Below are 115,343 nucleotides of genomic sequence, written 5' to 3' on the forward strand. Positions count from 1 at the left end.
CTCCAAACTATCTTTTACCTATGAACATTGTTGATTACGCCTGTATGCTCAAAACTCTTGCTCAATACTGTTTTCACCTGCGGTATGGTTAATTTCAGCCGTATATTCAGAACTCTTCCTCCAAACTGTTTCTAACTAAGAACAAAGTTGATTACGCCTGTATGCTCAATACTCTTGCTCAATACTGTTTTCGCCTACTGGTGAAAACTTAGTAGCTTCCTAAATATCTGCGCATTATCCATTCAATAGTGAAAAGGGCAATAATGATGAACATCAACCAGATATAATCGATTAATTTATGGTAAGTACTGGCTTCATAGGCAACTGGAGTAATGTCATCACGCTCTTTAATATCATCAAGGATTAATTGATAATCTGAAAGCATTGCAAATTTTCCATTTCCATTTTCAGCCATTTGTATCAACATTTGATGATCTGCTTTGGTAGATTGTTTTTCCAATTCAAGTGACTTTACTCCAAAAGTTCCTTCTTTCATGAAAGTTGATCCATTGTACTCCGTAGTTGCTTTCCAAGTATACTTTCCAGGGTTCAATTGGCCAAGATCTAATGCATAATTGTCTGTTAAGGGTAAAAATGAATAGTCAAATTTTTCACCATTGGGTGCTGTTAGTTCAAATTGTATAGTTGGTGTAGTAATTGCCTCATAACTTTTGTTGTAAAACGCAGCATTAATCATCATTTCTTCAGAACTATTCAACACAGAAGGTAGTTGTATTCTTAATCGAGAGGTGTTTTCTTTTAGAATTAAATACTGAACAGTTTTATGTACAATTTCATTAAAATGGATATGACTTTGATTCATTTGATAGTCTGCAATCCTCCAACTCCATAAACCACTTCCATAAGTAACCGCAAACTTCTCATCTTGCTGTCCACCAAAGAAAAATAGAGCATCTTGTTTCTGGATTCCGCCAACACTTTGGTAAGCCAAAATAGAAGACTTATTTGTATATCTGACATCACCATAATGTCCATTTAAAGGTGGAAATTGATTCATGTTTTTCTGAGTCTCAGAAGAGAGTTTGAACAAATTAAAGGAAGGGTTGAAAGTTGCTCCAAAGTTATCTGCAGAACCTGTCGTTGAAATATTTGCTAACAATTGAATTTTCGCTATATCGACTCTTTTTGTTTGGGCAGTTACAATAAACCATTTAGGAGTATTTGTCTTCAGCAATTGATTAAAAGCAGCGTTATTATTTGCAACTCCAGGATTATGCCAAATCACAAGATCGAAACTTTCTAACTCAGTTGGAATTTCATCAATTGTTACTGTTTTCACTTGTAGATTGTCCTCCGTAGATAAGGCGTTTTTAATGGCTCCGACATCTGGATTAATTCCTTCAGAAACAAGCAGAACATTTGACCTGTCATCAAGTACTTCTACGAAAAATGATTTTTCATTGTTTTTTAAATTATACTCATTGTCAATTGCACTAATTTGGACAGTATATTCATGGATACCAAGTGATTTAGCATCAAGGATAAACTCAGTTTTCAGTAGACTGTAGCTTTCTTTTTGGTGTTTTAAAGTTTTAGAATCTATGATCTTCCCTCCTTCTATAAGTTTAATTTCAAAAGCAACTTCTGGAGTTTTATTTCCTTCAATACTTACTTCAACAGGGAATTTATTGTCTAAAAAAGCAATTTTATTTGAAGTTATATTTTTAATACTGTGGTCTACTTTTTGAATGGTATCACCAACTGATAAGGTATAAACTGGGGTGTTTTTAAATTTCTGAGCAATTGATAAAGGTGTTGATCCTTCATTATAATTCCCATCTGAAAGTAAAATAACCGCACCAATATTCCTTCCGTAGTAATTATTATATGTGCGATTGAATAGCTGACTTAAATCAGTTTTTGAATTATTAAAAACAAGTGAGTCAGGGTTTTCTAAGCTCTTATTTAAATCAAAGGTTAAACTATTAAAATCTGATTTAAAGTTGTTTCCAGCTTCAGTGATGAACTCTTTACTTAACTGTTCAACTGTTGAACTATCAGAATAGTTCAACATAGATTCAGAATTATCAACTAATGTTAATATCAATGGTTGATCGACTTCACTTTTAGCACCTTTGATTAAAATTCCTAAGAGTAGTAATCCAATTAAGAATAATCCTAAACTCCTTAGAGAGATTAAAGCAAAACGATTGAAAGCAGAAATCTCTTTTATCCATCCCTTTTTACGGTATAAAACGAATGAGATAGTAACAGCAATAATAGCCAACGGAACGAGCAACCATAAGGAGATGTCACTAAAAAACTCTGTCATTTTATCGATGTTAAGGTGTTATTCTTTCCCTGCTAAATAATCTTCAAGGTATTTAAAATCAGCTGAAAGTTCACCCTCTTTTGTTGTTTGAGATCCTCTTTCGATAATTTTATGAGGGTCTTCTCCAAACAAAGCAGGTAAAACATGTTTTATCAACTCATTTCCAAAATCTTTTGAAGCGTCCTTTGGTAATTCACATGGAAGATTATCAACCGCCATAACAGCAATTGCATCAGGATCTTTAAAATCAACCTCTTTTTCTTGTGCTGGATGATAACCATAAATAGGATCTGCTATTGTACTTGGACGAATAGTAGAAGCTACTGGACCATCGATGTCACACGAAATATCAGCGACTACTGATAGTCGTAGATTCTCCTTCTTGAGGTCTTCTCTTGTAAAAAAATAAGGTGAACTGCTTTCCCAATAATGACAAGCGATATACATATCAGTTTCGCTTAAATATTGATTGAACGTAGAACGATGACTCTGTCCGCTTTCAAAGAATGCATCTCTGTCAAATTCTTTTCCATCCTCACGTTCCAAATAATCTGAAAAGTTTAAATGAGTAAATACCGGCTCACCGAATTCTTCATTTTTAAACTCTTCAGGCGTCACTTCTTTAATAGGAAGTAAATTGATGATTTCTAAAGCACCGTGACCTACTCTACCAAAACCCGTTAAAACAATCTTAGTGTTTGATGGAAGTTTTACTTTAGATAGTTCACTTTCCATTTCCTTGCGATCATCACACTTGTTTGCAGGTTTCAAATCATATAAATCATGTTTGAGTCCATAGGTACGGAATCCATTATAACAACCAACAATTCCAGCGTATCGACCAAATCCAATGATTCTAAGACCATTTTTGTCTGTCAACACTTCGTAATCTGTCAATTTGATTTTATTGTCAATTACTGCTTGAAGTAAATCTCTATTATATGGTTGTTTCTTGAAAGTATGTGAGAAAAAGAAAAACTGTTTGTTTGGGATTAAGTCTTCAATGTTGACCTCTTTTACTCCCATCACAATATCACAATCTTCAACTGAATCTACAATTGGTACACCTAAATCTGAATATTCTTTGTCTTTAAAAGCCCTAATTGGACTTGATTGAACAACTAATTCAACATTTGGATATTCCTCCATAACGCGAAGGCATTGATCCGGTGAAAGAGGAACACGCTGATCTGGCGGAACTTTACCCTCTCTTATTATACCAATTTTTGTAGTCATAAAATGTGTTTTTACAAAAATAGCAGAATTAAACGATTTTGTGATTGAAAGAACTTAAAACTCCATTACTCCTCTATTTCTGCATCTTTTATTTTATCTCTTAACTCCTTGTTTTTAGTGGTTAAATTTCCAAATTTATAAGACAGTGTCAAATACAAACGTCTTGTTGTCCACTTATATTCCGTTTCTTGAATTACCGTTCCATCATTAATTTCAAAGTAGAATCCTTTTTGGTTAAATACATCTGTAACACGAACACCAAGCACCATTTTCTTGTCCATCAAAGTTCTTGTAAAACCAATGTCAATTCCTGGGTTACGTTGATAAATCCCTTGAACAGTATAACGTGGAGCGATATATTGAGCGTTTAATTGAATAGCTGTTGTATTGTCGAAAAATGAAAATGTAGAATTTAATTTCGCATCCCAACTTACTCCTTGGTTACTCAATGTTGTTCCATTAATTTCTGCTGACAAACGACTTTCGTATGCGTTTATAGAAACCATGTTTTTCCACCATTTAAAAGGAGAATACGTTCCAATTAACTCCACTCCATAATCATAACTTTCATCAACATTGGCAAAACTTGTGATACTTACACCATCATCATAAAATTGACGAATTCGTTGAATTCTATCCACTGTTTGCTTGAAATATAAGGTACTTGTTAAAGAAGCTGATTTCCAAATTTTCTCATAACCTAATTCATAAGAGTTGATGTATTCTGGTCTGATTGCAGGATTTCCAACCCTTAAATTTAGAGGATCGCTATATACTGGAAAAGGATTTACTTCTCTTGAACCAGGTCGATTGATTCTTCTACTGTAACTACCAAAAATTTCACCCTTTTCATCATTTCCATAAGAAGCATGAATAGATGGGAAGAAACTAAAATAGTTGTTTTCGAAAGATTCATTTGTCGTCAATAAACGAGGCTCTACAAAGGCTTGTTCTAATCGAACACCTGCTTGATATTTGAATTTATCTGTTAATTGATGACCGAAAATTCCATATGCAGAATAAATTTCTTCATCAAACGCCAATTCATTATTCACATTAGGATCTGGAAGAACGGTCTCCGTGATGGTATCATAATACTCTAAATAATTTCCTTCATTTTGTCGGCTAATTCTTGTTTGCAATCCAGCTTCATACTTCATGTTTTTATTGATTTCTCGAACTAAATCTGTTGAAACAATAAAGTTACTTTTATCTTCAGTGCGTTCTTGATTTTGAAAACGGTATGAGTTGGAAGTTGGTGTACCATCTGGGTTGTAGTAATTTTCTTTGAATTCACCAATTGAAAGTTCATCTCCTAAAGATTGTGAAGCAGCTATGATTAAATCTCCTTTTTCATCTTTAAAATCTAATTTGTAATTGGCGTTAATATCTAATGATTTTCGTGTTCTAGGGTCGTAAACTTGACGATCCCAGGTTTGATAAAGTGCATCATCATAAAACAATTCATTATCTTGTCGACCTTCTCTGATACGGTCTGTATCTGTTCCTGCAACAGAAATCCCAAATACTTGATTGTCTGCCAAAAAGAAATCAGCACCTATTTTTCCAGTATGTGATTCACGGAAATCAGTTCCCAATCTATCTTGAGTCAAGAACTCAGTAGAGCTACCAAGATTAGAAGTTCTTTCATTAAAGTTATTTCTGAATCCTTCTCTATACCTATATGAATAACTTGCGTAAAAATTGATTTTTTCATTTCTAATATTGAATCCAACATTAGCGCTATAAAGATTTTCGCTTGCTGCGGTTAACTGGACGTTTGTATTGATACCGCGGAGTTTTTTCTTTTTTAAGACAATATTGATTATTCCTGCTGTTCCTTCAGGGTTGTATTTTGCAGAAGGATTTGTCACTAACTCAATTCTCTCAATGGCACTGGCAGGAATACCATCTAGTGCACCATCTCCGCTAGACAATACACTTTGTCGGCCATCAATTAATATTGTGACACTTCCATTTCCACGTAGTGAAACATTTCCGTCATTGTCAACTTCTACTGATGGAATATTATTTAAAACTTCAGTAAGTCCACCACCAACAGCAGTCATATCTTCGCTAACATTGTATGTTCTTTTGTCAATGCTTGACTCCATTAAGGAAGTTTCTCCTCTAATTTCTACCTCTTCAAGGTCTTGACTTTTTATTTTAGTCAACTTAATAGTTCCTAGGTTGAGATTTTTGTTTTTGATAATTTCAAATTGATCAATTTGGTGGTTTTTAAAACCAAAAAAAGAAATCACAGCATAGTAATTTCCAGCAGGAACATTTTCCAACACTATCTTCCCTTCTAAAGAGGAATATTCTCCTTTAACAACAGATGAATCGATTGGTGAAAATAAGCGAAAATTTGCGTATTCAATAGGCGCTTCATTATCGTCGACAACTTTCAAAGAAAGTTTACTTTGAGTAAATCCAAGTGTAGAAACGAGGACGAAAATGAGGCAAAAATAATATTGCATAAAGTGAATTTTGTGCGAAATTAATAAATCAAATGATTAAATAAATAGCTTTAACTGAAAGCTAACGAAATAAGCTTTTCAGGTATGTAAAACTTACTGATTGCGGAATTTATCTAACAAATAGCTCAATGTTTCAGCTTCTTCATTTGTTAAGTTCTTAAAGTGATTATCCTCAAATTGTACATCCAGTTGTGATAAAACGTCAAGCCCTTGTTGAGTAATTTCTAATTCAACCACTCTTTTATCCTTAGTACCTTTACTTCTTTTTACGAACTTTTTGCTGATGAGTTTATCAATAAGTCGCGTAGTATTCGGTGATTTTTCAATCATGCGGTCCTTCACCGTTTTGATGTTCAACTTCTTCTTCGCTCCTCTTAAAATTCTCAAGATATTAAATTGTGCCATACTTAAGTCATATTCTTCTAACTGATGATGGTAATAGGAACCAATGTGATTAGAAGTGTAACGAATGTTGGTCAACACTTTATGATGAATATCTTTGAAATTAGCTGTAATAATAGACTCAATTTTTTTCATATCCCAACAAAGATAACTACCTAGGTAAGAAATTCAAATAAAGAGCTCAATTATGAACTTATTTTAACTTATTCTAAAATAATAATTATTTTTAAGCAATGTTAAAACATACACTTCTTTACTGGTTTGTTCAAATAATCTCATGGGGAATTCTATGTTCAATTATTGGGGTATCAACCTATATTCAAGGTGAATTCAATGACAAGACCGCTTATAAAATTGTTGAGTTATACATTTCTCTTTTAATCGTTTCGCATTTTATCCGTTGGGTATTTATTAAGAAAGAATGGTTGAATTTAAAACTAACTCCTTTAATTCCAAGAATCCTGAGTCTAGTTACTGCCATGTCTTTAATATTAATGGTGATATCCAATACGAGCAACACCTTGTTTTATAATGAAGAATGGTTGACTCTTTCAGAATTTTTAATCAACACTTTGTTGTACTCTATATTTCTAATTATGTGGAGCGCCGTTTATTTGACATACCATTTATTGCAAAAATCTAGATTACAAGAAATCAACAATCTTAAACTTCAAACCAGTCAAACGCAGAATGAATTAAAAACATTACGGGATCAATTGAATCCTCACTTTTTATTTAATTCTTTAAATAGCATTCGCGCCTTAATAGAGATTGAGCCCAAAACGGCAAAATCGGCCATTACCACACTTTCCAGTTTATTACGTAATTCACTAATTTTAGGAAAGCGAGCAAAAATAAACTTGAAAGAAGAATTGCAATTGGTTGAAGAGTATTTAAGACTTGAGAAAATACGTTTTGAGGAACGATTGAAATACACATTAAACAATGAGATACAACAATCGATTCACCTTCCTCCTTTCCTTTTGCAAAGTTTGGTTGAGAATGCTTTAAAACACGGGATTTCACAACGAGTTGAAGGTGGTGAAATCAATATTAAGATTTCAATTGAAAACAATAAATTTGTTTTGAACGTTATTAATGATGGTATATATAACGATAGTAAAGAGTCTGGAATAGGAATTAAAAATAGCCGCAGAAGATTGGAAATTATTTATGGTCAAGCGGCAGGATACGAGATAAAAAATAAGAACGGTAAAGTTCACGCATGCATTTGGATTAATCAAAATCAACTTTAAATGGAACAATTAAAAGTAATCATTATAGACGATGAACGTTTGGCTAGACAAGAGCTTAAACACATGTTAGAGAATCATAAGAATGAAATTGAAATCATCGGTGAGGCAAGTAACGGGAAGGAAGCAATAAAAATGATTGAGTCACTAAATCCGGACTTGATCTTTTTGGATATTCAAATGCCAGAAATGGATGGATTTGAGGTGATAAATCGATTAGAGGAAATACCAAAAGTAATTTTTGTTACAGCTTATGACAATTACGCACTTGAAGCTTTTAAAGTTGGTGCAACAGACTATCTACTCAAACCTATTGAAGCCGATGCATTAAAGAAGGCAATTGAAAAGTTAAGTACCAATAGTGAAGATGATTTTTTCTCTCCAACAGAGAGTGAGCGTTCAAATAGAAAGTTAACTATAGATGATCACATTTTTATTAAAGATGGTGAAAAGTGTTATTTCCCTAAATTATCAGAAGTTCGTTACTTTGAAAGTCAAGGGAATTATGTAAAGATATTCTTTAATGACCATCATCCAATGATATTGAGAAGTTTGAATGCATTACAGGATCGATTATCAACAGAAGATTTTTTTAGAGCCAATAGAAAGTACCTAGTCAATTTTCATCATATACAAAATATTGAAAACTGGTTTAATGGAGGATTGAAATTAACCTTTTCAGATAAGGTTGAGATTGAAATTTCAAGACGTCAGACTATTCGTTTTAAAGAAATGATGACACTCTAAATGGAATATTTTAACAAAAAATCCAATTATAATTAAAAATCATGCTGATATTTTAACAGTAAGAAGTAAATTTGCACCCAGTTCAGAGAAACATTTTAGATAATGACAAATATTTTTATAGCCAACCTAGATTTTGGAATCACATCCGAAGACCTGAGAGCCACATTTTCACAATTTGGTGAAGTGTCATACGCACATGTTGTATATGATAATAAAACCAAAAAATCCAAAGGATACGGTTATGTTGAAATGGAAGATCTTTCACTTGCCAATGCAGCTATTAGCGCATTAAACGGGATGGAAGTTAATGGTAGAGTTCTTGATGTTAAATTAGCTACACCAAAAGAAAAGCGTCCACAAAATATTAATAAGCCAAAAGAATCTTTCAAATCTAAACCTTCAAGACCAGAGCGTTCTGATCGACCTTCAAAGCCGAGAAAAGAAGTAAAAGAAGTGAAAACAAGTGAAAGAAGAGTAATGCGTCCGCGTAGAAAGCGAAAAGAAGATTAATTCAATTCGTTTTCCATCATATATTTACATCGTTCTATAAAAATTTCGTTCTACCCTTATCTAATCAAATAGATAAGGGTGTAATGATTTGTAATGATCTAATTTATCCTTGATGTAAACAATTAGTTCATAATCTGAAGCTGTCTTTAGAAAATGTTCGTCGATGTTCAAAAAGTTGATAAAACCAACAAACTGGTCTTCTTCTAGGTGGACAACATCAAAGGAAACATAAACCCGAATCAATTCTTTAACCACTAGATTGATATTGTCTTGATGTTCCATTTCAGCAACAAGTCTCTTGGATTGAGCTTTCTTACTAAATCTTTCATAAAGTGCTGTAATAGGACTTTTTAACATATCCACACCTGTAACCGTTCTTGTTTCTCGTCGACTTAAAGCTTCACGCTCTTCCTTTATTTTATCAAGAGATTTAATTGGGTATACGGTTACCTCTTCAATTTTTTGAATGTTAGGACTTAAATAAACGACAGTATCAATAGCACAACGGTCTTGCTTTGGAATTTCTATAAATTTTTTTCCATAACCTTTAACAGAGAAAGCGATTTTATCCTTTGGACGAACGTAAACAGAGAATTCTCCATTTGGACGACCAAAAACACCTTGTTGTGTGGTAACATTGATCACCATCAAATTATAAAAACCTTGGTTTTTCACTGTATCAATGACATAACCTTTTAGATAAATCTCCTCGCATTGTGTAAGGGCGCTACCAGCCCATATAAAAGTTGCAGCTATTATTAGCATCATTTTTTTCATAGGATAAATATAATTAAATAATAAGTCTATTATATGAGGTTACAATTGTAAACAATGTAATTAACACAAAATAACAAGTATGATTACATTTGTAACATCTTCTAAAAACGATCTCTAACATTGTTTTACTTTTGTAAAATATATTTTTCACAAAACAATAACATATCACATTACACTTGTAAACACTACCTTGTTTTGTTTAAACATAAAACTTCCGTAGATTTGCACTCTTAAATTTATAGCATGAAACGTGTAGTAGTAGGATTATCAGGAGGTGTAGATTCAAGTGTAGCCGCTTATTTACTAAAGGAACAAGGATACGATGTGATTGGATTATTCATGAAGAATTGGCATGATGAATCGGTTATACTTTCGGATGAATGTCCTTGGATTGATGATGCAAATGACGCTTTACTCGTCGCAAACAAGCTTGGAATTCCGTTTCAAGTCATAGACCTTAGTAAAGAATACAAAGAGCGTATTGTTGAATATATGTTTGATGAATATGCTGCTGGACGCACGCCTAATCCAGATGTTTTGTGTAACCGCGAAATTAAATTCGATGTATTCATGAAACGAGCACTTGAACTTGGTGTTGATTATGTAGCCACAGGACATTATTGCAGACGACAAGAGAATGAAGATGGTAGCGTTAGTTTACTTGCTGGTTTAGATCAAAATAAGGATCAATCTTACTTTTTATGTCAATTAGATCAAGAGCAATTATCTAAAGCATTGTTTCCTGTTGGAGATTTACAAAAATCTGAAGTACGTAAAATTGCGAAGGATCAGGATTTAATTACAGCTGACAAAAAAGATTCTCAAGGGCTTTGTTTTATTGGAAAAGTAAGTTTACCAGACTTTTTACAACAGCAACTTAAAGTTAAACAAGGTAACATTATTGAAATACCTGAAGACTTGGATGTTATTCAAAACCATCATGCCATTCCAAGAGATTTTGATCATATAGAAGAGTTAGTTGCTCCAATTGAATTTAAGGAATCGGATGGAATTAAGGTTGCAGAACATCAAGGTGCTCATTTTTATACTATTGGACAACGTAAAGGCTTGCATATTGGCGGTAGACCAAATCCATCATTTGTACTTCAAGTTGACACCAAAAAGAATCTTATTTTCAGTGGTCAAAAAGACAGTCACCCTGGTTTAAATAAGATAGCTTTAAAAATTGATAATAAATCATTTAGTTATACTAACTTAAAGAATAAGTTTAAGTTAGGAGAAGTATTAGATGTTAAAGTTAGGATTCGATACCGTCAAGAATTACAATCTGCAAAAGTATTGAAAAAGGAAGACTTTACGTATGTCTTATTTGATGAGCTTCAACGTGGAATTACACCTGGACAATTTTGTGCGTTTTATAACGAAAATTCCGAACTCTTAGGGTCTGGAGAGATTAGTTTCTAGGAAGGGAAGTTTCAAAGGTTCCATCTTCATAAAAAACAACTATTCTAGAGATCTTTTTAGTCTTACTTAAAGTATTGCTACTTGTTTCTGGTAGATCTGTGACTGGTGCGTTGTTGTAACGTCTAGGCTCTTCTTCTCTAACCTGAGGCTGTTCTTTTGAAGTGGATTCAGCCTCCATCGATTCTACTTGCTGAGAATCATCGATAGTCCTACCAATCTTCTTTCCGGTAATTAACCAGTCTGCATTTACCTTTGGAAAAGTATTTAAGGTTTTTTGTATAAAGTCAATACTTGGCTTATTCCTTCCTGCTAAAACATGGGATATACTAGAGCGCTGTACTCCTACTTTATCTGCAAATGCAGCATTCGTCATCCCATTCATCTTTATCACCATTTGTAACCTTTCGCTAATTGACATATACATTTGTTTATTGTAAAGATATAAAATATTTCTTATAATTTACAAAAGTATATTACCAATACATTATACAATGTTACAAAAGTTAATTATTGTAGTTTTGATATGTAAACGAATGTAAACAGACTGTAACTGAAAAATTAGTCAAGATTTATACTATGTTTTGCAGCAATAGGAACTGTATAAATAAGTTATTCAATTATGTAAATATCCAATAACATATAATTAGTTTTTCTTTTTGATAAGAATTAATAGCATTGATATCTTGGAAACAAAAATGGCTGTCTTCTACCCTTTTCTAATTCAGACTTTCGTTATTCCTTCATGTTATAATAGCTATTGATTAAGTATAAAGCAAAAAAAAGAGGGAACAAGTCCCTCCTTCTCTAAATAAAACAATTTATAAACTATAAAACATTGAACATCTTTGAACTGATCTAATTCTTTGAAAATCCGCAAGTAAACAGATTTTCATGTTCAATTTTTTTGGATGGATACTTTCTGACGATATCCATGATTTCTGCAACTTCAATAATAGATAAACTACTTTTAATTCCTTGTTTTTGACGCTTTGCAAGTTGTCTTTCAGCCATCTTCAATCGGTTCAAGGCGATAACATATCGATTTAACATAGTGTTTCGTTTATGATTACGCTTTACTCTTACGTGCATTCTATCAACAAGTTACGTTTTTCTAAATAAATTGACATTTTTAAACAGATTATTTTAGTTTTTATTCAATTATAAGGCTGTAAAGCACTCATTATTAAATCAATATGGTGAATAGGTGTTTTTTACATTTTTATCTTTTTTCTTGTTATCTTTTGATTTTAAGAGTATTCCGATTGCAACCAAGCATAAATAAAATGGTAACAATATATATTTAGAAATCTTTCTAACACTCAATTTTATGTGCCCCCTCTCCTTTCGAATACTTTTATTTCTATTTGTAGATAATGTGGTGCCTTGTGTTTTATTTTGCTTTTTAAAAAACTTCTTTTTACGTGGAGATTTTCTCTTTTTAATTGGTCCTTCAAACTCTTGTTCGAGTTTAAAAAAACGATTCGCACGATTCATTAAAATTTCTGTCATACCGTACTCCTTGATGTTTGTGAATGAATATTCTTTATAACTGATTAAAAACTGAAGAAGAATTGACTTTAACTGAATATAAAATTGAATACTTAATTCTATTACTTCATGCTTAATATTATTTAATTCAGATTGAATTCCTTCTATTAATTCTCTATGTTCACTTGTTATTGCTACTTCCATGACTATATCTATTGTTCTCTGCAAAGTTCGTAGAGATAAATGATTCTCTTTATGCGATTAAGTAGTAAGTTGCAATTCAATGAATAGATTAAACTTAATTAAGTAGATTAAGTCTTTGATTAAGCAAATTATTAAGTTAAGTTTTCTTACATTTGTTAATTCGTGAGACTCGCCGGTACATATCACCCAATTCCTTATCTTATTGAAAGGATTGCCGACTTCCTTCCTGGGGTCTCGGTGAGTGCTGCTTTATACATGGATTTTGATAAGCAATTACGTACATCACTTGATGATGAATCCTTGAGTGACTTTCTTAAAGTTAAGGCGCAGAAAATCAGAAGTTGCTCACAGGTGACTGAATGGTCCAATCAATCCGATATATTTGGAAATGATACTATTTCAAAAAGTCAATTGAGCATTGAGGATGAAGATTCGCTTAATGTTTTAAAGCTTTACTTCCCCTCGCCAGTTGATGAATTTAAAGACCTTATTCTGATAGCCTTTCCAAAAAATGTGTTTTTAAAAAGTTTAAATACCACTTTTAAAGGAATAAGTACGCAAGAGAAAATAATCCTTAGCAATATGTTGAGTTCAATTTTTCATGCAGAACATGAAAGGGTATTACAAGAGCGAAAATTTCTTCAAGGGGTTAGGAACATCAATAACAAAAAGGACGAAAAGATTAAACAGCTTTCTGAGAATTTAAAAACTACTGAATTATTATATAGTAACTCTATTCGCACAATAATTACTGAATATAAACAGCAGTTGGAAAAGAAATTAAAAACGTCTTTTACAGTTGACAAACAAGTTGTTTTTAGGTTGGCCAAAGAAAAGTTGTCTATTGAAAATATTGAAGTCGCGATAGATGATGCTATTTATTTAGCGTATAATCTATCATTAGGTGAAGATCATATTCGAATTACGACTGATCATCTTCAAATTGACTCTATGCGATCTCCTCTTAAAACCAAGACATCGAGTATTCCTCAATACTACAAGGATGGAAAAACTTTTGATCTCTTGGAAAAATATGAAGAAGCTGCAATACGATTATTAGAAACTGGAGAATCGGTAAACGGAAAAAATATAGCAAAACAATTAACACCTCCAGTCACTCCGCCAGCCATTACGGATGCAATAAAAAAGAAGAAAAACAAAATCAATTATCTTCTGCAGCAATATCCTGAAAAGTGGAGTAATATTAGAAAATCAATCCGCCCTATTCATCAATTAGATCAAAACAAAAATCGCTTTACAAATGCCTCTTAACATCTTTAAGATGCTTAGTTAATAGCTTATTTATTCTTTTGTGCTTGATTAAAAACGATTAAGTTTCTGGTTTTAGAATTATTTGGACATAAAAAAAGTCCAGACGATTTCGCCTGGACTTTCATATTATGAAGTTGTTTTGTTAATTACTTAACAACTTTTACAGTCTTAACATTGTTTTCAGAACGAACAGTAACAAAGTAGATACCAGCATCAAAGTTTGCAGTATTTACAGTTACCTTATTTGATTCAACAACAGAAGAGTAAATAACACTTCCTGAAGCAGAAACGATTGTTACGTTCTCAATTACTCCATTTTCGTTAGAGATGTTCAATTCATTTTGAACAGGGTTAGGATATACAGTTAAGTTTGCTAACACGTTAGTGTTTACACCAACATTTTCAATAACGCTACATGGGAAAATTTGGTAACCTGAATCGTATGGAGAACTACTATCGTATTGTTTTCCTAATCCCATCAAGTTAAATGTTCCTGTTGGAGTTGCAGTGTTTGCTAAAGCAGAAGAACTTGGTACTCTTACTAAGAAAGTATCAACACCATTTGTAACATAAATATTGTCATTGTCTGGCCACATTGTTTCCCCATCAACAAGGTTAAGGTTTTCCAAAATGATTGACTGACTTTCAGTTGACTCATCTAAAGTTGTTACAACAGTTGGAGTTTGTAAAGTAGCACCTTGACTAACAACAGTAATTGAAGATGGTTCAATTTGAAGTAAACCATTGTATTGTCCAATTACACCTTCTACTGTAACTTCATCTCCTTCAACTGGAGAGTAAGTTCCTAAATCATCGAAACTAAAAATACTAATTCCATCGTTGTTAGCGTCAATCAAAACGATATCGTAACCACTTCCTCTAAAGTCGTCACAGTGAAGAACACCTGTTAAAGAAACGTATTCTCCAATTGATTCACCTACACCATCAGCATCTACAGTAGTTACATCACCAACTGTACTTGGAGTATATTCAACGATTGCACCTTCTAGAGAAACAACTACATCAGTTGCATTAGTTGAAGTAATTGTTAGTTCACCGTTTACTGGGTTAGCAACAGCTGAACCATTCAAACGAACATAAATAGTCGTTGCAGCAACTGTTCCAGATACATTTGGTAAAGTAACTGTAGTTCCGAAGTTAGACATTGAAGTCAATGAAATCTCAAAGTCACCTGAAGTAACCTCAACAGTAATATCATCAGTCAATTCAACACCTGACACATCAATAGTTTCCTCAGGAGAAGGATTTCCTAAAACTTGAATTATTCCTGATACTGTTGAAGTTGAAGTTGTAATTGTTGGTGTAGTTGCAGGAGTACTAGAGTAAGAACCAGCGTTTGTAATTACCTCGTATGTTGTTGTTCCACAAAGACCATCTAAGGCTCCGTTATAAAAAGTCCAGTTAGCTTCAACAAAAGCACCATCAGGTCCTGTATTGTCATTTCTTTTTGCATAACCATCTTTATATTCCCAATTTGTTCCCGAACCATCTATTCCGTTCTCAGCATATTGGTCAATAACATTACTAGAGCTAGTTTCGATTATTCTAATTCCGTCATCTCCATTGATAGACAAAACGGCAGTAGTTGCTGCATGTGAATTTGTTACTGTAGGGAATTCTGTAACAAATGATGGGTCATCAGCGTATACATAAACAAATTCGTCAGTAATTGTACCTAATGCAGATAAATCATAATCACTTCCCCAAGCACCTCCATTAGATTGCTTTTGTAATGAGTAATTTGAGAAATCTACTGCACCATCTGCATAAATTTCAATAGCTTTTGGGTTTCCTCCACTACAATCTCCATCCATGATCATTGTAATGATTGGAGATTGTCCGTAAATCGTTGATGCTATAAATAGCATTGATAATAAGTAAAACTTTTTCATAATTTTATTTTATATATTTTTTACAAAAGTATAACATGTTAATCATACAAACATTAAGAAACCGTTAAGGATTATAGAATAGTTATTAACAATAATTTATGATTATTCTTCTATGATAATCGTTTTAGAATCAAAACCATATACCGAAAAATTACCAAGCGCATCATTTGACCATCTAAATGTTGGGTTTGCAGGTGCAGCAGATGCATCTGAACCTTGTGCTATTGCGTTCAATTCTTGAAAATATGTAAATGAATTATCACTATATGACAATAACTCCACTGTTATGGTGTCATCTTCTTGGTAAAACTCTGAAAACAAAGGAACTTTTTGAGAATTTCCTTCTGAAAATCCATCATCAAATAAAAATTGATCACCTAGATCTCGCCTGTATTCGCCATTCACTTTACGTATTGCTCTGTAGTAATTTTCACCAACAGGGTCAGTTAAATTCATATATACTACATATCCACCTTCGAAAAAAGAAGAAGAAGGTTGTAATTCTTGTGTCAAAGAATCAAGAGGAACTATTGGGTTTAAATAATCACTTGACTCATACGCTACTCCTTCAACATTGACTTTCATCGAATATAATGAATTGTAAACAGGTGTATAATTTTCAAGTAGATATGTTCCATCACCTTGATCTATTAAATCAGTAGTTGTACCATTTTCATCTGTAATTTGCACTGTGGCACCAGAAATATTCGGGAAATCTTCTGTTGAGAAAACATCAACAGTTTTAGAAATCTTTACAAAGACTTCTTCATTCACAGCATCATATTTTGCTTCGATAACCATTTTTGGTTCTGTATTGCTTGTTTCAAGGTCGATAACTTTTTCGCAGGAACTTGTTATAAACAATATTAAGCTTGAAATTAATAGTATTTTCTTCATTTTACTTAAAGTTAAAGTTATATGTAATTGATGGTATCATTTTAAATAATGCCGTTTGTACTGCTTGTGTTTGACCTGTTGTATTCCCTTCGAAATCATCAGTAAATCTTACAGAAAACGCATTTTCTCTGTTGTAAACATTGTAAATAGAGAAGCTCAAATTGTGTTTATAATTTTTTCTCTCTTTTAAATACCATGTTAACCCAAGGTCTAAACGGTGATAATCTGGTAATCTGTTTCCATTTCGTTTTCCTACATAAGGAACTTCATATCCATTCATCTCGTAAATTGCGCTTGGAAAGGTAACAGCATCTCCTGTGTAATATACAAAACTTGAACTCACAACGAACTTTTTATTAATGTTATACGTTAATACCAAGTTAATGTCATGGATTCTATCCTGTCTTGCTGAAAACTCTTCTCCTCCATCAATATCATCGAAAGACCTCAAGGCTCTTGACAAAGTATAGTTAAACCATCCAGTGAAATCTCCTTTTGTTTTCTTAATTTGAAATTCTACACCATAGGCTCTACCTTTCCCGTATACTAATTCCTTTTCTATTTGACCATTCAAGACAAGGTTTGCATTCGGTTTATAATCGATTTGATTTTGTAACCATTTATAATAAGTCTCAACAGAGACCTGATATTCATTTTTCTTGAAGTTTTTATAATAACCTACAGCAATTTGATCACCAATTTGTGGTTTTACGTTATTTGAAGTTGGAACCCAAACATCCGTTGGACTGCTTGTTGTTGTATTGGATAATTGGTGAATGTATTGGTAAATTCTATTGTATCCTACCTTAATCGAATTGCTTTCATTAATGATATAACTCGCTGAAAAACGTGGTTCAAATCCTTGATAGTATTTTATGGATTCAAAAGAATCATAAGATTTTTCACTTGTAACTTCTCCTTCATCATTATATTCATAGGCTGTTCCTGATCCCATATAGTTGAAGCCAGAATATCTTAAACCATACATTAATGCCCAACGATTCCCTATTTTTTGTTCGTTTTGGATATAAGCACCGAGTTCTAATGCATTACGATCTTCAAGTTCTATTTCGTTAAATCCAACATTTGATCCACTTTCCAAAGCTCCTGGCATAAAAGTATGGTGAATGGCATTTACTCCAAATTTGATGCTGTTATTAGAATTCAAATAATAATTATAATCTTGTTTAACATTAATATCGCGTATTGAAGAAATAATTCCAAATCCATCCTCACCTTGACCGATATTAAATTCGTAGTCAAATGAACTAAATATCACTGATGTATTTACGAAGAGCTTATCATTAATTAAATGGTTCCATCGAATTGTACCAGTCTTGTTTCCCCAATTAAAACCAAAAGCATCACTTAATCCGAACTTATCTCTCCCGAAATAACCTGATAAGTAAATACGGTTTTTATCATTAAGTTTATAATTTGCTTTTGCATTTAAATCATAGAAAAATAATGTTGCATCTCGTACTTGTTCGTCTTTTGAAAAAACTAAAAACAAATCGGCATAACTTCTTCTACCAGAAACAATAAAAGACCCTTTATCTTTAACAATTGGAGCTTCTACTGTTAACCTTGAAGATATTAAACCGATCCCTCCTGAAGCTGCAAGGTTCTTATTGTTACCATCTCTCATCCTAACATCCATAACTGAAGAAGCACGACCACCAAACTCAGCAGGAATTCCAGATTTGTACAAAGCCACATCTTTTATAGCATCAGAATTAAATACTGAAAAGAAACCTAATAAGTGAGAAGCATTGTAAACAGTAGATTCATCAAGTAAAATTAAATTTTGATCAGCTCCACCACCTCTCACATAAAAACCAGCGCTACCCTCTCCACCGCCTTTAATACCAGGAGTTAGTTGTAAGGTTTTCATTACATCTTGTTCACCAAACAAAATGGGAATCGTTTTAATCGCTTGAGGATCTAAACGTGTTACTTCCATTTGCGCTGAAGTAATATTGTTGTTGGCTTTTTTTGATTTAATTTCGACCTCTTCTAATTTTTGAACTTCATCAGACATAAACAACTCAAGGTTGATTAATGTATCTTGTGTGATGTTTAAATCAAAAGTTTGATTTTCAAATCCTGCGCTTCGATAGGATAATTGATGTTTTCCTGCAGGAATGGTTAAAGAGTAAAAACCATAAACATTTGTTCTGGCTCCGGTATTGGACATATCAGTAACTACAACTGATGCACCGAATAAATCTTCTCCATTTCTACCATCGGTAATGGTTCCACTGACCGTTATGTCTTGAGAAAAGGAAAGAAAATATGTAGCCAAAAAGAATACGGTGGCGAATAAACTATTCTGTTTCATTAAGGTAATTATTTTTAATTATAAGCTTATTTACAATTGGAAATGTAAAAGGTTTAACGAAATTAAATATTTATCAATTAAAAAATAAAGTACACAGAATAACAAGAAATCAACAAATTACCCTCAATTTTAAAATTCTAATTTCTGAATATCTAACTTTCAAACTTCGACATTGAAAATTAGAGACAAAGATAATTTAAAATCAACTAAAATAGTCACCGCTTAAATAGAGAAATGATTGTTTTAAATTTAAAATAAACCTATTAATTATTTTGGCTAAATGTTTCCTTAATATGAAACTACAATTTTCTTTGAATATGAGTGGTTTTGTGCCTTGAACTTATAAAAAACAAACTCCGTTGGATACAGCATTATTATTAAGTATAATATAATTATTGTTGAGCTCCTTTTTTGGAATAAAAACCTGTTAGCCGACGAACGAGCTGAGGCATGTTTTGACCATTTGTTGGATTAAATTCATATCCCCAAACTTTTCCAAAACCTAATTCATAACCATACACCTAACTAATAGTAAGTTCTGTTTGCTCAACTATAGTAAAAGGTAAAATAAATTGAAGTAGTCTTTTAAGTTTTAAAAACTTAAAAAGAAACACTATAAACCCATTAATCCAAAGAGGAAATTATACTTTTATCCTTTCTTCAATTTAGCAAAGTCTTTTGCATGATATGTTAAAATAGCATTGGCTCCTGCTCTTCTCATACTCAATAACGTTTCGACCATCGTACTATTATAATCCAGCCATCCCTTTTCAGATGCCGCCTTAATCATTGCGTATTCCCCTGATACATTGTAAGCTGTAATCGGTTGAATAAAGTTATCATTTAAGGTATGTATAACATCTAAATAAGACAATGCGGGCTTCACCATTAAAAAGTCTGCACCTTCTTCTATATCGAGAATCCCTTCCAAAATGGCTTCTTCTTTATTTGCTGGATTCATTTGGTAGGTCTTCTTATCACCTGATTTTGGGGCTGAATCTAAAGCATCTCTAAATGGTCCGTAAAAAGCACTTGCATATTTCGCACTATACGCCATGATACTTGTTTGGTCATATTTATGATCGTCTAACATTTCACGAATTGCTCTAATGCGTCCATCCATCATGTCCGAAGGTCCAATAATGTCAAATCCAGCCTGCGCTTGGGCTAAACTCATTTGCGATAAGATTGGCAGTGTTTCGTCATTAAGGATAATTCCATTTTCAACAATTCCATCATGTCCGTCTATACTATATGGATCGAGCGCCACATCACTCATTAATGATATTTCTGGAAAGCGTTTTTTGATTTCCGTAGCCACTTTTAAATAAAAGTTTTGATCATCATAACTGTAATCTCCCCTTTTCGTTTTATATTTTTCAGGAACCACAGGAAATAAAACAAAGTTCTTTATACCTAACTGAACACATTCTTCAATTTCAGTCAGGACTTTTTCCGTACCCCAACGAAAGATACCAGGCATAGAAGCAATTTCTGATTTTTCATTTGCTTGTTCTGCGATAAACAAAGGATAGATTAAATGCGCAATTTCAATATGGTTCTCTTCTACCATACCTCTAATTGCTGCTGATTTTCTATTTCTTCTAGGACGTTGATACATATCTTAACTTTTTAAACGTTTTATTTCTTGATTCACAAATTTAAGATTTATCATGTTTTTATCCTATTTTTTGAATAAAAGTAAAGCGATGTTTATAAAATACCATAATGCTTTAAATGAAAATTAGGATTTAGTGCTGTACAATAGTTACATTTGTGCTGATGTGAGCCTATAAATTAGGACTAAAAACAAATTAGTTTTTAATAAAAAAAAGGAAACAAAAGATTTAATGACAGGCAATTCTTTAATCTTATCTAAAGACATTCAGCTTCTTAAACGTTTAGGAATTATACTCCTCATGTTGAGTATTTCGCGCTGTGTATTTTATTTTTCAAATGTGGATGCTTTTCCTTCTGTTAGCTTGCTAGATTTCATTTATGGAATATGGATGGATATTGTAACCATGGGAATGTACCTACTACCTTTTTATATACTATCCTTACTTCCTTTTAATTTTTATTCAAAAAATTGGTTTAAAAAACTTTTAAAAGGCTTATTCCATATTACAAATACGATTTTAATAGCGCTTAACCTTGTGGATGTTGAATATTTCAAGTTTACTGCCAAGAGAAGTACTTCTGATCTTTTCTCAATGGTTACCACAGGGAATGATATGAATCAACTTGTCACGACATTCATCATGGATTTTTGGTGGCTCATAGGTCTACTTATCGTTATGATAATTATTAGTAACTGGATGTATAACAAGACAGAACACAACATTACTTCAACAAGAAATATATATGTAGATGTATTGAATTTTTTGATTGTACCTTCACTTTTATTTGTTGCAGGTAGAGGTGGATTTGGGTATAGACCGGTGGATATGTTAACAGTTTCCAAACTTACCGATCCTGACAAAACAGCTTTAGTTGCCAATACACCGCTTTCAATTATCAAAACCATTGGAAAATCACCTTTGGTTAAAGTAGATTTTTTTCCTGAAGGTAGTGAGAACATTTATACACCTTTACATAAAGGAGCATCACAACATCAATTGCGTGAAGACCTAAATATTATGGTGTTGGTCATGGAAAGTTTTGGCAATGAATGGCTAGGAAAAAAGTCAAATCAAGAGTATACTCCGTTTTTAGATTCACTATTAGATCAATCTCTTTATTTTGATAATGCTTTTGCAAATGGAAAGAAATCTATTGAAGCGGTTCCTGCTATTTTTGCTGGCATCCCGAGTTTAATGGATAATCCCTATATTTCATCATCTTATGGTACGAATTCCATTAGTGCTTTACCTCAATTATTGAAGGAGAAAGGATATACTTCAGCTTTTTATCACGGAGCGACAAATGGTTCAATGAAGTTTGATGTTTTCACAGCACACCTTGGATTTGACCATTATTTTGGTAGAAAAGAATATAATAATGAAGATCATACCGATGCAACGTGGGGAGTTTTAGACGAATACTTTATGCCTTGGACGGCTAAATCGATTACGAAAGAATTAAAAGAACCATTTTTAGCAGGACTTTTCACACTTTCATCACACCACCCCTATTTTGTTCCCGAAGAGCATGTAAATAATTTACCAACGGGTAGACATCCAATGGCAAAATCAATTGCTTATGCTGATATGAGTTTAAAATTATTTTTTGAAGAAGCTAAAAAGCAGCCTTGGTATGAAAATACAGTTTTTGTAATTTGTGCAGATCACACTCCAGCAGGAACAACTCCACGCTACAATAGAAGAATTGGAATGTATCAAATTCCTATTGCATTTTTCGATCCAAGTGATCAGTTAAAAGCTAAAGTTGATCACAGAATATTTAATCAAATAGATATTATGCCGTCAATTTTAGACCTTACAGGATATTCTAAGGATGTATATGCTTTTGGAAACTCCTTCTTTAAAACCAACCAAAAAGAAGCATTTTCATTGAATTATATTGCCAATTCATATTTACTTTTTGAAGATGATTACATACTTAATTTTGTAGAAAATAAAGCAACTGCATTATATAATTACAAATCTGACACATTAATGAAATATGATTCACTATCTTTCTACCCTGAAATTAATAAAAGTATGACCAAACGACTGAAAGGTGTAATTCAGCGATATAATCATGACTTAATCAATAACACAATGAAGTTAAAGTGAAAAAAAGCATACATTTTATAATTAATCCTATTTCGGGAATTGGTGAAAAAAATATTCTACCATCTTTGATTCAAAAGCACTTGGATCATTCTATTTTCACGTACAAAATTCTTTTTACTGAACATAGAGGTCATGCACGATTATTAAGTAAAACCGCTGCTGAAGAAGGTGTTGATATAGTGTGTGTTGCTGGTGGTGATGGCTCTGTAAATGAAGCTGGTACAGCATTAATAAACAGCTCTACTTCATTAGCAATTTTACCAACTGGAAGTGGAAATGGTATTGCTCGTCATCTTGGTTTATCGTTAAAATTAAAAAGATCAATACAAAGGTTGAACACTTTTAAGCTAAAGCATATTGATACCGTTACATTGAATCAGAAAAAAGCCATTGGCGTTTCTGGTTTTGGATTTGACGCTTTAATAGCCAAAAGATTTGACGAATATCATTCGCGTGGATTTTTAAGTTATATCAAATTAGTACTCAAGGAATTTAGAAATTACAAAGGCATTTCTGTAATACTCAATGAAAAAGAAGAATTTTCCGATTTGTTATTTTGCAGTGTAGCCAATACTTCTCAATTTGGAAATGGATTTTATATTTCTCCAAATTCAGAACTAGAAGACGGACAATTTGAAGTTGTTATTGTAAAAATGCCACAAACTTTTGCATTTATTGGTTTATTGATCGCCTCCCTACGAGGACAAATTCACCATTCAAAGTATGTTGAGTTTTATAAAACATCTGAAATGCAAATCAGAATAAAAAACAGTATGGGACATATTGATGGTGAACCTGTTAATTTTAAAAACTTGAATATTAATTTAAAATGTAATCCTTCATCATTAACTGTAGTAACATGATCGATACACTAAATTCTTCTTGGAAAGCTCAATTAAATCACGAAATTTCTAAACCTTATTTTCAAGATTTACTTTTGAAAATTGAATCTGAATATGAAAGCAAGGTTTGCTATCCTAAGAAAGAGCATATTTTTTCAGCATTTAATTTTACTCCTTTTTCAGAATTGAAAGTGGTAATTATTGGACAAGATCCATATCATGGTATAGGACAAGCCAATGGATTATGTTTTTCAGTTAATGAAGATGTTGCTCCCCCTCCATCGTTATTAAATATTTTTAAAGAAATTAATCAGGATTTGAATATTCCGTTTCCTAATAATGGAGATCTATCAAGATGGGCAAAACAAGGTATTTTGTTGCTCAACGCTACTTTAACTGTTGAAGCACATAAGGCTGGTTCTCATCTAGGACTTGGTTGGGAAAAATTTACTGATGAAGTGATTCGTAGAATTTCCAATGAAAAGGAAAATATCATCTTTTTGTTATGGGGAGGATTTGCAAAGAAAAAGGCTAAATTAATCGACAAAGACAAACATCATATTTTAACAAGTGGTCATCCATCTCCATTAAGTGCCAATCGTGGATATTGGTTCGGAAACAAACATTTTAGTCAAGTCAATGAAATATTGAAATCTAAAAGTTTGCCTCCTATCCAGTGGTAGAAAATGAATTATAGTTTTCCATTTTCAACAAAACTAAAAAATCCATTATCTGAAAATATTACATGATCTAAAATGGGTAAATCTATCAGTTTTCCAAATTGAGCTAATCTTTTTGTTAAATCTAAATCTTGATTACTTGGAAGTAATTTTCCAGAGGGATGATTGTGCATTAGAATACAAGAAGAAGCTTTTAAATCTAATAATGCTTTAAAAATTAGTTTCCCGTCAGCAACTGTTCCTGATCTACCTCCTTTAGAAATTAATTTATTTCCTAGAACTGTATTATTTCGCGAAAGACCGAGCACTCTAAATTCTTCATGTTCTAAATCTTGAAATTTGTTTTTTACTAAATCATAAACATCTTTGGCATGTCTAATTTTTATGATTTTAGGAATTTCTGCAATTGCTCTACGTCTACCGAGCTCCATCATTGCAATAATGCTAATTGCTTTAGCTTCTCCAATACCTTGAAATTCCATTAATTCAGCTTGTCCCATTTTTCCAAGTTGATAGAGACTATTGTCGTTGGCTGATAAAATTTCCTTTGCAAGATCTACGGCAGATTTACTTCGTGATCCTGAACCTAAAATTATGGCAATGAGTTCGGCATTTGTTAACACTGATCTTCCCGAATTTTGAAGTTTTTCTCTAGGTCTATCCTCTTCAGCCCAAGTTTTGATGGTGGTATTATTTGTATACATTAAAATTGATTTTTGTGGTTAACTTATATTAAGATAATGAAAAATATGAATTCAGTCATAATGAGTACAAAAAAAAATGCTGCTCCATAAAGGAACAGCATTTAAAATATAATTTTTAGAATAGTTAAAAAACTATGCGTTTGCTTTTCTTCTAATCAAGTTAAGTGCACTACCTGCTTTGAACCACTCAATTTGTTGTTCATTGTAAGTATGATTTAATTTGATTTCTTCTTTAGATCCATCTGCATGAACTAATTCTAAAGTAATTTGCTTATTAGGAGCAAATTCATTTAAATCAAGGAAGTTGAAAGTATCGTCTTCTTTAATTTTGTCGTAATCAGCCTCATTTGCGAAAGTTAATCCTAACATTCCTTGTTTTTTAAGGTTTGTTTCGTGGATACGTGCAAAAGATTTTACAATTACTGCCATAACACCTAAGTGACGCGGTTCCATTGCTGCGTGTTCACGAGAAGAACCTTCACCATAATTGTGGTCACCCACTACGATTGAAGGAATTCCAGCTGCTTTATAAGCACGAGCTGTTGCAGGAACTTCACCTTTTTCACCAGTCAATTGGTTTACTACTTCATTTGTTGCTTTTCCGAATGCATTAACAGCACCGATTAAACAGTTATTTGAAATATTATCAAGGTGACCACGGTAACGTAACCAAGGTCCAGCCATTGAAATATGGTCAGTTGTACATTTACCAAATGCTTTAATCAACAATTTCATTCCTGTAATGTTCTCACCATCCCAAGCTTCAAAAGGAGTTAAGATTTGTAAACGCTCAGAGTCATCTTTTACAACAACATCAACATCACTTCCGTCTTTTGCTGGTTCTTGATAACCATTGTCTTCAACATCAAACCCTTCTGCTGGCAACTCTGTACCTGTTGGTGGATCTAATTTAATTTCCTCACCATCAGCATTTGTCAGTGTATCAGTTAAAGGATTGAAATCTAAACGTCCGGCAATTGCCATTGCAGCAACTAATTCTGGAGAAGTTACAAAAGCGTGTGTATTTGGGTTTCCATCAGCACGTTTTGAGAAGTTTCTGTTGAAAGAGTGGATAATTGTATTTTTCTCTTCTTTTTCAGAACCTGCTCTATCCCACTGTCCGATACATGGTCCACATGCATTTGTAAAGATTGTCGCATCAAGATCTTCAAAAGTTTTTAAAAGACCATCTCTTTCGGCAGTATATCTTACTTGTTCAGAACCTGGATTAATACCGAAGTCTGATTTTGTTTTTAATTTTTTGTCAACCGCTTGCTTAGCAATAGAAACAGCACGTGTTAAATCTTCGTAAGAAGAGTTTGTACAAGAACCGATTAATCCCCATTCAATATCTAAAGGCCAACCTTCTTTTTTCGCTACTTCACCTAATTTGTCGATAGGCGTAGCTAAATCTGGAGTAAATGGTCCATTCACGTGAGGCATTAATTCGCTCAAGTTAATTTCAATAACTTGGTCAAAATATTTTTCTGGCTCAGCATAAACTTCATCATCTCCTGTTAAGTGTTCAGCAACTTGATCAGCCAACTCAACAACATCAGCACGACCAGTTGCCTTAAGGTAACGACGCATTGAATCGTCATATCCAAATGTAGAAGTAGTTGCACCAATTTCAGCACCCATGTTACAAATCGTTCCTTTTCCTGTTGCAGAAAGTGATTTAGCACCTTCACCAAAGTATTCAACGATACAACCTGTACCTCCTTTTACAGTAAGAATACCAGCCACTTTAAGGATAACATCTTTTGAAGCTGTCCATCCATTTAATTCACCAGTTAATTTAACACCGATTAATTTTGGGAATTTCAACTCCCAAGGCATACCAGCCATAACATCTACAGCATCAGCACCACCAACACCAATTGCAACCATTCCTAATCCACCTGCATTTACAGTGTGAGAATCAGTACCAATCATCATTCCTCCTGGAAATGCATAATTTTCTAAAACAACTTGGTGAATAATTCCAGCTCCTGGTTTCCAGAAACCGATTCCATATTTATTACAAACTGAACTTAAGAAGTTAAATACCTCATTGTTCTTATTCAAACTTTCTTGCAAATCTTTAGTTGCACCTAATTTTGCTTGAATAAGGTGATCAGCATGGGCCGTTGAAGGAACAGCAACTTTATCTTTACCTGCTTGCATGAATTGCAATAATGCCATCTGCGCTGTTGCATCCTGCATAGCTACTCTATCTGGAGCAAAATCAACATAAGAACCACCACGCGTGAATTCTTTGTTTGCATCACCATCCCATAGGTGAGTGTAAAGGATTTTCTCTGACAATGTCAAAGGTTTGTTAACTGTCTTTCTTGCCGCCGCAATACGTTCTGGGTATCGCTCATAAACGGCTTTGATCATATCGATATCAAAGGCCATAGTCTATTTTTTGTAATTAAAATTAATTTTTCTAAGCAATGCGAAAATAGCAATTTAAGCCTTTAATCGCAAGCTATAATTATGATTTATCGAAAACTATTGTTTTTTCTTGCTTGAAATGTTTTTCACGTAGATGTGTTTAGAACGGCTATTTGGAGCTTGACGTTCCTCAATCTTCACTGTACCAATAGCATCCATCAATGGTGTAAGTTTATAAAAACCAAAGTTTCGAGGGTCAAAATTTGGTTGTTTTTTATTGATCAATGAACCCACATCACCTAAAAATGCCCACCCATCATCATCAGCACAATCATAAATAGATTGACGAATTAATCGGGTGATTTTTGGAGTTACTTTTTGAACTGTTTTCTTTGTTTTTGTTTTAGTCTTCCCTTTCTTCTCATCTGTTTCGTCAGATTTTAGAATTTCTAGGTAAATAAACTTATCACATGCAACAATAAAAGGCTCTGGAGTTTTCTCCTCTCCTATTCCGATTACAAATTGACTTGACTCACGCAATCTAGTCGCAAGTCTTGTAAAATCTGAATCTGAAGATACAATACAAAAACCATCTGTTTTTCCGCCATATAAAATATCCATGGCATCAATTATCATTGCTGAATCTGTTGCATTTTTACCTTGGGTATAACCATACTGTTGTATAGGTTGTATGGCATTTTCTAATAAAAGCGTTTTCCATTTCGATAAATGTGGTTTTGTCCAGTCTCCATATATACGTTTGATTGAAGGTGTACCATATTTGGCTATTTCCTCCATCATTTCCTTGATGTATCTGCTTGGAATATTATCTCCATCAATCAGTACTGCTAAGTTTGAATCTTTATTCATTAAAATTTGTTTGGTTTAATGGTTTGGACTATTTCCAGAATTGCCACCATTTTTTGGATTTAGCATTTGGAACTTCGTCATCCTCATTTCCTTCTGTTGGTCCGTCACCACCGAAAGTTTCAATTTCATTGCCATATTTATCATAAACATGTTTCTCTATGAGTTCATCTTTTTTATAAAGGGCTTCCATTTTTAATTTGTCATCCGGAAAACGCTCCATGAATTCACCATGTTTCATTCCGTTTTTATAGGTTTCTAAAGTTTGAATGTGACCTTGTATAAAGAAGGTTTTAAAAACGCCATTCTTTACATCATCTTCCCATGTCTCCGTTTTTAGAAGGCTTCCATCGTTATAATAAAATTTCCAATCTCCTGTTTTCTTCCCTTCTTCGTAAAGGCGTTCTTGCAAGACATTTCCCTCACCATCATATTGTGTATATGCTCCATCAAACAATCCGTCTTTATAGTTGATTTCTGTTTTTACTTTTGAATCTGCATAAAAATCGATTTTCGGACCATTTAATATTCCATTGCTATAGTTTTCAATCTTAAATGTATCATTTTCAAAAACAGGGTATTCAATGAACTTATCGACATTGTCAATGACCAATTTGAACTTTTCTGTTCCCGTCTTTACCTGACGGTAGTAAATTGATTGACCATGCTTTTCACCATTAGAATAATTAATGTTCCAAGCAACTAATCCACTTGTGTCATTATAAAAAGTCCACTGACCATTTTCTACACCATCAATATGATTACGCACAACTTGTGGACAACCAGATTTGTAAAATGTTGTATCGATTCCATTTACTTTTCCTCCAGAAAACTTCACTAAACGCTGACGTAAACCATTGTTGTGACAAGTTTCACATTCTCCGGTAAATGGATTTCCAGATTCTCTTGAAAAAACGAGATTTGATCCTGGATCAGATTCTAAGTTTTGATTACAATCGACAATATCGTCTCGTTCATCACATTCCCATGCGACATATTTTTTTCCAAGTCTTTCGGCTGACTTTTCAAAGCAAGGACCTCTTTTTATCCCGTTAATCTGTGAAAAGGCTCCTGTCGAAAATATTAAAATCAATACTAAAAATCCAAATCTCATCATGTTTTATCGTCTAATTTTTTAAATGCTTCAATTAATTCTGGAAATACTTCAACACTCTTGTTACTTCTAAAATCAAAGCATACTAGTTTTGAAGCGCCTGTAGTTCTAAGTTCTCCATCAACTCTAACCTCATATCCGAAAGTAAAACTTTTACCTCCAACTTCAATCAAATGAAGTGAGATTTCAGGGAAATCATGTAAAAAAACCGGCTTTAGATAAGTTAATTCATTCTTAACCAATAAAGTTCCTTGTTTTTGGTAATCCCATTCTGAACCAACTAATTGTTCAAAATAATGCATTCTTGCTTGTTCAAAATAACTTAAATATACTGCATTATTTACGTGCCCCATCATGTCACAATCTGCAAATCTTACTTGTATTCTTGCTGGTTTAATCATTTATCTAGTTTTGTAAATTCTGAATTGTTACTTAAAAATTCAGGAACTATTTGTTTCATTTTTATTACGATTTCCTCGTTGTTTTGTTTTTTAAACAACCCAATTAAGGCTTCGATCTCACTTATTATATTGGCAGGTGCCGGACAATTTTGTGCTCTTAAAATCTGCTTGTGATGCGTTGGTAACGTATTTTCTTCATTGGCCAACAACTCCTCATAAAGCTTTTCACCAGGTCTTAAGCCTGAGATTTTTATATCAATATCTTTACCGTATTCTAATCCAGAAAGACGAATCATTTTCTTGGCTAAATCAACAATTTTTACTGGCTCTCCCATATCAAAAACGAAGATTTCCCCTCCATTCCCCATGGCACTAGCTTCTAATACCAATTGACAAGCTTCAGGAATAGTCATAAAGTAGCGGGTTACATTGACATCAGTAACGGTGATTGGTCCGCCTTGGTCAATCTGCTTCTTGAACAATGGGATTACAGATCCATTTGAGCCTAAAACATTTCCAAATCGCGTTGTTACAAATTGAGTTTGAGATGTCTCATTGATTTTCTGAGCATAAATCTCTGCAATCCTTTTTGATGCGCCCATCACGTTGGTTGGATTTACAGCCTTATCTGTTGAAATCATTACCATTTTCTCAGCCTTATAATGGTCAGATAAATCTACAATAACCTTAGTTCCGAGAACATTAGTTAATACTGATTCAGACGGATTACCTTCCATCAATGGTACATGTTTATAGGCTGCAGCATGAAAAACAATTGATGGCTTGAATTGATCAAACAAGTTTTCCATACGATCTTTATCACGAACACTTCCTATTACAATCTCAACATTATCAGCTAATCCAGCTGCTATTAAATCTATATGTAAATCATATAATCCAGATTCCCACTGATCTAAGAGTATCAATTTTTTCGGACTATAATGAACAACTTGTTTGGTGATTCCACTTCCTATTGAACCAGCGGCTCCAGTAATAAGAATAACTTTATCCTTGATTTGGTTTTTTACACCTTCAACATTTAAGTTTATTGGTTCTCTACCTAATAAATCATCAATGTTTATTTTTCGTATTTGATTAATACTAAACTCACCATTAATCCATTTCTTAAAACTAGGAACACGCTTAACTTCTACTTCTTTTTCAAGACAAATTTCAACAATACTTGAAATCACCGCTTTATTAGGCTCTTGAATTGCGACAATAAGTTCTGTGACATCGTATTTATCAATTAAACGTTCGAGGTTATCAGTTTTGTAAATTGAAGTTCCTTCTAGCCTTTTACTTTCAAGGTTTTTATTGTCATCTAAAAAAGCAACAATTTTAGAATTAAAATTTGGATCTTTTTCAATCGTTCTTTTGGTAATTAAACCAGAAACACCTGCTCCAAAAATTAGAATATTTTTACGTTTAGCATCCTTTGGTTTATTCATTTCAAAGTATATAACTTTAACAGTGAATCTGAAACCAATCATAAATAAAAGAGAAACCAAAAACTCAACAATAATAATTGAATTGGGTAAAATAAATCGGTTGTCTACAAAGATATACCTTACTAAACCAGCAACGAAAATAATTGAACTGTAGGTTAATAATGCAAAGAAAATTCTTTTTACATCTGCTAAAGAGGTAAACCTTACAAGTCCTTTATGAATCTTAAAGAGAAAGAAAACAACCGGTTTAAGTAAAATGACAAAAGGAAGAACATCTTTGATGTATCCCCATTCTTTTGTTATCGTTTCTGAATCGGTATAAAAATCAAAACGGATTAGGTAAGCAAGTGTTAATGCAGCAATGAAAACAATAAAATCCATCAACATGACAATACTTCTTGGAGTATTGTTAATATCTAATAAACTTGAATTTTGTTGTTTATCTTTCATTTGCTACTTAAAAAGAATAAAATGATGCAAACCTTCAATAAATAAACATAAAATTCACGTCAAAGATTTGCAACAAAATAAGTTAAGATTCAAAAACTTGTTTTAATTCACCTGTCATGTGATTAAACAAATTGGTTAATGGTTTTTTGACCATCATTTTTAAAAAAGCGTTCACTTCTCCATCAAAAGCGATAAAACCTTCCGTTTTTCCATCTGCATCGCTTAGTAATACAGAAAGCTTGAAAGGAAAAGGTGATTTTTCACCAGATGTCATTCTAATTTCATTATTTGGTTTTAAATCACTTTGTACTAAAGAGATTGTGATTCCTCCTTGAACTTTAAAAGAACATTCTGTTGCTGTTCCTCTAAAATCCTTTACTTCATTTTCTGGAAGTAGTTTTCCAATATTTTCTGTATTCTGTAAAAAAGCGAATACCTCTTCTATTGGTGCATTAACAATTGATTTATTACTGTCTATTTTCATAATATTCTTAAATTATTACCCCCAAGTTTCAGGAGAAACTCTCCATTTTTTTAGAGAATCCATATCCTTTTCTGTCACCGTACCTTGTTTTAAGGCAATGTCTATCATCACTTCATAGTTTGATAAAACATTTAGTTGACACTTAGCTTCTTCAAAGGCTTTGGTTGCTGTTTCAAAACCATAGTTGAAAATCGCAATAACACCTTTAACATTCAACTCTGCACTTCTTAATGCTTCAACAGCCTTTAAACTGCTTCCTCCCGTTGAAATTAAATCTTCGATAACAACTACATTAGAACCTGTTGAATAATCACCTTCGATCATATTCTCTAATCCATGTCCTTTTGCAGAAGAACGAACATAAACAAAAGGTACACCCAGCTCTTGTGCCACTAATGCACCCATAGCAATACCCCCAGTTGCAACACCAGCAATAATATCTGGTTTTCCATACTCTTCAAGCACTGCCTTTGAGAAAACTTGTCGAATATGCGTTCTGATTTGTGGGTAAGAAAGTGTTTTACGGTTATCACAATATATTGGTGATTTCCATCCTGAAGACCATGTAAATGGGTCATTTGGTTGAAGCTTAATCGCTTTTATCTGCAATAAATATTCTGCTATCTTTGCAGCATTATCAATATCATTAATCATAATCACAAATGTATAAAGTTTTTGTCGATAATATCTCTATTTGCTTTCAAAAAGATTTAAACTTTAGTTGTAATCTACCAAAGCAGTATTTACCAATTCTCTCGAAGGATAAATTTGAAAGCTTCAAAACTGATATCAAGGAAATTTCCAAAACTCAAACAATCACGGTTTTCAGTCCAGATCCTCTTCATGCGATGAAGAATTTTTTTAAGGAATTTAAATGGATTGAAGCAGCGGGAGGTATTGTAAAAAACGATAAAACAAAAAAAGAATTATTCATCCTAAGGAACGGGTTTTGGGATATCCCAAAAGGTAAAATCGAAGAAGGTGAATCTCCTGAAAGTGGTGCAATTCGTGAAATTCAAGAAGAATGTGGAATTAATGAATTAAAAATCAATAGAGAACTCTCCCCTACTTATCATGTTTATTTTGCTTATGAAAAGCATTTTATCAAAAAAACTTATTGGTATAAAATGACTAGTCATGAAACAGATGTTACTCCTCAAGCTGAGGAAGGCATAACAGAAGTTCGTTGGTTTGATCAAAATGAGCTAGAAATCGTTCAATCCAATACCTTCACTTCAATTCTTGAGGTAATTGAAGAAAATAAACAAGGTTAAATTCGCTTAGATAAATTTAAAATTCACTCTTCTATTGCGTTGTTTCCCTTCTTTGGTTCTGTTTGAATCTATGGGTTGTCTCTTTCCTTTAAAATCTATTTCCAATTTTTCAGCTTCGATTCCTTGGGACTTAAAATAATCACGAATTGATTTTGCACGTCGTTCAGAGAGTCCAATATTGTAATCATCAGTACCTACAGCATCAGTATGTCCTGTAATTTCTACTCTCAAATCATGGATTCCGTCTAAAACCATCGCCATTTCATTAAGGTATTCATAAAACTCAGGTTTGATTTCTGATTTGTCGTGATCAAAATAAATAGGTTGAAACTTAAAATTGGCTTGTATACTTTTCATTACCTCTGGAGCTGGATAACCTTTTAAGTAGGAACGTACAAAATGATGTTTCCATAAATGTGTAGAACCTGGATTGTCCTCCAAATTTAATTCGTGATCAGACCTGAAAAACACCACTTCTCCACTATTATGTCTACAATCTGAACTTTGATAGCTTCCTTTGAGATAGGCCAAAGAATCATCATAAACCAAGGTATAATTCAATTTACAAATCGGTGATTTTCGTGAATTAGAAGAGCGTCGACCATATTTCTCTGTTAGAAAAATCTCTTTATCCTCAATACTTCCTTCGAAAGATTTTACAGCGAATTCAGTGTCATCCAATAATTCAATTCTCGTTAAACCAGTAAATTGACTTCCTTCATCTTCAATCTTAAGATAAATTACATCTGAAGTCTTTGGGGTTTGGTTATTTGAAATGATTATTCCAGTCCAGTTTCCTGACAAGTCTTGTCCAACAGCTTGAAAGACGAAAAAGGTAAAGATGATAAGCAGCTTATTTCTCATGGTTAATCACAAATATTCCAAAAAATGTTCCATTAAACAAGAAGTGAATAAGATTAATTAAATGATACATTCTTTTATTTAGCTATTCGAACAGTTAACAACTCAAATACAATTAGTTAGTTGAGTTTTATTTTTAGCAATAAAAGAATAGTCAAATTCATACTAAAAAAATCTTCTACACATTATTATTTTAGGTAGATATCAGTAGTTTTGCAGTACATTCCAAAGATCATGAAAATAATAAAATTCGGAGGTACTTCATTAGGAAGTGCGGAACGCATGCAAAAAGTTGCTGAAATCATTAAAAATGAGAATGCAATTATAGTTTTATCAGCCATTAGTGGAACTACAAATTCACTTACAGAAATCGTTGATCATTTGTATAAAAATGAAAGAAGCGCTGTTAAGGAAATTATTGTAGAATTACGAAAACACTATCAGAACTATATTGAAAACCTACTTCAATCAAAGACTCAATTAGAAAAGGCCAAAGAATTGGTAAACAGTCATTTCAACCATATTGATTCATTTACAGAGGATTTATTTACCATGCATGAAGAAAAGACGATTCTAGCGCAAGGTGAGTTACTTTCTACAGCAATGTTCCAACTTTATCTTGAAGAAAAAGGGGCTTCTTCTTGTTTGATTTCGGCCTTAGATTTCATGAGAATTGATAAAGATTTAGAGCCAGATAATTTCTATATCCAACACAATTTACAACGTGAATTAAGTCTATGTGATTGTCAATTATACATCACACAAGGATACATTTGTAGAAACTTTTTTGGTGAAATAGACAATTTAAAACGTGGTGGTAGTGATTATACAGCTGCACTAATCGGATCTGCAGTAAAAGCAGAAGAAATTGAAATTTGGACAGACATAGACGGGATGCATAACAACGACCCTAGAGTTGTTGAGGACACCTACTCTATTCAGCACTTATCATACGATGAAGCTGCCGAGTTGGCTTATTTTGGAGCAAAAATATTGCATCCGGCAAGTATTTACCCTGCACAAATTAATAACATTCCAATTTTATTGAAAAATACCTTAAATCCTGAACAAGAAGGAACACGTATCGAAAAGGAAGTTGGAGAACGTGAATTTACTGCTGTTGCAGCAAAAGATGGTATTACAGCCATCAATATTAAGTCGGGAAGAATGCTTCTGGCCTACGGTTTTTTAAGAAAGATATTTGATATTTTCGAACGTTACAAAACGCCGATTGATGCGATTACAACATCAGAAGTTGCAGTATCATTAACCATTGATGATAACAGTAATTTGGCTGCCATCCATGAAGAATTACGCTATTTAGGGGAAGTTTCAATTCATGAAAACTTATCCATTGTTTGTGTTGTTGGACACTTCTCTCAAGAACAGAAAGGATCTGGAAATAAAGTGTTTGACAGCTTGAAGGAAATTCCTATTCGTATGGTATCCTATGGAGGAAGTCAGCATAACGTTTCTATCGTAATTGAAACGAAATACAAGAAAGAAGCAATGATTGCATTGAATAATGGACTTTTTAATCAGTAGAAAATGAATTTAGAGAACATTAAACAGCAAAAGACGCCTTTCTATTATTACGACTTAGCATTGCTAAATGAAACTTTAGAAGATGCGAAAATCAACGCACAGAAGTATAATTATCATATTCATTATGCATTAAAAGCAAATACAAATACCAAAATCTTACAACCGATAAAAGAATTAGGTTTTGGTGCAGATTGTGTTAGTGGAAATGAAGTTCTACGTGCTTTAGAAGTGGGCTTTGCTCCTGCTGAAATTGCTTTTGCTGGTGTAGGGAAATCTGACGAGGAAATTAATATTGGATTAGACAATGACATTTTCGCTTTTAATTGTGAATCAATTGAAGAAATTGAAGTGATAAATGAATTGGCGAAAGCTAAAAATAAGATTGCCAAAATTGCTTTACGCCTGAATCCTAATGTTGATGCAAAGACTCATAAATATATAACAACAGGTTTAGAAGAAAATAAATTTGGAATCAATAGTTGGGAATTAGAAAATATCATCGATATACTGCCTAAGCTGGAAAATATAGTGCTTACAGGTTTACATTTTCACATTGGTTCTCAAATCACATCAATGACACCTTTTAAGAACCTTTGTATTCGTGTGAATGAGTTAAATACATGGTTTAAAGAACAAAACATAGAGATTAAACACCTCAATTTAGGTGGTGGTTTAGGAATTGATTACAACGAACCAGAAGCTAATCCAATTCCGGATTTCGAATTATTTTTTGGAGTTTTCAATCAATTTTTAGAGCCTTTTCCTCATCAAGAAATTCATTTTGAGTTGGGACGTTCGCTCGTTGCTAATTGTGGAAGCTTGATTTCTAAAGTACTCTACATCAAAAAAGGAATCAAAACAAACTTCGCTATTTTAGATGCTGGGATGACTGAATTAATTCGTCCAGCGATTTACCAAGCTTATCATAACATTGAAAATCTTACTTCCACTTCAAATGAAGTTGAGTTTTATGATGTTGTAGGGCCAATTTGTGAATCATCTGATTGCTTTGGTAAGCGCGTTCAACTCAAAGAAACAAAACGTGGTGATTTCATTAAGATTCACAGTACAGGTGCTTATGGAGAGGTAATGTCATCAAAGTATAACCTTCGTGAACCAAATCCTGTGATTTACAAAGATTAGAGCGTACTTATCTCACTCAGCAATGCAGGAAAGTTTTATCAATATTGATAAGTCTTGCTGTATTGTTGTTTGATTTTTAAAACTAAAATCTGTTCTAAAAGGGTTAAATAAATGCAAATATCAAAATCTTAAGCTACTCTATACCCTATAATAATTGCATAAATTGTATATTGTCGACCGATCTAAAATCGATTAAAATGGAAGACAAAAAAATACTTACTTACGTAGAAAATGTTGTTAAAAACATGCCAGAGGACTGGATTAAATTGACAACGCACAGACTAGATATTTACGAAGAGAAATTGGCCAAAACACAGTTTTTGGAGCAGTTTGAGACATTATTTGAAAACAACACATTCGACAACTCGGCGCTTAAGATTTTACCAACCGCCTACGATTATATTAGATTAGGACATCCTTTGTCAACAGTTTTAGAATGGACAATTGCCAAACTAAACAATCTTGAATCTGACCAAGTTATAAGTTTCTCTTCTGCTGTTACTCCAATTTTAGCAGTATTGAGAACAAATTTATTGGATAATAAAAAAACACAGATTGTTTATACTGATCACCTTCCTGAATCATTTGATGCGGAATTAATTAAATCAGTTTACGGTTATAATTTTGAGTTAAACAAAATAAATGACTTAAGCGAACTTAAATCTTTTGAAGGAAGTACGATATTGGTATCGAATGAATCAAAAGTGAGTGCTAAGTTTGATCTTTCAGCAAATGTTGACTTTCACTTGAGTTTGTATGACGAATTAGGAAGTATTATTATCGTTAACGGTGAAAAGAATGAAGCGTATATTTCTGCAATTCAACATGTACGTAGAAGAGAAACGATTTCTATGACGCCAGCAGATTCTTACAAGGCAATTCAATTGATTCTTGGTCAAGAAACTGAGAATGTTGATCAATCAGCTTTAAAGGAGAATAAAAAAGCTGTTGTGAAGACTTTACAAAAAATTGCGGGATCTAATTCAAAAGCATTATTTGCCTCAAGTGGATTATCTATGCAATATGCTATAATGATGGGACTTGTAGATGACGCATTAGAAAATCATAAAGGGAAAGAGATTAAATTTATTGTTCCTCCAAACTGTTATGGTGGAACCAATGATCAAGCGAGAAGAGTTGCTGCTTGTTTAGACAATGTAGAAGTTGTTGACTTACCTGTTGACGGTGAAAATGATATGGTGAGCAGTACTGACAAAGTATTGGAAGAAATTGCTGAAATGGATGCTGTTCCTTACATCATCGCTGAAATTCCAACTAACCCACGTGTTGAAGTTCCTGTTTTAGAAGATTTAAAAGCGGCTTTAAAGAAAGAACGTAAAACAAAGAACGGAGACATCGCAATTGATCCAGTTTTCATATTAGACCAAACATTTTGCCCAAACGTTCACTTTTTAGGAGAAGGTGAAATTTTATCTGAAGTAAGAACGATTTCTTATGCTAGTGGTTCAAAATTCCCAAGTGGAGGAAAATGTACAGCAGGATATTGTATTGGAAATGCTAAAACGGATGATTTATTAGATAAGATTGAAACACATTTAACTTTATGTGATAACGAAGCGACAGCATTACAATATTCAGTTTTAGCTGAACAAATGCCATCAATGAACGCTAGAATAAAGTCAGCATACGAAAACACACGTAAATTTGTAAACTTTATTGAAGAGGTTCTGCCTGAAGCAAAAATCAACTTTGTTTCTGAGGAATTAGCAAAAGAAGACTTCACTCCTTCTGTTTTCTCATTAGATCTTCCAACTAAAGGAAATACTCCAGAAGAAAAGGAAGCTTACAAACGTGAATTAAACTTGAAACTCATTAATATGATGATTACTGAGATACCGGACGAAAGTAAGTACTGTGTGAGTTATGGTCAGTTGAAAGGTTGTTATTGGACAATTCCAGCGACATCAACTCAAGGAACTACAAAAGAAGGCGATAAAGATTACATTGCACGTGTTTCACTTTCAGGAAACATGGATTTAGAACGTCATAAAGAAGTATTTAAAGCATTTGTAGAGAGTATTTAAGAATCTACAACTCAAAATTAAGGTTGATTTGAATCACTAGGACAGTAGTTTTAGGTTTCAAATCAACCTTTTTTCATTTAAGACCAAACCTAATAATTCTATATCCCTACTGACTTTTTACAGCGAAAGTGTGTCATTTCCTTACAAAAACACTACTTAATCATGTATTTCACAAGTATAAGTTCATTCCTAAACCTTAAATCTTTGATTTATGAAACGAGAAAGGTATTTTTATAAATATGATTTTCAAATACAACATTTTATACTTAAACAACTAGATGCTAAAAAAAACAATTAAATTCTTAAAGCAAAAATACATTGTAATTACGCAAAGTATTGCCTTTTTTCCGGTCTTAATCAGCTTAATATTTTTTATCCTAGCGATCATTAGTATTAATGTAGAAAATACCGAGTTCATTAATTCAATTAAGGAAAAAGTTCCTTATTTATTTATCAAAGACTATGAAACAGCAAGGGCGATTTTATCTACAATAATTGGTGGAATTTTATCTTTAACTGTTTTTAGTTTTTCGATGGTGATGGTTGTTTTAAACCAAGCTTCTTCAAGCTTTTCACCACGATTATTACCGAGTTTAGTTTCTAATGTAAGACATCAAATTATACTTGGATTTTACATCGGTACTTTGCTTTTTTGTATCATTTCATTTACAGCTTTAGGTGCTTACGGAGTTGATGCTGATTCACTTGGACTTTCAACAATGTTGGCCGCTATTGCTAGTTTAATATGTATAGGTTTATTCGTTTATTTCATCAATAGCATTTCTGTTGCGATTCAAATTCATAATATTATTGATAAGATTTATGATGGTACAAAATGTTTTTTGGATGCCGAATTGAAAAAACAAAAAGAGAATAAAATCGTTACCAATACTCAAAATTCGGAGGATTGGACAACGATAAAAATTGATAGAACGGGTTATTACAGAAGTTTTGATGTTTCATTACTTACAAAATCGATCAGAGAAAAAGGAAATCATATTATCATACTTCCTTATGTTAATCAGCACATCTGGAAAGGTATGCCTGTATTGAAGGTGAAAAATTTTATTGACGAAGATGAGTTGGAAAATTTACTTTTCTGCTTTGATATTTCACCGGACCGTCATGCAGGAGAGAATAATGAAACAGGATTAATTAAACTTATGGAAGTAGCGGTTAAAGCAATGTCACCAGGTATAAATGATCCCGGAACGGCAATAAATGCAATTAATAAAATTGGTCAGTTACTCAACCTCTACTTAGAATTTCCAGAATCGAATTCTCGATATGTAATTAATGATAAAATTACCATTACCGATTTTAAAATTACTGCTAAGGAAATGATGCGAATGATTATTCAACCCATACGTTTGTATGCCAAACACGACAACTCTGTAATGTACGTATTGATTAAATCTTTGCAATTTATATGTGAAAACCCAAATATTTCAGAACTAAACAAATCAACGATAAAAAAGGAGCTTGACGCTATTAAAGAAGATATTGATAAAAATGTTGAAAACAGTTATGATAAACAAGCGTTAATTGATGTTTTATAAATTAGAATTATAAACAAGGCCCAAGATTTTCATATTAAAAGAATACAAAGTAAAGGCGAGATTCTTCTCGTGGTCGTCTGAATCCTAACTATCACTAACTTTAAAATTACAAATATTTCTTAATCCAACAACCACTACTCCCTAAAACGAGATAAAATCGAACTCCAGTGGGAATTCACCTTTCACCTCTTTTGCTTTTGAGCAAAAGCAATTCATCTGGTACACCCACACCAGATAATAGAATTGCATATTTTCAATAATAGGATTTCTAATCATTTTCTTCTTTTAAGAATCCTATCTATTCCTCAATAATTCCCGATAATAAACCACACTCTACCCTCAATAATTCCTTACCTTTGCAACAAAACAAATATTGTGAATTTTAAAGGCAAAGAACTCATTATTTTCGATTTTGATGGAACGCTAATCAATAGTATTCCTGATCTTACTTTGGCAATTAATAGTATGCTGAAGCAATTTGATTTGACCCCGTTAAGTATTCAACAAGTGACTCCTTTTATTGGAAATGGAGCCAAACCCTTGGTGAAAAGAGCATTGGCAGAAGCTTTAAAACAAAATCCGGAGAGATTCATCGATTTCAATCAAGCTTTTGATATATACTTAAAAGCATATCAATCCATTACGTGCAAAGACACTTTCTTGTATGACGGTGTACTCGAAACATTAGAATATTTAGATCAAAATGCTTACAAAATGGTGATTTGCACCAATAAGCCTTTTAAATTTATCGAACCAATTTTAGATACATTAAACATCAAACATTTCTTTAAATTATGGATTGGTGAAGATTCTTTAGCAGAGAAAAAACCAAATGCCCTTCCACTTGTTCACTTAGTGAATTCAATGTATTCGACAATTGAAAAAAGTATAATGGTAGGAGATTCTAAAAATGATATTCTTGCAGCTAAAAATGCTCAAATGGAGAGTATTGGTGTAAGTTACGGCTATAATTACAATGAAAATATTGCAGATTATCAGCCAACGATTGTTGTGGACCATTTTGCCAACTTAAAATCATTCTTTTAAATGAATAAAATTTATAACGTTGGTGTAATTGGTGGTGGTGTTTCAGGTGTTATTACGGCCTTAGAATTGGCGAAAAATGGAGTTGAAACTGTTTTGTTTGAACAAAAAAATAGTGTTGTCAACGGCCCCCCTTTTTGTCATTTGCATGCTGGGGGAAATTTATATCCAGATATTTCTGATGAACAGTGTCGTATTTTAATGAAGCAATCTATTGAAATGGCGCGTTTGTTTCCTCAGTCTATTGATAAAAGACCAACATTTATAAGTATTCCGAAGACTCAGAAATACGACGTAAACAAAATTCAAAGTCGTTTGGAGATGTTGGTTGAATATTACAAAAGTTTAATTGATGAAGATCCTGAAAATGAAATCTTAGGAGCTCCTGAAGATTATTTCAAATCCTTTTCAAAAGCAGAAATTAAAGCATTAGCTGAAAAACCTGAAGTTAAAATTCCAAGTACTGCTGATGAATGGATGACCAATTCGCTCAAATTTATTGATTACGAAAAACTAAAAACTCCCGTTAGCATTGTTCAAGAATATGGCTGGAATTTGTTTAGACTGGCTGCTCAAGCACAATTGGCATTGAATAAATCTGAAAACTGCTTATTAAAGACAAATACGGAAGTTAAATCGATTAAAGATGTTCGTAATCAAAAAGTAGATTACAACTGGGAAATTCACACAGAAAATGATGTTTTTAAAGTGAATTACTTGGTCAATTCATGCGGATTCAAAACAGGACAATTCGATGAATCCTTACACATCAAAAACGAGCGTTTAATTGAATTTAAAGCGGCTTATGTTTCCAAATGGCAGCCTATTTTAGGATTAATTCCAGAACTTATTTTTCATGGAGAACGTGGTACACCCAATGGAATGGTGCAATTGACGCCGTATAGCGACGATTATTATCAAATTCATGGAATGACCCAAAACATCACTTTATTTAAAGATGGATTAATTCATGCTAAGAAAAATGAAGCACAACCTAAATTTAAAGCAGATATCAATCAGAAATTAGATAAAGGTTGGGATGAGAAGGACATTGAGCAAAGAACCAAAAGTGCGATTACATCTGTAGCCCATTACCTTCCTGATTTTGCGTCTGCAACCGTTGGTGGTCCTCCCCTTTTTGGCGCTCAACAAATCCCTGGTGATGACGCTACTTTAAGAGTTGGTGAAGTGAGTTTTCCATACAAATCTTACGCACGTAGCGAAATCGTGAAAGCTTCCTCTGCATTAACAGTGGCCAATCAGATTATTGATAAAATTCAAGAAGAAGGAATCATTCCATTGCTGAAAAAGAAAAGCCTCAATAACTTTTTACTCGAAGCAGTTTCAAAAAATGAAATTGATGAATTCTCCATGGAATTAGCTATTGAGCGTGGTTATCCGGGTGCTTTATCAAAGTTGGTGATGAATTTATAAGCTCATGAAATATTTTGACTATTTTTTATTTTTAAAGAATATAGCTAACTCTTACACAAAGAAGTTGGACAAATTTATTATAATCCTAAAACAGTTTAATGTTAATTTTTAAGATCTATCCGACATAGTCGTTCGAGATGACTTTGTAAGTTAAAAGAAAAAAGGTGAAGTCAAAGGAAAAATTGTGCTGAAAGTCGGTTAAATAAGGATTTTATCATTGATTATATAATCTTAACTATTTCATGCTAACAAAATAAATATGATTAAAAAAAATAGTGTTTTTATCGCAACAAGTATTGACGGTTACATTGCCGACAAAGATGGTGGAATTGATTGGTTGAATCTGATACCCAATCCTGACAACAATGATATGGGGTACGTGGAGTTTACTTCTCAAATTGATGCACTTGTAATGGGCCGAACAACATTTGAAACTGTTCTAGGTTTTGATGTTGATTGGCCATACGAAAAACCTGTATTTGTACTGAGCACAACTCTTGAGAAAATTCCTGAAAGTCATAAAGGAAAAGCATTTTTAGTAAAAGGTACTTTAGCAGAAATCTTAAGTCAAATTCATGAAAAAGGATATCACCAACTTTATATAGATGGTGGAACGACAATACGTAATTTCTTAAAAGAAGATTTAATCGATGAAATGATACTAACCACTATTCCAATTTTACTTGGTGGTGGAGCTTCATTGTTTACTGAGTTACCTCAAAAACTTACTTTTGATTTGATTGAAACAAAAACCTATATGAATCAAATTACACAGCACCATTATAAAAGGAAAAAATAAATGGTGATTTGAATTAGATAATTAGAACTTTCTAATTGAAGCATAAGGTATTAAAAATTAAATATACAAAAAAGATGACAATAAACAATAATACCATTTCCAAAGGGTTTGTACTTGCTGGACTTACGAATAGTTCAGTGCTTATATTTTCAAAATTATTCACTAATCCTGTAATCGCAGAATTCGATACAACAGTAATGTCTAATTTTGGTTTACTGATGATTTTTATTTGGGGATTGGCCTATATCTCGATTGCTAAAAACTATCAACAAGTAAAATGGTTGGTAGCGGTTTTTGCCATTGAGAAATTTATTTATGGATTCATATGGTTACAATGGCATTTGAATCATTCCGTTTCAGCTGTTTTTGAAAAGAATCTCTTAGCTGGAGTCTTCTACTCTATTTATGGCATAAATGATTGGTTATTTTTTATCTTCTTCTCTTTTGTGTTTATTCGGTTAATGAGAAAATAAATTATATCTACATCAGCTAAATCAATACTTTTATAAAACTGAAACTTGATTGCTTAACTATTTCATCTTTGAATCTTGATACAAATGACTAACTTTCCGTTTTTTAAATGTAATCATGGAAATTGAATTAATCTTATCATTTTTAACAGCTTCTGTTTTATTGGCTTTAATGCCTGGTCCAGACAATATTTTTGTGTTAACAGAAAGTCTCACAAAAGGTCAGAAAAATGGCGTGGCAATATCTTTCGGTTTAGGAATTGGAGTTTTAGTGCATACCTTAGCCGCAGCGACTGGTCTATCAATAATTATTCAACAATCTGCAATCGCATTTACAGTAATTAAATATTTAGGTGCCATTTATTTGTTTTATCTTGCCTTTCAAGCGACCAAAGAAAATAATGTAACAATTGATTTTAATAGTTCAGAAACCACGGTAAAAAAAGGAGTTCTTCCGCTCCTCAAAAAAGGTTTTTTAATGAATGTACTTAATCCAAAAGTATCCTTGTTTTTTATTGCTTTTCTACCACAATTCATTAGTCCAAATGGTATAAATGTAACTGTACAAATGATTATTTTAGGCTTGATTTTTATGACACAAGCGATTATTGTTTTTAGTAGTATTGCAATGCTAGCTGGTAAACTCACCAAATATGTCAATAGTCAAGCCTTTTGGAAAATCACCAAATGGAGCAAAATAGTTGTTTTAACAGTATTAGGAATTACATTGGCTTTGTCGGAAAAGTAAAGAACTTGAATTATTCAAGAGAATCAGATTAATTTGAATTAAATTTATACCAAAACAAGCACGTGAAAATACCGATCAAATTTACTTTATTATTAATACTCATCGGTTTTGTATTCAGTTGTACAACTAAAACGGAAGTTACGAGAGCTTTCTATGCTTGGCAATCGCATCAAGATGTCGATGCAATTAAAAATCAGAAACTATTCCAAAAGTTTAAAGGAGAAAGACTTTATATTAAGCTTTTTGAAGTTAGCTACGATCAAGACAAAGGTGCTATTCCGCTTTCTAAGATGAAAATGACCTTAAACGAGAAATATATTTCAGAGGCCGAAATTGTTCCGTGCATCTTCATTGAAAATGAAGTGTTAAGCAAGTTAAACACTTTACTGCTAAGTGAATTGGCTGACAATATGATTTCTCTAATCAATAAATATTTTAAGGAATATCTTTTTGAAACTGATGCAAAAATCCATGATTTTAATGAAATACAACTCGATTGTGATTGGTCAAAAGGAAATCAAGATAAGTATTTTCAACTCATTCACATAATTAAAGAAAAATCGAAAAAGAACATTTCTTGTACAATGCGTTTATATCCTTATAAATACAGAAATGAAATGGGAACTCCTCCTGTAGATCGCATCATGTTATTGTGTTATAATTTATTGAATCCAACAAAAAATACAGATAAAAATACAATCTTGGAAATCGAAGAATTAAAGAAATACATTGATTTTGATACTCCATACCCTACTCCCGTTGATGTTGCGCTTCCCGCCTATTCATCTGGATATAGATTCAATCAACAACGTTTTTCTGGTGTTTTTCATGCTGTTCCACAAAAGCTTGAATCAATTACAGTTCCAGCAAAACAGCACCTGCACCACATCGTCAAGAAAGACACTTTAATTCAAGATTTATTTTTCAAAAAAGGAGAAAAAATTAAAATTGAAAGGGTCAGCGCAACTCAATTAACCAAAGCTGCAAAGCTTCTCGCAAATCATTTAGATCAAGACAAAATGAATGTCGCTATATATCATTTAGATCATCAAGAATTAAATCGATACAATCATGAAATTTTGGATAGCCTTTTTACTCTTTTTGAGTAGTATTTTTAATGTAAATGCATGTGGACCATGGTATCCATATGGTGAGGAAACCCGTTTTTCTTTGCTCTATCCTGGATGGTTTGACAATGGTGGACTTTCTGAATTTTATTATTCAGCAGACATTATTGCAGAAAGTTATGAGTTCTCTGCAGAGAATGATCAAAACGTTTTAGACTGGTGGGAACTCATCGATAAAAACGTAGACAAATCATCTGTATTTCATGTACTTTATGGATTGAGTACTCAAGAAATACTTGAAGCTAAAAGCGAAGCTTTTATTGATGCTTTAAAGTATAAAGGAAAGGAAGAGTATATAGATTATCTAGTCTTTGCTAAGACCTATTCTCACCTCAATGCATACAATTATAATTATTGGGAAAGAAACGATAGTCACAATGATTCGATGCGTGAGCTGGCAGCAGATTTAGCCATTCAAAAAGCAGTAAATTCAACCGAGGAACAATTGAAAAGAAGATATGCTTTTTTGGCCTTGAGATTTCAGTATTACAATAATAATAAAGAAGAAGTCCTCTCAATATACCAAGAATATTTCCAAGGAAAAGGGACGCTAGCAATTGACAGATGGGCTGAATTTCATCGTTTATCTTATGAAGACAACCCGGTAAAACGAAATCTAAGGGTTGCCCAATTATTTAACTCAGTACATTCTAAAAGACGTAGTTTATGGAACTTATTCGATATTCAAACTCCAATGGAAAATGTACTTGCTTTGGCAACTACGAATCGTGAAAAAGCCAATGTTCACGCCATGTATATTTTACGTCAGCAAGGAAAAACATTCGAAGATATACAAGAAATTCATCGTTTAAATCCCGAGAATGAATTATTGAATTTCCATATTATTCGTGAAGTCAATAAATTGGAAAACTGGATTCTAGGTCCAGAAATCACAGCTTTTGAACCTGTCATATACCCTCATGAAACTCCTTATGACATTGAAAATGAAATCATACAAGAACGTATTCAAGAAGATCGTATGTATGCGCATGAATTAATGGATTGGTTAATCATAAACCAAAACTCAATAAATCATGAGGTTTATACATCAAGTATTGCTACACTTTCTCTGATTACAAAGACTTATAGCATTGGAATTGAAGCTATAGAAAAACATCGATTTGAGTCATCAGATTTAAAAAATTGGAAAGACAATATGCTTATACTTTTGAATGCGCATGATCAAAAAAAGCCTAATTTCAAATCATTGTGTATCGACAGTTTGACTCTTTCAGGTGAGCAGCTCAATAATAAGTTCATTTTTGCTATTGGTAGAAGATTAGAATTCAGTGGAAATTTAACAGAAGCCATCCTCATGTTTAGTCATCTCAATTCAGATTATCGTTATGATTCATTTGTTTGGCATGAATCAAATGGTTTAGCAGCCTACAACATTGATTTTTATTCTAATGTATTTGATTATTTCGACGCCAATTATTCAGCGAAAGAAGTTGAAAAAAGTTGGAAAGCCATTTACAAATCTAAATATGATGGATTGGGAACATCACTCAAAAGTGACCGTTATAACTGGCTAGATTTAATTGGTACAAAATATTTGCGTGAAGAAAATCTAAAGAAATCAATATCAACTTGGGAGAAATTACCGAATGAATACTGGTATTCTGATGCTAGGAATTATGATGATTACCTTCAAGCCAATCCTTTTTATTCCGACTTCTACTCTAGTCATAAACCTACCAAAGGCGATACCGTTTCATACACAAAATTAGAAATTGCTCAGGAACTACAAAAACGCATTCAAAAAAGTAAGCGACTAAAAGGTAATGAAAAGGCGAAGGTCTTATTTGAAATTGCGAATTGTTATTACAATATGACACAATATGGAAATTCATGGATGATGAAACGTTATTATTGGTCAATTTACAACTATAACACCATTTACGCTGATAATGAGGATTTCAATACATGCTTCAATGCGATAGATTATTACCTGCGTGCTAAAAAAGCGGCCACATCAGGTGACTTTAAGGCTTTATGTCTCAGAATGGCGGGGAAATGTGAAAAATTTGCATTACGTTTCAACACAAATTATGGAGAATATGAAAATCAGGAAGTGGTTTCTTACGGTGATTATATCTATTTGAACAATGAATATTTTAATCAACTCCAAAAAGAATTCCCCAATGATCATGAGGAATTGATGAGTAATTGCTTTTCATTTGACAGATACTATAACTCAATTAAATAAAAAATGCTGGCGCCAATGACACCAGCATTTCAACCTAAGGAAAGCTTACTTGAATTATTAAAACTTATATTACTCCTTAAATTTTAAACTTCTAAAGATTTAGACTTTTTCTTGTGACGTGATATCTTGATTTGTAATAACACCAACATTGCTATTAATGAACTTATTGTAATTGTGATTAACATTCCAATTTCTGATTGAATTGAAGACAAATCACCGTTATAAAACGCAATTTTTCTAAATCCAGACAAGAAATGAGTTAGTGGAATAAAATCAGCTATTTTGGTAATTGCTTCAGGAATCGCAATGGATGGCCAGGTAAAACCACTCAAAACAAAAGCTGGTGTGGAAATTACCATCAACAATTCTGTTGCTTTCAACTGACTAGGAATAGCAATTGAAAAAAGCATTCCGATACACATGGAAGCGAGTGTTAATAATCCTACCAAGTAAATCATCGGCCAATTAAAAATATTTGCTTCAACTTGGAAGTATGGTAGGAATAAGCTGACCCCAAACCACATTAATGGTAACATTAATAAAAATGGCGTAGATTTTAGAACAATATGGTAAAAAGCATTTTTACTGTGTCCAATCAATGTTCCAAAATATCCATCCTCAAAGTCACGTGCAAACACTAATGCCATAGCCAAAAAGATGATTTGTTGCATAATTACAGACAACAATCCAGGCAACATAAACGTCACGTAGTTTCCTGTCGAATTGAACATTTTATTGAAGTTGATTTTAAAACTTTCATAAGCATTTACTGCTTGACTATCATGCATTCCTTGTTTTTTCAATCCTTCAATTTCAATTCCTGCATTGAGTGTCATCAAAACAGACTGAATGTGTTTACTTGCTGTATTGGCATTTAAAATGTTCGCCATATTTAAATCCACATGAATTTCAGGATGTTTTTTCTGCAACAACTCTGCTTCAAATTCACTTGGAATAGTAATTACGGCGGCATATTGTTGACTTGGCATTTCTGAAACTATATTTCCCGATGAAAATCGTACATCCTCTACTTTTAACCCTTCATTATCATCAAAGGCATCAATAAATTTATCGGACATTGGACTTCTGTCTTGATCTACAATTACGATTGGTAAATCAACAACTTTCGCCTGTTGGTAAACATATCCGAAAAGAAATCCATACAAAATTGGCGCACCGAAAAATATAGCGAGTAAAACGTTATTCGAAAAAATACGTTGAAACTCAACACGAATTAACTCTATAAATTTTTTCATGGCTATTATTATTTAAGTAAAACTGTACTGTTCAAATAAAGATCACCTTCTTCAATTGATTTTAAGGGAACAATTTTTAGTTCATAAATTGATTCGTCTAAAGTGTATAAAGGCGTTGTACTTGTGATATTTGCATACTTTGCCAATTGTTTGATTGCTACAATTTTTGAAGGAAAACGCGCATTGGTATATGGATTTTCAAGTGTTACTTCTTGATTGATTTTAAAATCGTAAATCTTTGATTCAGGAACCGTTAACCTGAAATAAATACTATTCGTCTCATATCCATTGATCAAAGCATATCCAGGTGTTAACAATTCACCTTCCTTTAAACTAATCGTTTCGATACTCATATCAACAGGTGCGATTAAGTATTTTTCATTGGAAGCCACATTAACTTCTTCTTTAGCTCCTAAAGCGCGATCCAATTGTCCTTTTGCTTGATTGATCTGTTCTGCACGTGCTCCTTTAACGATTTCTTGTTTTTTGGCTTTCACTGCGTCAACTTGAGCTTTGGCCATTGCCCTTTTCATTTTCACTTCATCAAATTGCTGTTGACTCACCAAGGAGTCTTTATGCATGTTTTCAAGTCTTCGGTAAGACTCTTGTGCAAAATCCAATTGAGCTTGAGCTGCCTTTAACTTTTGCTCCACTTGATTCAATTGTTCCTTTGTCGCACCATTGATCGCCATATCCAATTGACCTTCTGCTGCCATTATTGCACCATCAGTTTGCATCATTTTAGCTGTAACTTCAGGAACATCGATAAACGCCAAGGTGTCTCCTTTCTTCACCTTCTGCCCTTCTTCAACATAGAGTTTTGAAACTCTACCAGCTAATTTTCCACTAATAGAAATGGTTTCATATTTCACCTTTCCGCGTTGAGATGTGATTTGTTCGTTTTCTGTACATGATGTAGCAAGCATTAATACCAAGCTGCTCAATAATATTGTTTTGTATGATTTCATCTTTTTGATTTCTTTTATTTTTAATAATTTAATGTTCCTTTTGCATGAAGTAAGGCTGTGACTGCTTTACGTTGATTGTAGATTGCCTCTTCATATTTGAATTTTGCCTTCTCAAGTTCTGTCAAAGCATCTAAAACATCATTAATCGAGGCCAAACTATTCTTGTGTTGTTGATTAATCAATTTGTAGGTTTCTTGAGCTAACTCTACCTCTTTCTCAACCGTTTTTACAGTTTGAACTTTAGATTTGTAGTTCAATTTTTCATTTACAATACTCAAAGCAATCATTTCCTCAGCTTCTTCTATTTGTGTTCTGTATTTTAATCCTTCCAGTTGCGTTTTCTTCGATTTTAAATGTGACTGAAAACCATCAAACACATTCCATTTTATCCCGACACCCACATACCATTTTGGGTCAAGTAAAGACAAATCTTTTTCTAAAAACTCATAGTGTCCAGTCGCTGCAATCTTAGGAATGAAATGACTTTTTTCCATTTTTGCTTTGTATTGAACTGCCAATTCAGCTTCTTCTAATGCTTTAATTTCATTGCGTTTTTCTTGGTCATCTGTATTGCTTAATCGATTAAAATCCAATTTAGGTACCATCATTTCCAGTTGATTTTTTTCTTCTCCTGTCAACTGAACTAATTGTTCAATTAACAAAGTCTTTTTATTTTGAAAATCAATTTCTTTACCTACTAATTTCTGTTGAGCTAATTCGATTTTTTTTCGTTCGATTGGAGTTGCAAGACCATTTTCAATAGCTTTCTTTACAAATAAAGATTGTTCCTTTAAGTATTCAGCTGAAGTCTCTAAAACTTTTTCTGAGGCGTAAACTAACGCCAATTGATCATAGGCTGTGATAATTTGAATTGCAAGCTTATCTTTCTCGGCCATTCCCAGATAATTCAAAGAAGAAGCTTTGTGTTTACTCGCTTTTACAGCATTGGTAACTTCAAAACCACTAAACAATATCCAGTCAACATCCACCGATGATTTCAGAATGTTTTTGTTTTGTAAATTGGCTGGTTCACGTAGTTCTGCTCCAGGTGGTAAAGGTGTATTAAACGGTATTCCAGCTGCCTCTTTAATCAAAAGCTTTTGTGTTGCCATTAACAAATCCTGTGTCTCTTGATCAAATGTAATGTCATCATTCAATCGTGTATAACTACCATTCAGTGTAACTTTAGGAATAAAAGTTGATTTGGCCAATTTCTGATCAATTTCAGCTTGTTCAGCGTTTATTTCGTTAATTTGAATAGATTGATTCTTTTTCAATCCTTTTTGAATTAATTCCTGTAGATAGGGATCTAAGTTTTGAGAAAACCCTGTGAATGAAAACGCTCCGATAAGCGGAATCACCATTAGATTTTTAATGAGTCGATGTATTTGCATTGCTTACTTTTTTTAATGTTTTGATGCAAATATCAAGAGAAGCTTCCCCTATTCCTTTGACATAAATCAAAAAGCAAAAATGCTCAATCGTTTTAACAAATTTTAAAGAATTGACTTTGATGAATTGACTGTCCCATATATGATTTGAACAGTTGTTTTAATTTTAAATGATTCAAGGGCTTATCGTCTGATTCGACTCAAGGTTTCTTGGGTCATACCTAAATAAGAAGCAATATGTCCTAATGGAATTCGATGATAGATGTCAGGAAACTCCTCTAACATATACTCATAACGTTCCTTCGCTGTTTGAAATTGAATCGCATTGAGTTTATTGACCACCTTAGTCAGCATTTCAATTGAAACCAATCGTCCAAGTTGGTCCATTTTATGATACTTTGAAAAAAGCATATCCATTTTTTCTCTTGAAATGGTATATACAATTGAGTCTTCAAGTAATTCTAAGTAATACAAACTGGGTGTTTTCTGAAAAAAACTATCTGCACTTGCCATGAATTTACCACTCCCAAAAAACCATTGCGTGATTTCCTTGCCCTGCTTTTTTAAATAATAACTCCTCCCCATTCCATTTTCAATGAAATAAAGTGTTCTACTGATCTCTCCTTGTTGAATTAACATGGTGTTTTTTGGAATTTCTTTCTTTTCAAAGCAAGATAAAATCTCTTCCAATTCTTCAGGACTAAAAGGAACTTGAGAAAGTAAAAAGTCAGATAAATTCATGTGGATTAACAGTATTGTTCGTCAATTTATATAAGTGCTGTCAAATATAGTAAAAGTCACCATGAAATAGCAGAAAGATTTGAATTTGGAATACCCATTAAAAATGTACTGAATTTCTTCTTTTTAGCATTAGATTTAATAAACGATTGCAATTTTCAGGTCATTATCTCGTTCTCAACTAAAATCAATATTAAATAAAATGAAGAACAAAAGTGTATTATCGGTAATCGGAATTTGTGTTTTGGTTGGTACATTATGGAGTCAAGAACCAGAAAAAAAAGTCAAGCCACTCAAGATCTCTGACGTTTTCATCTCGAATAGTTTTATTGGATTTAAATCTGAAATATCAACCTTAGATCATTTCAAATCATTAGCTCCAGAATCGGTATTCTTGCAAAATGACTTTTCAGAATTTACTAATCATAAATATTCTTACGGTAATATTAACAGTATGTTTGCGGTTAATCTTGGTATTCAGTTCGCAAATAAGGAAGGTACAAAATTTAGAAATAATCCATTATTAAGAATAGGAATTGGATACTCTCAAAATTCTATATTAAGTTCTTCTTATTCTAATGAAACAAGAACTCCTTATGACACTTTAATTTCTAGTCAAACTGGAAATACGCATTATATTGATTCTGTAAATACTGAAAGATATAGTATGAGCTATGGAACGGATATCATCCACCTTGATGCATCATTAATATTAAGAACGGATCCAGAAGCCAGATGGTCCATGTATGGAGGAATTGGTTTTAATTTTGGTATTTCCATAGACTCATATACAAGCATTTCGAAATTTAATGATGAGAAAACCGAAATAAGAAATGCTAGCCAACAGTTCAATGGATCTTTCGGAATCGACAATTACAACTATGAAAGTGAACATTACAAAAATGAAACAACTTACAGCCTTGCAGCTTATATTCCGTTAGGCATTGATTTTAGAATTGGAAAAAACAGACCATTTTGGCAGAGAACTCACCTCTTTTATGAATTTAGACCTTATATGACAAACTTTTTCATCCCAGAATTATCTACAATTTCAAAAGTTGGTTTTCAAAACTCCTTTGGCTTGAGAGTAAATCTTAATTAAAGTATTGAATTTGTTGAAGGGCTGATTTGAAGTTCAGTCCTTCAATAAAAATATAATACGAAAAAATCATCCCAAACGAATCATTTCTATTAATTTTGAATGGATGAATTTTGTACACCCAAATATCCTCTATTTTCTCTTTTTGTTAATCATTCCGATTATCATTCATCTTTTCAATTTTAGAAGATATAAAAAGCTATATTTTTCTAGTTTACAATTTATTAAAAAGGTAGAAAAAGAGACCAATGCAACTCGAAACATTAGACATTATATTATTCTAGCCTGTCGTATGTTGGCATTTACAGCATTAATACTCGCATTTGCTCAACCTTACGTTCCTACTTCAACTCAGTCTAAATCATTGGAGAATATTGTTCCCATTTATTTAGATAATTCCTTTTCAATGACAACCAAAGGTAGTAATGGAGATTTATTGAATCAAGGAAAAACAGCAATTCAAGAAATTGCAGATGCATATCCAAAAGGACAACGCTATGTTTTTGTCACCAATAACTTAGACGGCACTGAGCATCGCATTATTACAAAATCAGAACTCGAAGACCGTATTGAAGAAGTTGGCTTCTCTCCTATTTCTCGCACAGTTACGAATCCATTAGAAAGTATTAATGAATATATTCAATCAACTGGATTTGAGGGAAACGTACATTATTATGTTATTTCAGATTTTCAAGAGCGAAATTTTGAAGAGACTAAGGTTAACCTTGATTCAACAGCTAATTATTCATTCTTAAAATTAGCCCCTCAAATTGATCGTAACTTATTCATTGACTCAGTCTGGTTTGACCAACCTTTTCAGCGAGTTAATCAAAATAACACTTTAAATATTCGCGTAAATAATACGGGTCAAAGTAAACTTACAAATGTTGAGCTAAACCTTAAAATCAATGGTAATAATCGCCAAACATTAGCAGACATTGAAGGTCAAAGTAGCACAACGGTGTCGATGAATTATACGGATAAAACCACTGGATTAAAGGAAGGTGTAATTGAAGTAATCGATGAGAATTTGTATTTCGACAATCGTTTTTTCTTTGCTTATTCTGTCGAAGAAAGTGTTAATGTTTTAGTTATTAATGATGAAAACAACACAAAGTACCCTGAATTGGTGTACGCCACGGATGATTTTTATAATATAGATCAAACCTCTATTGGCCAATTAAAATCAGCCTCTTTTAATCAAGCAGATTTAATTGTATTAAATGAACTAAAAGAAGTAAGTTCAGGAGTGATTTCTCAATTGAAACAAATGGCTGCCAACGGAAAGCATATCGTGATTATTCCATCGCCTAATTTTGATCCAACAACTTACAATAACCTAATGAGTACTTTTCAATTACCATTAATTGAAAGTAAATCAAATCAAGAAATTAGAATTGGAAAAATAGAATCACAACGGGATTTCTTCGATGGAATGTTTGAAAAAGATGTTGATAATATTAGAATGCCTCCTTTGAAGCAATACTTAACTTCGAATATTTATAACAATTCTAATTACAATTTACTGATTCAGTATGAAAACGGAATGCCTTTGTTGGTGGAACAAGCAAAAAGTAACTCAATTTATGCTTTCTACACTCCTATCGATTCAGAATTCAATAGTTTTGGGAAGTCTGCATTATTCTCTGCTTTGTTATTAAGAATTGGTGAAAAAAGTCAAGGTCAAGCTCCTCTATATTTAACAATTGGATCTGCTCAGGAGTTCAAAACACAAGTTCCACGACAAAACGAAAGAACAATCAAGTTAAAACAAGATCAATTTGAGTTTATTCCTGAAATGAGTCAAAGCAATGGTTTCACTTCTATTGCTGTCAGAAACTCAGCAAACAACTTATCTATCAAAGATGGTGTTTACGAAGTTTTAGATAATGGAAATACAATCCAAAATTTGGCACTAAACTTCAACAGAATTGAATCTGATATGCAATATCATTCTGAGAATCAAATTGAAGCTTATTTCAAACAGTTAGACCTTCCAAAACTGAATATTGAAGGCATATCAACTATTAATGACATTCAGCAATTAACCCTGAAAAAACCAAGCGAATTTTGGAGAATTCTCTTATTTTTGGCCTTAACGTTTTTTCTTTTAGAAATGCTGATACTCATCTTTTGGAAAATATAAAATGAAGATATTACTTAAAAAAGCAACAATTCTAGATCGTGAATCCTCTAATTATAAAGAGTGTAAAGACATTTTAATTGTAGATGGAACAATTGCAGAAATCGCTGATGAAATTTCAGACGAAGATGCACAAATTGTTTCAAGTAATCATTTATGTGTTTCACAAAGTTGGGTAGATTTAAAAGCAGATTTCTGTGATCCAGGTCATGAATATAATGAGGATATTCAAACAGGAATAGCAGTAGCAACAGCAGGAGGATTTGGACACGTTCACTTAGTCTCAACCACTGATCCTATCATCGACAATAAAGGTCAAGTAAATTACATAAAAGCCGAAAGCACAAATCATATCATTGATTTATATCCTTTAGGAGCAATCACCAAAGGAGCTAAAGGAAATAGCCTTTCTGAAATGTATGATATGTATAAAGTTGGAGTTAAATTATTCTCAGATAGCAATCAATTTGTTTCTGCGGGAATTTTATATCGCGCATTATTATATGTAAAAAATTTCGGAGGTAAAATCATTTCATTTCCACAAAATGAATCCATCAATGAAGGTGGCCAAGTCAATGAAGGAATGGCTTCTTTAAAAACAGGGTTGAAAGCAATCCCTTCAATTGGTGAAGAGATCCAGATACAGAGAGACTTGAGCCTTCTTGAATATACCGAAGGTGAATTACACTTTTCAGGAATATCTTCAGCTGCATCAGTTGATTTAATTAGAAAAGTCAAAAAGAAAGGAGCTAAAGTAACTTGTGATGTGAATGTGAATCAATTGCTATTTAATGAAGTAGATACCTTAGGATACGACACAAATCATAAAGTGCTACCTCCTTATCGTCGTGAAGAAGATCGTTTGGCTTTATGGAAGGGAATTGAAGATGGCACAATTGATTGTATCGTTTCTAATCATCAACCAAAAAACGTTGAAGAAAAGGAAATCGAATTTGACAATGCTGATTTTGGTAACATAACCTTGCAAAGCCTTTTCCCTACTTTAACTCAAAATGGAAAAGTAAGTGCAGAGAAAATCATAGATCAAATTTCAATTCTGCCACGTAAAATTGCAGGTTTCGAAACAAAAACAAATATTGAAGTTGACAATATTGCTGATCTCACAATTTTTGACCCAACCATAGAGTGGACTTTTGATCAAAAGAGTAATCTTTCTAAAAGTCAAAACTCTCCATTTTTAGGACAAACCCTAAAAGGGAAGGCATTAGGAATAATTAAGAATAATACAATTACACTAAACAATTAGATCTTTTGGAGAATAAAAAGAATAATTTTTTAAAGGAGTTTTTTAAGGAGCGAAAAACTGTTGGAGCAATTCGTCCTAGTTCTCGTTCATTGGCAAAAAAAATGCTGAAAAACGTAGACTTTAAAAACTCAGATGTAATAGTAGAATATGGCCCAGGTACTGGTGTTTTTACGCGAAAGATTATTGACGAAATGAACCCAAACGCGACCCTTTATGTGTTTGAGTTACATAAACCATTTTATGAGAAACTAAAAAAGGAATTTGATCAACACAAGCAAGTTAAAATCATCAATGATAGTGCAGAAAATGTCAGGAAATATATCGAAGAAGACAATAATAAATATGCAGATGTAATTATCTCCTCTCTTCCTTTGACAAATTTCGATCAAAAACTAACCATGAGAATTTTAAAGTCTGCAGAGATTGCACTTAAGCCACAAGGATATTTTATTCAATTTCAGTATTCCTTAAATGCAAGAAAACTATTACTGAAAATTTTCACATCGACTTCAATTCAATTTACAATCAATAATCTTCCTCCGGCATTTGTTTATACATGCAAAAAAAAATAAGCCTGAGGACTCAGACTTATTTTTGAAGTTTTCATTAGTAGTAGTGCTCTACTTTTAACTAAACGAAATGCACCTTTAAATAGTTGCTTGGTAAACCGAAAAAAATCAAAAAAAGTTAAAAATTATAGCCTATGAATTACCCAAACCTCGAACATAAACAACTAAAAACCTATTTATCAACAACATAAACCAAATGTATAATCTATAAAGATTCTAAAAAAAAGAATATTTTTATTCTAAGTTTTATTTTGATTATATTTGATTAACTATAAAATTATTACTTATGAGCGCTAACATGTTTATTATTCCCCATGATTTTACGAGTGTAGGTGATGCCGCTTTAAAGTATGGAATCTTTTTATCTAAACCTCGAAAGACTTCCATTACACTGCTTCATATCGTGAACAGTGAAAGCAATAAACCATCCGCTTTAACGAAGTTAAATAAAATTATTTCCGATTTAAACCTAGGTCCAGATGACATATCAATTGAATCAAAGGTTGTTGTAGGAAGTATATTTGAAGATATTGCAAAAATCGCCGAGGAAGAAGAAGCCCGTCTAATTATTATGGGTACACATGGTGCAAAAGGAATGCAAAAACTTTTTGGTTCTTATGCAATGAAGGTGATTAGTAATTCGTCTGTTCCTTTCTTGGTCGTTCAAGATGGCGTTGAAAGAAATTCATTAGACAATATTGTTGTTCCTATTTCAACTTCAAAAGAAAGTTTGCAAATTATCCATTTTGCAGGTGAAATTGCACGAACTTTTGATAGTAAAATCCATGTTATTGCAGAACATCAATCAGATCAACGTTTGTCTCAACAACTTAAAGTGAGAATTTCCTTAGTAAGCAATCAATTCGAAGAGAAAGGAATTGATTGTGAAATCCACATATTAAAGGAAAGAAAGGCTTTTCATAACGTTGTAGTTGAGTATGCCAAAAAGAATCATTGTGATATGATTGCGGTTTCTCATCATTCAGCAAGTTTATTTTCACAATTTGAAAAGTACACACAAAACCTTATAACCAACGAAGGAAACTTTCCATGTTTAATTGTTAATGCGAAATTACTTTCAAAACTGTATTACTAATAAAGTTAGGTTAACTTTGTACCTGTAAAAGTAAGTTATGGTTTATATAGGAGAATACGCAGAATTAAGAATTGATCGTTTTACCAGTGTCGGTGCATATTTGGAGGACGACGAGGGATTTGAGGTTTTATTACCAAACAAGTACCTCACAGATGATATGGAAGAAAATCAGAATGTAAAGGTTTTTATCTATAATGATTCTGAAGATCGACCTGTTGCAACTACAGAAACACCGAAAATTGAATTGAATGACTTTGCCTTTCTGAAGGTTAAAGCGGTGAGTAATTTTGGTGCATTTTTAGATTGGGGATTAGAAAAGGACCTACTCGTTCCTTTTAAGGAGCAAACAGCCAAAATGGTCGAAGATGGAGTTTATCTTGTTACACTCTACAGAGATGAACAAACAAATCGATTGGTAGCGTCAGCAAGAATCAATCGTTTTCTTGAAGATGAAGTAATCGACCTAGAACAAGGAGACGAAGTAGATTTATTTATCGGAGAAGTAACAGATTTAGGACGTAAAGTTATCGTCAATAATATTTATAATGGTCTTATTTTTAAAGACCGCTTGGTTAGACCACTAAAAAATGGTGAAAGAACAAAAGGTTACATTGAGTTTATCAGACAAGATGGAAAATTAGACATTTCACTAGTTCCAATTGGATTAGAAAAATTTGATGAATTCACTGAACAAGTACTCACTTACATCAAAGAAAATGATGGGAGTATTTCTATTACAGATAAATCAAGTCCTGACTTGATTCGTGCTGAATTAGGAATGAGTAAAAAATCATTTAAAAAAGCTGTTGGGAATCTTTATAAGAACAAAATTGTAAAACTGAATAAAGATTCAATTGATCTGGTGTAAAGCAACAATATTCAAAATTAAGAAGGAGATACTTTTAGCGTAGTATCTTTTTTTTTGTTTTATTTTTTTGATGAATAAGCATGTTATTATGCTGACATCTACCCTATTTCCATCAAATTTATCGACAAAAAAAAAGGCCGTTACCTCAGTAACGACCTTCCATGAAATAAATCATTAAAATTACTCTGCTCCAGCAGCTGCTGCTTCAGCACGTTTTTTGTATTCTAATGCTTTTTCTGTATTCCCTGCGTTTCTATGAACTTGGAACAATACATTCAAAACACCTGAGTTATTAGGATCTTGTTTGATATAAATCTCTAAAGGGTCAATTGCTTTTTTGTACATCTCTTGACTTCTTTTACTTACTTTATCATAGTCAGGATTATTGAAATCCATTTGTGCTGCAGTTGTTTTCAACTTTTCACCTCTACCTAAATAAAGTACACCTAAATTGTATGCTGCTTCAGCATATTCAGGGTCAATCTCAATTGCACGCTTCAAGTTATTCTCTGCTTTTGTGTATAATCCTTCCACTTCGTCAGATTTTTCTTGATACCCTTCATCAGTAATCTCCATTTCATTGAATTCTGCATACGCTTTATCGGCAGCAGTTAAGAAAATTGAACCCATGTTTGAAAACAATACTTTATTTTCAGGAGAGGCTTTTGCAGCTTCATCAAAATAAGATTCAGCTTTTTCAAGATCATTGTTATTCAAAGCGATGTTTACACCTGAAATTGCTAAATCTTCACTCCCTGGAAACATTTCAAGAGCAGAAGAAATAAATTCTAGTGCTTTTTCATTTTCACCAGTTTTACTCAGTGTATCAATGTAGTTTCTAGCAGAAATAATTGCGTTAGTACGCATTGCATCTTGCTCTTCTTCAATATTTGCGATTTCTTTTACTTTATAAGCTCCAGCAAATCCAGCAAAAGCCATATCGTACTTCTTTTGCTTAAACATTGATTCTCCTATAAATACTGCTTGACCAACCTTTGATTTGAAAAAATCCTCTGTTTCAGACTTGTATCTTCTTTTAGACTCAGTATGACCAATTGAAGTTTCTATAACATCTAAAATTGAGTCGTTTTGATAAACTTTTAATGACTCATCATCACCATTATAAGTTGACATTTCCATCAAGCTATAATTGATAATTGCATTATAATAGTTTGCCTTAGGGTCAGTTTTAGTAGACTCATCTTTCATTGCTGGATCGATGAATTTTTTCGCTTCCATCAAATGAGTCTTTGCTTTATCAAAATCCTGCGCTTGAAACGCAGGTTGATATTTTTGAAATTCCAATGCAGCTGAAACTACATTACTATTTTGAGAAAATCCTTGAGCTCCAAACATAAAAGTAGCACATAAGATTCCTAAATTTAATTTGTTCAATTTCATTTTAATCTAATTTTTATATTTTATTCTTCTGTTGTATCATTTTCTGTGCCATCTTCATCAGAAGACGCTTGATCTTCATTATTAGGGGCTTCAGAACCTTCTTCTACTCCATCAACTACTTCTCCTTCGATTTCTTCCTCTTCCTCTTTCGGTACTTTAGCTACTGCTGCAATATCACCACCTTTTGAAAGGTTAATCACTCTTACACCTTGAGCTGCTCTTCCCATAACTCGGATTTGGTCTACACGAGAACGAATCGTAATACCACGTTTCGTGATAATCATAAGGTCATCGTCATCTGTAACGTTTTTAATCGCAATAAGATTACCTGTCTTTTCAGTTACAGATAAAGTTTTAACACCTTTACCTCCACGATTCGTCACACGATAAATTGGATCTCCAGTTTCTGGATCGTTAAAGAATGAACGTTTACCATAACCATGTTCAGAAACAACAAGAATACTATTCTCACTATCTGGCTCTAAACAAATCATTCCTACAACTTCATCATCTGGTGTACTCATCTTCACACCTTTTACACCAATTGAATTACGTCCAACTGTTCTTACAGTAGATTCGTTAAATCGAATTGCATAACCAGATTTTTTAGCAAGGATAATCTCTTGACCTCCGTTGGTTAATTTTGCCTCTAACAATTCATCACCATCATTAATATTAATGGCATTAATACCATTTGAACGTGGACGAGAATAGGCTTCCAATTTGGTTTTTTTGATGATACCATTTTTAGTACACATCACAATAAAGTTATTGTTTACATACTCTTCATCTGTCAAGTCCTGTACATTAATATAAGCTTTGATTTTATCATCTTGCTCAATATTAATCAAGTTTTGAATTGCTCTACCTTTTGATGTCTTGCTTCCTTCTGGCACTTCAAACACACGCATCCAGAAACATTTACCTTTTTCAGTAAATACCATTAAGTAATTGTGGTTTGTAGCCACAAAAATGGACTCTAAGAAATCTTTATCTCTTGTTGTAGAACCTTTTGATCCAGTTCCACCTCTATTTTGTACTTTATATTCGCTAAGACTTGTACGTTTAATATAACCTGCATGAGAAATTGTTACAACAACCTCCTCATCAGGAATTAAATCTTCAATTCTCATTTCTGAAGCTGAATACTCAATTGTTGAACGACGCTCATCACCGTATTTATCACGGATATAAACTAATTCTTCCTTAATGATATCCATTCTACGTGACTCATTTGCCAAAATATCTTTTAAGTCTTCAATTGTTTTCATCAATTCAGCATACTCAGCACGTAATTTATCTTGCTCAAGTCCTGTTAATTGTCTCAATCGCATTTCAACAATTGCTCTGGCTTGTAAATCTGAAAGCTCAAAACGTTTGATTAAACTTTCTCTTGCCTCTTCAGGACTACTAGAAGCACGGATAATTTTAATTACCTCGTCAATATTATCAGAGGCAATAATTAAACCTTCTAATAAATGTGCTCTTTCTTCTGCTTTTCTAAGTTCGAACTTAGTTCTTCTTACAATTACTTCGTGACGGAATTCAACAAACTTTTCAATGATTTGCTTCAGATTCAACAACTCTGGTCGACCATCCACTAAACATATGTTATTTACTGAAAATGAAGTTTGTAAAGAAGTATACTTAAACAACTTGTTTAATACAACATTTGGAATAGCATCACGTTTCAATTCGTAAACAACACGCAAACCATTTCGGTCTGACTCGTCACGAATATCAGTAATTCCTTCAATTTTCCCATCGTTTACTAAATCGGCAGTCTTCTTAATCATATCTGCCTTATTTACTTGATAAGGAATTTCAGAAACTACGATGTGCTCACGACCATGTTTGTTCTCTTCGATATTGGCTTTTGCACGAATCACAATTCGTCCTTTACCAGTTTCGAAAGCAGATTTTACACCATCATATCCATATATAATACCTCCTGTTGGGAAATCTGGAGCAGAAACATACTTCATCAAACCTTCAACATCAATATCTCTATCCTCTATGAAGGCAATTGTTCCATTAATAACTTCAGTAAGGTTATGAGGTGCCATATTGGTTGCCATACCTACTGCAATACCACTCGCTCCATTAACAAGTAAATTAGGAATCTTTGTAGGTAAAACTGTCGGCTCTGTTAAACTGTCATCAAAGTTCTCAATGAAATCAACAGTGTCTTTATCTAAGTCACCCAACATTTCTTCCGAAATCTTTCTTAATCGTGCCTCAGTATAACGCATTGCTGCCGGACTATCTCCATCCATCGAACCGAAGTTACCTTGTCCATCAACAAGTGGGTAACGCAATGACCAATATTGAGCCATACGTACCATAGTGTCATAAACAGAGCTATCTCCGTGTGGATGATACTTACCCAATACCTCCCCAACTATTCTCGCTGATTTTTTATGTGCTTTGTTGGAGTATACCCCTAAATCTTGCATTCCATATAATACACGTCTGTGTACTGGTTTGAATCCATCACGTACATCTGGAAGAGCACGTGAAACTATAACTGACATCGAGTAGTCGATGTAAGCGGATTTCATTTCATCTTCGATATTTATCTTAATGATTCTTTCTCCTTCTGCCATCTTGTCATTTAATTTATTAGTGCACGAAAGTTGCGTGCATTAGAATCCCCGAAAATAAGGATTTAAATCTAGGTAGCGATAGGGAATTTTATAAATTATAAACAAAAATCTGTGAATAATTGTGAAGAACTTAAACCATTCTCTTTTTAAATCGTTTTATTTTTGGAAGTGTTATTTATTGTATCAATAAACAACATAATTTTTATGTATATTCGTAAAACTATGGAAGCAAAATTTTCACCAAGAGTAAAAGATGTAATTAACTTCAGTCGAGAGGAAGCTCTTCGATTGGGTAATGACTATATAGGTGTTGAACACCTCTTACTTGGACTGATCCGTGAAGGAGAAGGTCTAGGTATTCGCGTATTAAAAGAATTTAATTTAGATTTAGAACAGATACGATATCAAATAGAATCGTACCTTAATAAATCATCAAATAATTCAGCGAAAGATTTAACCAATATACCGTTGGTTAAACAGGCTGAAAAAGTACTAAAAATCACATATTTAGAAGCCAAGCTTTTCAAAAGTCCTATCATTGGAACAGAACATTTACTATTGTCTATATTAAAGGACGAAAACAATGTTGCATGTAGAACCCTGAATCGTTACGGCGTAATCTATGGAAACATTAAAGACGAAATTGAAGCTATGTTAGAAGAAAATAATCCGAAAGCAGACTTCCCAGGAACTGGAGAAGGTGCTGGGGATGCAGGATTCGCAGGTGGTTCTGGACCAACTGGTGGTGCTAGAAAACCAGGTGATGCAAAATCAAAAACTCCTGTCCTCGATAATTTTGGAAGAGACTTAACAAAACTTGCAGAAAATGATCAACTAGATCCAATTGTAGGTAGAGAAAAAGAAATTGAAAGGGTCAGTCAAATCTTATCAAGAAGAAAGAAAAACAATCCTATTCTTATAGGTGAACCAGGTGTTGGTAAAAGTGCAATTGCTGAAGGATTAGCTTTACGCATTGTGCAACGTAAGGTGTCTCGTGTTCTTTTTGATAAAAGAATTGTATCTCTTGATCTTGCATCTCTTGTTGCTGGAACAAAATACAGAGGACAGTTTGAAGAAAGAATGAAAGCTGTAATGGCAGAAATCGAGAAAAACAGAGATGTTATCTTATTTATCGATGAAATTCACACAATTGTTGGTGCAGGAGGTGCAAGTGGATCTTTAGATGCATCAAACATGTTTAAACCTGCCCTAGCACGTGGAGAACTTCAAGCAATTGGAGCTACTACACTTGATGAATATCGTCAACACATCGAAAAGGATGGGGCATTAGAACGTAGATTCCAAAAAGTTTTGGTAGAACCAACAACAAGTGAAGAAACATACCAGATTTTAGAAAATATTAAAGAGCGTTACGAGGATCACCACAGTGTAAAATACACTCCAGAGGCATTAAAAGCCTGTGTATCTTTAACAGATCGCTACATTTCTGATCGTCATCTACCAGACAAAGCCATTGACGCTTTAGATGAAGTTGGTTCTCGCGTACACTTGACAAACATCAATGTTCCGCAACAAATAATAGACATTGAAGGAAAAATTGAAGAGATTAAAGAGAAAAAGAATGATGTAATCAAATCTCAGCAATATGAAAAAGCTGCTGAATTGCGTGATACTGAAAAAACGCTTCAAGAAGAACTAGAAGAAGAAAAAATCAAATGGGAAGAAGACACCAAAAACCATAAAGTCACTGTAACTGAAGAAAATGTTGCAGACGTTGTGGCCATGATGACAGGAATTCCTGTTCAAAGAATTGCCGAAAAAGAAAGCGGTAAATTGGCGAAAATGTATGACGAAGTAAAAGGTCAAATCATTGGGCAAGACGATGCAGTTTCTAAGGTAGTTAAGGCAATTCAACGTAATCGAGCAGGATTAAAAGACCCTAACAAACCAATTGGATCATTTTTCTTCCTAGGGCCTACAGGTGTTGGTAAAACATTATTGGCAAAAGTTCTAGCGAAGAAAATGTTTGATTCTGAAGAAGCATTAATTCGTGTGGATATGTCAGAATACATGGAAAAATTCTCTATTTCACGATTGGTTGGAGCACCTCCAGGTTATGTTGGGTACGAAGAAGGTGGTCAATTAACTGAAAAAGTGAGAAGAAAACCTTATTCAATTATATTATTAGATGAGATTGAAAAGGCACATCCAGATGTATTTAATATCTTGTTGCAAGCCCTTGATGATGGTCACATGACAGATGGTTTAGGTCGAAAAATTGACTTTAAAAACACCATTATCATCATGACTTCTAATATTGGTGCAAGACAATTGCAAGATTTTGGAACTGGAGTAGGATTTGGAACAGCTGCTAAACTTTCATCAACTGATGAAGATCAAAAGTCTGTAATTCAAAGTGCCTTACGTAAGGCATTCTCTCCTGAATTCTTAAACAGAATTGATGATATGATTCTTTTCAAATCACTTGAAAGAGAAGATATTCATAAAATTATCGACCTTGAGTTGGTTCACCTTTACAAACGAATCAACAAGCTTGGTTATTCAATTGAACTTGACAAAAAAGCAAAAGACTTTATTGTAGACAAAGGGTATGACGCCAAATTTGGAGCTAGACCATTGAGTAGAGCAATTCAAAAATACATTGAAGACCCTTTAGCTGAACAAATCATTAACGCAAAAATTAAGGAAGGTGACATCATCAAATTAACACTAAACGAAACATCTGATGGTTTATCAACTGAAATTGTTGAAGGAGAATCGAAAGTCAATGATTCAAAAGAAGAAGAAGACAAATAATAATATAAATTAATCTATTAAAGGGAGTGTAATTACTCCCTTTTTTACTTTTACACACATGAAAAAAATTTATCTCTTTTTATTCATTTGCTTTGTATCAAAAATCAGTTTTGGTCAAGTAAATCCAACGCTTGTTGATATTCCTGCACATATTTTTGTCAACGATGGAGCAACAGATTTTGAAAACATTTTAAAAAAGGATGAGTCTATTAAGGAAAAAGTGAAAATCTTACATTCCTACAATGAACTTTCACATGACTACTCTGTCCAAACCAATAATTTTGATGAATATTGGGATAAATTCGAATCACAATGGTCATGGATAAAGCTCAAGGAGAACAAGGCTCCTCTCCTACTTTTTCAAGGACTAAAAAAAATAGATGACGAAAGAGAATATGTTGAAATATTTGATGTTGAAAAACAAAGGAATAAAAGAACTTTATTTTCTAAAATAGGTAAGCTACTGGCATACAAAACTCACCCTAGAACAAATGAATTAATTATTTATGTGCACCGATATCCTTGTTGTGAAAGTGCGAGTCACAATGTTTATAGAGTACGTCAATTAGAAGATGAATTAAAAGTTAATGATCGTTTCTTTGTAGGTAGAGATGCCGGTGATATGAAAGGTCAATTTTTTCCAGATCACGCAGACTTTTCGGCTGAATATAAGAAATTAGATCAAAAAACAGAACTCAGATGGTCGCCTGAAATTATAGAAAAAGGAGCTTTTCTCCCACGTACAGAAAGCAATTTAATGATTCATTACAACAAAGGTGCGATTTACAAAGTTTTGTACGAAGAAGGGAATTGGCAATTTGTGGTCTTTTTTAGTGGTATAGCTGAAGAACAAAGTAGCGTACTCAATTACACCAACTTTAAGCATAAAGCAGTTTATGGATGGATAAAAGTCTACAATTCAAATTAAATTTTTCTAATACTTTACGATTAACTTTCTTCCTTTAGTTAGATACAAAATAGGCCCAATAAAGGCGATCATTGAAATCAGAATCCAAACTATTTTTGAATCTTTAAAAACGTTGTTTAAAATTTGAATAATTGCTACAAAACTAGTGATTAAAGATGCTAGACAAATTAAAAATAATGACAGTATAATTACGACTTCCAAACTTTAATTTTTTGAATATAAATTTCAACATAAATACAATACCCTCAAACTTATACAATAAGGAGTCTAAAGCATGTAAAATTTGAATCTTACTGTTCAATTCCCAATTTAGGACGACAGCAATATTTCATCTATAAATATTTAACTAATACAATTCCTCTTAATTATATCAATAATCAAACGAATTTTACTCAAAGTCCTGTATATTTGCACCCGAAATGAAAATGAATTACAAAGAAAAATTAAAACATCCCGTCTTTAAAGTCACTCGAGACATTATAACAGAAGAAAATTTAGAATCTTACGTGATTGGCGGATATGTACGTGATTTACTTTTAGATCGACCTTCTAAAGATATAGACATTGTTGTCGTAGGAAGTGGTTTAGATTTAGCTGAAAAAGTAGCAAAGAAATTAAGGGTTAAAAAAGTTTCACGTTTCAAATCTTTTGGTACAGCACATTTTGTATATAAAGATTTAGATATAGAATTTGTAGGTGCACGAAAAGAGTCTTACAATAGAGATTCCCGCAAACCTATTGTTGAAGATGGAACCCTAGAGGAAGACCAACAAAGACGTGATTTTACGATAAATGCATTGGCTTTGAGTCTCCATGCTGATAATTTTGGGGAATTAATCGATCCTTTTGATGGATTAGTTGATTTAGAAAAAGGAATTATACGAACACCTCTGGATCCAGAAACAACCTACTCTGATGATCCTTTGAGAATGTTGCGCGCTATTCGTTTTGCGACTCAATTAGATTTTAAAATAGAGAACAAAAGTTTAAACGCCATTAAAGAAAATGCGGAACGACTTTCTATTATTTCAGCAGAAAGAATTGTTGACGAATTAAATAAAATCATTCTGAGCAACTCACCTTCTCGAGGATTTAAATTACTAAATGCTACTAACCTACTCCAACAGTTTTTTCCTGAAATGGTCAATCTTGGAGGTATAGAAACGATTAATGGTCATTCTCACAAAGACAATTTCTACCATACTTTAGAAGTTTTAGATAATATTTCAGAACATACAGATAATTTATGGTTGAGATGGGCAGCTATTATGCATGACATCGCTAAACCACCTACTAAACGATACAATAAAAAAACAGGTTGGACATTTCATGGACATGAGGATTTAGGTGCTAAAATGGTACCTAAAATATTCCGAAGAATGAAATTACCCATGGATGCTAAAATGAAATACGTACAAAAATTAGTGCGTCTTCACTTACGTCCAATCGCTTTAGTAAAAGGTGATGTAACAGATTCAGCAATTAGGCGTTTACTGAATGAGGCGGGTGATGATATTGATGATTTAATGCTATTGTGCAATGCCGATATTACCTCAAAAAATGATTTTAAAGTAAAAAGGTACCGCAATAACTTCAAACGTGTTGAAGAAAAATTAAGAACAGTTGAAGAAAAGGACAATGTAAGAAACTTCCAACCTCCTATTGATGGAAAAATAATAATGGATACATTTGGAATTGAACCTTGCAGTGAAATTGGAACAATCAAAAAAAGTATAAAAGAGGCTATTCTCGAAGGTCAAATCAAAAATGATTATGATGAAGCTTTCGAAATGATGCTGAAATTAGGAGCAGATTTAGGTTTAAAAAGATAGAAAACTATTAACTTCGTTAACTGTTCAACAGGATAATTAATTATGGCAGGATTTAAGTTTAGAGTATTACTTGATAGCATTGAAGACAAAGAAGTTTTCAGAGATATCTTAATTAATGATGATTTTAATTTTGAACATTTTTACAATACAATTTTAGATGCTTTTGGCTTTTCAAATGACCAAATGGCTTCATTTTTTGTGAGTGATCAAGACTGGAACAAAGGGGAAGAAATCTCATTGATGGACATGTCATTCGGACATTCAGAAGAAGAGTCTCCAGTTGAAATGAAATCACTTTTATTAAAAGATAGAATCTCTAAAGATGACAATCGTCTTATTCTTGTTCATGATTTTCTTTCTATGTGGATATTCTTAATTGAATTACACGAAATCACAAATGAGGAAGTGGAGCATCCACAGTTGATTCTTGAAGTTGGTGACATTCCACAAGAAATAAAAGAAAGTGGTCCAAAAAATCTTGAAAAGATGAAGTTTGAAACAGATAAAGATCCACAATTGGAAGATTTTGATGATTTCAATGACTTCGATGATGATTTCGGAGGTGAATCATTTGAGAACATTGACGATTTAGATATTTAAGCCATGAGTCAAAAAGATCCAATCGGGAATGCTATATGGGATTATCATACAAACAATAACCCGAAAGATATTATTGTAGCTTCTGATATTCTCGAGGACGACACCCTTCCAGTACATCATCTGTTTCGTGAATTTAATGAATTTCCAAAGTTGGAAATTGAAGCTATGAAACACTGTACAGGAAAGGTACTTGATACTGGAGCCGGTGCAGGTCCGCACACTAAACACCTAATCGAGAAAGGATTTGATGTTACAACCCTAGAAATCAGTTCAAAAGCAAGTGAATATTTAAAAATTGCATTTCCAGAAGCAACACATTATTCCGATTCTATTCTAAACTTTAAGAAAGGAACTTACGATACAATTCTCTTGTTAATGAATGGTATTGGAATTGCAGGTACTTTGAATGAAGTTCCTCATTTTTTAAATCACATCTCTTCCCTACTCGCTCCTGGTGGTTCTATCATTTGTGATTCTACAGATGTAAAATACATTTTTGAAGATGATGAAGGTGGTTTATGGGTTGATTTAAACGCCAATTATTATGGAGAGTTTAAATTCAATATGAAATATAAAGAATCAGAAAGTGATTGGTTTAATTGGGTATATTTGGATATTGAGAAATTCCAAGAAGTAGCCAATAAGGTAGGTTTAGAAATGACATTACTTGCCAAAGATGAGCAATCATTTTTGGTTCAATTAAGAAAATAAATATGAAAAATTTAATCTTATTCATTAGTACAATATTATTCTGTTCTCTTTCTGTACAAGGTCAAAGTGAACAAAGTAGTTCCCTATTATGGGAGATTTCAGGGAAAAAAGTAAAATCCCCATCGTATATTTTTGGAACAATGCATTTGATTCCAGAAAAAGACTTTTTATTTCCTGAAACATTAAAGAAAAAAGTAGCTTCTTCTGATATATTGGTAATGGAAATTGGTGGATTATCTGAACAATTCAAAGCAATGCAATTAATGATGCTTGATTCTGGTTCCATGTTTGATCCTTTCACAGAAGCGCAATTAGACTCTATATTTACTTACGGAGAAGAGAATCTTGGATTTACAGAAGAAATGATGCGTATGTCATTCAATAAAATGAAACCTTTTGTTTTAATTCAACTTTTTATGAAAGAATCTTTCGGAGATAATCCTCAGAGTTATGAATTGACTTTGGAAAAGATTGCCAAAGAACATGATGTTGAAATAATAGGACTTGAAACGATAGAAGAGCAAATGGGATTCATTGACAACTTAAGTCAAGAAGATCAGGTTGAAATGGTGATGGAAAGCATTCGTAGTAAAGATGGAGGTCTATCAGAAACAAGAGAATTGACAAATATATATTTATCTCAAAACATTGATTCTCTGTACAATTTCACGACCTCAAAAGATATCTCTCCTGAGTTTGAAGAAAACTTTTTGATTAAGAGAAATCAAAAGTGGATTGAACCAATTTCAAAAATCATTAAGAAAAATAAAGCCTTTATCGGAGTAGGTGCTGCTCACCTTGGTGGTCCAGAAGGTGTAATTGAATTACTCAGAAAAGAAGGATATACTCTAACTCCAGTTCAACTATAGTCCAATGAGATACGTAATATTTATAGCTTTAATTTTTTCAATGTTCAGCTGTACCACTTATTCAGAAGAAGATTTGGCTTCCTTTGATCAACAAATTCAAAACCATATAGATTCTACAGGTTTAGATATGAAAAAAACTGAATCTGGACTATATTACAACATTATTGAGGAAGGAGAAGGTGACGAATTAATTAAATACAAAGACCAAGTAACTTTTTATTATAAAGGTTCTTTTCTCAACGGAAATACCTTTCAAGTAATTGACAAGGAAGAAGCATTAAAATTCCATGTAAATCAATTAATCATCGGATGGCAAGATGCTTTAATGATGCTGAAGAAAGGAGGTTCAATACACATAATTATTCCTCCACAACTCGGTTATGCTACTAAAAACACGGAGGTAATTCCTGCAAATTCTATTTTGCAATATGAGTTGACTGTTACTGATGTCAAATAAAGCTAAACGTTTTTTTAACATTCAATAATAGACAATCTTCAATTCATGATTGGTTTCCGTTTTTAAGCATTATCTTTGAATTGCAAAACAGAATGAAATGAAGCAATTTGATATTCCAGCGTTTTATCGCTCACCAATAATCTCGAAAGTTAAAAATTTCAGAAAAGCTGAAGATCCAAGAAAGAAGGATTTCTCTCCTACTGTTCTAGACTTTGGACCTGTTCGTTTTCATATAGCAAGACATTTTGGCTTCTGTTTTGGAGTAGAAAATGCAATTGAAATTTCCTATAAAGCGATTACAGAAAACCCTGATAAGCGTATATTTCTATTGAGTCAAATGATTCATAATCCAAATGTGAATGCAGATTTATTAGACAACGGAATTCAATTTCTGCAAGATACCGAAGGAAATGAAATCATCTCTTTTGATGAATTAACACCAGAAGATATTGTTATCATTCCAGCATTTGGTTCGCCATTAGAAACAATTGCAAAGCTAGAAGAAAAAGGTGTTGATGTTAAAGCCTATAACACCACATGTCCTTTCGTTGAGAAAGTATGGAATCGATCCAAAAAACTTGGTGAATCAGATCATAGCATCATTATTCATGGTAAAAATAATCATGAAGAAACTAGGGCTACCTTCTCACATAGTTCTGCTGATGCACCTTCAGTTGTAGTGAGGGATATTGGAGATACTGTTTTCCTTATGGACATCGTAATGGGTAATAAACCAAAAGAATATTTTTACACATTTTTTAAAGGGAAATACTCTGAAGGCTTTGATGTAGATATACATTTGAATAAATTGGGTGTTGTGAATCAAACAACTATGTTGGCCACAGAAACACAAGAAATTGCTGATTTTGTAAAAGACACCATGATTCATAAATACGGTAAAGACAATATCAAGGATCATTTTGCTGACACTAGAGATACTTTATGTTATGCTACCAACGATAACCAGAACTCTACCTATGGATTAATGGAATCTAATGCTGATTTAGCAGTCGTAGTTGGTGGTTACAATAGCTCCAACACCACCCATCTTGTAGAATTACTAGAAGAAAAATATCCTTGTTACTTCATCAATTCGGAGGAGAATATTAGCAAATCAAAAATTGATCATTTCGACATTCATAACAAAAAGGAAGTAGTAACAGAAAACTTTTTGCCGAATAAGGACAAAATAGATATTATTCTAACCTCTGGTGCTTCTTGTCCTGATGCTGTTGTCGATCGTGTTTTACATAAAATACTAACGTATTTCGATGATACTAAATCAATTGAAGAGGTCATTAAAGAATTATCAAAAAAAAATTAAGAATATTTTGATAAGAATGCTTGCAGACTAAAATCAATTTACTAATTTTGCGGCGGGGTAAGTCTTGTACGACCAGCTCCCTCTGAATCCCCCAGGACGGGAACGTAGCAAGGGTAGGAGGTTGTAGCGGTGCGATGCAAATAGCTTACCCCACTTTTTTTTATAACTACCTTCCACCCTATTTTCATAATCCTATTTTAGTATTTCCAATTATTGATTTGTCTTCATCAATTCATAACCAAATAATTTACATTGATGTAAGCTTGACTTTTGACTTGTGTTAAAAATTTTACAAAAAACACATTATTTTAATGTTAAATAAATACAAAATAAATTTATTTACACCAAATAAGTTTCATATAAGAATATTATGACTTACTTTTGTATTGATTTAGGTGGTTAAGTTAGGTTGATATGTAAGAGGGAGAAACGCCTGTTTTTCCCTCTTCATTTTTTACATCAACTTCCTCCCGCTCCTACTTCGATTTCCATTCAAAACAAAGCTTATATTTCTCGTTTAAAAACTGATATTGCTTGTAATTAGCATCATAAGATGAAAAGTTTGTTGTTTTTCAAATTTGATTAAAAAATCAATGTGAAAAAACATAAAGTTTTCTCCTTACTCCTAAGTATTGTTATATCTTTGCCCCCCGTAGTTACAAATCTTTTATAAAATGTCTAATTCAACGAAATATATCTTTGTAACTGGTGGGGTTGCATCCTCATTAGGGAAAGGAATTATAGCGGCTTCATTGGCCAAGCTTCTTCAAGCACGCGGTTACTCAACAACAATTCAAAAACTTGATCCTTATATCAATATCGATCCAGGAACTTTAAATCCTTATGAACATGGGGAATGTTATGTTACTGATGACGGTGCTGAAACAGATCTTGATTTAGGACATTATGAACGTTTTTTGAATGTTACCACTTCACAAGCAAACAATGTCACAACTGGTAGAATTTATCAATCAGTAATCAACAAAGAAAGACGTGGTGAATATTTAGGGAAAACAGTTCAAGTTATTCCTCATATCACTAACGAAATTAAAGCCAACATTCAAAGTTTAGGTAAAAATGGTGATTACGACATCATTATTACAGAAATCGGAGGAACAGTTGGTGATATTGAGTCTTTACCTTATGTTGAAGCCTTAAGACAAATGCGTTGGGAGTTTGCAGATGATTGTATCGTGATTCACCTAACATTGGTTCCATTCCTTCAAGCAGCTGGTGAGTTAAAAACAAAGCCTACACAACATGCTGTAAAACAACTGTTAGAATTAGGTGTTCAACCTGACATTCTTTGTTGTAGAACTGAACATGAATTAGATCTTGATTTACGTAAGAAAATTGCACGCTTTTGTAATGTTGTACCAGAAGCTGTTATCGAAGCTATGGATGCACCTACAATTTACGATGTTCCGTTAATGATGCAAGAAGAAGAATTGGATGAAGTTGTATTAAAACAATTGAATTTATCTCGTAAATCAAAGCCAAATCTTGATTCTTGGCATTCTTTCCTAAACAATTTAAAAAATCCTACTTCTGAAGTAACGATTGGTATTGTTGGAAAATATGTTGAGTTAAAAGATTCGTATAAATCAATCAGCGAAGCATTTATTCACGGAGGGACTGCTAACTTGTGTAAAGTGAATATTGAGTGGATTCACTCTGAAAAATTAACGAAAGCAAATACAGCAGAATTCTTAGGTAAATTAGATGGTGTACTTGTTGCTCCAGGATTTGGATCAAGAGGTATTACTGGTAAAATCAATGCCGTTCACTATGCAAGAGAAAACAACTTACCTTTCTTAGGAATTTGTTTAGGAATGCAATGTGCTGTTATTGAATTTGCACGTAACGTTATTGGTTGGGAAGATGCTCATACTGCTGAAATTTCTCCAGATTCAAAACGTCCAGTGATCAGCTTGATGGAAGAGCAAAAGAATATTTCAGATATGGGAGGAACAATGCGTTTGGGACAATACAAATGTGAGTTAAAAGCCAATTCTAAAATATATGATGCTTACAATACAGAAGTAATTAACGAGCGTCACCGTCATAGATTTGAATTCAATAGTGACTATTTAGAAGAGTTTGAAAAGAATGGTTTAAAAGCAACAGGAATCAATCCAGTTACGGGTCTTGTTGAAGTTGTTGAAGCTGATAATCATCCTTGGTTTGTTGGTGTTCAATTCCATCCTGAATATAAAAGTACGGTAGACAATCCTCATCCCCTATTCAAAAGCTTTGTTAAAGCGGTGATGGATAACAAAAAGTAACACAACTATCTTATAAATTATAATTATAGAAAAAAAGTGTAATGGATAAAAATACAATTATTGGTTTAGGTTTAATTGGAGTGATTCTCGCTCTTTTTACCTTCTTTAACCAACCTTCGGAAGAAGAACTGAAAGAAAAAATGGCCCAACAAGAACAGTTGGCTCAGGAACAAAAAAAAGCAGTTGAAGCAACCGAAAATAAAGCAAAAGAAAATTCAACAGAAGTCCAAGCAAAAATTGAAGCAGATACAGTTGCTTTAATTGACGAAAATGGAGAAGCTGTTTTAGACAGTTTAGGTAATCCAGTTTATAGTATCGTTAAAAAAGAACCTGCCAAAAAACAAGGTCTTTTAATGGGTAATGAGGTTGAAGAAGAAACCTTTACTTTAGAAAATGAGAAAATCAAAGTTATTCTTACCAACAAAGGTGGAGGTGTAAAAAGTGTTTTTCTTAAAGAGCACCAAACTTATGAAGACTTCAGAAAAAATGAAGGTACTGATGAGATTGAACCACTTCAACTTTTCGATGAAGAAGTTGCATCTAACGGATTAGTTTTCAACACAAACAAAGGAAAACAAAACACATCAGCAATTGCTTTTGAAATTTTAAAAAATACTGAGAATTACATCTCATTTATTGCACGATTTGACGAAGGAAAATCAATTGAGCAAATTTACTCAATAACACCGGATCAATATCACATCAATTATGAAGTGAAAATGAATGGTTTTGAAAGTGAGGTTAATCCTGATAAAGTATTTTTAGACTGGCATGTTGAATTACTGAAAACAGAAAGATTACTTTCAGAACAACGTCGTATTTCAACGGTTTTCTTTAAAGAGAAAAATGGAACATACGATTACCTTTCTGAATATTCTGATGATGAATTTAATGCTGAAACAGACTTGGATTGGGTTGCTTTTAAACAAAGTTACTTCTCTACAATGATGATTCCTCAAAAAGGATTCAGTAAAGAAGGATCTAACTTCAAAATTAGAACTTATGCTGAAGGATCTGAAAAGGATTCAACACACATCAAAGCATACACATCTTCATTAAACCTTCCATTCAATAATACTGGAAACGGTAATGCTGAAATGAAATGGTTTTTTGGACCAAATGACTACGATCTATTAGAATCTTACGCTGTAGAAGCAGAAGACATCATCAACTATGGTTGGGGATTATTCAGATGGATTAATATTTTTGCTATTCAACCAATATTTGTTTGGTTGGCCTCTTACGGTATGAATTTAGGTATCGCTATTTTATTATTAACAGTTGCAATAAAATTAGTACTTACGCCTATTCAATGGAAAATGTATGCTTCTTCAGCTAAAATGAGAATATTAAAGCCAGAAGTTGAGGAAATCAACAAAAAGTACCCAGAGAAGGATGATGCAATGAAAAAACAAATGGAAATGATGACGCTTTACAGAGAGTCTGGCGCTAGTCCACTTGCTGGTTGTATTCCAATGCTGATTCAAATGCCTATTTTATTTGCTGTATTCCGTTTCTTCCCAAGTACATTTACTTTGAGACAAGAAAGCTTTTTATGGGCTGAAGATTTATCAAGCTACGATTCTATTTTAGACTTAAGTTTTAATATTCCATTCTATGGAGCTCACGTAAGTTTATTTACTTTACTGATGGCATTTACGACTTTATTCTATACAATGCTTAACAGTAGCAATATGCAACAACCATCACAACCGGGAATGCCAAACATGAAAATTATCATGTACTTCTTCCCTATTATGATGATTTTCTTCTTTAATAATTACGCATCAGGATTAAGTTATTACTATTTCATTTCAACGTTGATGTCAATCTTAACAATGTTAATGATTAAAAACTTCTTCGTAAATGAAGATAAGTTGAAAGCTAAAATGGCTGCTAAAAAAGAGTCAAGTAAGAATAATGGTAAAAAAGGTGGAAAATCAAAGTTCCAAGAGCGTTTAGAGCAAATGCAAAAAGCCCAACAAGAAAAGTTGAAAAACGCTAAAAAGAAATAATATCTTTTAATTTTTTGAAGAAAGTCCTATTCAGTTTTGAGTAGGACTTTTTTTATAACTATTATTTTCTTTAAATTTATAAAGGAAACCAATTCAAATGAAATGAATAACCGAATACATTGTGTAATACACTACCTAAAAATTCCTGTCTTAATTGTATTATGTATATCATTTAACGCTTTAATTATTGTTGCCCAAACCAACTACAATAACAATACATTAACCGTTAAGATTAAAAATTTAAACAATTCTAAAGGCAAAGTTGCTTTAACATTATACAATTCACCAATTGGATTTCCAGACACTCCTAAGAAAGCTATTTTTATTCAATCAACGGTTATAAAGGATAATACTGCAAAGTTTCAAATACCTAATTTAAAAGAGGGTGTGTATGCAGTGAGTGTAATTCATGATGAGAATAATAACAATAAACTGGATGTCAATTTTGTTGGAATACCTACAGAAGGACTAGGAGTTAGTAATGATGCTCTGAATAAATTTGGACCTCCAAAGTTTGAGCAAGCTAAATTTAAAGTACTAAAAGGTACAAACCTCATTATCATAAACATGTATTACTACTAAGGATAATCAGTTGAGTTCGTATTCAAATATTTAAGACTATTCTTCCTTTCGATGATCATTTTTAGATTAATCTACATTGTATTTTTTTAACGCATAACAATTATATTTCAATAAGATTTGGAAGTTGATATCAATTTTTTGAGTAACTTACTAGTGTAAATTAAAAATCAAATCTATGCTTGTAGAAATTAATAATAACAATATAGACCAACGTCTAATTGATGATATTGTTAAAGCCCTAAAAAATGGTGAAATCATCATATATCCAACTGATTCTGTTTACGCAATTGGTTGTGATTTGAAGAACAAAAAAGCACTTGAAAAATTAGCGAAGTTCAAAGGTATAAAACTTAAACAATCGAAATTTTCAATTATTTGTAAGGATTTGAGTCAGGTTTCTCAATATGTTAAACACCTACCTCAACCCACATTCAAATTGATGAAAAAGGCATTACCTGGTCCTTTTACATTTATTCTTAATGCCTCAAATGAAGTCACGAAACTATTCGATTCGAACCGTACAGAATTAGGTATTAAGATACCGGATAACAATATTGTAATGGCTATTGTCGAAAAATTAGGCAACCCATTGGTTACTTCTTCTTTAAACAACAATGAAGATGATATGCTCGAATATTTTATTGATCCATATAAAATCTATGAACAGTTTGATGAAGTCGTAGAAACCATCATAGACGGTGGACCTGGTAAACTAGAAGCTTCTACAATAGTAAATTGTACCGGTGATGCTCCAGAAATAATTCGTCAGGGTGTTGGTGAATTATAAAACTATTTTTCTAAAATTAAAAAGGGCTATTGTAAATTTTCAATAGCCCTTTTTAGTTCTCCTATTTAAGTGAATTAATCTGTTAATTCCCAAATTTTTAATAATCGATCGTCACTAATCGTTGCAATTTTATTTTCATTTATTTTTGCTAAACGATTTACAGTATGGCGATGACCTTTATTTTTAAATTCTATTCTTTCAATAATTGAAACATCAGCTTTATTCCACAATTTAATACTCTTATCAAAGCTTACAGAAACGAGGTTTTCTTTGTTATTGATGAATTCTAAATCATAAATTGCGTAATTATGAGCTGGAACACTCGCTAGTTTTGCCTCCTTTTTCCAATTCCATTTATGAATGTATGCATCTTTGCCACCTGTAAAAAGTACCTCTTCATCGAAGAGTGCACAATTTACACCATCATTATGTGCCTTAAACTCATGGATAACATTAAAAAAAGAAGTCTCTAAAATTCTAATGTACCCATCTTGACCACAAATGACCATATGATCTCCTTTTTCATCAATTGAAATTTCTCTTATTTTTCCACAGTTAAAAGGCAAAGTAATGAGCAGTTCAAAATTTTGAGCATTCCAAACACAGAGCATTCCATCTTTGTCACCTGAGTAAAAATGATTTTTAAGAGGATTATTTGTTAACGCAAAAATTGCAGACTTATGTTGTTTCAAAAGTCGTACTTCTGCCCTCTTTTCAGTATCAATTACATGAATTCCTCCATTATTTGTTCCAACCGCTAAAATGTTGAATGTTTCAGAAAAAGCGATGTTGTATGCTGATTCTTCTAGTTTGACGGCAAAATTAGTTTGTTCTCCAGTTTTGGCGTCCCATTTTACAACATAGCGATCAGCACTTGAAGTATATAAAAAAGATTGATTGTAGATTACATCATAAATCGCCCCACTATGGCCACTTATGGAATTAATATTTTTCAATCTTCTTTCTGTCATTCTGATTTTACTCTTCTTCGTCTGAATTGACTTGCTTTAATCTTTCAGCGTAATCTGCGGGAAGATTTTCGAAAAATGTATCTCCTCTTAAGCCAATTCTAAGACATTCTAATGGAATAACTTCATTTGGTGCAATATTTCCTAAATTTACGTTAGCGCCAAAAAGTTTAATAAACCAAACTTGTTGATTTTTGATTGGTGCTTCCCACAAAATTCTGTTAGGATCAATCTTTGCGATAATTTTATTAATTAGGAAAGTATGTGCTGTTCCATTAGGTCTAAATACACCTACATTACCACTTTCTCTTCCTTCTGCAATAACTTTCCAAGAACCGGCTTCGAGTTCTGTACTCATCATTTTTATCCATTTATTTGGAGAAATTAAAATACCAGAATCTTTAGATCCAACTTCTGACAAAACAGTTCTGTCTTTGGCCATTGTTCGAATCAATTCACACTTTTCGTCATGAGGAATAATGATAGAACCATCAGAAATTTCTGCTAGATCTAAATCATATTTATCACATAGTTTTAAATAATCTTCAAACATTCCTCTTGCGTAGAAGGCTTCAAACAATGTACCTCCAAAATATGGACGAATGTTGTTTTCCTTATAAAGTTTGATTTTCTCTTCCAATTGATTTGTTACAAATGCAGTTCCAAATCCAAACTTTACAACATCTGTCAAATGACCGCTAGCCTCTATAAAATTGGCTGTTTCCTTAAGGCTTAAGCCTTTGTCCATCATCATCGTCACCCCTTTTTCTCTTGGCTTTTGGGGTCTTTCTGGTATAAATGGTAAACTAAAATTTTTCATTGTCTTTTCTTTCATCAAATTCTTGCATCCTATCTACAAAATATGTCGCATTTTTCATTTCAGGGAAATGCAAAAATAAACTTTTCGCTAAATTAGCATCATTTTCTAACACTTCATCAAAATTTAGCATTGCTTCAGTGTGGTTTCCTAACATCCAATTACAGTAACACAAAACCATTGTCACCACAAGATTATCTCTTAAATCTTTATGATCTGATACAGCATCAAAAACAGATTCAATAGATTGTCCAGCTAAAAAGGATAAGTAATCAATTATTATTTCTTTATTATTCGGTTCTAATTGAATGGCTTTTTCATACGAAGATAAAGCTTGTTCATTTTGCTCTTTATTTTCGTATGCATTGGCCAGTGAACGCCAGATTTCTGCCTTTTCAGGTTCTAAATCTACGGCAACCAATAATTCTTGAACAGCCTTGGCATGGTTTCCAAGCATATCACTCATTATTCCTTTCCCTAACCAAGCATCTGCCAATTGAGGAAGAAGCACTGTACTTTTATTGTACATTTCATAGGCCTTTTCATATAAGTCTAACTCTTCGTAGCATTCACCCATCGAACAAAATACCATAGGATCATTTTTATCCAACGCTAAGCATTTCTTATAATATTCTAGGGCTTCCTCTATTTTATTGGCATCTAAATAAGCATTTGCAATGTTATATAAAGCAGGTACAAAATCATCTTGAATTAAAATTGCATACTCATAAGCCCAAATAGCTTTTTCAGTATTATCAATTTTAGAATAAGTATTCCCTAAGTTATACCAAGTTGTATATGAATATGGATCTTCATCAATATAGTCCAAATAGCTTTTTACAGCATTTTCATTATCACCTATTTTTTCATAACAATGTGCCAATTCATAAACCAACAAATCGTTAACATGTCCTACTTCAATTGTTCTTGAAAGTACTTTTATTGCAGATTTGTAATCATCTGTACTTTCTAATTCCATGGCCAAATCAATAGCAATATCAACTTGTTCTTCACTCGATGCAATTTCTAGGGCTTTTCGAAAATACTTTATAGATTGAATACTGTGCTTCAATTGACTATAACAAGTGGCAATTGAAAGAAGTACATCTAAATTATTTGGTTCAATTTGCTCTAGACTCAGGAGTTTTTTCAAGGCTGTATTTACATCACCAGTAAGCGATAAAATTTGAGCCAATCGAATAATGATAGAACTATTATTAGGAAAATGGTATAAGGCTTGCTCAGCCGCCCATTGAGCTTTCTTAAGTTGGTTTGAAATCAACAATTGATCTAAAATATACTCTACATCATCTGAATCAATGTATTTATATTCGTTATTGGCATACATCTGATCAAAAATCGCTAAACTTCTTTGATAATCATTGTTTAACCAATCATCTTCATTTTCTTCTTCAAACATATTGCTAAATTAAGAAATATTAAACCAAATACAGCGTATTTAATAAGGATTGATTGAAATGTTAATAACAATAAATTGTGGTTAATATTTAATCCATAAAAAAAGTCCGTCATAATCAAAATTAAAACAGACTATAAATCAACTCAGTTAATCTTACTATCCAGACTAACCTACTCCTGTATTTGCTTTTGGTGGAATAGTTAAAATAATATCTTCCTCCATTGCTTTTTCTAAAGTACCTTCAGCTTTCGCATATACAGTAGTTAAATGGTTAAAAACATCTTCTTGCCTTTCGGGAAATTTCTCAGCGATTTTAGAAGACAAATGTTTATTTAATGGATCGTGACGATCAAAAAATTCATTCAGTTTTTGCTCATACATTTCTGGACTATACTTCATAATTCTTTTTCTTTAAAAATTAATAAAAAAGTCCAGTTCAATCAAATAAGGAACGTTAAAATTTTAAAACTTGAATCAAATGATAACTATTCAACAATATCTAATAATGCGACATCAAAAATCAAAACGGTATTCGGATCAATTGGACCAGATCCTGTTTCTCCGTATGCTAATTTGGAAGGAATCAATAATATCCCTTCCCCTCCTTCTTTAAAAAGTTGAATTCCCTCTGTCCAACCAGCCATTACATTTTGTAAATTAAAAGAAATTCCTTCTTCCTCACTTTCATCAAAAACACTTCCATCCAATGTATATCCTTTATAGCGTACCACCACATCATCCATAGCATCAGGATAATTTCCTGTTCCTTCATCCGTAATTACATAATGTAATCCTGAACTTGTTTCCTTTGCATCAAGGTTATTATTCTTTACATATTCTTTAATTTCACTAAGATCTTGTTCAAATTGCTCTTCAGGACTTAAGTCTTTTTCACAAGCGCTAAAAATCCCCAATAACACAACCGATGCAAGTAATACTATTTTTTTCATGTTCTATTTTTGAGACTAAATTATAAAATACCTTCCAATAATAACCAACTTCATCAAAAGATAAAAAATAAGTGATAAAAAAAGACCGATGCTTACATCGGCCTTCTTAGAATTACATTTCAAAAAAGTTGAAATTTAGAATCTCCATCCTAAACGAAGCATTCCTTGAGTTCCAATAAATGATTCCTTGTATCCTGCTACTTTATTCTCAACAGTTTGTTGAGTACCACCCACTACAAAATTATCAGTTCTTTCTTGATCCTGGTAAGTAAATCCAGTTACTCCCAGACCTAACTCTGCACCAATGTATACATTTTCCACAAAGTAGAAATCCATACCTAATCCGAGTACACCACCGATGTTAGAGTACGACCCTGATGATTCATATGAATAATCTGCATTGTAAGTATCAGTAGGATCTAATTCAGTAGCAACTATTTTTTGGTTACCAAAACCAAAGTTAACACCTAAATAAGCATAAGGATCTAACTTTTGCGTTCCAACGAAATGGTATTCACCACCTAATTGAAGATTTACAGCCATACGATTGAATTCAAGTGTTCCTTCCCCTCCAGAACCATCAGCATTCTCGTAATAACGCTCTGTTGTTGACATTGCACTACCCATTCCATCTCCAAGTCCAACTTGTAATCGAACTGCAATATTATTGTCTAGAAAATAACGACCACGTAATGCTGGTGCTGTCCAATTCATTCCGTTACCATAAGTACCACCCAAAGTAGTTTCAATAGAAAAAGGAGTAGCATCTGTTGGTTTTTCTACGTCTGCAAAAGTCTGTGCATTTGCGCTACCTGCAAACAATGCAGAAACTGCCAAACAACCTGTTAAAATGATTTTTTTCATAATTATAAGTTTTAATAATTCGTAATAAAGTTAACAGTTCTTTTGGATTAAGAAAGATTTAAGACACCTAATATTTCAATAACTCAATGTTAACAACACTTCACTCAATGAGTTATTCATAACACAAATCACTGAACATCAATCTCTAAACCATCAAAAGCCGGAAAAACATTTTCAGGCAATTTAACTTTTATTTGCTCATGTGTTCCAAATAAATGAGAAATATGAGTCAAATAAGTCTTGTTTGGTTTCAATTCACGAATAATATCTAAAGCTTCTTCTAGACTTAAATGAGAGATATGAGGCTCCTCTCTTAAACAGTCTAAAATTAGGGTTTTCACTCCTTTTAGCTTTTCTAATTCTGAAGGAGGTATTGTTTTTACATCTGTCAAATAGGCAAAATCTCCTATCCTATAGCCATACACTGGCATTTTATAATGGTACATTAAAATTGGTGTAACCATTGGTCCATCAAGTAGTTGAAAAGGCTTATTCTCGACCAAGTTAATATTTACCCTAGGTACACCCGGATATAAATTATCACCAAAAGCATAATGAAACTCACGTTTCAAGGTTGCAGAAACATCTTCATTGCAATACAATTCCATATCTCTCTTTTCTAAGAAATTATAAGACCGTACATCATCCATTCCTGCAACATGGTCCTTATGTTCATGTGTATACAATACTGCACGTAGCGACTTGACGTTTTCCCGTAACATTTGTTGTCTAAAATCAGGGCCTGAATCAACAACGAAGTTTTCTCCTTTCCAATTGATTAGGATTGAACTTCTTAATCGATTATCTTTTGGATCATTAGAAGTACAGACTTCACATTCACATCCAATCACAGGAACTCCCTGAGATGTCCCTGTACCCAATACTTTTACAGTAAACCTTTCTTTCATATTCGTTAAAAATATAAACAATAAGTAAAATCAACTTAATTAAAGGAGGAATTATAAACAAAAAAGTCGGACACCTCTGCCCGACTTTTAAATTTATTTTGAATTCTATCCTAGTAATAGATTAATCTTCTCACTTTAGCTACATATTTAGCTAAACGAATAACCTGTTTTGTGTATCCAAACTCATTATCATACCAAGTGTACAATACAACGTTTTTCTTATCATTAGATACAATTGTTGCTGGAGAATCAAATACAGAACAACATGTGTTACCGATGATATCATTTGACACCAATTCTTCATCTATTGAATAGTGAATTTGGTTAATCAAACTTCCATTTAAAGCAGCATGCTTGATTGCACTGTTGATTTCCTCAACTGAAACTTCTTTATCTAATTCTAAAGAAAGAATTGCCAAAGAACCATTTGGTGTAGGAACACGAACAGCGTTTGCAGTTAATTTATTCTCTAAGTCTGGAATAACTTTAGTTACCGCTTTTCCTGCTCCAGTTGAAGTAATTACCATGTTGATTGCCGCTGAACGACCTCTACGTGGTTTTTTGTGCATATTATCTAAAAGGTTTTGGTCATTAGTATATGCATGAACTGTTTCAATATGCCCTTTCACTACTCCAAACTTATCATTCACAACATTTAAAACTGGTGAAATTGCATTCGTAGTACATGATGCTGCTGAGAATATCTTTTGATTTTCAATATCTAAAGTTCCTTGATTAATTCCGTAAACAATGTTCGGAATTTCTTTTCCTGGAGCTGTAAGAATTACACGTGAAGAACCTTTAGCTTGAAGATGTCTTGATAAACTTTCTTTGTCAGTAAATACACCTGTATTGTCAATAATTAAAGCATTATCAATTCCGTATTCAGAATAATCGATATCTTCTGGATTCTTAGCTTCAATCATATGAACTCTCATTCCATTGATTGTTAAAACTTTTCCTTCAACATCTACATCTACAGTTCCATCAAAAGCACCGTGAACTGAATCATTCACAAATAAAGCAGCACGTTTTTTAATAATATCAGCTGAAACATCTCTTGTAACGATTGCTCTTAAACGTAATTGTTGACCTTTACCAGCTTGTTTAATTAATTCACGAGCAGCTAAACGACCAATTCTACCAAATCCATAAAGTACAACGTCTCTAGGTTCTGTTTTTGCTTTGTCTTGTCCAATAAAGTCTTTCAAAGTGTCTCTCAAAAAGGCCTCCATTCCATCAAAGTTTGCTTTAGCTTCATTGTATTCAAAAGCCAAACGGCCGATGTCCAATTTTGAAGGTGCTAAATCTAAAGACAAAAGTGCTTCTGCTAAATCTGAAGTTGTAAAAACATCTATTGGTTTTTGAACTACCTTTCTAGAGTAGTTATGCAAATTCATAATTTCAGAAACTGTTAATCCAACAAGGTGGTTTCTAAATAATACTAACTCCACTCCTTTATCGTAAAGAAGCTGACCGGTTTTACTTGCTAATTTTACAGCTGCTCTTTCTCTTTTAACGTGAGCGTCTAACTGTTCTTCATACCCGTTTGAAGTATTCATATTCTATTGTTTATGGTTAATTTATTATTTTTCACATAAAAAAAGGGCCGCTAATACTAGCAGCCCCGAAATCTCTTATCCTAAATAAGCTTTCAAAAGTTTATTACGCGAAGTGTGTCGCAACCTCCTGATGGCTTTTTCTTTAATTTGTCTAACTCTTTCTCTCGTCAAGTTGAATTTTGAACCAATTTCTTCCAATGTCAAACCGTGATTCATTCCAATTCCAAAGAATAAACGAATAATTTCACGCTCTTTATCCGTTAATGTTGACAATGAACGTTCAATTTCACGTTGCAATGATTCAGACATCAACAATGTATCAGCTTTTGGTGAATCTCCATTGGCCATTACATCCATCAATGTACCACCATCTTCATTTGCTGATAAAGGAGCATCCATAGATACGTGACGTCCAGAAACATTCATACTTTCCTTAATCTTATCTTCAGGAACTTCCAACGCCTCTGCCAATTCCTCAGCTGAAGGTGGACGTTCATACTCTTGCTCTAAACGAGAAAATGCTTTGTTGATTTTATTCAACGAACCTACTTGGTTTAATGGCAAACGTACAATTCTTGCTTGTTCTGCCAAAGCAGATAAAATAGATTGACGAATCCACCAAACTGCGTAAGAGATAAATTTGAATCCACGCGTTTCATCAAATTTCTGTGCAGCTTTAATCAAACCTAAATTCCCTTCATTAATTAAATCTGGAAGTGTTAATCCTTGATTTTGGTATTGTTTTGCTACTGAGACAACGAATCTAAGGTTCGCTCTTGTCAATTTCTCTAAAGCTCGTTGGTTTCCTTGTTTGATCTTTCGTGCCAACTCCACCTCTTCATCGGCAGTAATCAACTCCTCTTTTCCTATATCTTGAAGATATTTATCTAGGGATTGACTTTCACGATTGGTTATTGACTTTGTTATTTTAAGTTGTCTCATGTTTTTCTTTTCCTTATTTTAAATAATGGATAAATAAAGTTTTGCAAATTTAAATCAATTAAACTATTCTACAAAATATTAATGTGTCCAAATTAATTAAATGTCAATTATAAATTAAAAATGCTCCCGCCTAAACTGAACGGGAGCATTGATATTACGGAATATTTTAAATTTGGTTACAATCCAAATCCAATATAATCTTTCCTTCCACTTTTTGTTACAATTTCTAGTAAGACTCCATTCTGGTCTTTACGTTTTAAGTAACTTGTAAGCTGTTCTACACTAGTCACTTCTTCATTATTAACTTTTGTAATAACGATTCCTTTCGACAATCCTAAAGATCTTAATTTACCTGTTGAAATTGATGAAATTTTTACTCCATTCTCAATATTCAACTCTTTCTTTTCTTCTCTTGTTAACTCTTCAAAGGTCGCACCAAGGGCAGAATATTTTTCCAACTCTTCTTTTGAAGTTAGCTCTGTATTTCCTTCAATATTTTTCAATTCTACTTTTTTATTGATGATTTCACCATCTCTACGAATTGTTAATGCTACTTCATCACCTGGACGTCTTCTTCCAATTTCTTCCTGTAATTCTGCTACTGAATTAATAGATTTAGAACCTACTTTAAGGATAACATCTCCAACTTTAATTTTTGCTTTCTCTGCACCAGAATCTTCGTTAACTCCAGCTACATAGATTCCGCTTGAATTCTCAAGTTCTTTTTCATTGATTAATTCCTGTGTAATTTCTTGAATTTGTACTCCCAAGAATCCTCGCTGAACCATTCCATAATCTATAAGGTCGCTCATAATTTTAGCCACCAAACGAGAAGGAACAGCAAAAGAATAACCTGCATAACTACCAGTTTGAGAAGCAATCGCTGTATTGATACCGATTAATTGACCTTGTGTATTGATCAACGCACCTCCAGAATTCCCTGGATTTACAGCTGCATCCGTTTGAATAAAAGATTCAATAGGCATTATTTCTTTATTCTTACTTCCTATAATATTTATATTTCTCGCTTTAGCAGAAACGATCCCAGCTGTTACCGTTGAATTTAGATTAAATGGATTCCCAACAGCTAATACCCACTGCCCTACTTTAACATCATCACTGTTAGCAATTGAAATCGCTGGTAAACCCGTTTTTTCAATTTTCAACACCGCAATGTCTGTTGAAGGATCTGCTCCAACTACTGTAGCGTCAAAGGTTGTATTATCGTTTAGTGTAACTTGAATTTCACTTGCGTTTTGTATCACATGATTGTTGGTTACAATATACCCATCTTCTGAAACAATAACTCCAGAACCTGAACCACTTCCATATTGCTTACGTTCTCTTCCGGCACCTGGCCCGTAGAAAAACTCTAAAAAAGGGTCGGTTTGAACATAAGATTGTACAACTTTAGTTTTCACGTGAACCACCGAATGAACACTTTCTTGACTCGCTTTGGTGAAATCTAATTTTTCATTGATTTCTGATGGCGCAAAGTTAACTTGAGAAACCGATGCCGATGGTTGATCGATATATTGTTTTGAATTGATTGATTGATTAGAGTATTCTGATGTTTCAACCATTAAGAATACCCCCAAAGGCACGATACCGCCTAAAATCCCTAAGCCAATTGATTTTATATTTTTTTTCATAATTCTTATTTTTTTTATTGTGTGTTTGACTGCTCCAATATTAACACCAAAATTGTTTCAATGTGATTTTTTCGCTGTTAAATGATGTTAAGCAATATTCTATTCTTTTTTACTACATTTGCTTTGTCCTTATGATGCTTATTTTTAAATGAAAAAAATTTTTCTATACTCAATACTCTTTTTATGTGGTGGAATCGCTGGATACTTTGCGAATTCATATACACAGGATAATATTGAAAGTAAAATAGCAAGTACTTCAAAAAACATTAAAGACATAGAGAAAGAAGTGGTTTTTGACACCATCCACATTCAAACACCTTCCCCTACTCAAAAAGCAATCAAACCTTTAATTATAAGAGACACCATCTTCATCATTGATTCCATACCGACAAAAGACCTTGAGGAGGACAAAGAAAACTTGAATACGACCATTGAGTCTGACGACTATGAGAGTAATCCAGACGAAGAAACAATCATAACAGAGGAATTAATCACTAAACGTTCAATCGACTTAAGAGATTCCAACAAGTTAGATTCTGCGGATATTTCTAAAATTCTTGATTTTAAAAGCAAATCTTTTTCAAACACCATTGTGGTAGAGTTTTGGAAAAGCCCACTCAATATTACGGGTTATGAGCTTTCAAGAAACAGATTGAAATTATTCGGTTTTAATCCAAATGATCCTATTATTTTAAAACTAGATAACAACGAAGATCAAATCGTTTTGACTTCTGAAACCATCAATATCGTACTTCAAAAAACAAAACAATTTAAGACATTAAAATTATAATGACGCTTTCATTTACGAAATACCAGGGAACAGGTAACGATTTCATCATGGTCGACTGTACGCAAAACAGTGAATTCCAATTAGCAAAAGAACAAATTTCAGCACTTTGCGACCGAAGATTTGGAATTGGAGCTGATGGAGTAATCTTAATTTTTAAACATGAAAAACTAGATTTCATCATGGATTATTATAATTCTGATGGATCTAAAAGCTTTTGTGGTAACGGTGCTAGATGTGCGGTCCACTTCGCTCATTCCTTAAAACTATTCAACGACACAGCACAATTCGAAGCGATTGATGGCCTTCACCTTGCGGCAGTAAATCAAGATATCGTATCATTGAAAATGAACAAAGTTGATCATTTTGAAAAGGATGATACAGCATTTATTCTTGACACAGGAAGTCCTCATTATGTGAAATTTGTCGCTGATGTAGATCATGAAAACATCGTTGAATATGGTCAGAACATTCGCTATTCCAATAAATACAAAAAAGAAGGAATCAACGTTAACTTAGTTGAAGTTTTAGAGGATAATCACTTGGAAATGCTAACCTACGAACGCGGTGTAGAAGATGAAACATTTTCTTGTGGGACAGGTGCAACAGCAGTCGCCTTAGCTTATGCTTTAGTGTTAGATTATTACGACATTGATGTAAGAATTCAAGTTAAAGGAGGAGAATTAAACGTAAAAGCTGAAAGAATGGAAGACGCTCCAACAACTTTTGATTCGATTTTTTTAATCGGTCCGGCAGAGAAGGTTTTCGTTGGTCAAATTGAAATATAAGTAGAACTAATTCCTGAGGCTAACTTTCTAAACCTTCTGTATTAACAATAAAATTTGTATTTTTGAACTATATGTTAAAGGGAGATAAAATATACTTGAGACCTATTGAAGAGCATGATGTCAATTTGATACTACTCTGGGAAAATGACACAGAAAATTGGCGCTATAGCGAAACTGAAGCACCATACTCTCTATTGCAGATACAAGATTATGTTAGAACAGCAAGTAAAATACGTGAAAACAAACAATTGCGATTATTGATTTGCCGAAAAGATAACGACGATGCCGTTGGAGCGATAGATTTATACAATATCGACTTTAAACATTTACGTGCAGGAATTGGTATTCTGATCGCCAATAATGAAAACAGAAATCAAGGATATGCCAAAGAAGCCATACAAATTACATCAGCATTCGCAGCTAAGAAAATCGGCTTGAAACAACTCTTTTGTGATATTCAAGCTGACAATACATCAAGTATCGCTCTTTTTGAAAAAAGTGGATTTGTTAAAACAGGTACGAGAAAAGATTGGTATTTATACAATCAAAAAGGAATTGATGCGTATTTTTACCAAAAATTTATCTAAAATGAATTCCCCTTTGCGATTATCAACAATTGTATTGCTTTTTGCCTTTGTAGTTGTACTTCATTCTTGTACCACGATTAATGCCTACTTCGGAGGAAACAAAAAAACAATCAACACAGAAGATGTTGCCGTTTACATTCCAACAAACACCACTATAAAGGAGTTAAAAGCAATTCTTGTCCGTCAAAATATAATCGATGATATTGATGCTTTTCAATCTGTTTTAGACTACAAAGAATTTGATGAAAACAATCTTGGAGCAGGTAAATACATCGTTGCTTCAGGAACAGAATACAAAACCTTAATCAATGGGTTTACACTTAATAGTTTAAACAACGGAAACAAAGAAGTAGAAGTTGAAGTAACATTCAACAACTGTCTACACATCAAAGATATTGCAGGTAAAGTTTCAAAGCAAATTGAAATGGATAGCGCTACTTTTGTAAACTATATTTTATCAGACTCAATATTGAAAAAATACGGTTTCAATGAAGCAAAAATAGGCGCCTTATTCCTTCCGAATACTTATCGATTTTACTGGGATACTGACCACAAAGAATTCATTAATAAAATGGCTTCAGAGTTTAAAAAGTTTTGGACTCCTGAACGTATCGCTAAATTAAAACAAGTAGGATTAGAAAGTCAATCAGACGCCGTTACTGTTGCCTCAATTGTTTATAAAGAACAAGACAAGCACCCAGAAGAATGGAAAACAATCGCTGGATTATATTTAAACAGAATTAGAAGAGGTTGGAAATTACAATCAGATCCAACATTTAGATTTTGTTGGGGCGATGAACTGAAAGGAGTTGAAAGACTTACCTATGAGCACAGAGATAGGGATTGTCCCTACAACACTTATATTTACGCTGGCCTTCCTCCTGGCCCAATATTTATTCCACCTTCCTCTGTTGTTGATGCTGTACTCAACGCCGAAAACAATGGATACATGTACATGTGTGCAAAACCAAATAGCGACGGTTTACATAATTTTGCAAAATCACTTTCACAACACAATAGAAATGCAGCAGCTTTTCAGAGATGGATTAGAAATAGGAACTAAAAGAATATGAAAACACTTGTACTCAACAATAGACAAATTCAACAAAAGCTAGATCGTATTGCTTATCAAATCGTAGAAAACAATTTTGATGAAGAACAATTGTATTTGGTTGGAATCCGTGGTAATGGTTTGGAAATCGCCAAAGAAATTGCACAACGTTTAGAGGACATTGGTCAACAAAAAATTGAAGTTTGTGAGCTTTCGATCGACAAGAAAAAACCTTTAGATCATAAGATCACAACAAACATTCCTCTCGAAAATTTTGATCAAAATACAATTATATTGATTGATGATGTCATTAACTCTGGCAGAACAATGCAATACGCTTTATTAAAACTCCTAGAACGACCAACAAAAAAAGTAAAGACAGTAGCCTTGGTAGACCGTAAACACAGGAGCTTCCCTATTCGATGTGATTATGTTGGATTAACGCTTTCCACCACCCTTCAAGATAGAATTGAGGTTGATTTAGAGGGCGAAAAGAATGCATATTTAATTTAAATCTAGACGATAATTTAAGACTTTGTAGCATTGAAATAATTTTCTAGAAAATCAAACAATGGTCTGTTTTTAATTTTCAAGAGTTGCGGACATTCTTTGTAATATGTTGTTATTACAGCGAAAAACTCAGCTTCTGATATTCCTCCATAATCGGGTATTGTTGAGTCTCCATCGTTAATTTTTCGCATGGTTTCCTTCATCAATTGAACCCAAATCTTTTTATCCTCTTCACCTAAATATTCTGGCACACCGTCAATTTGACCATCAGATTTATCAAGTAAATGCGCAAATTCATGTATTCCAACATTTTGTTTATCATTATCAATTTGAAAACCTTTAACTAAGGCTGGCAAAGAAAGAATCATTGTGTTATTCATTAAGCCACCATGATGAACTTTACCACTAATCACTCCATGCTTATTTAGTGAATTATCATCATCAAAATTAGAAGGATACACCAACACCTCTTGCAAATTACCATAATTGTAATATGGCAAACCCCAGAAAGCAATTATTGCGCTAGCAGCGACATACAAACATGTTTCTTTTTCAGGCTTATCTTTTCCTATTTCAGTGATTGTGACATCCGCAATGAAAATGGCAATCCTATTTTCAAAAATCACTTTATCTTTATTATCAAGACGCTTGTAGAATGATATATATCTATTCATCCAGTGCTTATCATTGACTGTCAAATTTATTTTTGCATTACGTGGAGATTTCTTTCGTGTATTAATTCTCCACACCCACAAAGCAGCAACAACTAGAATTACGACAACAATACCAAGTATTTTTGCACTTCCAAATCCCTTATGGTGCAAAATTACCGGAATACTTGCCAATGCAACTGTGAACAAAATTATCCATGGTAGGAAAGGTTTTAATTTGGTCATTTTTATTATATTCTAAAAAATAAATTCCACAAAAAAAAGCCTTCCACTATTGGAAAGCTTTTAAGATTCTTGGTAACACAAACTACTTCTTTTTAGCAGCTTTAGCTTCTTTCTTGTTCACCCACTTGTCATTTTTGAGCTCACCTAAAACTGTTACATCTTTAATTCTATTGTAATCTTCGATGGCCATTTCCATTTCTTCCTTAGTATCTCTACGAATCTTGATACCATTAGCTTTTGAACCTTCGTTTCTTACTTCTATATAAAAACCATCTTTCAGTTTCGCTGGTCTTGTTGGCGGTCTACCCATAATATATATTTATCTAAATTATTAAAATAACATCGAGTTTTCATCGAATTTGACCAAGATAAACAACTAGATTAATAATTCCTAATTTAATCAATAAAAAATCTTGTATTTATCAATAGATCAGTTTAAATTCACTTCTCTTCTCTACATCTCCAACCCTGTTATATTTCCAATAAGGCATTGACTCTACACCTTTCAATTCATAAATAGAAGTTCTTAACTCACCATCAAATACGGTTGGATAAGTTTCTTTCCATGACACTATTCTATTGTTCTGTTCTAAATCAACTTGAATTTCTACAGTTCTTTTCAATGCAGGAATTTCATACTCGTAAACATACAACCCCTCTGATTCATAACTTTTTCCAATTGCTGAATAGTCCTTCATTCCTTGATGAGAATTTCTTAAAGTTGCAGCACTTGGAAAAACATCAAAGTCCCCTACTGGCAACAAATCAACAGATGTTTTTAGCATGTTAAAAATATTGTCCTCCAATATCACATGATCGATATGAAAAGATGTATCACCTTCAGATTCAAAATAGGATCTTTGCATAAGGTCAAAACCATTATTGTGATTCATTTGCATAAAAGATTGTCCGCACCAATCTTGACTTCCAAATGTGACTTTCAGTGGATATTGAGCACTAAATTTTTCAATTGGTGTAAAAACAGAAGTAAATTGTGAGTAATCGTATAATCCTGTGGCAAAACGATCGATTCTATTCATCTTAAGTACATTCACACTATTATCGTTATTTGGATTATCAGCTTTTACTTGTTTTTCAATCAGAAAAGGTTCTGTCACAAATATCAAAACAACCTCCCCTTCATGCACACCATTATATCGTGCTTTTTTAAGCGAATAAGTTGCAATTTCTGCGTTTCCTGAATAATGATTCATATCGTAAGACGTATCACTTAAAATCATATCATCGGGCTTTTCACCCTCTGATTCACTCAAATCATTTTGCGCTACGTCTTCTAATTTTGAATCTACCAAATCTTCAGTTCTATTATTCGAACAACTGAAAAGAATTCCGCTAAATATCAATACACCTAAATATACCTTCATAACCTGTTTTTACCTATGAATTTAACATTTTAGTATTAAAAATAATCCTTAGATTAAATATTTTACGACTTTTGTGATTAATAAAGCGATACAGACTAATACATTATTATCGATTATTATTAATTTTGTTCTAAAACAATACCTTCGTATATGACCGATTTCTATAAAGATTTCTCAACATCCACTGCCGAAGAATGGCGTAATAAAGTGGAAAAAGATTTAAAAGGAAAAAGCATTGAAGATGCACTTCATAAGTTTCATCCAATCGAAGAAGTAGAATATGCTTCTTATGGCTTAGCTAACGATGACAATGGAAATCACAACACTCCTGGACAAGCAGACTATTCAAGAGGCGGTAGGATAAACAACAATGACTGGATCAACAATGTTTTTGTACCGTTAGATTCTCCAAAAAAAATGAATTCGTTTGCTTTAAAACAGCTTATGAATGGAGCAACAGGTTTAACAATCGATTTTTCTGACTTCAGTACTGCTGATTGCGAACTGGTAATTAAGGAGATTGAGTTTGAACACATTACTTCTACATTCTTTTATTCAACAGAAGAACAATATGAATGGATCAATAAAATTACCGAAACTAAAGATATAAATAACACTTCTATAAACACAGGTAATCAAAAGTTTAAGATAATTAAATCTAGAAGAAACATTATTATCAACGCTATTGATGTTCAATATTCAGGAGGAAATGTTCATCAAGAGATTGCCTATGCTTTACACAAAGGTCATGAAGAGTTATTTGCATTAATGGATGATGGAATGACTGTAGATGATGCTGTAGCACAACTAAAGTTTAGATTCGGAATTGGAAGTAATTTCTTCTTTGAATTGGTCAAGTTCAAAGTATTTAGATCCTTGTGGTACACCGTGGTTCAAAGTTACAAGCCAGAGCATGAATGTTCAACAATTCCATACATTGAGGCTGAAACCGGATTTATCAACAAATCAATTAAAGACCCACACAATAATCTATTGAGACAAACTACAGAGTCATTATCAGCAGTTCTTGGAGGAATAGATGAGTTAACGATTCGACCATACAATGCTTGGTCAACTGATGAAAACCTTGACAAAACACAACGTTTAGGTTTGAATATCGCATTATTATTGAAGGAAGAATCATATTTGGATAAAGTGATAGACCCAGCAGGAGGTTCTTACATCATTGAAGAATTGATACAAACTTTAAAAACTAAGGCTTGGAGTACTTTCCAAAAGTTAGAAAAAGAAGGATTAGAGAATTTAAAGTCAGAAATTAAAAAAATAGCCGCGTTAAGAATTTCACAAGCTGAACAAAAAGAAAAGACACATATTGGGATCAATAAATACTTTAATGAAGATCCACAAAACCTTGATTGGAAAATCGATGTAGAAACAGTATTCGGAACACCGGTCGTATTAGAAAAAGATTGTAAAATTGAAGTTGAGTTATGAAAAAAGTAGATTTTAATAAGGTATCACCATTAGAAAATAAAAACTCATCGACTCACGAAGCCGTGAAAACGCATGAAACCGCAGAGAAAATTGACTTAAAATCTTATTATGAATTTAAAGATATTTCTGCATTAAAACAGCGTCATTTTGTATCTGGAATTCCTCCTTACTTAAGAGGTCCATATTCAACAATGTACACTGCTCGTCCTTGGACAATTCGACAATATGCAGGATTTTCAACGGCAGAGGAATCCAACGCTTTTTACAAAAGAAATTTAAAAGCAGGTCAGAAAGGACTATCTGTAGCCTTTGATCTTGCTACCCATAGAGGATATGATTCAGACCACGAACGTGTGGAAGGAGATGTTGGAAAAGCTGGAGTTGCCATCGATTCTATCATGGATATGAAATTGCTTTTCGATGAAATTCCTTTAGATAAAATGTCTGTTTCTATGACGATGAATGGTGCTGTTATTCCGATTATGGCCTTTTACATTGTTGCTGCAGAAGAGCAAGGAGTTGATAAGAAGTTGCTTTCAGGAACGATTCAAAACGATATTTTGAAAGAGTTCATGGTACGTAACACCTATATTTATCCACCTTTGCCATCAATGAGAATTATCTCTGATATATTTGAGTACACTTCTCAAAATATGCCGAAATTTAACTCTATTTCCATTTCTGGATATCATATGCAAGAAGCTGGAGCAACAGCTTCAATTGAGTTGGCCTATACCCTAGCCGATGGATTAGAATATTTAAGAGCGGGAATAGAAGCTGGTTTAAAAATAGATGATTTTGCACCAAGATTGAGTTTTTTCTGGGGAATTGGAATGAATCAATTCATGGAAATTGCAAAAATGCGTGCTGGTAGACTTCTTTGGTCGAAAATTGTAAAGCGATTCAATCCAAGTAATCCAAAATCATTGGCATTAAGAACACATTGTCAAACTTCAGGATGGAGTTTAACCGAACAAGATCCGTTCAACAATGTTGGGAGAACATGTATCGAAGCGATGTCTGCAGTTTTCGGTGGAACACAATCTTTACATACCAATGCACTTGACGAAGCTATCGCATTGCCAACAGATTTTTCTGCAAGAATTGCTAGAAACACTCAAATTTACCTTCAAACGGAAACTGGAATTACTGATTTCATCGATCCTTGGGGAGGAAGCTACTATGTTGAGAAATTAACAGACCAGTTGGTAGAAAAAGCTTGGGGATTAATAGAAGAGGTTGAAGAACTTGGTGGAATGGCCAAGGCGATTGAGACAGGTGTTCCTAAAATGAGAATTGAGGAAGCAGCTGCAAGAAAACAAGCCCGTTTAGATGCTGGTAAAGATGTTCTTGTTGGGGTTAATAAATACCAATTGGACAAAGAAGAAGAAATTGAAATATTAGAAGTTGACAATACTAAGGTCCGACTATCTCAAATTGAGCGTTTAAAAGAATTAAGGGCCAATAGAGATGAAGAAAAGGTACAGCAATCATTGGCTGAACTGGAGAAAATCGCGGCATCGAAAGAAGGAAATCTTCTGGAAGCAGCAGTTGAATGTGCTAGAAATAGAGCAAGTTTAGGTGAAATATCTTCTTCAATGGAGAAATCTTTTGGAAGATATCAAGCGACAATCCGTTCGATCAGTGGAGTTTATTCAAGTGAATCTATGCAAGACAACGATTTTAACACAGCTAAAAACAAAGCTGAAGAATTTGCCAAATTAGAAGGTAGACGACCTAGAATTATGATTGCCAAAATGGGACAAGACGGTCATGATAGAGGTGCTAAAGTTATCTCTACATCTTTTGCTGACATTGGATTTGATGTTGATATAGGACCATTATTCCAAACGCCAAAAGAAGCTGCAAAACAAGCCATCGAAAATGATGTACATGTTGTTGGTGTTTCTTCATTAGCTGCAGGACACAAAACATTGGTTCCGCAAATTATAAAAGAGCTTGAAAACTATGGTAGAGGTGATATTATGGTAGTCGCTGGAGGAGTTATTCCGCAACAAGATTATAAGTATCTATATGATGTTGGTGTTTTTGGTGTATTTGGTCCTGGAACTAAAATTTCGTCATCTGCAATCAAAATACTTAATCTCTTAATTGATAGTGCGAAATAACTCATTTTAATAATTATTTTAGTTGTTTTATTGCCCAATAGTGATAACAATAACTATTGGAATTAATTATTAACTAAAATTGCTACAATGACACAAAACTTCAAACTTGATAGAATTACAAAGGTGTTATTTATCATAACATTTATAATACTTGCATTTTACTTTTTTACATCTGTATTGATGCCAATATTGTTTTCAGCAATTCTTTCTTTGATTGTTTTGCCCATTGTCAAGTTTTTTGAACGTTTGGGAATTAATCAGGCAATATCTGTTGCATTGACAGTTTTCGTTTTATTGATTTTGACTTCAGGAATTTTAGTTGTATTAATCTTTCAAAGTCAAGCTATTGTTACAGAGTTACCCAAAATGATGAGTGAAAATGAAAACTTTTTACACATTGATGCTGATGACTTAACAGCCCAAAAGATAAGTGAGTTGATTTCAGTTAAAACAGAATCCTTACAACAATATTTATCTGCCATAAAAGGTGGATTAATTTCAATGTTAGAAGGAGGATATAAAGGATTATCGAACATGTTGATGTTTATGGTAACTTGTCCTGTATATATCTTTTTCATGCTTCTTTACAGAAACAACGTATATAGATTTGTAAAAGAAGCACAACGTAGAAGTAAAGGAAACAAAGACAGTGACGAAGTTATAGATGGCATAAAACAAAACCTTTACCAATACATTAAAGGAATGCTTATCGTGATGTTGGTCGTTGGAACACTTACATCTATTGGTTTATTTGCCCTTGGAATTAAATATTCATTATTCTTGGGAATATTGGCTGCAATATTAACTCCACTACCCTATATTGGTGTTTTCGTGAGTGGAGTAATACCTATCATAATTGCTATTCTTACGAAAGACTCGGCTTGGTATATATTTGGAGTTGTTGCGGTATTTGCTTTGGTACAATTTCTCGAAGGAAACATTATAACTCCTAAAATTATGGGAAATAATGTAAACATCAACCCATTGATTATCATCTTAAGTTTAGTCATATTTGGTGCTGTTTCAGGACTGGTAGGGATGATTTTAACAGTTCCTATTCTTGCGATTTGTAAAGTTGTAATAGACCATTCTCCTAATTTAAAACATTGGAAATATTTAATGGAGGACAGAAAAACCTAATTTATCAACTTTAGAGAATTGCTATTTTCGTAAAAATGTGTATTATTAGAAACTTATTAAGTATATAACACAAACAAGTTTTAAATTTAGGCACAGTTCTTGAATTTAAGTATTAAAAAAAAACAAAGTAATAATGAAAAAACTAATACCAGCATTCGCATTTATATTTTCTTCATTCATGTTGTTTGCTCAAAACACTTATGAAGATTTATTAATAATTCAGGCAGATGGTGATTGGGAAAAATTAATCAAGAAAGCAGACCGATACACAACAAAAAGTTCAACCAGTAAAGACCCATTACCATATTACTATATGTCATATGGACTGTATAAAATTTCATTCCAAGCTGAAAGAGACGATGAATATAAAGGAGCCTACAAGGATGCCTTTACAGCAATGGGTAAAATGCTACGTTATGATGAATCAGGTGAAGTAGAAGAAAAACACACTGAGTTTATCAACGAATTGAAATTCTCTTTACTTGAAATCATCCAAAATGAAGTTGAAAACGAAGAATACAAACGAGCATTTGGTTGGTCAATGAGATTATATAAGTTTGGTAGAGACTACATTCCTGCTTTATATATGGAAGGTGCTCTAAGAACAAGAAAAAATGACGCAACAACTGGTCGTAACAAATGGGAAGAAGCCAATAAGTTAATGAAAGATGCAGATGTTATGTCATGGTCTGAAGCAGATCAAAAGATATTAATGTCAGCTCTATTTCAGTCAGCTAAAGTGCTAAAAGAAATGAGGTTAACTGCTCAAGCCAAGGAAATGATGGACAAAGGAGCTCCATATTTCGAAGACTTAGAAAGATGGCAAGAACAATATGACGAGATTATCAATTCATAATTGAATTAAACAATACAAAGAAACCCACAATTCTATAGAGTTGTGGGTTTTTTAATGGAGTAAATCTAGTTACTACCCTATCCCTATCTCATAAAATCACAAGAAAAGAATAATAAAAAAAGAGACATACAATTGTACGTCTCTTCAAAACTTAAAATACTTTATTAAATTCTATTTGATCAACTCTGAAGCAACTTCATTATTTTTCTTTTCAATTACATCATTCCAAAGGGTATCTAAAGAGGCTTCTAAAGCTCTTTTCTCCTCCTCTTGCGCTGTATGAAGTACATTTGGGTCAGAGAAATAATGCTTAATAAAATTGGTATCAAAATCACCACTTCTAAAGGCTTCATGTTTCATAACATATTTACCAAAGTCAAGTGTTGTTCTCAATCCAGAAATTTCATAAGCATCAATCGCTTTAATCATTCTGTCAATAGACTCTTCTCTATTCTCACCCCAAGTAACCAATTTTGCAATCATTGGATCATAATAAATTGGTATCTCCATACCTTCTTCAAATGCATCATCAATACGAATATAATCTGCAACTGGTTTTTGGTATCGGTTTAATGTTCCAATATCAGGAGTGAAGTTTGAAAGTGCATCTTCTGCATAAACACGTACTTCCATCGCATGTCCATTCAATTGAACATCTTCTTGTTTAATCGATAACATTTCGTTATTTGCAACACGAATTTGCATTTCAACGAGATCTAATCCAGTGATTTCTTCTGTTACAGGATGCTCAACTTGCAAACGTGTATTCATTTCTAAGAAATAGAAATTAAGATCACCATCTAATAAGAACTCAACTGTTCCAGCACCTGAATAATTACAGGCCTTTGCAACAGCACAAGCTGATTCTCCCATTCTCTGTCTCAATTCTGGTGTTAAAACTGCACTAGGAGCTTCTTCAATCACTTTTTGGTGACGTCTTTGAATACTACATTCACGTTCATGTAGGTAAATTACATTACCATGATTATCAGCAAAAATTTGAATTTCAATGTGTCTTGGTTTTGTTACAAATTTTTCAACGAAAACTGCGTCATTACCAAAAGAAGAACGAGCCTCAGACTGAGCTAATTCCATTTGTTCTTTCATGTCTTCAGCTTTCTCGACTAATCTCATTCCTTTACCTCCACCACCGGCAGATGCTTTAATTAAAACAGGAAATCCTATTTGAACTGCAATTTCTTTGGCTTCATCAAAATCAACTACAGCTTTGTCAATTCCAGGAACTAATGGCACATCATAAGCTTTTACTGCTTGCTTAGCACTTAATTTATCTCCCATCAACTGCATTGCTTCTGCAGAAGGTCCAATTAAAGTAATCCCTTCTTTTTTAAGTCTTTCAGCAAATTCAGCATTTTCAGATAAAAAACCATATCCTGGGTGAATTCCGTCAACATTTAAGTCCTTAGCTGCATCAATAATTTTATCTTGAACAAGATAACTTTCTGCAGATGGAGCTGGTCCAATAAGTACTGATTCATCGGCTTCATGAACGAAGGGAGCATTTCTATCTGCTTCAGAGTAAACTGCAACAGATGCAATATTCATTTTTTTCAATGTTCGAATTACCCTTCTGGCAATTTCCCCTCGATTGGCGATTAATACTTTCTTCATTATTCTTCTTCGTTTTTTGTTCCTTTTTCTTCTAAATATTTTTCAGGGATTGGAACCCTTTTATCTTTGCTTTCTTGTAAATCTACCCAATTTTCACGTTTTCTAAAAATATTAGCGAAAAACTGAAATAGTTTAAAGTCCTCTAATGTATGAAAATCTTCTTTATAACTTACCCCTACACCTTGGGTAAATTGTCCTTTTGCCTCATTTTGTAAAACTGTATAGTTATTCGACTCATTGAATACATTCATTCTGAAAGTACCTTGTTCATTGAGTAGATATTCTACTTTCACATCTCCAATTAAGGTGTTTTGATTTGTCAACTCAGTATTGGCAGTAGCTTCAGCTTGTTGAGTACCTACTCCAAATGACCCTGAAACCAATAATCGATCATCTAAAAAGCCTTTTGAAACTCCAAATTCTCCAGAAAACTGTCCAGAATATTCATCATTTTCTAAGTTTACGTTCATTTGGTATTCTTCTGAAATATTATTCAATAAAGAATTAATCTGTGTAGATGCAAGATCCCAAATTGCCCCACCATTTCCACCAGAAACGGTTGCCAACGGCATAAAAGATTTCGAAATCAAAATAGAAAAGAACTGTTTATTCAACTCGTCTTGATCACTTTTGATTCTTGAAATAACAGCTTTTCCAGATTCAGAAGCTTTAGGTGCCTCAATGTCAAAGGAAATTTCAGGATTCATCATATTTCCGTCTATCATCAAATAAGATAAAATCTCTTCATTGTTAGAACTTTGATCATCTATCACATTATTTGGCATTACCACCGATAGATTGGCTGTTGTTTTATAGAATGCGTCAATATCAAGCAAAGCTTCAAGCGGATCACCGGCCCATTGAACTGTACTTCCAGATTGGATATTAAAGTTTTGTTTATATGGACCCATTGCAAAGTTATACACTCCACTGGCCACAGTATAAGTTCCATCCATTGTCAATTCATTAAATTGATTTACCGATAAACTCAAGTTTCCTGTTCCCCTAGCCGAAATTTCATCTCCTATTTTCTCATCAAAAATTAACTTTGCTAAAGCATCTTCTGTTACCTCAAAGTTCAATTGTAGTTCAACTCCAGTTAAATCGACTTTCTTCTCAACTTCCTCTAATTTTTCGGCATCTTTGAAAGTAATAAAACCATCGTCTTCAATTGTTGTAGGACCATACATCGGTAAAACGAAACGCGTTCCACTTTCAGTTTTCGCATTCACTATGATTGATAAATCATCCAATGTTCCTGAAATATTGGCAATTCCTGTAACGTATGCATCTCCATAATAATAACTATCAATTTCATACTTTGTATTCATTACCTTAAAACGGTTAACCGGTAATGCCCGAGATGGATCATTGGGCATACGTTTGGTAGGATGTTCTTTCATATTTACAATGATTTCAAATATGAAATTAGAAAAATTATCATGGAATAAAGAGCCTGTAATGAATCCTGTATTACCTTCCACATCTTTTATGGGCATAACATCAATAAAGAAACCGTCTTTGGTAGATTCTATTTCTCCATTAAAGAACATGTCTGATCCTAATAGTGCTATGTTTACTTTCCCTTCATCAAAATCAATTTTCCCTAATAAATTTGGCTCTTGAAAAGTTCCAGTAAGTTTTAACTCTCCTACTAGTTTCCCTTGTAAATCACGAATAACATCGGGATCTAAGAATTCCTTAACGACACTAATATCAGTAGATTTAAAATTCAAATCAAAATCTAAATGTCCTAAATCTTCGTCTTTATTAATTAGATAATCACCCTCAAAGGCAAAGGTTTGCTTCTTCAAGGAGAAAATATCTCCAAACATTTCTACCTTTCCTTTTTCTGATTGATAATCCGCACCAAAACTAATGTTCCCTACTCCAGTTTCGTTTACGTAAAGTTCCTCAACAATTGCTTCTCCAAAAAACTGTAAATCAGTTAGTGGTGTGGTAATATATCCTGCAACATTTGCAATACCTGACAATTCCATATCTGGACCTAAAAAGCGGCTGAATTCTTTCAAGTCTAGATCCATAACATCAATGTATAACTTGTCGTATATCGAATTAGAAAGTTGTCCATTAGCGGAGAGATATTGTTCTTCGTGTTCTAATTTCAATCCATCTACAACCAAGCAACTATCAGAATACATAATTTCAGCCTTTTTTACTAAATCCCAGCGATTTTCATTGATGTTAATATAAGAAGGCATTAGTTTTATATCTACTCCAGATTCATCTTTTAAGAAGGTCAAAAACTCAATACTTGAACGTGAATTAGAGGGATCATCAAACAACAATTGTGAGTCAATCGTTCCATTTGCGGCTAGACCTGTAAAGTGAATATTTTGAAACGCTAAGGTATCATTCATGGTTACAGAATCTACATCAATTAAAGCCAATAATTCTTGATTAGAAATTTCTTGTAAGGCCATAATATTAATAACCTTAATGGAATCCAATGAAAGATAATCTGCATTAAGGTTTAATCCTAAATTATTTTTTACTCCAACATAATATCCGTCAATTCTGGCATTTTTAGCAATTTGTAAAGACGGATAAAACACATTTAAAATATCATTAACTCCCTTAAATTGAATATTATATTTAAAGTTTGTCAATTGATCAAGGATTTCTTTTTCTTTATTTGGATTAAGCGTTGGAATGATCTCCGCCAATTGATACTCAATATTTTCTACGACATTTTCATAATCTACCTTTCCATGTAACTGAACATCGATAACTTTAGATTGAATAGAAATACTATCACGAACTTGACTTCGTTTTATAAAACCTTTAAAATCCGTAGTATGAAAATCTTCTCCACCTTCCTCATAGTAAATAGAATCAATCACCACTTCTCCAACAAAATCATTGAAGTCTTTTCCTGTAACATCAACATACACTTGTGTGTTTAGCTCTCCTCTGTCAGTTAAACTAGGGTTAAGTTTATTTAAGTATGCACATTCTAATGCAATATCAGCTTCAATATCGAGGGTATTTCCTAAACTTGCTTTACCATTAAAAGAAAGGTCTAAATAATCATCTCTAACATAGAAATTACCTGCAACGTTATTTTGAACATTGTAAGCACTTTCTTTCATTTCATATGAGAAATCATCTAGAATCAGATAATCATAGGCATAATTATACAAAGTGAAATTTCTTAATACCCCAAAAACATTATTTACATAGAAGTTTCCATTTTGAAGTTTAGCGTTATCAAGTCCTATAAAACCATTGACTTTTCCATAATCAGAGCTATTCAATAAACGATTGATATTAAAATCTTTTATTTCAATCTGATGATCAGAGGTGTTAAGTGGTGTAATTAGACTTGTATTAAAATTTGTATCTGACTCTACCCTGAATTCGTTATTGAATACGATATCTCCCAAATTGGTATTCAACTCATCAATTCTAATATGTAAGTCAGTTGATGAGCCATGTAAATTCAAATTTTCAGCAGAAACAGTATAAAGCTGAACCAAAGATTCAGGCCATTCAATTGCTGAAATTGATGCACTATTAGGTAGTTCTAACTGTTCAAGATCATGTACATTTAATGAAATATAATCGATTTGTTGATCAATATTTGCTTTAGAAAAGTTTGTAAAATCTGGCAATGAAAAATTACCTTTTAACATAGTTGCTTTCCCATAGAACAAAAATAAATCTTCGATTTGCAAATTATTCACTGGCTCCTTTGTACGTCCTTTGAGCCTCACAACGTCTGTCATACCTTGTAGCTGCGGTGCAAAATATGAAACGTCCAGCAAAGAAACATCTGAAGTATCAAAAGCGCTGATCAATTGTACCTTTTCAGTGAAATGAGAAAAATCATTCAAATCACTGGTTTTAAGCAAAAAACTATCTGCGACAATTTTTGAGTTGGTGGTTCTAATATTCGTATTTCTTAAATTTAAACCTTCATTTCCAAAAACCACTTCAGATTTGAGTCTTTTAATTTTGAATCCACTTTGTTCTTTCAATGCCAAATGATTGATTTTAGCCTTATATTCATTTGGAGTGATTTCAACATTTTCTGCCTCTAAAAAAATATTTTCAGCATTTAAGTGATTAAAATCTACGCCAAAATCATTAATCGTATCGTTAAAGTCTTCCATTGAGAAGTTGACATTTTCAACTTCAATTTTGGCAATATCCACCTTAAAAACTGTATCACCTGAGGGTGTTGTATCACTTGCAAAATAATCCAGGATAAATTGATGGTTAAAATCCTCTTGGCCTTTGTATTTTTTTAAAGCAAACTTGGCATCCTTTACTCCTACTTCATCCAAATTGAAGTTCAACGCCATGGCACCAGTTAAATCAAAGTTAGTATAAAATTCATCGATATAAGCTAAAGTATCCTTTTCCTGATCTTCAATATACAACTGATCAAAATATACACGGTCCAAAAAAGTTATGTCTACCTTACCAATACTGACTTTTGTTTCAAGTTTTTTTGACATGTAAACAGCTCCCTGTTGAGCCAAGAAAGTTTGAAAATCTGAGGTTCTGATCGCAAATGCAAAAACAATGATTAAGATTGTTAAAATCTCAACCACAATAAGGGTGAAATTCCCTAGTATTTTCAGTAATTTTGCCATTCGTTATAACAAAGATATTCAAAGTTGTCAAAAAAAGATATAATCATTCTAGGTATTGAGTCATCATGTGATGACACCTCTGCTGCAATCCTCAAAAATGAAGCCATTTTAAGTAATGAAATTGCTGGGCAAAAAGTTCATGAAGCCTATGGAGGAGTAGTTCCAGAGCTTGCTTCAAGAGCACATCAGCAAAATATTTTACCTGTTGTTGATGCAGCTATAAAAAATGCTAAAATTCATATTAGTGACATTGATGCTGTGGCATTTACAAGAGGCCCTGGACTATTAGGAAGTTTAATCGTTGGGACATCTTTTGCAAAGTCTTTTGCTTTAGGATTAGACATTCCTATTGTAGAAGTCAATCACATGCATGGTCATGTTTTAGCACACTTTATTGATGATATTGAAAATAACGAATTAAAAGAAAAACCTTCTTTTCCATTCTTATGTTTAACTGTTTCGGGTGGACATACTCAAGTTGTGCTTGTTCGTGATCATTTGGACATGGAAGTTGTGGGTACAACCAAAGATGATGCTGCAGGAGAAGCATTTGACAAAACAGCAAAATTATTGGGACTTCCTTATCCAGGTGGACCTTTAATTGACAAATATGCAAAAGAAGGTGATGCCAACGCTTTTAAATTCACCAAACCAGAAATGGCTAATTTCGATTTCAGTTTTAGTGGATTAAAGACAAATGTGCTTCAGTTTTTACAACGAGAAACAAAAAAGGACAAGGATTTTATCGAAAAAAGACTTCCAGATATCTGCGCGAGTCTTCAAAAAACAATCGTAGATATTCTGTTCGATAAATTGATAAAAGCAGCAAAACATTATTCAATAAATGAAATAGCTATTGCTGGCGGGGTTTCTGCAAATTCTGGCATTAGAAAAAGATTGTTGGAAGAAGGAGAACAGCGCAATTGGAAAACCTACATTCCAAAATTTGAATATTGTACAGACAACGCTGCAATGATTGCCATAACCGGCAGATTCCATTATTTGAATGGAAAATTTGCCGATCAGAGCGTTACACCACAGGCGAGGATGAAGATTTAATTACGAATTGGCAATTATGAATTTATTGAATTCACTTCCTCTTTTGTGAGAAAGAAACGCAAGTAAAAAGTTGCATCAGGATTTTATTATGGCCCTCAAGCCAAACCACATAATCGCAATTCATAATTGAAAAATTCGAAATTAATTAAACCAATTCTAAACCAGCATTGATTGCATTTGCAATGTTATTGCGTAAAGTTATTAGATCAGTTTTCATCATATAACAAGGTGCAGTAACAATTTTATTTACACGATCAACGTTGATTTCATTGGCCAACTTCATTGTAGTCGCAACACCTGCTTTTGATAAACCATCTACAAAACCATTAATATCATATTCTGACTCTGCTTTATCAGATCCTATTGTCATGAATGTTTTTATATCTGAATCTTCAAATGCTTTAGCTACAACAACTGGACTCACACAAAGTGCAACAACTGGTTTCCCAACATTCACCATATTCACTAGTAGCAACTTAACTTCTGGCAAGATCATTCCATCAGGACCTTCAAAAGCCCATGAGGTGAAGTTCTTAGCACTACCAAATCCTCCTGGGATGATAAGCATATCAATGTCTGCAGGAGAAAGGTCATTAATTTCAGTGATTTCACCACGTGCAATTCTAGAGGCCTCAACCATCATATTACGTGTCTCTTTCATTTCTTCACCATTCGTGTGATTAATTACATGGTGTTGGTCTTTATTTATACCAATACAAACAGGTTCGTGTCCTGCTTCAGTAATGGCCAATAATGTCAATACAGATTCATGTATTTCGGCACCATCATAAACTCCACATCCAGATAATAAAACTCCTATTTTCATTGTATAATATTTTTGTTCTTGTAAAATTCTTGAGTGTTCTAATATAAAGCATTAATTTTGTTTAGCAACAGTTTTAATCATGAAATTAGAAGAGCTTTTAACTATTGAATGTATTGTTTTCTATGATGGAAGCTGCGGTTTTTGTAATTCTTCCATCCAATTTATCCTGAAACACAAAGCAAAAGACTTTTATTTCATTCCGTTACAATCTAAACTCGCCGAAGAAATTCTTGCTCTGCATCATGAGGAAATCAAAATGAATACGCTTTATTTTTTTGAGAAGAAAGAACTGTATCAGAAATCAACTGCAGCAATTCGGATTACCAAACATTTATCTGGAATCTACCCTATTTTCTTTTACCTTGGATATCTAATTCCAAAGTTTTTACGTGATTGGGGATATGACCAAATTGCCAAAAGGAGACATAAAATCAAGGCTCAATATTGTACATTACCTAGCGCTACTGAACGCAAGTTTTTTATTGATAACTATTGAACAAACACATTCAAATGAGTCATTATTATTACTCTTGATTGTATTCTAGTCTCTCGTATTGACGTTTGATTTGCATTAAATACAATTCAATTGTTTCATAATCGTTGTTAGGACGAGGAGAAAGTGCAGGTGCTGATACAACATTCCCCTGGGCATCCATCAATAAGTATTGTGGATAAGTTGCAACGCTCATTTTCTTTAAAACATTACTCTTATTTGTCAATACCGCTAAATCCCAAGCAATATTGTGTTCCTTGATGAAAGGCGTAGCATCTGATAATAACGGATCTTTTTCATCTGTAACTAAAACAGTAACAAAATTGATATGTTTATTGTATTTCTGTTGCAATTTGCGCAACAAAGGAAGGTCATTAATTGATTTTTGAATGTCTTTACTCACAAATTGAATATAGGTATGTTTTCCACTAAAGTCATCTCTATATTTTTTTTCTCCGTTAATATCCAATCCAAAACTTGGCATTTTTGTTCCAGGAACTAAATCCAACAATCGGTGTTTTAAGTTATTTGATATCACTTTGTTTTCACTGAAAAATGCGTGATTTGAAACACTATCCATAATGGTGAGGATATTGGTTTGAGGATAGTCATTAGTATAAAATACTTCCGACAACATTTTCAACATGATTAACTCCCTTAAACGTATGTTTTTCAACGCATAATCTCCACCTAATGCATTCATTGCTAAACTTGGACTACTTTTAATCACTGCCGCATAAAATGCTTCATTCACCTTTTGTGGCAATTGTTTTTCATACATTTTATAGTAATTCAAAATATATTCCATATAACGATCATTCTGATACCATACCGTTTCTGGTTTGATGTAAAAGTCAAATTTCTCATACTCATTACGGTGTCCCATAAAAGCCAAATCGTCTAGCGATGCAACTGAAAATTTCACATATTTTTTAAAGAATGTGCTGGTGTCGTTTTTATATTTCTCTGTTATTTGAATTTTAAAAGTATCTAATTTCTCCACAAAGTCTACAGAGTTTCTGGTGCGTTTATTGTAATTCGCTTGTAGGAAACTATATTGAAAATCTTCAAAAAGTAGAATCTTATAATTGATGTCCGTTGTGTCAAGTCCTAAAAAATAGAAATCGACCTCTACTCCTTTTGCATTTTCACTCATGTAAGGAGAACTCGATTCTATAAAAAGTTCATATTCTGCTTTTGGTTGGGTATAAATATGAAAGTAATTACCATCAACTTCTAATCTCAGTTTTCTTGTTTGAGAATTATAAAAACTCATGCTAAATGTTGAATCTGCCTCGACTTCTGAACTTGCAATCTGTGTACGCATTTGACTGAGGTAGTCCTCAATTACAAACACTTTTACCTCCTTTCCTACATAATCATTGGCAAAACCAGAAATGGTCGTAATGGACTTAGATTGAGCGTTTAAAGAAACGATTAATATTAAGAAGAGGAATAAAACAAATAATCTATTCATATCGGTATATCTATTTTAAATGAAAAAAATCTCAGAATTCACAAGAAACTATACCTCATTAACGAGAATATCGGCATTGGTTACAAAAGCAGCGATACTACCACCACTTTTATGTATTTCACGAACAATTGTAGAATTGATCGCAGTAAATTCTGGAACCGTCATAAAGAAAACACTTTCTATGCCAGAAATTTCATAATTCATTTGGGCAATACTTCTTTCATAACCGAAGTCTTTTGAGTCACGTAATCCACGAACAATAAATTCGGCATTAATTGACTTACAGAATTCAACAGTTAATCCGCTAAACTCCTGTACCCTGACCTTTGGATGGTCCTTAAAAATAGATTCTATATGATTTTTTCTATTGGCTAGATCAAACAAGTAGTTTTTAGAGGTATTTTGTCCGATTGCAATAACCACTTCATCAACAAGTTTTAATGCTTTGTCAATTATACATTCGTGACCTTTCGTGAATGGATCGAAAGAACCTGGAAAAACTGCTATTCTTTTCATTTGACTACTTTTAAATTAGATTCAATTTTCGGATGTTTGAAGAAACTAAAAACTACATGACCATATCTTCGTGAATGTTCAAATCCGATTTGGTCTTCAAACTTATTGTGTTTACTATGCTCTAAAATAAAGATTCCATCTTCTTTCAACAAATCGCCTTCCATTACAGCCTTGATAAGATCCACATGCAATTTATCTTCAAATGGAGGATCAGCAAAGATCAAATCATAGGATTGATGACTGTTCTTGATGAATTTAAAAACATCTGCCTTCAGCACGTTCATGGATTCTGAAATTCCATGTTTTTTACTGAAATCTTTCATGAACTTCACACACTTGAAATTCTTGTCTACTGAAGTAATTTTTCCGGCTTCACGAGATGCAAATTCAAATGAGATATTCCCTGTTCCGGCACAAAGGTCAAGAATATCCATATCGAACATACTGATTTCATTGTCTAAAATATTAAACAAGCCTTCTTTGGCAAAATCTGTAGTTGGTCGCGAAGGAAATCCTTTTGGGGGATTAAATCTCTGCTTTTTTAATAATCCACTTATTATACGCACAATGTTTGGAGTTTAAGAATCGAATCGATTGAATTAAGTTGAAGATTTTTTAACAGCTTATGTTCTTCGAGTAATCCTTTTGTTTTTTCGGCAACAGACTTTGTTGACTCAGCAGTAAAATAAAAATTGAGTTCACCTGTTTCCTCTTTTAAATTTTGTTGTTCTAAAACAAAAAGTAGATGATATAACACATCTTCAGGTGTTTGATATTCAAAACTATTCGAGAAAATTAATTCATTGCTGTGAATAATTAAAATATTGACATATTCATCATTGAAACTAAGCGAAACCTTTCTTTTAAATGTTCCCATTTGGAAAAGGGCACGCAATGCAATTGAATTTTCATGTTTGAACACCATTTGAGGGTAACGAATGGTAAAAAATGACTTTACCCAATCTGGAATCTCAAATACATTGACCATATTTAATTCCATTAAACGATTAAAGTCAACCATTTTTTCGTCGACTACATCACCAAACATCAAATTGAAAATTGACTTTGGAGATGATTCATTATAAACACTTAAAGGAATTAGCGTATGTCTAGGAGTTGACCATGCTAAAGTGTATTCAGGATACTCCTCTTTTAAGGTCGTAATGGAATCAAATATTTCTCTGAGTTTATTTTTGTAAGCCAAAGGCGTACTTTCCATTAACTCAAAATCGAATTGTTGAATAATTTCTTGGTTAGAACGAAGAACCTCAGCAACATGTACTGAGGTTCTTGAAATATGTATAGCAAGTTGTGTATTATTCACGTTGCGATTTTTTTATTCCCATGTAGCTTTATCAGAATTGGTTTTTAGGTTACCAAAACCAACTTCCTTACGAGAACCATCTTCAAATCTTGATACTGCTTCTTTACCATATACGTGGATTGTTGCGATTGTATCACTTTTCAAGAAAGGAACATTTTTACGTGTTTCCATAGTCCACTCTTCTCTTGGATCTGTCATTGGAATATATTTCAATTCATCAATATCAAATTCTCCAAGACCTAATTCTTCGCGTTCTCTTTTTAATGAACGAGAACTTAGAAACTCATCTTTATATAGCACTTGTAATGTATCTCTTTTGAATCCTGCTAAATCTTCAGCATTTGAAGGATTTCCTTGTGCAGCTAACAAAGCAGCTTCACGTTCTGTCATATTTTTATCTAATGCACGTTTGTCATCATATAAAGCATCACGCTCTTCAACGGTCAACTTTCTAGATGGTACAGAACCCAAAGACTCTATTTTTTCAACTTTGTCATTTTCAAAGAATGATTTCAACTCATCAAAATCTTCGGCATAATGACCGTGTTTTGACTTGTAAGCACGTTGAATCGTTCTAATTTGTGATAAAGAATGACGCATCAATGCTTCGGATTTTGCATAGTCAATTTGGTGTTGTTGCGTTTTCTCCACTGATACATATGACTCATACATAAAGTAAACTGAAGCAGCAATACAAACAATTCCTATTCCGAAAACGAAATTTCTATTTAATATTCCGGCACTAAACAAAATTGCCAAAACTCCACCTATCAATAGATTTATGGCAGCCATCATAAAAATAGCATCTTGATTTGAGTTCATACCGATTACAACCATCACTATTCCAAATACAGCAATAAAAGCAGCAATTAAATAGCGTTTTACAAATACAGAAAACTGATTATTCATTTTTTGATCTTAATTAAATTCATTTTAGTATCTCCACAAATCTACAATAATTTTGAAATGCTATTGAAATAAAGTATAGATTTTTTATACAGTTTAATCAACAGATTGACGTTTATATCCAAATTCCGCTCAAAATTAAATGTTCAATTGATAGATTCTCAAATCACTCCTTATTTTCATTGGCATTTTCATATTTTTTGAATCAAAAGCTTTTACAATGAATAATAGCTTTAAATTCGCAATATGGCATTGAAAAACGAATTGTACCAATCTACTTTAGCTCATTTTGAATTCAATATTTCTGAAAGTCAAAATGATTTATTGACAGAATTGTGTGATTTTTATACACAACCCAATGATCAATCCCTATTTATATTGAAAGGATATGCCGGAACAGGGAAAACAAGTTTACTTAGTGCCTTTGTAAAAGGAATTTCTGGACTGAAGAGAAAAACAGTTCTCCTCGCTCCCACTGGACGAGCAGCCAAGGTATTCGCACAACGATCTAACAAGTTAGCATTTACCATTCACAAAAAAATATACCGTAAAGAAAAAGTTGCAGGCGGTGGAATTGTACTTGCTGTTGCACCAAACCTTCACACCAACACACTTTTCTTGGTAGATGAAGCCTCCATGATTGGCGATTATACCCAGCGTTCTGATGGTTCCATCAGTTCTCAAAATTTACTTCAAGATTTAATCAACTATGTATATAGAGGCAAAAACTGTAAATTGATTCTTATCGGTGATGAAGGTCAGCTCCCTCCGGTTGGCGCAGATTTCAGTCCAGCTTTGAACGAAGAATACATGGCGAGTCATTATCCAGAACTACATATACAAAAACATCAATTGACTAAAGTTTTACGTCAAGCAGTGGATTCCGACATATTGAAAAATGCAACCAATCTTCGTTCTGCACCCGAAAACACCTACCCTTCTTTTGACTTAAGTGGAAAAAATGATTTAATTCGATTGGAAGGTGGAGATTTGGAAGATGAATTGGACTCTTCCTTTTCAAATTACGGCATCGATGAAACCTTAATTATTACCCGAAGTAATAAAAGAGCAAACTTATTCAATCAACAAATCCGTTCACGTATATTTTGGTTTGAAGAAAAAGTAGTTGCCAACGATTTACTTATGGTGGTGCGCAATAATTACTATTGGTTAGGAGACAATTCTAAACTAGGATTCATTGCCAACGGTGAAACCATTAATGTAGTACGTATCAAAAGCCGTGAGACTTTATATGGTTTTGACTTTGTAACAGCCATTGTACAATTGGTTGACTATCCTGATACAGAATCTTTCGAAGTGAAAATCATGTTGGAAGTTTTAGATGTTGAAGGTCCTAATTTACCCCGTGAAAAAATGAAGGAGCTATTTTTCGCTGTAGAACAAGATTATGCCTACGAACGCAATAAGAAAAAACGTTACGAGTTAATCATGGCAGATCCATATTTCAATGCTTTACAAGTGAAGTATGCTTACGCTGTGACATGTCACAAATCTCAAGGTGGTCAATGGGCGTGCGTGTTTGTAGATCAAGGATTTTTGACAGAAGACATGCTCGACAAATCGTATTTCCGTTGGCTGTACACGGCACTAACACGTGCTACCGACAAGTTATATTTAGTCAATTT

General features: G+C 33.0%; 98 protein-coding genes and 1 other RNA gene (1 of these 99 only partly in view). 51 read left to right on the forward strand and 48 right to left on the reverse strand.

Features of this window, described 5'->3' with window-relative positions:
* Nucleotides 1–208 precede the first annotated feature (208 nt).
* The 4 genes from DXU93_RS04585 to DXU93_RS04600 all read right to left on the reverse strand — a co-directional run bounded on the left by DXU93_RS04585 (nucleotide 209) and on the right by DXU93_RS04600 (nucleotide 6,546).
* Nucleotides 209–2,293 (reverse strand): DUF4352 domain-containing protein, encoded by a 2,085-nt coding sequence (locus DXU93_RS04585; protein ID WP_116880080.1) that lies wholly within the window; start codon nucleotides 2,291–2,293, stop codon nucleotides 209–211.
* An 18-nt stretch (nucleotides 2,294–2,311) separates the two neighbouring features.
* On the reverse strand, nucleotides 2,312–3,529 hold the full coding sequence (locus DXU93_RS04590) for an NAD(P)-dependent oxidoreductase (RefSeq protein WP_116880081.1): 1,218 nt from the start codon (nucleotides 3,527–3,529) through the stop codon (nucleotides 2,312–2,314).
* A gap of 65 nt (nucleotides 3,530–3,594) precedes the next feature.
* Nucleotides 3,595–6,009 carry an outer membrane beta-barrel family protein gene (locus DXU93_RS04595; protein ID WP_116880082.1) on the reverse strand — a complete coding sequence of 805 codons (2,415 nt, stop codon included), beginning with the start codon at nucleotides 6,007–6,009 and terminating at the stop codon, nucleotides 3,595–3,597.
* Between the two features lie 93 nt (nucleotides 6,010–6,102).
* The gene (locus DXU93_RS04600) at nucleotides 6,103–6,546 is read right to left on the reverse strand and encodes a MarR family winged helix-turn-helix transcriptional regulator (protein WP_116880083.1); all 444 of its coding nucleotides are present in this window, start codon (nucleotides 6,544–6,546) and stop codon (nucleotides 6,103–6,105) included.
* A gap of 98 nt (nucleotides 6,547–6,644) precedes the next feature.
* Here DXU93_RS04600 and DXU93_RS04605 point away from each other — a divergent pair, with 98 nt between their 5' ends.
* The 3 genes from DXU93_RS04605 to DXU93_RS04615 all read left to right on the forward strand — a co-directional run bounded on the left by DXU93_RS04605 (nucleotide 6,645) and on the right by DXU93_RS04615 (nucleotide 8,921).
* A complete protein-coding gene (locus DXU93_RS04605) occupies nucleotides 6,645–7,667 on the forward strand; it encodes a sensor histidine kinase (RefSeq protein WP_116880084.1) in 1,023 nt (340 codons plus the stop codon).
* Nucleotides 7,668–8,411 carry a LytR/AlgR family response regulator transcription factor gene (locus tag DXU93_RS04610; protein ID WP_116880085.1) on the forward strand — a complete coding sequence of 248 codons (744 nt, stop codon included), beginning with the start codon at nucleotides 7,668–7,670 and terminating at the stop codon, nucleotides 8,409–8,411. It abuts the gene before it with no gap.
* Nucleotides 8,412–8,513: 102 nt separating this feature from the next.
* On the forward strand, nucleotides 8,514–8,921 hold the full coding sequence (locus DXU93_RS04615; protein ID WP_116880086.1) for an RNA recognition motif domain-containing protein: 408 nt from the start codon (nucleotides 8,514–8,516) through the stop codon (nucleotides 8,919–8,921).
* A 60-nt stretch (nucleotides 8,922–8,981) separates the two neighbouring features.
* On the opposite strand, the gene DXU93_RS04620 is transcribed toward DXU93_RS04615, so the two are convergent.
* Nucleotides 8,982–9,689 carry a hypothetical protein gene (locus DXU93_RS04620; RefSeq protein ID WP_123776045.1) on the reverse strand — a complete coding sequence of 236 codons (708 nt, stop codon included), beginning with the start codon at nucleotides 9,687–9,689 and terminating at the stop codon, nucleotides 8,982–8,984.
* A 252-nt stretch (nucleotides 9,690–9,941) separates the two neighbouring features.
* On the opposite strand from DXU93_RS04620, the gene mnmA reads away from it, so the two are divergent.
* Complete coding sequence (gene mnmA, locus DXU93_RS04625) at nucleotides 9,942–11,123, forward strand: tRNA 2-thiouridine(34) synthase MnmA (protein WP_116880088.1); 1,182 nt, start codon at nucleotides 9,942–9,944, stop codon at nucleotides 11,121–11,123.
* Here the strand turns inward: mnmA and DXU93_RS04630 are convergent.
* The 3 genes from DXU93_RS04630 to DXU93_RS04640 form a co-directional block, all read right to left on the reverse strand.
* Nucleotides 11,113–11,541, reverse strand: a complete 429-nt coding sequence (locus DXU93_RS04630) for a helix-turn-helix transcriptional regulator (protein ID WP_165851334.1) — start codon at nucleotides 11,539–11,541, stop codon at nucleotides 11,113–11,115. The genes mnmA and DXU93_RS04630 overlap by 11 nt on opposite strands.
* Before the next feature lie 437 nt (nucleotides 11,542–11,978).
* On the reverse strand, nucleotides 11,979–12,173 hold the full coding sequence (locus DXU93_RS04635; RefSeq protein WP_123776046.1) for a hypothetical protein: 195 nt from the start codon (nucleotides 12,171–12,173) through the stop codon (nucleotides 11,979–11,981).
* A 138-nt stretch (nucleotides 12,174–12,311) separates the two neighbouring features.
* A complete protein-coding gene (locus tag DXU93_RS04640; protein WP_116880091.1) occupies nucleotides 12,312–12,815 on the reverse strand; it encodes a hypothetical protein in 504 nt (167 codons plus the stop codon).
* 162 nt (nucleotides 12,816–12,977) lie between these two features.
* On the opposite strand from DXU93_RS04640, the gene DXU93_RS04645 reads away from it, so the two are divergent.
* Entirely contained in the window at nucleotides 12,978–14,087 is a 1,110-nt protein-coding gene (locus DXU93_RS04645) for a hypothetical protein (protein ID WP_116880092.1), read from the forward strand.
* A gap of 146 nt (nucleotides 14,088–14,233) precedes the next feature.
* Here DXU93_RS04645 and DXU93_RS04650 read toward each other — a convergent pair whose 3' ends face one another.
* The 4 genes from DXU93_RS04650 to hemB form a co-directional block, all read right to left on the reverse strand.
* Entirely contained in the window at nucleotides 14,234–16,000 is a 1,767-nt protein-coding gene (locus tag DXU93_RS04650) for a T9SS type A sorting domain-containing protein (RefSeq protein WP_116880093.1), read from the reverse strand.
* 102 nt (nucleotides 16,001–16,102) lie between these two features.
* On the reverse strand, nucleotides 16,103–16,897 hold the full coding sequence (locus DXU93_RS04655; protein WP_116880094.1) for a DUF4249 domain-containing protein: 795 nt from the start codon (nucleotides 16,895–16,897) through the stop codon (nucleotides 16,103–16,105).
* Between the two features lies 1 nt (nucleotide 16,898).
* Complete coding sequence (locus DXU93_RS04660; RefSeq protein WP_116880095.1) at nucleotides 16,899–19,238, reverse strand: TonB-dependent receptor; 2,340 nt, start codon at nucleotides 19,236–19,238, stop codon at nucleotides 16,899–16,901.
* Nucleotides 19,239–19,887: 649 nt separating this feature from the next.
* A complete protein-coding gene (gene hemB, locus DXU93_RS04665) occupies nucleotides 19,888–20,859 on the reverse strand; it encodes a porphobilinogen synthase (RefSeq protein ID WP_116880096.1) in 972 nt (323 codons plus the stop codon).
* Nucleotides 20,860–21,088: 229 nt separating this feature from the next.
* On the opposite strand from hemB, the gene DXU93_RS04670 reads away from it, so the two are divergent.
* Genes DXU93_RS04670 through ung form a run of 3 tightly spaced genes read left to right on the forward strand, consistent with a single transcriptional unit; the run spans nucleotide 21,089 to nucleotide 24,500 of the window.
* Nucleotides 21,089–22,975: an LTA synthase family protein gene (locus DXU93_RS04670; protein WP_116880097.1), complete on the forward strand. Its 1,887-nt coding sequence runs from the start codon at nucleotides 21,089–21,091 to the stop codon at nucleotides 22,973–22,975.
* Nucleotides 22,972–23,838, forward strand: a complete 867-nt coding sequence (locus DXU93_RS04675; RefSeq protein ID WP_116880098.1) for a diacylglycerol/lipid kinase family protein — start codon at nucleotides 22,972–22,974, stop codon at nucleotides 23,836–23,838. Before DXU93_RS04670 ends, DXU93_RS04675 begins: the two co-directional genes overlap by 4 nt.
* Nucleotides 23,835–24,500, forward strand: coding sequence for a uracil-DNA glycosylase (gene ung, locus DXU93_RS04680; protein ID WP_116880099.1), 666 nt, complete (start codon nucleotides 23,835–23,837; stop codon nucleotides 24,498–24,500). The genes DXU93_RS04675 and ung overlap by 4 nt, the downstream gene beginning before the upstream one ends.
* A gap of 8 nt (nucleotides 24,501–24,508) precedes the next feature.
* Here ung and radC read toward each other — a convergent pair whose 3' ends face one another.
* The 8 genes from radC to pyrE form a co-directional block, all read right to left on the reverse strand.
* Nucleotides 24,509–25,201: a RadC family protein gene (radC, locus tag DXU93_RS04685; protein ID WP_116880100.1), complete on the reverse strand. Its 693-nt coding sequence runs from the start codon at nucleotides 25,199–25,201 to the stop codon at nucleotides 24,509–24,511.
* A 132-nt stretch (nucleotides 25,202–25,333) separates the two neighbouring features.
* The gene (locus tag DXU93_RS04690; RefSeq protein ID WP_116880101.1) at nucleotides 25,334–27,601 is read right to left on the reverse strand and encodes an aconitate hydratase; all 2,268 of its coding nucleotides are present in this window, start codon (nucleotides 27,599–27,601) and stop codon (nucleotides 25,334–25,336) included.
* Between the two features lie 96 nt (nucleotides 27,602–27,697).
* Nucleotides 27,698–28,450 carry an NYN domain-containing protein gene (locus DXU93_RS04695; protein WP_116880102.1) on the reverse strand — a complete coding sequence of 251 codons (753 nt, stop codon included), beginning with the start codon at nucleotides 28,448–28,450 and terminating at the stop codon, nucleotides 27,698–27,700.
* A gap of 28 nt (nucleotides 28,451–28,478) precedes the next feature.
* On the reverse strand, nucleotides 28,479–29,564 hold the full coding sequence (locus DXU93_RS04700) for a toxin-antitoxin system YwqK family antitoxin (protein ID WP_116880103.1): 1,086 nt from the start codon (nucleotides 29,562–29,564) through the stop codon (nucleotides 28,479–28,481).
* The gene (locus DXU93_RS04705) at nucleotides 29,561–29,962 is read right to left on the reverse strand and encodes an acyl-CoA thioesterase (protein ID WP_116880104.1); all 402 of its coding nucleotides are present in this window, start codon (nucleotides 29,960–29,962) and stop codon (nucleotides 29,561–29,563) included. Before DXU93_RS04705 ends, DXU93_RS04700 begins: the two co-directional genes overlap by 4 nt.
* Nucleotides 29,959–31,863: a polysaccharide biosynthesis protein gene (locus DXU93_RS04710; protein WP_116880105.1), complete on the reverse strand. Its 1,905-nt coding sequence runs from the start codon at nucleotides 31,861–31,863 to the stop codon at nucleotides 29,959–29,961. Before DXU93_RS04710 ends, DXU93_RS04705 begins: the two co-directional genes overlap by 4 nt.
* 82 nt (nucleotides 31,864–31,945) lie before the next feature.
* On the reverse strand, nucleotides 31,946–32,347 hold the full coding sequence (locus tag DXU93_RS04715) for an SRPBCC family protein (protein WP_116880106.1): 402 nt from the start codon (nucleotides 32,345–32,347) through the stop codon (nucleotides 31,946–31,948).
* A 15-nt stretch (nucleotides 32,348–32,362) separates the two neighbouring features.
* The gene (gene pyrE / locus DXU93_RS04720) at nucleotides 32,363–33,001 is read right to left on the reverse strand and encodes an orotate phosphoribosyltransferase (RefSeq protein WP_116880107.1); all 639 of its coding nucleotides are present in this window, start codon (nucleotides 32,999–33,001) and stop codon (nucleotides 32,363–32,365) included.
* An 8-nt stretch (nucleotides 33,002–33,009) separates the two neighbouring features.
* Between pyrE and DXU93_RS04725 the strand changes: the two genes are divergently transcribed.
* Nucleotides 33,010–33,621: an NUDIX hydrolase gene (locus DXU93_RS04725; protein WP_116880108.1), complete on the forward strand. Its 612-nt coding sequence runs from the start codon at nucleotides 33,010–33,012 to the stop codon at nucleotides 33,619–33,621.
* Nucleotides 33,622–33,627: 6 nt separating this feature from the next.
* On the opposite strand, the gene DXU93_RS04730 is transcribed toward DXU93_RS04725, so the two are convergent.
* The gene (locus DXU93_RS04730) at nucleotides 33,628–34,485 is read right to left on the reverse strand and encodes an OmpA family protein (protein WP_116880109.1); all 858 of its coding nucleotides are present in this window, start codon (nucleotides 34,483–34,485) and stop codon (nucleotides 33,628–33,630) included.
* Between the two features lie 231 nt (nucleotides 34,486–34,716).
* Between DXU93_RS04730 and DXU93_RS04735 the strand changes: the two genes are divergently transcribed.
* From DXU93_RS04735 to DXU93_RS04785, 11 genes are all read left to right on the forward strand, one after another.
* Nucleotides 34,717–36,027 (forward strand): aspartate kinase, encoded by a 1,311-nt coding sequence (locus DXU93_RS04735; RefSeq protein ID WP_116880110.1) that lies wholly within the window; start codon nucleotides 34,717–34,719, stop codon nucleotides 36,025–36,027.
* 3 nt (nucleotides 36,028–36,030) lie between these two features.
* Entirely contained in the window at nucleotides 36,031–37,170 is a 1,140-nt protein-coding gene (gene lysA / locus DXU93_RS04740; protein ID WP_116880111.1) for a diaminopimelate decarboxylase, read from the forward strand.
* A 197-nt stretch (nucleotides 37,171–37,367) separates the two neighbouring features.
* The gene (locus DXU93_RS04745; protein ID WP_116880112.1) at nucleotides 37,368–39,215 is read left to right on the forward strand and encodes a PLP-dependent aminotransferase family protein; all 1,848 of its coding nucleotides are present in this window, start codon (nucleotides 37,368–37,370) and stop codon (nucleotides 39,213–39,215) included.
* 278 nt (nucleotides 39,216–39,493) lie between these two features.
* A complete protein-coding gene (locus DXU93_RS04750) occupies nucleotides 39,494–40,774 on the forward strand; it encodes a DUF2254 domain-containing protein (RefSeq protein ID WP_116880113.1) in 1,281 nt (426 codons plus the stop codon).
* A 375-nt stretch (nucleotides 40,775–41,149) separates the two neighbouring features.
* Nucleotides 41,150–41,821 carry a phosphoglycolate phosphatase gene (locus DXU93_RS04755; protein ID WP_165851335.1) on the forward strand — a complete coding sequence of 224 codons (672 nt, stop codon included), beginning with the start codon at nucleotides 41,150–41,152 and terminating at the stop codon, nucleotides 41,819–41,821.
* The gene (locus tag DXU93_RS04760; protein WP_116880115.1) at nucleotides 41,822–43,252 is read left to right on the forward strand and encodes an FAD-dependent oxidoreductase; all 1,431 of its coding nucleotides are present in this window, start codon (nucleotides 41,822–41,824) and stop codon (nucleotides 43,250–43,252) included.
* 259 nt (nucleotides 43,253–43,511) lie between these two features.
* Nucleotides 43,512–44,051, forward strand: coding sequence for a dihydrofolate reductase family protein (locus DXU93_RS04765; RefSeq protein WP_116880116.1), 540 nt, complete (start codon nucleotides 43,512–43,514; stop codon nucleotides 44,049–44,051).
* A 74-nt stretch (nucleotides 44,052–44,125) separates the two neighbouring features.
* Nucleotides 44,126–44,524, forward strand: coding sequence for a hypothetical protein (locus DXU93_RS04770; protein WP_116880333.1), 399 nt, complete (start codon nucleotides 44,126–44,128; stop codon nucleotides 44,522–44,524).
* 115 nt (nucleotides 44,525–44,639) lie between these two features.
* Nucleotides 44,640–45,269: a LysE family translocator gene (locus DXU93_RS04775; RefSeq protein ID WP_116880117.1), complete on the forward strand. Its 630-nt coding sequence runs from the start codon at nucleotides 44,640–44,642 to the stop codon at nucleotides 45,267–45,269.
* Between the two features lie 62 nt (nucleotides 45,270–45,331).
* Nucleotides 45,332–46,378 (forward strand): hypothetical protein, encoded by a 1,047-nt coding sequence (locus tag DXU93_RS04780; RefSeq protein WP_116880118.1) that lies wholly within the window; start codon nucleotides 45,332–45,334, stop codon nucleotides 46,376–46,378.
* Nucleotides 46,341–48,605 (forward strand): hypothetical protein, encoded by a 2,265-nt coding sequence (locus tag DXU93_RS04785; protein WP_116880119.1) that lies wholly within the window; start codon nucleotides 46,341–46,343, stop codon nucleotides 48,603–48,605. Before DXU93_RS04780 ends, DXU93_RS04785 begins: the two co-directional genes overlap by 38 nt.
* Nucleotides 48,606–48,688: 83 nt before the next feature.
* Here the strand turns inward: DXU93_RS04785 and DXU93_RS04790 are convergent, their stop codons facing one another.
* The 4 genes from DXU93_RS04790 to DXU93_RS04805 all read right to left on the reverse strand — a co-directional run bounded on the left by DXU93_RS04790 (nucleotide 48,689) and on the right by DXU93_RS04805 (nucleotide 52,961).
* Nucleotides 48,689–49,861: an ABC transporter permease gene (locus DXU93_RS04790; protein ID WP_116880120.1), complete on the reverse strand. Its 1,173-nt coding sequence runs from the start codon at nucleotides 49,859–49,861 to the stop codon at nucleotides 48,689–48,691.
* 8 nt (nucleotides 49,862–49,869) lie between these two features.
* The gene (locus tag DXU93_RS04795; RefSeq protein WP_116880121.1) at nucleotides 49,870–50,829 is read right to left on the reverse strand and encodes an HlyD family secretion protein; all 960 of its coding nucleotides are present in this window, start codon (nucleotides 50,827–50,829) and stop codon (nucleotides 49,870–49,872) included.
* A 20-nt stretch (nucleotides 50,830–50,849) separates the two neighbouring features.
* Nucleotides 50,850–52,223, reverse strand: a complete 1,374-nt coding sequence (locus tag DXU93_RS04800) for a TolC family protein (RefSeq protein WP_116880122.1) — start codon at nucleotides 52,221–52,223, stop codon at nucleotides 50,850–50,852.
* Nucleotides 52,224–52,403: 180 nt separating this feature from the next.
* Nucleotides 52,404–52,961, reverse strand: coding sequence for a Crp/Fnr family transcriptional regulator (locus DXU93_RS04805; RefSeq protein WP_116880123.1), 558 nt, complete (start codon nucleotides 52,959–52,961; stop codon nucleotides 52,404–52,406).
* 199 nt (nucleotides 52,962–53,160) lie between these two features.
* On the opposite strand from DXU93_RS04805, the gene DXU93_RS04810 reads away from it, so the two are divergent.
* From DXU93_RS04810 to DXU93_RS04835, 6 genes are all read left to right on the forward strand, one after another.
* Entirely contained in the window at nucleotides 53,161–54,060 is a 900-nt protein-coding gene (locus tag DXU93_RS04810) for a hypothetical protein (RefSeq protein ID WP_116880124.1), read from the forward strand.
* Nucleotides 54,061–54,163: 103 nt separating this feature from the next.
* Nucleotides 54,164–56,203 carry a BatA domain-containing protein gene (locus DXU93_RS04815; protein WP_116880125.1) on the forward strand — a complete coding sequence of 680 codons (2,040 nt, stop codon included), beginning with the start codon at nucleotides 54,164–54,166 and terminating at the stop codon, nucleotides 56,201–56,203.
* A gap of 1 nt (nucleotide 56,204) precedes the next feature.
* Entirely contained in the window at nucleotides 56,205–57,467 is a 1,263-nt protein-coding gene (locus DXU93_RS04820) for a dihydroorotase (RefSeq protein ID WP_116880126.1), read from the forward strand.
* Between the two features lie 5 nt (nucleotides 57,468–57,472).
* A complete protein-coding gene (locus DXU93_RS04825) occupies nucleotides 57,473–58,039 on the forward strand; it encodes a class I SAM-dependent methyltransferase (protein ID WP_116880127.1) in 567 nt (188 codons plus the stop codon).
* A 283-nt stretch (nucleotides 58,040–58,322) separates the two neighbouring features.
* Nucleotides 58,323–59,132, forward strand: a complete 810-nt coding sequence (locus DXU93_RS04830) for a universal stress protein (protein WP_116880128.1) — start codon at nucleotides 58,323–58,325, stop codon at nucleotides 59,130–59,132.
* Nucleotides 59,133–59,169: 37 nt separating this feature from the next.
* Nucleotides 59,170–60,000 carry a CvfB family protein gene (locus DXU93_RS04835; RefSeq protein WP_116880129.1) on the forward strand — a complete coding sequence of 277 codons (831 nt, stop codon included), beginning with the start codon at nucleotides 59,170–59,172 and terminating at the stop codon, nucleotides 59,998–60,000.
* A gap of 180 nt (nucleotides 60,001–60,180) precedes the next feature.
* Here the strand turns inward: DXU93_RS04835 and DXU93_RS04840 are convergent, their stop codons facing one another.
* Nucleotides 60,181–61,401, reverse strand: a complete 1,221-nt coding sequence (locus tag DXU93_RS04840; protein ID WP_116880130.1) for a tetratricopeptide repeat protein — start codon at nucleotides 61,399–61,401, stop codon at nucleotides 60,181–60,183.
* 20 nt (nucleotides 61,402–61,421) lie between these two features.
* Nucleotides 61,422–64,007, reverse strand: coding sequence for a DNA gyrase subunit A (gene gyrA, locus DXU93_RS04845; RefSeq protein WP_116880131.1), 2,586 nt, complete (start codon nucleotides 64,005–64,007; stop codon nucleotides 61,422–61,424).
* A 222-nt stretch (nucleotides 64,008–64,229) separates the two neighbouring features.
* Between gyrA and DXU93_RS04850 the strand changes: the two genes are divergently transcribed.
* The 13 genes from DXU93_RS04850 (at nucleotide 64,230) to DXU93_RS04910 (ending at nucleotide 79,175) form a co-directional block, all read left to right on the forward strand.
* Nucleotides 64,230–66,785, forward strand: a complete 2,556-nt coding sequence (locus tag DXU93_RS04850; protein WP_116880132.1) for an ATP-dependent Clp protease ATP-binding subunit — start codon at nucleotides 64,230–64,232, stop codon at nucleotides 66,783–66,785.
* A 58-nt stretch (nucleotides 66,786–66,843) separates the two neighbouring features.
* The gene (locus tag DXU93_RS04855) at nucleotides 66,844–67,713 is read left to right on the forward strand and encodes a hypothetical protein (RefSeq protein WP_116880133.1); all 870 of its coding nucleotides are present in this window, start codon (nucleotides 66,844–66,846) and stop codon (nucleotides 67,711–67,713) included.
* Between the two features lie 425 nt (nucleotides 67,714–68,138).
* Nucleotides 68,139–69,545, forward strand: coding sequence for a CCA tRNA nucleotidyltransferase (locus DXU93_RS04860; protein ID WP_116880134.1), 1,407 nt, complete (start codon nucleotides 68,139–68,141; stop codon nucleotides 69,543–69,545).
* A 42-nt stretch (nucleotides 69,546–69,587) separates the two neighbouring features.
* Nucleotides 69,588–70,145, forward strand: coding sequence for an IS1096 element passenger TnpR family protein (locus DXU93_RS04865; RefSeq protein ID WP_116880135.1), 558 nt, complete (start codon nucleotides 69,588–69,590; stop codon nucleotides 70,143–70,145).
* 3 nt (nucleotides 70,146–70,148) lie between these two features.
* Nucleotides 70,149–70,856 carry a class I SAM-dependent methyltransferase gene (locus DXU93_RS04870; protein WP_116880136.1) on the forward strand — a complete coding sequence of 236 codons (708 nt, stop codon included), beginning with the start codon at nucleotides 70,149–70,151 and terminating at the stop codon, nucleotides 70,854–70,856.
* Between the two features lie 2 nt (nucleotides 70,857–70,858).
* Entirely contained in the window at nucleotides 70,859–71,725 is an 867-nt protein-coding gene (locus DXU93_RS04875) for a TraB/GumN family protein (RefSeq protein ID WP_116880137.1), read from the forward strand.
* Nucleotides 71,726–71,729: 4 nt separating this feature from the next.
* Nucleotides 71,730–72,182 carry an FKBP-type peptidyl-prolyl cis-trans isomerase gene (locus DXU93_RS04880; protein ID WP_116880138.1) on the forward strand — a complete coding sequence of 151 codons (453 nt, stop codon included), beginning with the start codon at nucleotides 71,730–71,732 and terminating at the stop codon, nucleotides 72,180–72,182.
* Between the two features lie 97 nt (nucleotides 72,183–72,279).
* Nucleotides 72,280–73,506 (forward strand): 4-hydroxy-3-methylbut-2-enyl diphosphate reductase, encoded by a 1,227-nt coding sequence (locus DXU93_RS04885; protein ID WP_116880139.1) that lies wholly within the window; start codon nucleotides 72,280–72,282, stop codon nucleotides 73,504–73,506.
* A gap of 55 nt (nucleotides 73,507–73,561) precedes the next feature.
* An RNA gene (gene ffs, locus DXU93_RS04890) (signal recognition particle sRNA small type) lies at nucleotides 73,562–73,654 on the forward strand.
* Nucleotides 73,655–74,180: 526 nt separating this feature from the next.
* Nucleotides 74,181–75,791, forward strand: a complete 1,611-nt coding sequence (locus DXU93_RS04895; protein WP_116880140.1) for a CTP synthase — start codon at nucleotides 74,181–74,183, stop codon at nucleotides 75,789–75,791.
* Nucleotides 75,792–75,832: 41 nt separating this feature from the next.
* Nucleotides 75,833–77,806, forward strand: coding sequence for a membrane protein insertase YidC (gene yidC / locus DXU93_RS04900; RefSeq protein ID WP_116880141.1), 1,974 nt, complete (start codon nucleotides 75,833–75,835; stop codon nucleotides 77,804–77,806).
* 102 nt (nucleotides 77,807–77,908) lie between these two features.
* Entirely contained in the window at nucleotides 77,909–78,388 is a 480-nt protein-coding gene (locus DXU93_RS04905) for a DUF2141 domain-containing protein (RefSeq protein ID WP_116880142.1), read from the forward strand.
* A gap of 175 nt (nucleotides 78,389–78,563) precedes the next feature.
* The gene (locus DXU93_RS04910) at nucleotides 78,564–79,175 is read left to right on the forward strand and encodes an L-threonylcarbamoyladenylate synthase (RefSeq protein ID WP_116880143.1); all 612 of its coding nucleotides are present in this window, start codon (nucleotides 78,564–78,566) and stop codon (nucleotides 79,173–79,175) included.
* 74 nt (nucleotides 79,176–79,249) lie between these two features.
* Here DXU93_RS04910 and DXU93_RS04915 read toward each other — a convergent pair whose 3' ends face one another.
* The 10 genes from DXU93_RS04915 to DXU93_RS04960 form a co-directional block, all read right to left on the reverse strand.
* A complete protein-coding gene (locus tag DXU93_RS04915; RefSeq protein ID WP_116880144.1) occupies nucleotides 79,250–80,146 on the reverse strand; it encodes a WD40 repeat domain-containing protein in 897 nt (298 codons plus the stop codon).
* A gap of 7 nt (nucleotides 80,147–80,153) precedes the next feature.
* Nucleotides 80,154–80,963 carry a phosphosulfolactate synthase gene (locus DXU93_RS04920; protein ID WP_116880334.1) on the reverse strand — a complete coding sequence of 270 codons (810 nt, stop codon included), beginning with the start codon at nucleotides 80,961–80,963 and terminating at the stop codon, nucleotides 80,154–80,156.
* Complete coding sequence (locus tag DXU93_RS04925) at nucleotides 80,950–82,380, reverse strand: tetratricopeptide repeat protein (RefSeq protein WP_116880145.1); 1,431 nt, start codon at nucleotides 82,378–82,380, stop codon at nucleotides 80,950–80,952. The genes DXU93_RS04920 and DXU93_RS04925 overlap by 14 nt, the downstream gene beginning before the upstream one ends.
* Nucleotides 82,381–82,545: 165 nt before the next feature.
* The gene (locus DXU93_RS04930; RefSeq protein ID WP_116880146.1) at nucleotides 82,546–82,779 is read right to left on the reverse strand and encodes a hypothetical protein; all 234 of its coding nucleotides are present in this window, start codon (nucleotides 82,777–82,779) and stop codon (nucleotides 82,546–82,548) included.
* Nucleotides 82,780–82,865: 86 nt separating this feature from the next.
* Complete coding sequence (locus tag DXU93_RS04935; protein ID WP_116880147.1) at nucleotides 82,866–83,330, reverse strand: FKBP-type peptidyl-prolyl cis-trans isomerase; 465 nt, start codon at nucleotides 83,328–83,330, stop codon at nucleotides 82,866–82,868.
* Between the two features lie 135 nt (nucleotides 83,331–83,465).
* Nucleotides 83,466–84,194 (reverse strand): hypothetical protein, encoded by a 729-nt coding sequence (locus DXU93_RS04940; protein WP_116880148.1) that lies wholly within the window; start codon nucleotides 84,192–84,194, stop codon nucleotides 83,466–83,468.
* A gap of 128 nt (nucleotides 84,195–84,322) precedes the next feature.
* Nucleotides 84,323–85,102 carry an MBL fold metallo-hydrolase gene (locus DXU93_RS04945; protein WP_116880149.1) on the reverse strand — a complete coding sequence of 260 codons (780 nt, stop codon included), beginning with the start codon at nucleotides 85,100–85,102 and terminating at the stop codon, nucleotides 84,323–84,325.
* Between the two features lie 110 nt (nucleotides 85,103–85,212).
* The gene (locus tag DXU93_RS04950; protein WP_116880150.1) at nucleotides 85,213–86,664 is read right to left on the reverse strand and encodes a glyceraldehyde-3-phosphate dehydrogenase; all 1,452 of its coding nucleotides are present in this window, start codon (nucleotides 86,662–86,664) and stop codon (nucleotides 85,213–85,215) included.
* 75 nt (nucleotides 86,665–86,739) lie between these two features.
* A complete protein-coding gene (locus tag DXU93_RS04955; protein WP_116880151.1) occupies nucleotides 86,740–87,606 on the reverse strand; it encodes a sigma-70 family RNA polymerase sigma factor in 867 nt (288 codons plus the stop codon).
* 176 nt (nucleotides 87,607–87,782) lie between these two features.
* Entirely contained in the window at nucleotides 87,783–89,258 is a 1,476-nt protein-coding gene (locus tag DXU93_RS04960; protein ID WP_116880152.1) for a Do family serine endopeptidase, read from the reverse strand.
* A gap of 148 nt (nucleotides 89,259–89,406) precedes the next feature.
* Between DXU93_RS04960 and DXU93_RS04965 the strand changes: the two genes are divergently transcribed.
* The 5 genes from DXU93_RS04965 (at nucleotide 89,407) to DXU93_RS04985 (ending at nucleotide 92,984) form a co-directional block, all read left to right on the forward strand.
* On the forward strand, nucleotides 89,407–90,048 hold the full coding sequence (locus DXU93_RS04965) for a hypothetical protein (RefSeq protein ID WP_116880153.1): 642 nt from the start codon (nucleotides 89,407–89,409) through the stop codon (nucleotides 90,046–90,048).
* Nucleotides 90,048–90,833 (forward strand): diaminopimelate epimerase, encoded by a 786-nt coding sequence (gene dapF, locus DXU93_RS04970; protein WP_116880154.1) that lies wholly within the window; start codon nucleotides 90,048–90,050, stop codon nucleotides 90,831–90,833. Before DXU93_RS04965 ends, dapF begins: the two co-directional genes overlap by 1 nt.
* Nucleotides 90,834–90,904: 71 nt before the next feature.
* The gene (locus tag DXU93_RS04975) at nucleotides 90,905–91,420 is read left to right on the forward strand and encodes a GNAT family N-acetyltransferase (protein WP_116880155.1); all 516 of its coding nucleotides are present in this window, start codon (nucleotides 90,905–90,907) and stop codon (nucleotides 91,418–91,420) included.
* 1 nt (nucleotide 91,421) lies between these two features.
* Nucleotides 91,422–92,483: an endolytic transglycosylase MltG gene (gene mltG / locus DXU93_RS04980; RefSeq protein ID WP_165851336.1), complete on the forward strand. Its 1,062-nt coding sequence runs from the start codon at nucleotides 91,422–91,424 to the stop codon at nucleotides 92,481–92,483.
* Between the two features lie 6 nt (nucleotides 92,484–92,489).
* Nucleotides 92,490–92,984: a phosphoribosyltransferase family protein gene (locus tag DXU93_RS04985; protein WP_116880157.1), complete on the forward strand. Its 495-nt coding sequence runs from the start codon at nucleotides 92,490–92,492 to the stop codon at nucleotides 92,982–92,984.
* Between the two features lie 14 nt (nucleotides 92,985–92,998).
* Here DXU93_RS04985 and DXU93_RS04990 read toward each other — a convergent pair whose 3' ends face one another.
* The 3 genes from DXU93_RS04990 to DXU93_RS05000 form a co-directional block, all read right to left on the reverse strand.
* Nucleotides 92,999–93,877, reverse strand: coding sequence for a M90 family metallopeptidase (locus DXU93_RS04990; RefSeq protein ID WP_116880158.1), 879 nt, complete (start codon nucleotides 93,875–93,877; stop codon nucleotides 92,999–93,001).
* 82 nt (nucleotides 93,878–93,959) lie between these two features.
* Nucleotides 93,960–94,187 carry a hypothetical protein gene (locus DXU93_RS04995; protein ID WP_116880159.1) on the reverse strand — a complete coding sequence of 76 codons (228 nt, stop codon included), beginning with the start codon at nucleotides 94,185–94,187 and terminating at the stop codon, nucleotides 93,960–93,962.
* Nucleotides 94,188–94,299: 112 nt separating this feature from the next.
* Nucleotides 94,300–95,262 carry a hypothetical protein gene (locus tag DXU93_RS05000; RefSeq protein ID WP_116880160.1) on the reverse strand — a complete coding sequence of 321 codons (963 nt, stop codon included), beginning with the start codon at nucleotides 95,260–95,262 and terminating at the stop codon, nucleotides 94,300–94,302.
* Between the two features lie 150 nt (nucleotides 95,263–95,412).
* On the opposite strand from DXU93_RS05000, the gene DXU93_RS05005 reads away from it, so the two are divergent.
* From DXU93_RS05005 to DXU93_RS05020, 4 genes are all read left to right on the forward strand, one after another.
* A complete protein-coding gene (locus DXU93_RS05005) occupies nucleotides 95,413–96,717 on the forward strand; it encodes a methylmalonyl-CoA mutase family protein (protein WP_116880161.1) in 1,305 nt (434 codons plus the stop codon).
* On the forward strand, nucleotides 96,714–98,846 hold the full coding sequence (scpA, locus tag DXU93_RS05010) for a methylmalonyl-CoA mutase (RefSeq protein ID WP_116880162.1): 2,133 nt from the start codon (nucleotides 96,714–96,716) through the stop codon (nucleotides 98,844–98,846). Before DXU93_RS05005 ends, scpA begins: the two co-directional genes overlap by 4 nt.
* 87 nt (nucleotides 98,847–98,933) lie before the next feature.
* Nucleotides 98,934–99,986, forward strand: a complete 1,053-nt coding sequence (locus DXU93_RS05015; RefSeq protein WP_116880163.1) for an AI-2E family transporter — start codon at nucleotides 98,934–98,936, stop codon at nucleotides 99,984–99,986.
* Nucleotides 99,987–100,119: 133 nt separating this feature from the next.
* Nucleotides 100,120–100,842 (forward strand): hypothetical protein, encoded by a 723-nt coding sequence (locus DXU93_RS05020; protein WP_123776048.1) that lies wholly within the window; start codon nucleotides 100,120–100,122, stop codon nucleotides 100,840–100,842.
* 171 nt (nucleotides 100,843–101,013) lie between these two features.
* On the opposite strand, the gene DXU93_RS05025 is transcribed toward DXU93_RS05020, so the two are convergent.
* On the reverse strand, nucleotides 101,014–102,474 hold the full coding sequence (locus DXU93_RS05025; protein WP_116880165.1) for an acetyl-CoA carboxylase biotin carboxylase subunit: 1,461 nt from the start codon (nucleotides 102,472–102,474) through the stop codon (nucleotides 101,014–101,016).
* Nucleotides 102,474–107,096: a translocation/assembly module TamB domain-containing protein gene (locus DXU93_RS05030; protein WP_116880166.1), complete on the reverse strand. Its 4,623-nt coding sequence runs from the start codon at nucleotides 107,094–107,096 to the stop codon at nucleotides 102,474–102,476. The genes DXU93_RS05025 and DXU93_RS05030 overlap by 1 nt, the downstream gene beginning before the upstream one ends.
* 24 nt (nucleotides 107,097–107,120) lie before the next feature.
* On the opposite strand from DXU93_RS05030, the gene tsaD reads away from it, so the two are divergent.
* Nucleotides 107,121–108,155 carry a tRNA (adenosine(37)-N6)-threonylcarbamoyltransferase complex transferase subunit TsaD gene (gene tsaD / locus DXU93_RS05035; RefSeq protein ID WP_116880167.1) on the forward strand — a complete coding sequence of 345 codons (1,035 nt, stop codon included), beginning with the start codon at nucleotides 107,121–107,123 and terminating at the stop codon, nucleotides 108,153–108,155.
* Nucleotides 108,156–108,300: 145 nt separating this feature from the next.
* Here the strand turns inward: tsaD and elbB are convergent, their stop codons facing one another.
* Nucleotides 108,301–108,981 (reverse strand): isoprenoid biosynthesis glyoxalase ElbB, encoded by a 681-nt coding sequence (gene elbB, locus DXU93_RS05040; protein ID WP_116880168.1) that lies wholly within the window; start codon nucleotides 108,979–108,981, stop codon nucleotides 108,301–108,303.
* A 79-nt stretch (nucleotides 108,982–109,060) separates the two neighbouring features.
* Between elbB and DXU93_RS05045 the strand changes: the two genes are divergently transcribed.
* Nucleotides 109,061–109,477 carry a thiol-disulfide oxidoreductase DCC family protein gene (locus DXU93_RS05045; protein ID WP_116880169.1) on the forward strand — a complete coding sequence of 139 codons (417 nt, stop codon included), beginning with the start codon at nucleotides 109,061–109,063 and terminating at the stop codon, nucleotides 109,475–109,477.
* 28 nt (nucleotides 109,478–109,505) lie between these two features.
* Here the strand turns inward: DXU93_RS05045 and DXU93_RS05050 are convergent, their stop codons facing one another.
* The 5 genes from DXU93_RS05050 to DXU93_RS05070 are packed head-to-tail and all read right to left on the reverse strand — an operon-like array spanning nucleotide 109,506 to nucleotide 113,700.
* Complete coding sequence (locus DXU93_RS05050; RefSeq protein WP_116880170.1) at nucleotides 109,506–110,951, reverse strand: TlpA family protein disulfide reductase; 1,446 nt, start codon at nucleotides 110,949–110,951, stop codon at nucleotides 109,506–109,508.
* 48 nt (nucleotides 110,952–110,999) lie between these two features.
* The gene (coaD, locus tag DXU93_RS05055) at nucleotides 111,000–111,467 is read right to left on the reverse strand and encodes a pantetheine-phosphate adenylyltransferase (protein ID WP_116880171.1); all 468 of its coding nucleotides are present in this window, start codon (nucleotides 111,465–111,467) and stop codon (nucleotides 111,000–111,002) included.
* Complete coding sequence (locus DXU93_RS05060) at nucleotides 111,464–112,033, reverse strand: RsmD family RNA methyltransferase (protein WP_116880172.1); 570 nt, start codon at nucleotides 112,031–112,033, stop codon at nucleotides 111,464–111,466. The genes coaD and DXU93_RS05060 overlap by 4 nt, the downstream gene beginning before the upstream one ends.
* The gene (locus DXU93_RS05065; protein ID WP_116880173.1) at nucleotides 112,024–112,791 is read right to left on the reverse strand and encodes a DUF3822 family protein; all 768 of its coding nucleotides are present in this window, start codon (nucleotides 112,789–112,791) and stop codon (nucleotides 112,024–112,026) included. Before DXU93_RS05065 ends, DXU93_RS05060 begins: the two co-directional genes overlap by 10 nt.
* 12 nt (nucleotides 112,792–112,803) lie before the next feature.
* The gene (locus DXU93_RS05070) at nucleotides 112,804–113,700 is read right to left on the reverse strand and encodes a DUF2721 domain-containing protein (protein WP_116880174.1); all 897 of its coding nucleotides are present in this window, start codon (nucleotides 113,698–113,700) and stop codon (nucleotides 112,804–112,806) included.
* Between the two features lie 243 nt (nucleotides 113,701–113,943).
* On the opposite strand from DXU93_RS05070, the gene DXU93_RS05075 reads away from it, so the two are divergent.
* Nucleotides 113,944–115,343 carry the 5' portion of an ATP-dependent DNA helicase gene (locus tag DXU93_RS05075; RefSeq protein WP_116880175.1) on the forward strand. The gene runs 34 nt beyond the window's last position, so only the first 1,400 of its 1,434 coding nucleotides appear in the window; it begins with the start codon at nucleotides 113,944–113,946; its stop codon lies off the right edge, out of view.

The sequence above is a fragment of the Brumimicrobium aurantiacum genome (assembly GCF_003402975.1).
Lineage (GTDB): Bacteria > Bacteroidota > Bacteroidia > Flavobacteriales_D > Crocinitomicaceae > Brumimicrobium > Brumimicrobium aurantiacum.

Excerpts from the sequence above, each read along its gene's own strand:
- DXU93_RS04585 (WP_116880080.1), bottom strand. The coding sequence starts at position 2,293 with ATGACAGAGTTTTTTAGTGACATCTCCTTATGGTTGCTCGTTCCGTTG.
- DXU93_RS04590 (WP_116880081.1), bottom strand. The coding sequence starts at position 3,529 with ATGACTACAAAAATTGGTATAATAAGAGAGGGTAAAGTTCCGCCAGAT.
- DXU93_RS04595 (WP_116880082.1), bottom strand. The coding sequence starts at position 6,009 with ATGCAATATTATTTTTGCCTCATTTTCGTCCTCGTTTCTACACTTGGA.
- DXU93_RS04600 (WP_116880083.1), bottom strand. The coding sequence starts at position 6,546 with ATGAAAAAAATTGAGTCTATTATTACAGCTAATTTCAAAGATATTCAT.
- DXU93_RS04605 (WP_116880084.1), top strand. The coding sequence starts at position 6,645 with ATGTTAAAACATACACTTCTTTACTGGTTTGTTCAAATAATCTCATGG.
- DXU93_RS04610 (WP_116880085.1), top strand. The coding sequence starts at position 7,668 with ATGGAACAATTAAAAGTAATCATTATAGACGATGAACGTTTGGCTAGA.
- DXU93_RS04615 (WP_116880086.1), top strand. The coding sequence starts at position 8,514 with ATGACAAATATTTTTATAGCCAACCTAGATTTTGGAATCACATCCGAA.
- DXU93_RS04620 (WP_123776045.1), bottom strand. The coding sequence starts at position 9,689 with ATGATGCTAATAATAGCTGCAACTTTTATATGGGCTGGTAGCGCCCTT.
- mnmA (WP_116880088.1), top strand. The coding sequence starts at position 9,942 with ATGAAACGTGTAGTAGTAGGATTATCAGGAGGTGTAGATTCAAGTGTA.
- DXU93_RS04630 (WP_165851334.1), bottom strand. The coding sequence starts at position 11,541 with ATGTCAATTAGCGAAAGGTTACAAATGGTGATAAAGATGAATGGGATG.
- DXU93_RS04635 (WP_123776046.1), bottom strand. The coding sequence starts at position 12,173 with ATGTTAAATCGATATGTTATCGCCTTGAACCGATTGAAGATGGCTGAA.
- DXU93_RS04640 (WP_116880091.1), bottom strand. The coding sequence starts at position 12,815 with ATGGAAGTAGCAATAACAAGTGAACATAGAGAATTAATAGAAGGAATT.
- DXU93_RS04650 (WP_116880093.1), bottom strand. The coding sequence starts at position 16,000 with ATGAAAAAGTTTTACTTATTATCAATGCTATTTATAGCATCAACGATT.
- DXU93_RS04655 (WP_116880094.1), bottom strand. The coding sequence starts at position 16,897 with ATGAAGAAAATACTATTAATTTCAAGCTTAATATTGTTTATAACAAGT.
- DXU93_RS04660 (WP_116880095.1), bottom strand. The coding sequence starts at position 19,238 with ATGAAACAGAATAGTTTATTCGCCACCGTATTCTTTTTGGCTACATAT.
- hemB (WP_116880096.1), bottom strand. The coding sequence starts at position 20,859 with ATGTATCAACGTCCTAGAAGAAATAGAAAATCAGCAGCAATTAGAGGT.
- DXU93_RS04670 (WP_116880097.1), top strand. The coding sequence starts at position 21,089 with ATGACAGGCAATTCTTTAATCTTATCTAAAGACATTCAGCTTCTTAAA.
- ung (WP_116880099.1), top strand. The coding sequence starts at position 23,835 with ATGATCGATACACTAAATTCTTCTTGGAAAGCTCAATTAAATCACGAA.
- radC (WP_116880100.1), bottom strand. The coding sequence starts at position 25,201 with ATGTATACAAATAATACCACCATCAAAACTTGGGCTGAAGAGGATAGA.
- DXU93_RS04690 (WP_116880101.1), bottom strand. The coding sequence starts at position 27,601 with ATGGCCTTTGATATCGATATGATCAAAGCCGTTTATGAGCGATACCCA.
- DXU93_RS04695 (WP_116880102.1), bottom strand. The coding sequence starts at position 28,450 with ATGAATAAAGATTCAAACTTAGCAGTACTGATTGATGGAGATAATATT.
- DXU93_RS04700 (WP_116880103.1), bottom strand. The coding sequence starts at position 29,564 with ATGATGAGATTTGGATTTTTAGTATTGATTTTAATATTTTCGACAGGA.
- DXU93_RS04705 (WP_116880104.1), bottom strand. The coding sequence starts at position 29,962 with ATGATTAAACCAGCAAGAATACAAGTAAGATTTGCAGATTGTGACATG.
- DXU93_RS04710 (WP_116880105.1), bottom strand. The coding sequence starts at position 31,863 with ATGAAAGATAAACAACAAAATTCAAGTTTATTAGATATTAACAATACT.
- DXU93_RS04715 (WP_116880106.1), bottom strand. The coding sequence starts at position 32,347 with ATGAAAATAGACAGTAATAAATCAATTGTTAATGCACCAATAGAAGAG.
- pyrE (WP_116880107.1), bottom strand. The coding sequence starts at position 33,001 with ATGATTAATGATATTGATAATGCTGCAAAGATAGCAGAATATTTATTG.
- DXU93_RS04725 (WP_116880108.1), top strand. The coding sequence starts at position 33,010 with ATGTATAAAGTTTTTGTCGATAATATCTCTATTTGCTTTCAAAAAGAT.
- DXU93_RS04730 (WP_116880109.1), bottom strand. The coding sequence starts at position 34,485 with ATGAGAAATAAGCTGCTTATCATCTTTACCTTTTTCGTCTTTCAAGCT.
- DXU93_RS04735 (WP_116880110.1), top strand. The coding sequence starts at position 34,717 with ATGAAAATAATAAAATTCGGAGGTACTTCATTAGGAAGTGCGGAACGC.
- lysA (WP_116880111.1), top strand. The coding sequence starts at position 36,031 with ATGAATTTAGAGAACATTAAACAGCAAAAGACGCCTTTCTATTATTAC.
- DXU93_RS04745 (WP_116880112.1), top strand. The coding sequence starts at position 37,368 with ATGGAAGACAAAAAAATACTTACTTACGTAGAAAATGTTGTTAAAAAC.
- DXU93_RS04750 (WP_116880113.1), top strand. The coding sequence starts at position 39,494 with ATGCTAAAAAAAACAATTAAATTCTTAAAGCAAAAATACATTGTAATT.
- DXU93_RS04760 (WP_116880115.1), top strand. The coding sequence starts at position 41,822 with ATGAATAAAATTTATAACGTTGGTGTAATTGGTGGTGGTGTTTCAGGT.
- DXU93_RS04765 (WP_116880116.1), top strand. The coding sequence starts at position 43,512 with ATGATTAAAAAAAATAGTGTTTTTATCGCAACAAGTATTGACGGTTAC.
- DXU93_RS04770 (WP_116880333.1), top strand. The coding sequence starts at position 44,126 with ATGACAATAAACAATAATACCATTTCCAAAGGGTTTGTACTTGCTGGA.
- DXU93_RS04775 (WP_116880117.1), top strand. The coding sequence starts at position 44,640 with ATGGAAATTGAATTAATCTTATCATTTTTAACAGCTTCTGTTTTATTG.
- DXU93_RS04785 (WP_116880119.1), top strand. The coding sequence starts at position 46,341 with ATGAAATTTTGGATAGCCTTTTTACTCTTTTTGAGTAGTATTTTTAAT.
- DXU93_RS04790 (WP_116880120.1), bottom strand. The coding sequence starts at position 49,861 with ATGAAAAAATTTATAGAGTTAATTCGTGTTGAGTTTCAACGTATTTTT.
- DXU93_RS04795 (WP_116880121.1), bottom strand. The coding sequence starts at position 50,829 with ATGAAATCATACAAAACAATATTATTGAGCAGCTTGGTATTAATGCTT.
- DXU93_RS04800 (WP_116880122.1), bottom strand. The coding sequence starts at position 52,223 with ATGCAAATACATCGACTCATTAAAAATCTAATGGTGATTCCGCTTATC.
- DXU93_RS04805 (WP_116880123.1), bottom strand. The coding sequence starts at position 52,961 with ATGAATTTATCTGACTTTTTACTTTCTCAAGTTCCTTTTAGTCCTGAA.
- DXU93_RS04810 (WP_116880124.1), top strand. The coding sequence starts at position 53,161 with ATGAAGAACAAAAGTGTATTATCGGTAATCGGAATTTGTGTTTTGGTT.
- DXU93_RS04815 (WP_116880125.1), top strand. The coding sequence starts at position 54,164 with ATGAATTTTGTACACCCAAATATCCTCTATTTTCTCTTTTTGTTAATC.
- DXU93_RS04820 (WP_116880126.1), top strand. The coding sequence starts at position 56,205 with ATGAAGATATTACTTAAAAAAGCAACAATTCTAGATCGTGAATCCTCT.
- DXU93_RS04830 (WP_116880128.1), top strand. The coding sequence starts at position 58,323 with ATGAGCGCTAACATGTTTATTATTCCCCATGATTTTACGAGTGTAGGT.
- DXU93_RS04835 (WP_116880129.1), top strand. The coding sequence starts at position 59,170 with ATGGTTTATATAGGAGAATACGCAGAATTAAGAATTGATCGTTTTACC.
- DXU93_RS04840 (WP_116880130.1), bottom strand. The coding sequence starts at position 61,401 with ATGAAATTGAACAAATTAAATTTAGGAATCTTATGTGCTACTTTTATG.
- gyrA (WP_116880131.1), bottom strand. The coding sequence starts at position 64,007 with ATGGCAGAAGGAGAAAGAATCATTAAGATAAATATCGAAGATGAAATG.
- DXU93_RS04850 (WP_116880132.1), top strand. The coding sequence starts at position 64,230 with ATGGAAGCAAAATTTTCACCAAGAGTAAAAGATGTAATTAACTTCAGT.
- DXU93_RS04855 (WP_116880133.1), top strand. The coding sequence starts at position 66,844 with ATGAAAAAAATTTATCTCTTTTTATTCATTTGCTTTGTATCAAAAATC.
- DXU93_RS04860 (WP_116880134.1), top strand. The coding sequence starts at position 68,139 with ATGAATTACAAAGAAAAATTAAAACATCCCGTCTTTAAAGTCACTCGA.
- DXU93_RS04865 (WP_116880135.1), top strand. The coding sequence starts at position 69,588 with ATGGCAGGATTTAAGTTTAGAGTATTACTTGATAGCATTGAAGACAAA.
- DXU93_RS04870 (WP_116880136.1), top strand. The coding sequence starts at position 70,149 with ATGAGTCAAAAAGATCCAATCGGGAATGCTATATGGGATTATCATACA.
- DXU93_RS04875 (WP_116880137.1), top strand. The coding sequence starts at position 70,859 with ATGAAAAATTTAATCTTATTCATTAGTACAATATTATTCTGTTCTCTT.
- DXU93_RS04880 (WP_116880138.1), top strand. The coding sequence starts at position 71,730 with ATGAGATACGTAATATTTATAGCTTTAATTTTTTCAATGTTCAGCTGT.
- DXU93_RS04885 (WP_116880139.1), top strand. The coding sequence starts at position 72,280 with ATGAAGCAATTTGATATTCCAGCGTTTTATCGCTCACCAATAATCTCG.
- DXU93_RS04895 (WP_116880140.1), top strand. The coding sequence starts at position 74,181 with ATGTCTAATTCAACGAAATATATCTTTGTAACTGGTGGGGTTGCATCC.
- yidC (WP_116880141.1), top strand. The coding sequence starts at position 75,833 with ATGGATAAAAATACAATTATTGGTTTAGGTTTAATTGGAGTGATTCTC.
- DXU93_RS04905 (WP_116880142.1), top strand. The coding sequence starts at position 77,909 with ATGAATAACCGAATACATTGTGTAATACACTACCTAAAAATTCCTGTC.
- DXU93_RS04910 (WP_116880143.1), top strand. The coding sequence starts at position 78,564 with ATGCTTGTAGAAATTAATAATAACAATATAGACCAACGTCTAATTGAT.
- DXU93_RS04915 (WP_116880144.1), bottom strand. The coding sequence starts at position 80,146 with ATGACAGAAAGAAGATTGAAAAATATTAATTCCATAAGTGGCCATAGT.
- DXU93_RS04920 (WP_116880334.1), bottom strand. The coding sequence starts at position 80,963 with ATGAAAAATTTTAGTTTACCATTTATACCAGAAAGACCCCAAAAGCCA.
- DXU93_RS04925 (WP_116880145.1), bottom strand. The coding sequence starts at position 82,380 with ATGTTTGAAGAAGAAAATGAAGATGATTGGTTAAACAATGATTATCAA.
- DXU93_RS04930 (WP_116880146.1), bottom strand. The coding sequence starts at position 82,779 with ATGAAGTATAGTCCAGAAATGTATGAGCAAAAACTGAATGAATTTTTT.
- DXU93_RS04935 (WP_116880147.1), bottom strand. The coding sequence starts at position 83,330 with ATGAAAAAAATAGTATTACTTGCATCGGTTGTGTTATTGGGGATTTTT.
- DXU93_RS04940 (WP_116880148.1), bottom strand. The coding sequence starts at position 84,194 with ATGAAAAAAATCATTTTAACAGGTTGTTTGGCAGTTTCTGCATTGTTT.
- DXU93_RS04945 (WP_116880149.1), bottom strand. The coding sequence starts at position 85,102 with ATGAAAGAAAGGTTTACTGTAAAAGTATTGGGTACAGGGACATCTCAG.
- DXU93_RS04950 (WP_116880150.1), bottom strand. The coding sequence starts at position 86,664 with ATGAATACTTCAAACGGGTATGAAGAACAGTTAGACGCTCACGTTAAA.
- DXU93_RS04955 (WP_116880151.1), bottom strand. The coding sequence starts at position 87,606 with ATGAGACAACTTAAAATAACAAAGTCAATAACCAATCGTGAAAGTCAA.
- DXU93_RS04960 (WP_116880152.1), bottom strand. The coding sequence starts at position 89,258 with ATGAAAAAAAATATAAAATCAATTGGCTTAGGGATTTTAGGCGGTATC.
- DXU93_RS04965 (WP_116880153.1), top strand. The coding sequence starts at position 89,407 with ATGAAAAAAATTTTTCTATACTCAATACTCTTTTTATGTGGTGGAATC.
- dapF (WP_116880154.1), top strand. The coding sequence starts at position 90,048 with ATGACGCTTTCATTTACGAAATACCAGGGAACAGGTAACGATTTCATC.
- DXU93_RS04975 (WP_116880155.1), top strand. The coding sequence starts at position 90,905 with ATGTTAAAGGGAGATAAAATATACTTGAGACCTATTGAAGAGCATGAT.
- mltG (WP_165851336.1), top strand. The coding sequence starts at position 91,422 with ATGAATTCCCCTTTGCGATTATCAACAATTGTATTGCTTTTTGCCTTT.
- DXU93_RS04985 (WP_116880157.1), top strand. The coding sequence starts at position 92,490 with ATGAAAACACTTGTACTCAACAATAGACAAATTCAACAAAAGCTAGAT.
- DXU93_RS04990 (WP_116880158.1), bottom strand. The coding sequence starts at position 93,877 with ATGACCAAATTAAAACCTTTCCTACCATGGATAATTTTGTTCACAGTT.
- DXU93_RS04995 (WP_116880159.1), bottom strand. The coding sequence starts at position 94,187 with ATGGGTAGACCGCCAACAAGACCAGCGAAACTGAAAGATGGTTTTTAT.
- DXU93_RS05000 (WP_116880160.1), bottom strand. The coding sequence starts at position 95,262 with ATGAAGGTATATTTAGGTGTATTGATATTTAGCGGAATTCTTTTCAGT.
- DXU93_RS05005 (WP_116880161.1), top strand. The coding sequence starts at position 95,413 with ATGACCGATTTCTATAAAGATTTCTCAACATCCACTGCCGAAGAATGG.
- scpA (WP_116880162.1), top strand. The coding sequence starts at position 96,714 with ATGAAAAAAGTAGATTTTAATAAGGTATCACCATTAGAAAATAAAAAC.
- DXU93_RS05015 (WP_116880163.1), top strand. The coding sequence starts at position 98,934 with ATGACACAAAACTTCAAACTTGATAGAATTACAAAGGTGTTATTTATC.
- DXU93_RS05020 (WP_123776048.1), top strand. The coding sequence starts at position 100,120 with ATGAAAAAACTAATACCAGCATTCGCATTTATATTTTCTTCATTCATG.
- DXU93_RS05025 (WP_116880165.1), bottom strand. The coding sequence starts at position 102,474 with ATGAAGAAAGTATTAATCGCCAATCGAGGGGAAATTGCCAGAAGGGTA.
- DXU93_RS05030 (WP_116880166.1), bottom strand. The coding sequence starts at position 107,096 with ATGGCAAAATTACTGAAAATACTAGGGAATTTCACCCTTATTGTGGTT.
- elbB (WP_116880168.1), bottom strand. The coding sequence starts at position 108,981 with ATGAAAATAGGAGTTTTATTATCTGGATGTGGAGTTTATGATGGTGCC.
- DXU93_RS05045 (WP_116880169.1), top strand. The coding sequence starts at position 109,061 with ATGAAATTAGAAGAGCTTTTAACTATTGAATGTATTGTTTTCTATGAT.
- DXU93_RS05050 (WP_116880170.1), bottom strand. The coding sequence starts at position 110,951 with ATGAATAGATTATTTGTTTTATTCCTCTTCTTAATATTAATCGTTTCT.
- coaD (WP_116880171.1), bottom strand. The coding sequence starts at position 111,467 with ATGAAAAGAATAGCAGTTTTTCCAGGTTCTTTCGATCCATTCACGAAA.
- DXU93_RS05070 (WP_116880174.1), bottom strand. The coding sequence starts at position 113,700 with ATGAATAATCAGTTTTCTGTATTTGTAAAACGCTATTTAATTGCTGCT.